Source organism: Sphingobium sp. CFD-2, from assembly GCF_024611135.1.
Lineage (GTDB): Bacteria > Pseudomonadota > Alphaproteobacteria > Sphingomonadales > Sphingomonadaceae > Sphingobium > Sphingobium fuliginis.
In genome coordinates this window covers 2,040,532-2,150,264 of sequence record NZ_CP084405.1, presented here as the reverse complement: position 1 = coordinate 2,150,264, position 109,733 = coordinate 2,040,532, and the positions used below count along the sequence as shown (strand labels likewise).

Sequence of the window (109,733 nt, the reverse complement as noted above, 5' to 3'; positions counted from 1 at the left end):
CCGATATTCGGCCCAACAGCCGCGAGGAAGCCGACGACAGGCGGCCTACCGACGCGCAGGACCATGCGGTGACGACGGAGGAGAAGCTGGACGAGGGATTGATGGACAGCATGGATGCGTCCGATCCGCCATCGGCGACCGCGCCGGGCGATCATGGCGATCCGGTCCCGTCTTCCGGTTTTCCGGAAGGCAGGGATCGGCCGGACGGCGAGGATCGGAAGGACGGGCGATAGACGATAGGGGAAATCGTGATATGATCGGTTGGGAGGGCAGCCGCGCGTTGCCCTCCGCAGGTGAGAGGAGCCACTTCATATGCCGACTTCCGCCACTCCCGCGATCGAACGCATTGCCCGCGTGCTGGCCGGGCGCCAGCTCAGCCTGAACGGCGAGGGCAACGATCCGCATGCGGCGAGCGCAGTCGATGCCAGTTGGCAGGACCATGTCGACGATGCCTATGCGATCCTGCACACGCTGCGGGAGCCCGATGCCCAAATGGCGCAGGCGGGCGACGTGGCCGTTTGGCGCAGCATGATCGGCGCGGTGCTGGAGCGCAGGGCCGGGTAGGGCATCGCGCAGAAGCGCCTGTCCTGAGCCGGTCGTGGATGGGTGTTTTGCGCTGAAAAGGATGCGGCTGAAAACGATGCGACAGCGGAAAATTCGAGCGCGGCCTGCATCCGGTTTAACATGGCGCGCTCCATGGCGGCGGCCGGGTTTGGGTTGCCCTTGCCGATCGGCCTGTCCTGCTTGAAGGGATCGGGAGCCGAGCCTCCACCCTGGCGGATTATCGGACCGCTTTGTTGTGCGCGCATGAGCCATTCGCCGCATTCGAGCGCCTCGCAGGAATGAAGCCCGTTTCGAGGAAAGCGTCTGCCGCCGGACAATGCCGGCGGGGGATGGGCGGCGAACCGGCTCATGCTACTCGATTGGGCGCATTCATAAAAATTACATGTTGCGCTGCACAAGGAAAAATGATTCCCTGTGTCTGTCGGCAGAACCGGCGCTTAAGCTTGCAGTAACCATCGGGGGCGCATGTTCTGCTTACGACTTGAAGTCGGAGGGCAAAAGCATGGGCACGAGTGCAAGACCTGCGGACGGGGCGATTACCCTGGCGGAGTTGCGTGAATTCGCCAGTTTCCCGGCCGCCACGCAGCGTTACATCCGAAGATCGCTGGACATCGGACTTCATCGGCGCGACGCCATGAAGCTGTGGTCGCGCGACATGGTGGAGGAAGCCAGCATTCGCGCGCAGGCGCGGATCTACGGGCGGCTGGAGGAGATCAAGGCGCGGGTGCCCGATGACAGCGGCCTGGACCAGATGGAGCCTTTCATGGCGCCGCTGGTGACGGTTTCCGCCTTCGACCTGGGGCAGGACCGGTTGTGCAGCTTTTCCGCCTATCGCTTCCTGTATGAGCGGCTGTTGGGTGCGGGATCGCGGCCATGGCTGCCGGGAGCCTTCTGCGCGGCGGCCAGCCTGCCGCACCTCCACCCCGAAAAGCGCCGGGCGCTGCTCCAGTCGATCAGCGAAGCGGCGGCGACGGCGGTCGGATGGTCGAACCGGGAGCCGACCTTCTATCCCGAATGGGTCGAGAAGGTGGATCTGAGCAAGGCGAACTGAGCGAGCGGTCCGGGCCCGTCCGGGGGGAGGGGCGCGAGGGACGCGGCGATGACGGCGCGGCGGGCCGGACCCGGCGCGCCGTTGCCTTTTTCCGCCGTCATGGCCCTCCATGCGCTTGATCCAGGTCTAGATTATCGCAATCGACTTCCCGGCTGAACTATGTCCTATTGCCGTCCGCAGGCATCGTCCTGTGTGCGACCCAACTGAAGCCCCGCCTTCCTTCGCAAGGGGCGGGGCTCCTTTGCCTTTGGCGGAGGGGGATCGGGTCAGCGGCGGGTTTCGAAGGCGGAACTGGCCCGTGGTTGCCGGAGCCGGACGGGGGTTCCCAGTTCGCGCCCCAGCATCGCCAGCATCCAGTTCCGGTGGCGGTCGATGAATTCGGGGAAAGCGTCGGGGCTGGCGGGATCGAACCTGGGCACGTCCCAGTCCGACGCGATTTCCTGATAGGGCTGGATGGTCTGGCCGGCGCCATCGTCCGGCAGGTCGATATGGCTGCCGAAATAGCTGTTCCGCCGGAAGCGGATCGATTCGGCCGGGGCGAAGCCGGCCCGGATCAGATAGTCGGGGCCGCTGCGCCCGCTCTCGCTGCCGTAGCGGGCGGTGCCCGCCACCTTGAAGACATTGCGCGCGAAGCGGACTCCGCGCGCCCAGCCCTGCCATTCGGTGGCGACGATCATCTGCACATCCATCGCCGGGCCGACATGGATGACGTTCCTTTCGATCCGGGCGTCCGACACATTGCCGGAAAGCTGGAAGATGCGGGCGCCGTCGTTGCGGCTGACGTTGAAGCGCGCCAGCGTGCCGCGATTGCCCAGATTGTCCTTGTCGTTGCGGCGGGGCGAGCAGATCAGCAGGAAGCCGCCGGCATTGTCGTGGCTGTAATTGTAGAGGAAGGTCGTCCGGCGCGAGTTGAAGTCGGAATCGAAGCCCTGGCCGTCATAGCGGGTGCGGGTATGGGCCGCCTCGTTGAGCTGGATCAGGCTGTTGTCGGTGCTCCACTGCCAGATGCCGGCATTGTAGCCGGGCGCGCGGCTGCCGGCGTGGAGGACGATATTATGTTCGATCAGGGCGCCGTCCGTGCCGCGGGGGACGATGCCGTCGCCGCCGATGTCCTCCAGATAATTGTCGCGGATCACCACCTTCCTGCTGGGGAACCAGTCGAGGAGGGATACCCGGTCGCTGATCCCGGCGATGCCGGACCGATCGACGCGCCACAGGATGTTCCGCTCGATCGCGAGGTCCTGGAAGCGGGTGGCGAGCTGCCGGCCGGTGGCGCGGAACAGGATGCCGCCATTGTCCTTGCGGTCGTTGGTGCCGCGGACATCGTGGACATAATTGTCGCTGATGCGGATGCCCCGCGTCACCCCGCGGTTTTCGGCGCGCACCAATATGCCGATGCGCGGGGCCGGCGAGGGGGCGGCGTTGGTGACTTCCAGCCCACTGATCGTGACGTGATCGGCGTCGATCACGCCGACGGCATATTCCGAAACGCCGCCCGCATCGATGCGCGGGCGCGGGCCGGAGCCGGTCGCGCCGACCGTGATGGGCGATCCCGCCTTGCCCGAGCGGGCGATCGTCAGCGGTTCCCGCCAGACCGATCCGGCGGCCAGCAGGACGCGGTCGCCGGGCCGGAGCGGCCAGCCATTGACCCGCGTGAGCGAGCGCCAGGCCCGGTTGCCGGCGGTGCCGTCCGCATTGTCGTCGCCCTGGCGGGAATCGACATAATAGGTTTCGGCGTGGGCGGCGGTGACGAGGGAGGCGGGAAACAGGAGCGTCGGAAGAAGAAACGCCCAATATGGCTTCGGCACCTGTCGGTCTTTCACGGCGTTGCGATCTGGCCGTGAGATTGATGGAGGGGGGCTGAACGGTCAATGAAGATGTGGCGATTGCGGGGACGATGGCGTGTCGCGGGGAAAGGAGGGCCGGCAAGCCCTTGAATTGCCGGATGGGAGCCCTAGATTGATGTGGTCACTCTTCCCCCTTGGAGTGACACCTCCCTGAACCTTGGCCCCGCCGTGGAGCTTGCTCCGGCGGGGTTTCTTTTTGGAGAGGGCCGGGACGGCGATCAGCGGCGGCGGTAACGGAAGTACCATACTTCATGGCCCAGGCTGCGCGCTTTCGCTTCGTAGCGGGTTTCGGGCCAGCCGCCGGGGCGGCGCTGGAAATCCGTGGGAGAGCCCGCCAGCCATTCGAAATCGGGATGGCCGTTCATCACCATCAGCGCCCAGCGCAGATAGACGGGATGGTCCGTGCCGAAGCGGAATTCGCCGCCCGGCTTCAGCTTGCGCGCGATCATCGCGACCGGGCCGGGGTTCATCATGCGGCGCTTGGCGTGGCGGGCCTTGGGCCAGGGGTCGGGGTGGAGCAGATAGACGAAGCTGAGCGAGCCGTCCGGAATCCGGCCGAGCACGGAGAGCGCGTCGCCCATGTGGAGGCGGACATTGCCCAGCGCCCTGTCGCGGATATGGCCGAGCGCGGTGACGACGCCGTTCAGGAACGGTTCGCAGCCGATGAAGCCGTGATCGGGCAGCAGGTCGGCGCGATAGGCGAGATGTTCGCCGCCGCCGAAGCCGATTTCGAAATGCAGGGGACGGTCGTAGCCGAACAGGCCCGCGGCGGTGACATCCCCTTCCTCAGGCACGGAGAGGGCGGGCAGCAGGGAATCGACCAGTTCCTGTTGCCCCTTGCGGAGCTTGTGCCCGGACTGGCGGCCGTAGAGGCGGTTGAGCGTGGTGGGATCGCCGGATTTATGCGCTGTCATGCGCGGGCGGATAGAGCATTTTCGGTGCGAGTGAAATCACCTGCCGGATCGAAAAATGCGGGAGGGGGATGGGGTAAGGAGGGGAGCGTCATGGGGCGCCTCCTGTCCCCGTTGTTGAGGAGATGATGCCGGGGACAGGAGGCTTAGGCCTGACGCCGTGGGCGGCGTCGGGCTTGTTCCTTTGGGAGGCGATGGGCCGGGACCGATGCGAACCCGTCAGGTCATTTGCACTTGGCGAAGCGGCCCTTGGCGTCCTTGCACGGTCCCTTCTTGGCGACCGGCTTGGGCGGACATTTGACGAACTTGCCCTTGGCGTCCTTGCATGGCGCGGCCAACGCTGGGGCTACGCTGCCGGTCATGAGGGCGAGGCCGAGGAGGGCGGAAGTCAGTGGCCTGGTCATCGCATTCCCCTTGGAAAGAGGTTGCCGGACCCGACAGGGGTGCGGGTCCGACGCCCTGCTTATGGGCGTTTTGCGGGCGGCATGCCAATGAACTTTTCGTCATGTTGCCGCCATGCGGGGGGCCTGTCAGGCCGCCGATTGCCGGTCCGTCAGGCCGATCCGTTCCTGCTGCATCATGGCCGCGGCGCGTTCGGTGGCGATGCGGGTGTCGTCGGCCAGTTTCTTGACCTCGCCCGCGACGACGGCGAAGCCGCGGCCGGCCTCCCCGGCGCGGGCGGCCTCTATCCGGGCGTTGAGGGCGAGCATGTTGGTCTGGGCGGCGATGCCGCGGATGGTCGAGACGATGTCGGCCAATTGGGTCATCGTCTTTTCCAGCGCATTCTTCTGCCGCTCCAGATCGTGCTGGAGGCGATGGCTGTCGGCCAGGCGATGACGCGCCTCCCGTTCCTGCCGGACCTGGCGGGTGATGTCGGTGGCGATCTTCACGACCTTGCGCAATGTGCCGTCGGCTTCGAAGACGGGATTATAGGTGGCCTGCAACCAGATTTCGCGGCCGTTGCGGTCGCGGCGCTCATAGGCGCCGGCGTCGAAGGCGCCGTAACCGAGCTTCTGCCAGAAATCGGCATATTCCTGGGATGCGGCATGGTCCGGCGTGCAGAAGATCCGGTGGTGCTTGCCCGCAATCTCTTCCAGCCCATAGCCCATCAGGGCCAGGAAATTGGCGTTGGCCGTCAGGATCGTGCCGTCCAGCGCGAATTCGATCACCGCCTGGCTGCGGTTGAGGGCTGTCCACGCGGCTTCGGCGCCGTGGGCGCCGTAAGAGAGGGAAGAGGCCAAACCATGTCTCCTTGATCCATCCGGCGCTAGGCGGAGCATGGTTAAGGAAGGGTAAGGGGCCATGAAAAAGGGGCTGCCGGGCGACCGGCAACCCCTGATGCGATGTGCTTTCCCGACCCGGATCGGGTGTGTGGGATTCAGCCCATGGCGGCTGCAAATGGCGGCTTTCCGCGCTTCCGGCGCTTACCTGCCGAACTGCGCTTCGAGCTTTTTTCGCCTTGCCCTGAACGGAATCCCCGCGCGCCTTAAAGGGCGGCCTTGAGCTTTTCCACCAGGTCGGTGCGTTCCCAGGGGAAGAAGTCGCCCTCCGCCTTGCGTCCGAAATGGCCATAGGCGGCGGACGGCTGGTAGATCGGCTTGTTGAGGCCGAGATGGGTGCGGATGCCGCGCGGGGTGAGGCCGCCCAGTTCCTTGATGTTCTTGATCGCCTGTTCGATCCTGTCGTCCCCGACCGTCCCGGTGCCGTGGGTGTCGACATAGAGCGACAGCGGTTCGGAAACGCCGATGGCGTAGGCGAGCTGGATAGTGCAGCGCTTCGCGAGACCGGCGGCGACGATGTTCTTTGCGAGATAGCGGGTGATATAGGCGGCCGAGCGATCCACCTTGGTCGGGTCCTTGCCGCTGAACGCGCCGCCGCCATGGGGCGAGGCGCCGCCATAGGTGTCGACGATGATCTTGCGGCCGGTGAGGCCTGCGTCGCCGTCCGGGCCGCCGATTTCGAAGCTGCCGGTCGGGTTGATGTGATAGACGGTCTCATCCGAGAGCAGTTCGCCGGGCAGGATTTCCGCGACGACGCCCTTCACGTAATTTTTGAGTTCGGCTTCCTTTTCGCCCGCGTCATAGCCCGGCGCGTGCTGGGTCGAGACGACGATGGCGGTGGCGGCGGCGGGCTTGCCGTTTTCGAAGCGCAGCGTCACCTGGCTCTTGGCGTCGGGTTCCAGGAAGGGGGCGCGGCCGCTGTGGCGGTCGGCGGCCATCTTCGCCAGGATCTTGTGGCTGTAGTCCAGCGTGGCGGGCATGAGGTCGGGCGTTTCGTCGCAGGCGAAGCCGAACATGATGCCCTGGTCGCCCGCGCCTTCATCCTTGTTGCCGGCGGCGTCGACGCCCTGCGCGATGTGCGCCGACTGGGCGTGGAGATTGTTTTCGAAGCGGAAAGTTTCCCAGTGGAAGCCGTCCTGTTCGTAGCCGATGCGCTTTACCGTGTCGCGGACGGTGCGTTCGATCTCTTCCTGCGCGCCCGGCGCCCATTCGCCATTTTCATAGACGCCCTTGCAGCGGATTTCCCCGGCGAGGACGACGAGCTGCGTCGTGGTCAGCGTTTCGCAGGCGATGCGGGCTTCGGAGTCTTTCGACAGGAAGAGGTCGACGATGGCGTCGGAAATCTGGTCCGCGACCTTGTCGGGATGGCCTTCGGAAACGGATTCCGAGGTGAAGAGGTAGTTCGAACGCATGGTTGCTCCAGTCTGATGCTGTGTCTGCGTATAAAGAAATCTTTATGTGCAGTGGATGCCTTAGCGGCTGCCGCGCAACCGGGCAAGTGGGATGCAGGCGAGGACGAGCAGCGCTGCAAAGGCGAAGGGGAGAAGATTGCCGAATCGCGCGAAGATCGTCGGCGGCAGCGCGGGGGGGAGCGCGGTGTCGAGAAAACCGGCGCGGTGGTGGCCGATGCTGCCGAGGATATGGCCGCGGGCGTCGACCACCGCGGAGATTCCGGTGGGGGTGGAGCGGATGATGGGGATGCCCTCCTCCAGCGCGCGGAGGCGGGCCTGCGCCAGATGCTGGACCGGGCCCCAACTGCCGAACCAGGCGTCGTTGGAGGGGTTGAACAGGAAGTCGGGACGGTTGGCTTCGTCCACCACCTGGCCGGAGAAGATGATCTCGTAGCAGATCTGCACGCCCATCCTGAGCGGCGGGCGGCCCAGCGTGGCGGGCAGGGCCAGGCTTTGCGGGCCGGGGCCGGGCCAGAAGTCGACGGCGCCGGGGACGAGGCGGGACAGGCCGAGCGGCTGGAGAATCTGGCGCATCGGCAGATATTCGCCATAGGGGACGAGATGGGACTTGTCGTAGCGGCCGAGCAGGCGGGCCTGGGCGTTCACGACGAACAGGCTGTTGTTCGCGCCGGCCAGCGCGTTTTCCGGGACGCCATCTTTCTCGACCTGTTTGAAATAGACCTTGGTCGCGCCGGTCATGAGCAGGTCGCCGGGGCCCAGCAATGCAGCGAGGCGGGCGCGCCAGTCGGGTTCCATGTCGAGATAGGCGGGGATGGCGGCTTCGGGCCAGAAGATCAGGCGCGGGGCCGGGCGCGGCGTGCCGGAGAGGGTGGCGAGGGTCTGGAAATGGGCCTGTTCGAGTTCGGGCGAATATTTTTCGTCCTGGCCGATATTGGGCTGGACCACGCGGATTTTGGGGGCGCCTGCGGGAGTGGGCGGGGCGGGGGAGAGATTGCCCCACAGGGTCAGGGCGATGAGGGGTGTAATGAGGGCGGCGGCGGGGCGGAACTGGCGGCGGAGGGCGAGGAGGAGCGCGCCCGACGCCAGTATGGCGAGCGCGCCGAGGCCGTAGGTGCCGATCAGGGTGGAGGCGATCGCCATGCCGGTGGGGAGGAGGGTGACGCCCAGCGGGTTCCAGGCGAAGCCGGTGAAGACGGTGGCGCGGAGATATTCCGAGGCCAGCCAGCAGGCGGCGAAGAGGAGGGTGAAAGGAAGTGTGGCGTGCTCCTGCGGAGGCAGGAGTCCAGTTCTGACGGCGGGACTGGGCTGTCGCGAGTCGCTTGTCTCGTTCCAGTGCCTTCGCAGGAACACGTTGTTCTGTAGATGGTACAGCCACCGGGCCGCCAGCGTGGCCAGGCCGGGATAGAAGGCGAGGTAGAGGGACAGGAGGACCACCGCGCCATAGCCGAACCAGTGGGGCATCGCGTCCTGGAAGGTGAAGGCGTGGGCGATCCAGTTGAGGCCGAGGGTGAAATGGCCGACGCCGAACAGCCAGCCGCGCAGGAAAGCGCTGCGGCGGTCGGGAGCCTGTTCGATCAGGAGGATGAGCAGCGCGAAGCAGGCGAGGGTGATTGGCCAGAGCTTCAGCGGTTCGAAGCCGGTGGCCGCCGCGAATCCGGCGAGCAGGGCGGTGAGCTTCGGAAAGCGGGCCGGAATGTCCTTCATGCCGGTGCGGATCAGTGCAGGGTGGCCATGGTGGCGTGGCTGCACTTGTCGCTCTTGTCCCCGCCGCCGGACAGGGCGGAGGCCGCGATGAAGCCGCCGACCAGCAGGACCAGGAAGCCGGCGGAGAGCAGGCCGAGATATTTTTCGATAAACGCCTTGATCGGGCGGCCGAACTTCCAGAACAGGAAACCCACCAGCATGAACTGGAAGGCGCGGCTGAGGACGCTCGCCCAGAGGAAGGTGAAGAGGGAGAGGCCGATGAAGCCCGCCGTGATGGTGATGAGCTTGAACGGGATCGGCGTCGCGCCCTTGATCAGGATGATCTCCGCCCCATAATCGCGCAGATAGCAGGCGGCGACGGGGAATTTCGCGGCGAGGCCGAGGGCGTGCAATATCTGCTGCCCGACCGTTTCATAGAGGAAATGGCCGATGGCATAGCCGAACAGCCCGCCCAGCACCGAGGCGATGGTGCAGATCAGCCCGAAGCGGATCGCGCGTTCCGGGCGGGCGAGGCACATCAGGCCCAGCAGCGGGTGCGGCGGGATCGGGAAGAAGCTGCTTTCCATGAAGCTGATGGCGAAGAGCCAGCGTTCGGCGTGGGCGTGGGCGGCTTTCGCCAGCGTCCATTGGTAGAGCTTGGTGAGCATCGGGTTGAGGCCCTAGCCCAACTGCTTTCGGGCCGCCAGTGCTTTTGCCAGGACGACCATCTGCTGCGGCGGATCGAGCGGTACGGGATAGGGGCGCGTCTCTCCCGTCGGTCGGTAGCCGCGTCTTCGATAATATCGGATGAGATTGTCGTGGGTGGAGATGACGGTCATTTCCATCCGCCGGGTACCGAAGGCGGTCGCGGCGAGCTGTTCGGCGGCGGCGATGAGGCGGTGGCCGAGGCCCCCCGACTGGAGCGCGGGATCGACGCAGAGCAGGCCGAGACAGGCGCGGCCGTCGCCCCGGTCGGAGATCTGGACGCAGCCGACGGGAGCGTCGTCCGGGGCGGGCGCGACCAGCAGGCGTTCGGCGGGGTCGGCGAGGATCGCCTCCAGCGCGGCGATGCTGGTGCGGGGGGTGGCGGGCGGGGCGGTCTCTATGGCCCAGCTTTGCCGGGCGGTGTCGCCGCGATAGGCGCGCTCTATGATCGGGTGGAGCCGGGGGAGGTCCGACGGGCGGGCGAGGCGTATGTCCATGGCCGGCCTGTAACGCCCTTGTGATGGAAGCGACAGGGGCCTTGATCGGTGCGGCGTCGCCACGGTAGCTTTGCCGTGTAGGAGACGCATATGCTTGGCATGGGAGAGGGCGCCTGTCCCTTTGAGTTCAATACCGATCCCGCGACGTTCAAGGTCGGGGATTCGGTCAGCTACCGGGTCACGGGCAGTCTGGAGGGCATGCCCTTTGCCGGCGTGCTGCTGGAGGTGCATGAGGATCATGTCGTGCTGACGTCGGACCCGGACGACAAGGCCAGCCGGATGCGGGCGACCCGGGAAAGCCGTCCTGTCGTCCGGGAGGAGGATATCTGTTGACGCCACGGCGTTGACGGCGCGGCGGCGTCTGGGCATGACCCCTTATGAGTCCGGCCCGGCGCATCCGAGTGAATTTGACCTTATCCCTTCCCTCCCAATGGCGCGAGCGCGGCGGCGGATTGCTGCTCGCGCTGCTGTTCAACGGGTTGCTGCTGCTGGCGTTGCTGACGCTGGCGCCCGATCCGGTGATCCGGCTGCCCGACCTGCGCAATCCGGTGACGTTCGAGATGGCGCCCGCGCCCAAGGCGGAGAAGGCGCAGAGCAAGGCCGAGAAGAGCGAGAAGAAGAAGCAGGAGAAATCGGCGCGGCGGCAGGTGCAGCAGCCGGTGGTCAAGCGCGACCGTCCCGTGGTGAAGCCGACCGAGCAGCAGCCCTCGCCGCTGCCGTTCCTGGTGCTGGACAGCCAGCAGATGGCGTCCGCCGACATCGGCAGGATGGCGAAGAAGGGCGCGGCCGACGGCGCGACGGGGCAGGGCAACAGCGCGGCGGCGGCGGGGCCGGGCGAGGGGCCGGGGGGCGTGCAGTTGTTCGATGCGGAATGGTACCGGCGGCCGAGCCATGCGGAACTGGCAGGCTATCTGCCCGCCGATGCGCCGACAAGCGGCTGGGGTCTGGTCGCGTGCAAGACGGTGGATCATTACCATGTCGAGAACTGCCAGGCGCTGGGGGAATCGCCCATGGGGTCCGGCTTTGCCAAGGCGGTTCGGCTGGCTGCGTGGCAATTTCTGGTGCTGCCGCCGCGGGTGAATGGCAAGGTGATGGTCGGGAGCTGGGTTCGGATCAGGATCGATTATACGCGCAGCGTGGCTGGCGGGGACGATGCAGGGCGGTGAACCGCGAGGAGGTTTTAACCCATATGGAACATTTTTGTTGACATCGTCACGCTGTTCTGGCACATAGGTCGACATTGGGAAAATGTGAGTCGCCGATGAGGCGGTGAAGGGCTGGTCCTCGTCAGGGCCGGCCCCTTTGCTTTGCATGCGGGGGATTGGCTGTGGCGGACGGAGAAGGGAAGAGGAGCCGGTTCGGCGGGCGGGCCGATGCGCCCGAGCGGGTGCTGGCGCTGGAGAATGGGCCGCAGGGGGCGCTGGGCGTCGCGCCGCAGATGCGCGCGGTGCGCCGGAATGGCTGGACGCCGGCGCTGCGGCAGAAGTTCCTGGAGACGCTGGCGCTGACTTGCAACGTCAGCGAGGCGGCGCGGGTCGTCGGGCGGAACTTGTCGACCGTCTATTATCTGAAGCGGCGCGATCCGGCATTTGCGCGGGCTTGGAAGCAGGCGCTGAGCATCGGGCATGAGGAATTGCGGGCGCTGATGCTGCGGCAGGCGCTGTTCGGCACGGAGGATGAGGAGATCGTGCTGGACGGGGAAGGGGCGGTCAAGAGCCGGAAGATCAGGCGGGGGCATCCGCACATGATCCAGGCGCTGCTGTTCAGGGCGCATGAGAAGGAGGTGGAGGAGATGCAGCGGCTGGAGAGCGTGGAGCGGCCCGATGGCGAGGATGCGGTGGAGCGGTTGCGGGTGGCGCTGGATGAGGTGCGGAAGCGGAGTGGGGGGTAGGGGATTTGGGGGGTAGGGGGATGGCGGCTTTGGCGGAATTTCTCCCGATTGCGGAAGATCCATTTGAAATTCTGGGCTGTCGGCATAGGAAACTATCTGTAGCTCAGCTTCGGTAGAATAGGTGTAGGCGATGGACATTCGCAGTTTTCGGACGGAGTTGTCACGAGCCTTTCAATCTGAAGGCTTTTTCGAAAAACGCCTTTTCAAAGGTGCGAATAAAGTTTGGATGCAACAATCGTCTGGCGAGATCGCGTCCTATTTCGATCCCGATGCGCAACGCAGGCCTTGGGGGTTTCGACTTCTCGGTGTTGTGGGCATCGACATTCCCGCTCTTCGGCAGTGGTTGAACCAACATAAGCCGGGAACGGAGAGCGGTATTTTTCAGGGAGGCTTCGTCGGCTATTACATAGCGAACGACGATGTATTGGGCCGTTTTCAAGTCGAACACGGCTTGCCGGTTCCGGCTGACCTGTGGGTCGGACTCATCAAGGACCGGCTTGATCGCATACCGCAATCCTTAACTGGGCTACTCGAAACCTATCGAAAAAATCGGGAGGAACTGGGATGGCTGGCGCACCCACATGAAAAGGCAGCTTGGGATTTTCTCGTAAAGTGGCACGAAAGTCCCGATCCTGCTCTGCATGTGCCGTATCGATTACCAAACGGCCAAGTCGTTTAGTGGCGGCAATCGGGAACCTCACGAATCCCCTCATTCAAATGATCCCGAAAGTGCGTTTGAGGAGCTGGTGCTCGCGGATAAGCTTTTCGAACTGCAGGATGAGAGGCCGTAGTCTATCTTCGGTCATGTTGGGGATCAGTTGATAGTACATTACCCCTTGGCGGAACAGCGAATGCACGCGTCTTTTGGTCGTGCTGGTGCGCAGATGCCGGTCGTAGCCGATGGCCTCCCCGGCGGCGCCGAGCACGGTCAGAAGCACAATGGCGAGAGCGGCGATCAGCCACAACCTGTCGCGCCGGGCGGGCGTGGAGACGCGGGTTGCCGACATGCCCATCCCGAACCGCCAGTCCTTGGCATCGCGGAACGAGCATTCGATGCCCCAGCGCCGCGAGTAGAGGTCAATCAGGGTCTTGGCCGTCACTGTGGTCAGGCTGGTCGCGAGACACCACGGCTCTTTCATGTCCCTGGCGTGGACGCACATGACCGCGCCGACCGGGCAACCCTGCGCCGTGACTGTCGCCTCGCGCAGCAGCCTGGCCCGTCCCGATGGGCCGATCCACTCCTTCGCCGGGCGGCTCTCCCCGGCGGCCGTCACCTTGATGTTGCCGCGAAAGCGGATGACATAGTCGAAGTGCAGCTCGTCCTTGAGGACGCCGTAGAGCTTGGTGTCGCCAAAGCCGCGATCGGCGACGAGCAGCACCTTCACTTCTGTCGGCAATAGCTCGGCAAGCCGGGTAATGATCCAATATTCATAATGATTGCGCCGCTCTTTCAGCTCCGTCTTGCGTACCGTCAACCACAGTAGCGGCGTCGCCCGGCCATGCTCGGTAAGCAGCGACAGCATCAGGGTCGAGTGCCCGTCGGCATCGAAATCGGTCCAGTCCATGGCGACGACGATCTCGGTGCGGCTACCGAGGCAATAGCCGGCCCAGTCGGCCATCAGCGCGTCGACATCAATCCCGTCGTTCGACAGCAGCCGGTCGACCTGCTTGATCGCGTGACGCGAGAGGCGCCCTTCCTGAGCCAGTGCGAGACCGTGGCCAATCGCGCTCACCGCCAGCGATGACGCCCGCAACGCGCCCACCGTCGCATTCGCCAGCGATCTTACCCGCTTCGCGTGCAGGCCTTCGCCAAACAGTTCGTCGACAAACGAATGGACCGCTTCAGAAGAAAACGCCGCCTTCCCGTTCATGATATTCTGATCTCCCTTCGACACGGAAATGCAGAATCATCTTTCCCAACCCACGTCATCTCAAAAATGAGGGGATGGCTGAGATCGGGAACCCGAATTACTGATCCAAGCGGCAACAAATGGTCGCTTGCCGCTGGGCAGTTTTCTAATCCCGAGCCGGACCAGCGGGTTACAGGAAGCTGGACGCGATTCGTAGGCCGGGAAAGCCGATGGAGGGTGGTTTGCGGGCAGTCGGCTTTGGGGTAACGCAAGATGATTATCCGACATCTGGATATAGGACACCATAGATCGTCAAGGCTAAACCGGCGGCAAATATTGCGATCGAAAACGTCTCCATTGGGACAGACATAAAGCGATTTGGAGCTTTATACAGTAGCCGTTCCTTCAAATTTCTTTTAGGTGTCTTCGCCAAACGTTTTCGATTAAAATAGCTGCCCGCTTTCCAGTTGACCATAGCCGCTGCAATTAACGACAGCCCCCAATACCATCGTTGATCTGGTAGTAGGGGCTGCGCAATTTGGAGCATGAGCGCAAAAACCATCATTGTGCCAAATATGGTTAGCGCGGTGACATAGCCTCGACCCATCCACCAAAAAACAAACATTATTTTCCCTCAGACCAAGCGCTTGCTGATCATAGGCTTTCGAGCAATTCCTGCAACGGCAGGTTTTCGGGACGCAGAGCGGCTCGAAGAACGACAAAAACTGGTCGTTTCAGCTATCTCGTCAGGGGGCGTAGCGGAGGTGGATCAGGGGGTAGGGGCGGCCCTGGCCGTCCTGGTCGGAGCGGCCGGTGCGGGCGAAGCGCATGGCTTCGTAGAAGCCGATCGCCTGCGCATTCTGTTCGTTGACGTCCGTGGTGAGCGTGGGGTGGAGCGACAGGGCGTGGTCGATCAGGCGGCGCCCGACCCCCTGGCCGCGCCATGCGGGGTCGATGAACAGCGCCTCCATATGCGTGCCGTCGATCAGCATGAAGCCGATGGCGTGATCGTCCGGGTCGGTGGCGAGCCAGGCGGGCGCGTGGGGGAGGAAGGCGGCGACCTCCGCCTCTATCGCGGTGCGGTCTGCCGGAGTCAGGAAATCATGGGTCGCGTCGACGGCCTTGCGCCAGATGTCGAGCAGGCGGGCGCCGTCGGCGGCGCGGGCGGGGCGGATGGAACTCATGGCGGGCATATAGGGATGTGGGGCTGATCGGCCAAATCGGCCGCCGTGGAAAATCGATGAATGGAGGCGGGCGCATGGCCCTTTCGGATTTCGAGCGGCTGGCGCATCTGCCGGAGGCGGCGCGCGAGCGGGTGCTGGCCGGGCTGGGCGCGGCGGCGGCCGATGCGCTGGCGCATGACTGGCGCTGGCTGGCGCGGCCGGAGCAACTGGCGCCCGAAGGGGACTGGCGCATCTGGCTGATGATGGCGGGGCGCGGGTTCGGCAAGACGCGGGCCGGGGCGGAGTGGGTGCGCTCGGTCGCGGAGAGCGATCCGGCGGCGCGCATCGCGCTGGTCGGCGCGACGCTGGGCGAGGCGCGGGCGGTGATGGTGGAGGGGGCGTCGGGCCTGTTGTCCATCGCGCCCTGGTGGAACCGGCCGGTCTTCGCGCCGGCGCTGCGCAAGCTGGTCTGGCCCAATGGCGCGATCGCCACGCTTTACGGCGCGGCGGAGGCGGAGGGGCTGCGCGGGCCGCAGTTCAGCCATGGCTGGGCCGACGAGATCGCCAAATGGGCGGGCGGCGAGGCGGTGTGGGACAATCTGATGATGGGGATGCGGCTGGGCGGCGCGCCGCGCGTGCTGGCGACGACGACGCCGCGGCCCGTCGCCCTGGTGCGGGGGCTGGTGGCGCGCAACGGCGGCGACGTGGTGGTGACGCGGGGGCGGACGGCGGACAATGTCGCGCATCTGGCGGAAGGGTTCCTGGCGGCGATGGAGCGGAGCTATGGCGGGACGCGGCTGGGGCGGCAGGAGCTGGAGGGCGAGTTGATCGAGGAAGTCGAGGGCGCGCTGTGGACCCGCGATCTGCTGGAGCGGTGCCGGGTGGCGCATGTGCGCGGCGGGCTGGCGCGGGTGGTGGTGGCGGTCGATCCGCCCGCCTCCGCGCATGGCGATGCCTGCGGGATCGTGGTCGTCGGGCTGGGGGCGGATCGGCGCGCCTATGTGATTGCCGATGCGACGGTGGAGGGCGCGACGCCGGAGGGCTGGGCGCGGGCGGTGGCGGCGGCGGCGCTGGTGCATGGCGCGGACCGGGTGGTGGCCGAGGCGAATAATGGCGGGGCGATGGTCGAGAGCGTGCTGCGCGCCGCCGAGGCCGGGCTGCCCGTGCGGCTGGTGCATGCGAGCCGGGGGAAGGTGGCGCGGGCCGAGCCGGTGGCGGCCCTTTATGAGGCCGGGCGGGTGGCGCATCGGGGCGGCTTTCCCGCGCTGGAGGACCAGATGTGCGGGATGATGCTGGGCGGCGGCTATGAGGGGCCGGGGCGGTCGCCGGATCGGGCCGACGCCCTGGTGTGGGGGTTGACCGAGTTGATGCTGGGGCGGCGCGGGGATGCGCGGGTGCGGGGGATTTGGGGGGATGCCTGATCCTGCGCGGTCCTGCGGAGGCAGGAGCGCTATGGCCATGATCGACCGACATTGCCGGTTCGTAATGGGGGAACAATGACCTGGTGTTTGCGTAGTCCTTTCGTCTGATTTGCAAGGAGATTGGTCATGAAACTGGCCGGATGGACGATGGCTGCGGCGGGGCTGGCTCTGGTGGGTTCGCCGGTGCTGGCGGCTTCGCTGAACGGCAAGGAGCGGGCGCGGGTGGCGCGGGCCGCGCCGCGCGATCGGGATGATGTGCGCTATTGCCTGCTCCAGGCGAAGAAGGGGCGGGACAAGGGCACGGTGATCGGTGCGGCGGGCGGGGCCGGCGTCGGCGCGCTGGCCGGCGGCAGTCTGGGCGAATCCCTGCTGGCCGGTGCGGCGGGCGCCGTGGCGGGGCGCGTGATCGGGAAGAGCGAGGGGACCAATTCCGCCTGCGATCGGGTATTGGCCCGCAATCCCTGAGAGTTCGGGGACGGGGCAGACCCGTCCGGTTTTCGGTAGGCGGCTGAGCGCTGCAGACCTTCACGATCCTCCCTCCGTTCCGGGGGGAGGATTTTTTGTCGGTGGGTGGGTCCATGAAATTGTTCGGGGTGAAGGCGGCGCGCGGCGGGGCGCGGCCGGTGTTGGCGCGTGCCTGGGGTTCGGGCGGGGTCGCGCTGGGCGAGTGGCCGGCCAGCTATGAGCAGCAGGTGCGGGCCGGGGTGATCGGCAATCCGGTGGCGCAGAGGGCGCTGCGGCTGGTGTCGGAGGGGGCTGGCGGGACCGCGCTGGTCGTCGGCGGCGTCGCGGAGGAGGTTCGGGCGCGGGTGAAGGCGCTGGTGGCGCGTTGTTCGTCCGGCCAGTCGCTGGTGGAGACGGTGGCGGGCCATCTGCTGCTGCATGGCAATGCCTATGTGCAGATCATCCTGGGGGCGGACGGGATGCCGGGCGAGCTGTATGCGCTGCGGCCCGAGCGGGTGGGCGTGGAGGCGGATGCGCGGGGATGGCCGGCGGCCTATCTCTATCGCGTCGGGGAAAGCGTGACGCGGCTGTCGCCCGAGGATGGCGCTGGAAGGACCGGGATCGTGCACCTGAAGGCGCTGCATCCGCTGGACGATCATTATGGGCTGGGCTGCGTGGGGGCGGCCGCCGGGGCGGTGGCGATCCACAATGCGGCGACGGTGTGGAACAAGGCGTTGCTGGACAATGCGGCGCGGCCTTCGGGCGCGATGGTCTACGATCCGGGCGACGGGTCGGTGATGAGCCCCGAGCAGTTCGAGCGGGTCAAGCGGGAGATGGAGGTCGCCTTTTCCGGCGCGGCCAATGCCGGGCGGCCGATGCTGCTGGAGGGTGGGCTGGACTGGAAGGCGATGAGCCTGACGCCCGCCGAGATGGATTTCGTGGGGCTGAAGGCGGCGGCGGCGCGGGAGATCGCGCTCGCCTTCGGCGTGCCGCCGATGCTGATGGGGCTGCCGGGGGACAATAGCTACGCCAATTATCGCGAGGCCAATCGGGCGTTGTGGCGGCAGACGATCCTGCCGCTGCTGGCGAAGATCTGGGGCGGGTTGGCGCAGGGTCTGCAGGGCTGGTGGCCGGCGCTGTGCCTGGGCGCCGACCTGGATGCGGTGCCCGCGCTGTTCGAGGAGAGGAGCGCGCTGTGGGACCGGGTGGCGGCCGCGGACTTCCTGTCGGCGGAGGAGAAGAAGGCGATGCTGGGCATGGGATGAGGCGACGGGCGCGGAGGCAGGTGATGAAATATGATGGGGAGATGCTGGCGCGGCTGGTGGCGCAGGCCGAGGCGCAGCCGGCGGGGGCGGACATGCTGATGATCCGCGCGCTGGTCGAGGAGGCGAGCGAACTGGGCGCGGGGCGGGCGCTGGAACGGCTGGGGCTGGCGGATCGCGGGGCGGAGGCGGATGTGCGGGAGCTGCGCGAGCTGCTGGGCGGCTGGCGCGATGCGAAGAAGGCTGCGCGGGGCGCGGTCGTCGCCTGGGTCGTGCGGATCGTCACCGCGCTGATGCTGCTGGGGATGGCGGTGAAGCTGGGTCTGCTGGGGCTGGCGCATGAGTGACGTGCGGTTCGCCGGCTATGCGGCGGTGTTCGACCGGGTGGACCGGGGCGGCGACGTGGTGCGGGCAGGGGCCTTTGCCGGGGTGGCGGCGGGGGTGCCGCTGCTGTGGCAGCATCGGCCCGGCGAGGTGATCGGGACGGTCGAGAAGGTCGAGGAGGATGCGCGGGGCCTGCGCGTGATCGGGCGGGTTTCCGGGCGGACGGCGGCGGGGCGGGAGGCGGGTCGCGCGCTTCGGGAGAAGGCGGTGGACGGGTTGTCCTTTGGCTATCGGGTGCGGGAGGCGAGAGGGGTCTCGCCCCGGGAATTGCTGGAGCTGGAGGTGGTGGAGGTGAGCGTCGTCACGCATCCGATGCAGGATCTGGCTCGGGTGATTGCGGTGGAATAGGGGGCCTTACCCCTCATCCAACTTCGCCTGGGCGGCTTTGCCGCCAAGGCTTCGTATCCTTCTCCCACAAGGGGAGAAGGAGCTGTTCGGGCGGTCCGGTGGGCCGCCCTTTTTCGTGGGAGTGGTGGATGACGGATCAATTGGAAGCGAGCTTTGACGCGGTGGCGCAGGGTGAGCGTATTGCCGGGCTGGAAAGTGAGGTCGCGGCGTTGAGGGGGGCGCTGCTGGTTCAGCAGAGGCCCGCGCTGGATGGCGTGAAGGGCGGGGCGGTCGATCCGCATCGGGCCGCCTTCGTCGAGCGCTATGTGCGGCAGGGGCTCGAGGCCGGGGTCGAGCTCAAGAGCTTTTCCGGCGCTTCGGGCGCGGCGGGCGGCTATGCGGTGCCGCGGGAGATCGACCAGATCATCGGCGCGACGCTGAAGGCGATTTCGCCCATCCGGTCGATCGCCAATGTCGTGCGGACGGGGACGGCGGGCTATCGCAAGCTGGTGACGTCGGGCGGCATCGTGTCCGGCTGGGCCAGCGAAACGGGCGCGCGGGCGGAGACGGCGACGCCGAGCTTCAACGAGATCGTGCCGCCTTCGGGCGAGCTCTACGCCAATCCGGCGGCGAGCCAGGCGATGCTGGACGATGCGCAGTTCGATGTCGAGGGCTGGCTGGCCGGGGAGATCGCCCGCGAGTTCGCGGCGGCGGAGGGCGCGGCCTTCGTCAACGGCAATGGGACGAACAAGCCCAAGGGCTTCCTGACCTATACGACGACCAATGAGGCGGACAGCGTGCGCGCCTTCGGGTCGCTGCAATATGTGGCGTCGGGGGCTTCGGGGGCCTTTGCCGCTTCGGGGCAGGACAGGCTGATCGACCTGGTGCAGGCGTTGCGCGCGCCCTATCGCCAGGGGGCCTGCTTCGTGATGAATTCGGCCACGCTGTCGGTCATCCGCAAGATGAAGACCAGCGACGGGGCGTTCATCTGGCAGCCTTCGCTGAGCGCGGGGCAGCCGGCGACGCTGCTGGGCTATCCGGTGGTCGAGGCCGAGGACATGCCGGACATTGCGGCGGGTTCGCTGTCGATCGCGTTCGGCAATTTCCAGGCGGGCTATGTGATTTCCGAACGCAGCGAGACCAGCATCCTGCGCGATCCGTTCAGCAACAAGCCGTTCGTGCATTTCTATGCGGTGAAGCGGATCGGCGGGGCCGTGGCCAATTCGGAGGCGATCAAGCTGATGAAGTTCGCGGCTTCCTGATCACCCCTCATCCAACTTCGCCTAAGCGGCCTTGCCGCTAAGGCTGCGTATCCTTCTCCCACAAGGGGAGAAGGAAAGACTGGGGGCGTCCTGCGGGGCGTCCCCTTTTTTGGTGGGAGGGGCCATGTTGGCGGATCTCAAGGCCTGGTTGCGGATCGGGTCGGATGATGAGGATGGCGTGCTGGAGCGGCTTTTGGGAAGCGCTTCGGGGCTATGCGAGCAGTTTATCGGGCAGTGGCTGGTGGTGCGGGAGGCGTCGGAGACGGTCGTCGCGGACGGGAGCTGGCAGAGGCTGACGGCGCGGCCGGTGGTGGCGATCGAGGGGGTGGAGGCGGCCGGCGTGGCGCTGGCGCCGGAGGCCCATGCGATCGACATCGATGCTTCCGGCGATGGCTGGGTGCGGGCGCGGCCGGTCGATGGGCCGGGGGAGGTCGTGGTGCGCTATCGCGCGGGGCTGGCGGTCGATGAGGATGCGCTGCCCGACGCGATCCGGCAGGGGATCGTGCGGCTGGCGGCGGAGCATTTCGCGGCGCGGGGGACGTGGCGACGCCGCCCGCCGTGGTGAGCGCGCTGTGGCGGCCATGGCGGCGGATGCGGCTGGCATGAGCATGAGGGGGCGGTGGGCATGAGGGGATGGCTGGGCGCGCTGGTCGAGGCGCGGATGGAGGCGCGGCGGCGGGGGATTGCCGCGGCTCTGGCGGCGGCCGGCGTGGAGGCGCAGGTCGAGGGTGAGGCTGTGCGGCTGTCCGGGCGCGGGCTGAAGGCGCGGTGGATGGGCGATCTGGCGCTGCGGGAAGCGGTGCGGCATTCGGGAGGGGGGCGGCGATGAGCGCGGAGGTGGCGGTGCGTGGAGCCGTGGTTGCGGCCCTGCGTGGGGATGCCGTCTTGATGGCGGGGGTGAACGGGCTGTTCGACGGCGCGCCGGGACGGGCCAGCGCGCCCTATGGGGTGGTGGGGGACTGCATCGCGCTGGATTGGGGCGCGAAGGATGTGGAGGGGCGGGAACTGACCGTGGCGGTCAGCCTGTTCGACGTGGGGGAGGCGCCTGCGCGGCTGGGCGGCCTGCTGGAGCGCGTGGATGCGGCGATGCGGGCGCTGGGGCCGGTGGAGGGCTGGCGGGTCGTTGGCGCGCGGCTGGTGCGGTCCCGCGTGACGCGGACGGCGGCGCGGGACGGGTGGCAGGCCCTGGCGGATTATCGGGTGCGGGTGGTGCGGGCTTAGAGCCAATCGACATTCAGCCCTGACGGCCTGCAAATGACACTTTTCCGTGCTTCCGGTGCTCACCTACCTTGAGTAGGCTGCGCTCCGGGTCACGGAAAACCATCATTTTACCTTCGGTGGCCTTCGGCTCGGCTCGTCATCATCTGAATGTCGATTGGCTCTAGCCGAGGCGGCCCGTCGGCGTCGCGGGGGAGGATGGGTCCCCGCTTTCGCGGGGACGGCGGTGAAGCGGGGGAGGGGTGGGCTTAGCTGCCCGGCTTCGAATAGTCTTCATATTCTCCGACGATCTTGTCCCGATATTCGCTGATCTGGTCGTCGGCGTCCGATTGCGCGTCCTTGTCCGACATGCCGCTCGACTTGTCGTCGGCGACGATGGCGGCGCGGAAGGCGGCTTCCTTGGCGCCGCATTCGCTCTTCAGCGCGGACTGGAAATCGCCGAGCGACAGTTTCTTGTCGATGGCGGGCTGAATCTGTTTCGACAGGCACTGCGAATAGTCCTTGCGGCCAGTGCCGACATCGACGCCGCCCTGCGGAGCGGCGGCCAGCAACAGCATCAGGGGGGCGGTGACGAACATAGGGGGCCTCTCTCCAAATCCCGAATCTTGCACGGTTTATCGTAGAGGAGAATGCGCCATGGGCGTGGAAAAAGGAAGCGCGTTTCTGTTGAAAATAGGCGATGGCGGGGCGCCTGCGGCCTATGCGACCGTGGCCGGGATGCGGACCACGCAACTGTCCGTCAACGGCGAGGCGGTGAACGTCACGCACAAGGGATCGGGCGGCTGGCGCGAGCTGCTGTCGGGTGCGGGCGTGCGATCCGTCAGCGTGTCGGCGGCGGGCATATTCACCGGATCGGCGGCGGAGGTGCGGCTGCGCAACCATGCGCTGGCCGGGACCATCGAGGATTATGAGCTGAGCTTCGAAAGCGGCGAGAAGATGCGCGGGCGCTTTCTGGTGACGCGGCTGGACTATGCCGGGGATTATAATGGCGAGCGCAACTATGCGCTGAGCCTGGAAAGTTCCGGGCCGGTGGTGTCGCTGTGAGCGGGGGCAATGGCGCCCCCGCTAACGGTGCCCGGGGCGAGGCTGCGCTGGAACTGGGTGGGGAGCGCCTTGTGCTGCGGCCCAGTTTCGCGGCTTTGGTGGCGGCCGAGGAGGAATTGGGGCCGTTGTTCGCGCTGGTGGAGCGGGCGGCGGACGGGAAGCTGTCGCTGGGCGAGATGGCCGGGCTGTTCTGGCATTGCCTGGCGGAGCCGCCGGCCGGCTTGACGCGGGAGGCTTTGGGCGAGGCGATCGTGGCGGCGGGGCTGGCGAAGCTGACGCCGGTTCTGCGCGGGATACTCGGGCAGATTTTGGGGGGACGATGAGCTTTTTCAAAACGGCGGCGCGGCTGGCAGGGGTCGCGGGGTGGTTGCTGGGATGGCGGCCGGAGGAGTTCTGGCGGTCGACGCCCGCGGAACTGGAGAGCGTGTTGCGGGCGGCTCATGGGGATGAGGACGAGGCGCGCGTGGGGATGGATCGCGGGGAGTTGGAGAGGTTGCGGGCTGGGATGCCGGATTGAGGTTGGAATGTGGGGCTTTCCCCTCCCCCAAACCCCTCCCTGAAGGGAGGGGCTTTTTCTTTTCGGTTGCGAGGTGAGAGGGATGGACGAGGAGATCGACAATCTGGTCGTGCGGGTGCGGGCGGATAGGCAGGGTTTTGCGCGGGATGTCGAGGCCATGCGGGGGGAGCTGGAAGGGCCTCTTGCGACGGGAGCGGAGCGGGCCGGGCGGCGGATCGAGCAGGGGTTGTTGCGGGCGGTGCGGACCGGGCAGTTCGGTTTCGAGGAGCTGAAGGCCATTGCGCTGCGGGTGCTGGACGACATCGCGGCCAGCGCCTTGCGGGCCGGGATGAACGGCATCGGCGGCGATGGCGGGCTGATCGGGCTGGCGGCGTCCGCCTTGGGCTTGCCGGGGCGGGCTACCGGCGGGCCGGTGGCGCCGGGGCGGGCCTATGTCGTGGGGGAGCGGGGGCCGGAGGTCTTTGTGCCCACCGCGAGCGGGCAGGTTGTTCCCCATGGCGGTGGTGGCGCGCGGGATGTGCGGGTGAGCATCGCGGTGCAGGGGCAGGGGGCGGATAGCGCCCGATTGCTGGCGCGCAGCGCGCGGCAGGTGGCCCGGGCGGTCAGGGGGGCGATAAGCGGATGAGTAGACTGGCTTACTGGCTGGCCGATGCGCGGCGGGGGCAGGAGGCGCGGTTCATGAAGCGGTTCGCGCCGACGCACTGGACCGTCAATTTTCCCCGGCCGATGATGGCGGGTGTCGTCACCACCGCGCCGGACGCGCTTCGGGTGGATGCCGTCTTTTACGGGTCCGGGGATCTGGCGGGGCTGATCTGGGAGGCGGAGGACAAGTGGAGCCATGCCCTGCTGGCCTATGAGACGGATCGGGATTTTCGCGATTGCGTGCTGCGCTTCCGCTGGCGGAGCGGAGGGCTGCGGCGGCTGGACCAGACGCATGGGCCGACGCTGACCATCGAGGGGAGGGACGCGGCGGGGCATGCGCGGGCCTGGTATGTGCGCTTGTGGAACTATGCGAGCGGCGGGCCGGAAGATGCTGTCATCACACTGGATTTTGCCGCGCTCAGAAGCGGATTCCTGATGAGCGAAGGGGAAGAGGTCTGGGCAGGCGATGTGGACCGGATGTTCATCTCCCTCGCCGCGCCCGGTTACAATGCGGGGAGCGCCGCCTTTGCCGGCGGGGTCGAGGGGTGGTGCGAGCTTTCCGACATGCGCTGCGACGGGGCCGGGTCGGTGCTGCGCGTGGGCGATGCGGTGCTGCCCGAACATGGGCTGTCGATGGCGACCGGCTATGACGACTGCTTCAACCAGACGCCGGAGCGGATCGTCGCGTCGATCCATGCGCTGGGCTATCGCGGGGACATCAACCATTATGTCGGGATGAGCCATTATTTCCGGCTGGAACCGCTGGCCGGCGGATTTTACATCAGCCAGGCCGGCGGGGTGCTGAACGCGCCCTGCGCCGCCTGGCATGCCGATTTCGCGCGGCGGGCGAAGGCGCTGGGGCTGGGGGTGATCTGGTCGCTTTCCTATGAATTGTTCGACGCGCATTGCTGGAACGACTGGAAGCAGCGGGCGGAGGATGGCGCGCCCGCGCTGACGGGCTGGTCGCCGCCCTCCACCCTGCTTTCCCCTGCGCATGACGGGGCGATGAGCTATTTGCGGCTGGTGGCAGGGGCCTTTGTTTCCATCGGGTTGGCGGCTGGACTCGAGATCGGATTTCAGGTGGGCGAGCCCTGGTGGTGGGTGATGCCCGCCGACGGGCGCATCTGCCTGTATGACGATGCGGCGCGGGCGGCGTTCGGGACGGCGCTGGTGTCGATCCCGGATGTGCGGGGGACGCTGAGCGCCGGGCAGAAGGCGTTGCTGAACCGGGCGGGCGAAGTGCTGGCGGCATCGACGGCGGCGCTCTGCGCCTGGGTGAAGGGGGTGGCGCCGGGGGCGGTGACGCATCTGCTCGCCTATCTGCCCACGGTGCTCGATCCGCTGGCGCCGGAAGCCAAGCGGGCGAACATGCCGTTGGGATGGGCGTCGCCCGCCTTCGATGTGCTGCAACTGGAAGATTATGACTGGGTGACGCAGGGGCGCGAGCGGCTGACGGCGCGGGGCGTCGAACTGGCGGTGGAGCGGCTCGGCTATCCGGTCGAGGCGCAGCATTATCTTTCGGGCTTCGTGCTGCGCGGGGAGGATGCCGCGCAATGGCGGGAGATCGCGGCGGCGGCGGATGCGGCGGTGCGGCGGGGGACGGCGGCGACCTTCATCTGGGCGCTGCCGCAGGTGGCGCGGGACGGCTTCACCTGCTTCAGATTAAATGGGGAGGAAGATATGCAAGCCTTTGACGATGTGTCCTTTCCTTTGTGCGTCGGACGGGAAGCGAGTGTCGCGCCGGCCTTTTCGACGCAGGTCGTGGAGAGCGTTTCGGGGCATGAGCGGCGCAGCAGCGACTGGGCGAATGCGCGCCTGTCCTTCGATGCCGGGCCGGGCGTGCGGTCGGAGGCGGACATGGCGGCGCTGATCGCCTTCTTCCGGGCGCGGCGCGGCGCGGCGCGGGGGTTCCGGTTCAGCGATCCCTTCGATGACCGCAGTTGCGGCATGGGGGAGGCGCCGGGGCCGCTGGACCAGCGGCTGGGGCTGGGCGACGGGGTGCGGGCGGAGTTTCCCTTGCAGCGCTTCTACGGCGCGGGCGAGGAGGCGCAGGCGCGGCGGATCACGCGGCCGGTGGCGGGGACCATCCGGGTCGCCGTGGACGGCGTGGAGATGATGGGCGGCTGGAGCCATGCCGGGCTGGGCGTGATCGCCTTCGATGTCGCGCCCGCCGAGGGGGCGGTGCTGACGGCCGGTTTCCGCTTTGACGTGCCGGTGCGCTTTGCCGAGGACCGGCTGGACATCAACCGGGCGACCTTCGCGGCGGGCGAGGCGCCGTCGGTGCCATTGGTGGAGATCAGGGAATGAGCGGGCTGGAAGCGTTGGAGAAGCCGCTGGCGACGCTGGCCTTTTGCTGGCGGATCGAGCGGCGGGACGGGGTGACGATCGGGCTGACGAGCCATGATCGCGATCTGGAGATCGGCCATCTGCTCTATCGGGCGGCGCCGGGGATGACGCCTTCCGCCGTGCGCAGCGGCATCGGGGTGGAAGGCGCGGACAGCGATGTCGAAGGCGCGCTGGTGGCGGATGCGATCAGCGAGGCGGACCTGATGGCGGGGCGCTGGGACGGGGCCGGGCTGGAGTTGCGGCTGACCGAGTGGGAGGCGCCGGGCGATCTGTGGCTGCTGCTGGCGCGGGGGGAGATCGGGGCCGTGACGCGCAAGGCGGGGGCTTTTTCAGCGGAGCTGGTGGGCGCGATGGCGGCGCTGAAGGCTTCTGTCGCGCCGTCCACTTCGCCGGACTGCCGGGCTGCGCTGGGGGACAGGCAGTGCCGGGTCGACCTGGCCGGGCGGCGGCGCGTGGTGGCCGTCGGCGCGGTGGAGGATGCGGTGGCGAGCGTGGCCGGGCTGGAGCCGGGGGCCTACGCCTTCGGGACGCTGCGCTGGCTGACCGGGGCCAATGGCGGGATAGTGCAGGGGGTGATCGACAATGGCGCCGAGGATGTCGGCCTAACCGATCCGCCGCCCTTTGCGGTGGAGGCGGGCGCGCTGGCGCTGCTGACCGAGGGGTGCGACCGGCAGTTGGCGACGTGCGTCGGCCGGTTCGGCAATGCGGTGAATTTTCGGGGGGAGCCCTATCTGCCGGGGACGGATTTGCTGACGCGCTATCCGGGGGCGGCGTGAGCGGGGTCGTGGCGGCGGCCCGCGCCTTGGTGGGCGTGCGGTTCCGCCTGCACGGGCGGCTGCCCGAGCGGGGGCTGGATTGCGTCGGGCTGGCGGCGCTGGTGCTGGGGCGGGCGGCGCCGGAGGGATATGGGCTGCGGTCCGGGGATGAGGGCCGGGCGGCGGACTGGCTGCGCGCGGCGGGGCTGCGGCGGGTCGATGCGGCGCGCGAGGGCGATCTGGCGCTGGTGCGGCCGGGGCCGTTGCAACTGCACCTGATGATCGTCGTGCCGGGCGGGCATGTCCATGCCCATGCGGGCGTGGGGCGCGTCGTGGAGATGCCGGGGCCTTCGCCCTGGCCGGTGCTGGGTTACTGGCGGGCGGAATAGGAGAATCTATGGCGACGATCGTGTTGACCGCCCTTGGCACGGCCATTGGCGGGCCGCTGGGGGGCGCCATCGGCGGGCTGATCGGCAACGCCTTCGACCATGCGGTGCTGTTCAGGCCCAAGGGCGTGGAGGGGCGGCGGCTGAACGAGGTTCAGGTCCAGACGTCGACCTATGGGTCGCAGGTGCCGAGGCTGTTCGGGACGCTGCGGGTGGCGGGAACCGTGATCTGGGCGACGGACCTCAAGGAGACGAGGCACAGGAGCGGCGGAGGCAAGGGGCGGCCCAGCGTCACCAGCTACAGCTATTCGGCGAGCTTTGCCGTGGCGCTGTCGGCGCGGGCCGTGCGGTCGGTGCGGCGCATCTGGGCGGACGGCAACCTGCTGCGCGGGGCGGCGGGGGACTTCAAGACCGAGCTGGGGGCGTTCAGGCTGCATGGCGGAGGCGAGGATCAGGCGGTCGATCCGCTGATCGCGGCAGCGGAGGGCGTGGGAGCGACGCCGGCGCATCGCGGGATCGCCTATGCCGTGTTCGAGGATCTGGCGCTGGCGGATTATGGCAACCGCATTCCTTCACTGACCTTCGAGGTGGAGGCGGACGAGGGGCCGGTCGCGATTGCCGGTCTGGCGGCGGCGTTGAGCGGGGGGATGTTGACCGGCGATGGGCTGGGCGCGGTCGCCGGCATGGCGGCGGGCGGCGCGGATGTGGGCGATGCGCTGGCGCCGCTGGTGGAGGCGTTCGGCCTGGCCTTCGTGGCGGAAGAGGCGGGGTTGCGCCTGCGGGCCGCGGAGGGAGAAGGGACGGCGGCGATCGCGGCGGGGGCGCTGTGCCGGTCGGTCAATGGGCGGGCGCTGGACGGGTTCGAGCATGCGGGCGGCGCGGCGGACAGCGTGCCGGCGGCCTTGTCGATCCGTTATCATGATCCGGCGCGCGACTATCAGGCGGGTGTGCAGCGTATCGGCCGGCCGGGGCCGGGACGGCTGGAGCAGGGGGTGGACCTGCCGATGGTGCTGTCGGGCGAGGAGGCGCGGTCGCTGGCGGCGCGGAAGCTGGGGATGGCCTGGGCGGGGCGATCGACCATGACGCTGCGCTGCGGATGGGATGCGCTGCGCCATGCGCCGGGCGATGTCGTCGCGGTGGAAGGCGTGCCGGGCCGGTGGCGGATAGAGGAGCGCGAATGGGAGGCGATGGCCGTGCGCCTCGCCTTGAGGCGCTTGCCGGGGGCGGGCGCCGCGATGCCGCCGGGGGCGTCCTCCGGCGCGATGGTGCGGCAGGCCGACACGCCGCATGGCCCGACCACGCTGATGCTGGCCGATCTGCCCACGATCAGGGAAGGGGCGGCGGCCGCTCCCCTGATCGTGGCGGCGGCGAGCGGTGGCGAGGCGTGGCGCGGCGCGGCGCTTTTCGTGGTCGGTGCGACGGGGGAGGCTTCGCCTGCCGGGCGGACGGCCGGCCGCGCCGTGATGGGGCGAACGGACAATGGACTGGCCGCGGGGAGCGTGACGATGATCGACCGGATCAATGCCCTCCATGTCACTCTGCTGTCGGCGGACATGGAATTGGCGGGGGCGGACGAGGCGGCGCTGGGGCTGGGGCGCAATCTGTGCCTCGTCGGGCGGGAACTGGTCCAGTTCAGCCATGTGGTGCAGACCGGCGCGGCCAGTTTCCGGCTGGAAGGGCTGCGGCGGGGATTGTTCGGAACCGAATGGGCGATGGATTCCCACGGCGAGGGCGAGGCCTTCCTGCTGCTGGAGGAGGACCGGCTGGTCGAGCTCGCCGCTTATGGCGGGGTGGAGATTGGCGGCAGCCTCCATGTCTCCGCGATCGGGGTCGGCGACAGCGAGCCGGCCGATGCGCTGTTGACGATAAGGGGGGAAGCCCTGGCGCCGCCTTCCCCGGTGCATGTCACGGCGCGTGCGGACGGAGATGGCGGCTGGATCGTCGGCTGGACCAGGCGCAGCAGGAGCGGGTGGCGCTGGACCGGCGGGGCCGACGTGCCCCTGGGCGAGGATCGGGAGAGCTATGAACTGCGCCTGTGGGCAGGGTCGACGGAACTGCGCAGGATCGTCACCGACCGTTCGCCCTGGACCTATGACGCGGCCGCGGTGGCGGAGGATATGGGCCATTCGGGCGGGCTGGCGGTCGAGATCCGTCAGATCGGCACCTATGCGCTGGGGCGTGCGGCGCGGATCGTTCTGGTCGGCTGATGGCCATTTTCTGAAGAAAAGGACAATCGAATCATGGTGATGGACTCGACGCTCCGTTGGGCCTTGCCCCAGCTTTTCGCCGGGCAGGCGCAGAAGGAGCTGTTTCACAACGAGGCGCTGGCGCGGATCGACATGCTGCTGCATGGTGCCGTGGAAAGCGCCGACCGGGATGAGCCGCCCGCGTCGCCGACGGTTGGCGACTGCTGGATCGTGGCCGCCGGGGCAGGTGGCGCCTGGGAAGGGCAGGATGGGGCCCTGGCCTGCTGGACCGAAGGGGGATGGCGTTTCGCCGCGCCCCGCGCGGGCCTTTCCCTATGGGTCGCGGACCGGGGGCATGTCATGCGGCATGACGGCGCGCGCTGGGAGGATTCCGCCGTGCGGGCAGATGGCGTCTATGTCGGTGGGCAGCGGGTCGTGGGCGCGGCCGTGGCGGCCGTCGCCAATCCGGCGGGCGGCGCCATAGTCGACGTGGAGGCGCGTTCGGCCCTTGCCGCAATTCTGGGCGCGCTGCGGACACATGGACTGATCGCAAGCTGATCCTGCTGTGACTTTCGCTGTGTCCGCCTTTTACCAGAATTGCCCTTTCGAATTAGGAGCCAACGGAAGGCGACAGGGTTAACTGCGTTATTTTTGCAACAGTTTTGCCAATTGTGGACTTGCCATGAAACTTTCTACCCGATACAGGGTTTCAGCAGTCCTTCGTGACACTTTTGAAAGGGGAATTCAGATGCGGAAGCTTGCCCTCGCGGCTGTGCTTGCGACCAGCGCCCTGGCCACCCCGGCCCTGGCGCGTGACAATAGCTGGTATATCGGTATCGATTCCGGCGTTGTTCTCGTCGAAGATCAGGACATCACCTTCACCCCCGGCAATGGCGGCGCTGCCAGCAACACGGTTGCCGGCGTGGACTACCACAAGGGCTTCGATGGTGACGCCAATATCGGTTATGACTTCGGCGGTTTCCGTCTGGAGGCCGAGGCCGCTTACAAGCGCGCCAAGGTGGATCTGGACAAGAGCGGCTTCGGCGGTTCGGCTTCGGCTCTGTCGTTCATGCTGAACGGCTTGCTGGACTTCGGTCCCGATGACGGCCTGCAGGGCTTCGTCGGCGGCGGTGTCGGCGTTTCGCGCGGCAAGCTGGCCAACGATCTGGTGAACGATTCCGACACCGGCTTCGCCTGGCAGGCGCTGGCTGGCGTTCGCTATCCGCTGACCAACAATGTCGACGTCTCGCTGAAGTATCGCTTCTTCAACCAGGACGACATCAAGCTGATCCCGGCCTACACCACCATCGGTGGCCCCGCCGGCTCGTCGGTCGACACCAAGCTGCGCACCCACAGCCTGCTGCTGGGCCTGACCTACAACTTCGGTGGTGAACCGGCTGCTCCGCCGCCGCCCCCGCCGCCTCCGCCGCCCCCGCCGCCTCCGCCCCCGCCGCCTCCGCCGCCGGTCGCTGAGTGCAGCCCTGGGCCGTACATCGTCTTCTTCGAATGGGACAAGTCGGACATCACGCCTGACGCCGCCACCATTCTGGACAATGCGGTTTCGGCCTACAGCAACTGCGGCAGCGCGCAGGTCATGCTGGCGGGTTATGCGGACCGTTCGGGTTCGGCCTCGTACAACGTCGGCCTGTCCCAGCGTCGCGCCGATGCCGTCAAGGCATATATCTCGTCGAAGGGCATTCCTGACGGCGTGATCACGACCCAGGCGTTCGGTGAATCGAACCCCCGCGTCGAAACCGCCGACGGCGTCCGCGAACTGCAGAACCGTCGCGTGGAAATCACCTACGGTCCGGGTTCGGGTCAGTAAGATTTTCCATCCTTCGGGATGGGAAGGGATCGAGGGGCTGGTCGAAAGACCGGCCCCTTTTTCCATGCGGTTTGTACAGGGAGGGCCGGGAACTCGCCTGTAGCGGGCTTCGGATCAAATCGGGGAAGATGCTGTTCACGCCCGGCCAGCCTCTGGTGCTGCCAATGCCATTGGCAATGCGGAAGTTGCGTGCAACGGATTGGTCCCTGGCGAGCCGCTGTCTTGCTCGAGCGCCCTTGGAGGAGCGGCTTGTGCCCTCCGGCCAAAGGCATGATCAGGATGAAAAGCGGTGACATTTCGGATCGCTTAGGCAACAAAGACCGTCATGTTGCGTTCGCCTTGCAGCGTTCTTCTCGGAGTTGGTTCATCATGAAAATTGCCGCAATTCTTCTGGCATTGACGATGGCTGCCCTGGCATCGGCCTGTGCGACCGGGTCGTCGGGGACGGCCCCTGCAAGCGACGCCGCCGCGCCTGTGGCCCATGCGAAGCTGCTGGCCGCGGACGGATCGCCGCGCGGAGAGGCGACGGTGACGCAGGCGACCGATGGCCTGCATGTGCTGGTGCGCGCGCAAGGGCTGACGCCGGGCATGCATGCCGTGCATATCCACGGCACCGGAACCTGCACGCCGCCCGATTTCACGAGCGCTGGCGGGCACTGGAATCCCACGGGTCACAAGCATGGCAAGGATAATCCTGCGGGCATGCACATGGGCGATATGCCGAACATGATCGCCGGCGCCGACGGTTCGGGCGAAATGGAATATGTCATCCCCGGCGGGACCATCAGCGGAGGCGCGACGCCGCTGCTGGACGGCGACGGCGCGGCATTGGTGATCCATGCGCAGGCGGACGACAACAAGACCGATCCTGCCGGCAATGCGGGTGGACGGGTGGCCTGCGGCGCGCTGTCGACCTGAATTCGCCGGGAACGCTTGCGACAATCGCGTCTTATTCGGGATCGTTCCTGTCCGCCCGATAGCGTTCGATCAAATGATAGGTCGAGCCGTTCTGGCTGAGATGGCTTTCATAGAGGGCGAACTCATCGACGGTGAATGGGGCGCTTGCCAGGCCGGCATGAAGGGCGATGAAGGCGTCCATCGGGCCGGCCGTGCGTCCGAAGCGGGCGAGGGTGATATGCGGCAGATAGCTGCGATCGTCCGGCGGCAGGCCCGCGGCGATGCAGGCGCGGTCCACTTTCCGATGAAGCCGGGCGAGGGGTGCGCGTGGCTCCATGCCTGCCCAGAGCGCGTTGACATGGCCCTTGCGGTCGAAGCAGCCCACGCCGGACAGTGCGGTCCGGAAGGGCGAAAAGCGGATATTCGCCAGTGCGTCGGCGACGTCATTGGCCTGGTGGCGGTCGACCTCTCCAATGAAGCGCAGGGTGATGTGCAACTGGTCGTCGTCCTGCCAGCGCGCTCCGTTGATCCCGTTCATCAGGGCGATGAGGCCGGCGCGGATGTCGGCGGGCGGGCGTATGGCGACGAACAGGCGGTGCATCGCCTTCCTATAGCTGTTTCGCGGCGATAAGTCAGATTGCGCTCGCGGCTTGAATTGGAAGCGCGATAAGCCGATAATGAGGGAACCGGCCGCATGGATGCCGGTGAAGGAGAATATCTCATGGCCAATTGGTCCGATCCGCGTTCCGACGTTGCGGGTTTTGGCGGCACGACCGTTGCGCGCGGGGAGGCGTATGACGCTGGCCTGCGCAGCTATATGCTGTCGGTTTACAATTATATGGCGAGCGGCGTGCTGCTGACGGGCGTCGTCGCCATGCTGTTCGCCTCCAGCGGGTTTGCCTACCAGATACTGGCCGGACCCGGCATATTGAAATATGTCATCATGTTCGCGCCGCTGCTGTTCGTGATGACGATGAGCTTTGGCATCAACCGTCTGTCGACCTTCGCGATGCAGGCGATGTTCTGGGCCTATGCCGCGGTGATGGGCCTGTCGCTCTCGTCCATCCTGCTGGTCTATACCGGCACGTCCGTTGCCCAGACCTTCTTCGCGACGGCGGCTGCCTTTGCGGGGCTGAGCCTCTGGGGCTATACGACGAAGCGCGACCTTTCGGGTTTCGGCACCTTCCTCATCATGGGTGTTGTCGGTCTGCTGGTCGCCAGCCTCATCAACCTGTTCCTGCGGTCGAGCGCCATGAATCTGGTGATCAGCTTCGTCGGCGTGCTGCTGTTTGCGGGTCTGACCGCTTATGACACGCAGAAGATCAAGAGCATCTATGCCTATGTCGCCGGAACGGACATGATGGGCAAGTCGGTGGTGATGGGGGCGCTGAACCTCTATCTCGACTTCATCAACATGTTCCTGTTCCTGCTGCGCTTCATGGGCAATCAGCGCAACTGAAGACGGCTTTAGCTGAAATAAGGGAAGGCCCGGCGAAGTGGTTCGCCGGGCCTTTTGCTTTGGGGGTGCTTCAGGCGGGCTTCTGCATCTTTGCGATCAGGGTGTTGTCCAGTTCCTTTTGCCGTTTATAGGCCGGGCGCTCGCGCAGGCGCGCCGCATAGGCTTCGAAGACGGGGCGGCTGGGGATCGAACCGAAGCTGAGGCCCCAATCGACCTGCGCTCCCACATAGACGTCGGCGGCGGTGAACCGGTCGCCGCAAATCCAGGCTGGTCCGGAGACGGCGCGTTCCAGGGCATCGATCGCATGGTCGAACGTGCCATAGCCGGCCAGACGCTCGCGGCCTTCGGGAACGGCAAAACCGAGCGCCTTGTTGGTGATGGCGGCCTCCACCGGGCCGGCGGCGAAGAAGAGCCAGCGATAATAGTCGGCGCGACCATCGGTGGCGGGCGCCAGGCCGGCGGCGGGAAAGGCATCGGCCAGATAGGCGCAGATGGCGGCGCATTCGGTCACCACCTTGCCTGCGTGGACGATGGCGGGAACCTTGCCCATCGGGTTGATCGCGAGGTAATCGGCCGACTTCATGCCGACGTCATAATCCAGCACGACGATGTCGTAGGGCTCTCCCACTTCCTCCAGCATCCAGCGGGCGATCTGCCCGCGCGACATCGGATTGGTGTAGAGGGTGATTTCGTTCGACATCGCGACTCTCCCGCATCTGGCGTGAGCCATCCTTGTGCCCGATGGAGAGCAATCCGCAAGTTGTCGCTTCGGCAGGCGGTCCAGCGGTTCGGGAGGCTTGATGCCGCGGGGAGGATCGGCCGTGCTGATCCGTGGCCGGTTTCTTCGGCAGGCACGAATGATCAAGGGCGACCCCGAGGGGCCGCCCTTGTCATGATTGCCGTTGATGCGCTATTTTACTTCGCCCGTTCCGCAGGCTTCGACTTGCCACCCTTCTTCCCCTTCTTGGGGGCGGCGGGGGTGATTTCGAAGGCGAGGGCGTCGTCCTTCAGCCGGACATGGACTTCGCCGCCATGCACCAGCTTGCCGAACAGCAGTTCCTCGGCCAGCGGCTGCTTGATCTTCTCCTGCATCAGGCGGCCCATCGGGCGCGCGCCATAGAGCTTGTCATAGCCCCGCTTGGTGAGCCAGGCCTTCGCCTCGTCGTCCAGGGTGATGTGGACGTCGCGGTCGGCCAGTTGCAGTTCCAGTTGCAGCACGAACTTGTCGATGACCCGCGCCACGATCTCCGGCGGCAGATAGCCGAAGGGTACGATGGCATCGAGGCGGTTGCGGAATTCGGGGGTGAAGAGCTTCTTTACCGCGTCTTCCTGCGCATCCTCGCGGGTCAGTTCGCCAAAGCCGATGCTTTCCTTCGCCATGTCCGACGCACCGGCATTGGTGGTCATGATGAGGATGGTGTTGCGGAAATCCACCGTCTTGCCGTGATGATCGGTGAGGCGGCCATTGTCCATCACCTGGAGCAGGATGTTGAACAGGTCCGGATGGGCCTTCTCGATCTCGTCCAGCAGCAGCACGCTATGCGGATTCTGGTCCACTGCATCGGTCAGCAGGCCGCCCTGGTCATAGCCGACATAGCCCGGAGGGGCGCCGATCAGGCGGCTGACCGAATGGCGTTCCATATATTCCGACATGTCGAACCGTTGGAGCGGAATGCCGAGCAGATGGGCGAGTTGCCGCGCAACCTCCGTCTTGCCGACGCCGGTGGGGCCGGAGAAGAGATAGTTGCCGATCGGCTTGTCGGGATCGCGCAGGCCCGCCCGCGACAGCTTGATCGCGGAGGACAGCACCTCGATCGCCCGGTTCTGGCCGAAGACGACGCGCTTGAGGTCGGTGTCGAGCGTTTCGAGAACCGACTTGTCGTCCGCCGAGACCGTCTTGGGAGGGATGCGGGCCATGGTCGCGATGACCTGCTCGATCTCCCTGGGGGTGATCGTCTTCTTGCGCTTGGACGGCACGACCAGCATCTGCATCGCGCCGACCTCGTCGATCACGTCGATCGCCTTGTCCGGCAGTTTGCGGTCGTTGATGTAGCGCGCCGACAGCTCCACCGCCGCCTTGATCGCGTCGGGGGTGTATTTGACGTTGTGATGCTCCTCAAAGGCGCTGCGCAGCCCGGCGAGAATCTTGATCGTGTCCTCGACCGTGGGTTCGTTGACGTCGATCTTCTGGAACCGGCGCAGCAGGGCGCGGTCCTTCTCGAAATGGTTGCGGAACTCCTTGTAGGTGGTGGAGCCGATGCAGCGGATCGTGCCGCCCGACAGGGCAGGCTTCAGCAGGTTGGACGCATCCATCGCGCCGCCGCTGGTCGCGCCCGCGCCGATCACCGTGTGGATCTCATCGATGAAGAGGACTGCGTGCGGCATCTTCTCCAGCTCGGTGACGACCGCCTTCAGCCGCTCCTCGAAATCGCCGCGATAGCGGGTTCCGGCAAGCAGCGCGCCCATGTCGAGCGAGTAGATCACCGCTTCCTTGAGGACGTCGGGAACCTCGCCCTCCACGATCTTGCGCGCCAAGCCTTCCGCGATGGCGGTCTTGCCCACGCCCGGGTCGCCCACATAGAGCGGGTTGTTCTTCGATCGCCGGCACAGGATCTGGATGGTCCGGTCGACTTCGGAAGCGCGGCCGATCAGCGGGTCAACCTTGCCCCGCGCCGCCTTCTCATTGAGGTTGACGGTGAACTGCTCCAAGGCACTGTCCTTCTTGCCCTTGCTGTCCTGCGCCTTCTTCTCCTCCTCCTGAGCGCCCTTGGTTTCGCGCGGTTCAGGGGCGGCCGTGCCCTTGCCGACGCCGTGGCTGATATAGCTGACGGCATCCAGGCGGCTCATATCCTGTTGCTGGAGGAAGTAGACGGCATAACTTTCCCGCTCGGAGAAAAGCGCGACGAGCACATTGGCTCCCGTCACTTCATCCTTTCCGGAGGATTGGACATGCAGGATCGCGCGCTGGACCACCCGCTGGAAGCCGCTGGTGGGGGAGGGGTCGCTTGCCCCCTCCACCTTCAGGCTGTCGAGTTCGGTATCCAGATATTGCGTCACCGCGTCGGACAGTTCGCCAAGCTCCACGCCGCAGGCCTGCATCACCTTCGACGCATGTTCGTCGTCGATCAGCGCGAGCAGCAGATGCTCCAGCGTCGCATATTCGTGACGACGCTCCGATGCGTGGGTCAGCGCATTATGCAGGGTGGTTTCAAGGGCGGGTGCGAAAGATGGCATGTCTCTTATACTCCTGACCCCCAATGAGGGGCTGTCTTGAACCATATGTCGGCATTGCTCGACGGCGGATCAAGATGGGCATCCTGACCGCCGGAATTGCCAGACTGCCCATGCCCGGTAAGACCCTTGTCGGAGTCGCGTGGGGCGGGGCGCGGGTTCATCGCTTGAATAACGCCTCGGCGCTTGCTTTGTGGTTAACGGCGTTTTCAATCTTGGATCGGGTGCGGGCGATTTCGCCCTGCAGCGCCGCGATGCGCGCTTCGAGATCGGCAACGGACAGCGGACCCAGATCCTGCCGGATCAGCTGGGCCAGAGGATCATCGGCCTTTCGGGGCAGATCGTCTTCCATGTCCATGAATCGCAATGTTGACCCTGCGGGCCAGTCTGTCAATAAGGCCTGCATTCCGCCCGTCGATTTAGGTGCGGTGCAACATCTGCCGCGAGGGGCCGCAATGGCGATAGAGGGCGTGAAGCCGAACGACCTGCCGACGGAAATGACGGTGATCGGCATAGCGGTTCCCGGTGGGCCCGAGGCCCTGGTGCCGCAGCGGCGGCCGGTTCCCGTGCCCGGGCCCGAAGAGGTGCTGATCAAGGTGGCGGCGGCCGGCGTCAACCGGCCCGACGTGATGCAGCGGCAGGGGAAATATCCGCCGCCGCCCGGCGCTCCCGACATTCCGGGGCTGGAGGTTTCCGGCATCATCGTCGCCGCGGGCGGGAGCGCGGAACTGTTGATCGGCCGGCGCGTCTGCGCGCTTCTGCCCGGCGGGGGCTATGCCGAATATGCGGTGGCGCCCGCCGGCCAGTGCCTGCCGGTGCCGGACGATTATGATCTGGTCGAGGCGGCGGCCCTGCCGGAAACCCTGTTCACCGTGTGGAGCAACCTGTTCGAGCGCGCCTATGTGGTGGAGGGCGATGTGGTGCTGGTCCATGGCGGCACGAGCGGCATCGGCACCATGGCGATCTCGCTCTGCAAGCTGTTCGACATCGGCGTCATCGTGACCTGTGGCAGCGATGAGAAATGCGAGCAGGCGAAGGCCTGGGGCGCCGATCATGCGATCAATTATCGCAGCCAGGATTTCGTCGAGGAAGTGAAGCGGATCACCGGCGGGCAGGGCGTGCAGGCGGTGCTGGACATGGTCGGCGGGGATTATCTGCCGCGCAACATCCAGTGTCTGGCGGAAGACGGGCGCCATGTGTCCATCGCGGTCATGAGCGGGCCCAAGGCGGAGGTCTTCATTCCCGCGATCATGGGCAAGCGGCTGACGCTGACCGGATCGACGCTGCGCCCGCGCTCGGTGGCCTTCAAGAGCCTGGTGGCGGACGAGTTGATGCGGGTGGTGTGGGCTTTCATCGAGCAGGGCAGGCTGCGGCCGGCGATGGACATGCGCTTTCCGCTGGCGGAGGCGGCCGCCGCGCATGCGCGCATGGATGCGGGGGAGCATTTCGGGAAGATCGTGCTGACGGTTTGACGAGGGGGTGGGTCTGATTGGGGGTGGTAATCGAACACCCGCTTTATCCCTCTCCCCTGAGGGAGAGGGCTGCGCAGACTTGGCAGCTTGCTGCCTAGTCGCAGCGGGGTGAGGGCGTTGCGATCCATGGGATCACGCGGGCCGCAGGCCCGCTTCCCCCTCATCCAAATCAGCCTAGGCTCCTTCGTCGCCAAGGCTTCCTATCCTTCTCCCTCAAGGGAGAAGGAATGTCCTGCACTGGCCAAGACCGTAGCATTTCCGTCATATTCGCTGCGGAGTTGTAACATAGGGCGGCTATGGATTCGCTCCTGAGGGAAACAGCTCAGGGGTCGCATCATGAACGCCATCACTCGCCTGCCTTTCCTGGCGGAGTTGGACGATGGCGCCGACGACAAGTTCGCCATTCCCGAACGGGAAGGGAAGCGTCGCCGCTATCGCACGATCTGGATTTCGGACATTCACCTCGGCACGCGCGGCTGCAATGCGAGCATGCTGATCGACTTCCTCGACAGCGTCGACAGCGACACCATGTATCTGGTGGGCGACATCATCGACGGCTGGCGGCTGAAGAAGCGCTTCTATTGGCCCGCCGCGCATAATGATGTGGTCTGGCGGGTGATGAAGCGGGCCAAGCGCGGCACCCGCGTCGTCTACATCCCCGGCAATCATGACGAGATGTTCCGCCAGTTCACCGGCCTCAGCTTCGGCGGCGTCGAGATTCGGCGCAAGGCGATCCATGAGACCGCCGACGGCCGCAAGCTGCTGGTGCTGCACGGCGACGAGTTCGACACGATCATGCTTGCGCACCGCTGGCTGGCCTTTGTGGGCGACGCCGCCTATACCATGCTGATGCGCGTCAATGTCGTGGTGAACGCGGTGCGGCAACGCATGGGGCTGCCCTATTGGTCGCTCAGCAAGATGGCGAAGCACAAGGTCAAGAACGCCGTCGAGTTCATCTCCCGCTTCGAGGAGGTGGTGGCGCATGAGGCCGGTTCCCGCGGCGTCGACGGTGTCGTTTGCGGGCATATCCACAATGCGGAAATCCGCGAGATCGCGGGCGTCGAATATTATAATGACGGCGATTGGGTGGAGGGATGCACGGCGCTGGTCGAGCATTTCGACGGGCGCATGGAGGTGCTGCACTGGGCCGACGAGATCGCCGGGCGCGCCGCCGAAGAACCTTCCCGGATCGCGGCCTGACGGGAGGGCGAACGATGCGTGTCGCCATAGTCACCGACGCCTGGAGCCCGCAGGTGAACGGCGTCGTCCGCACGCTCCAGACCATGCAGGCGGAACTGGAGAAGATGGGGCATGAGGTGAAGCTGGTCTCGCCCGATCTCTTCGGCTCCATCCCCTGTCCGACCTATCCGGAAATCCGGCTGGCCTTCGCCCGTTCGAGCGTCGTGGGGCAGATGATCGCGGCTTTCCGTCCCGACGCGATCCATCTGGCGACGGAAGGGCCGCTTTGCCTGGCCGCACGGCGCTGGTGCCTGCGCAGCGGCATCCGCTTCACCACTGCCTATCATACGCATTTTCCGGATTATGTGGCGCAGCGCACCGGGCTGCCCGCGGCGTGGTTCTGGCGCTATATCCGCTGGTTCCATGGACCGGCCGAGGCGGTGCTGGTGTCGACCCGGTCCGTGCGGCGGCAATTGCGCGCCCATGGGCTGGCGCAGGTGCGTGCCTGGGGCAGGGGGGTGGACCTGGCCGCCTTCACGCCCATGGCGACGCCGCCCATCCTCTTTGCCGATCTGCCGCGTCCGATCCAGCTCTATGTCGGCCGTGTCGCGGTCGAGAAGAATCTGGAAGCCTTCCTGGCCAGCGGCCATCCGGGAACGAAGGTCGTCGTCGGGGACGGTCCCGCCCGTGCCATGCTGGAAAGAACCTATCCGCAGGCGCATTTCCTGGGCCCCATGTTCGGGGCGGAACTGGCCGGCGCCTATGCCGGCGCCGACGTCTTCGTCTTTCCCAGCCGCACCGACACCTTCGGCCTGGTCATGATAGAGGCGCTGGCCTGCGGCACGCCGGTGGCGGCCTATCCCGTCACCGGCCCGGTCGACATCGTCACCCCGGAAAGCGGCGCCTTGTCGGACCGGCTGGAGGACGCCATCGCCGCAGCGCTCCTCTGCGACCGTCAGGCATGCGCCGCCTATGGCAAGAGCTTCAGTTGGGAACGCAGCGCGCGGGAATTCCTCACCGGCCTGCACAATATCGATCCCCAGGCGCTCGACAGCGCGGCCTGACGCTTTTCCTTGCCCGGCGCGGCGGGATGCACTATCTCGGGTCGGGCGTGGCCGCCCTGCTTGGGCGGCCCTTGTCGTTTTTAAGCGCCGTTTCTATGCCGGAGAATTCCCGTGTCCCAGCCTCTCATGCCCCATGCGACAGCCAGTTGGCTGGTCGACAATACCGCGCTGAGCTTCGACCAGATTGCGGAGTTTTGCGGGCTGCATATCCTGGAAGTGCAGGCGATTGCCGACGATACCGCCGGCACCAAATATACCGGCCGCGATCCGGTGCGCGCCCATGAAATCACGATGGAGGAAATCCACAAGGGCGAGGCCAATCCGGACTATCGCCTGAAGATGCTGAAGGGCCCCGAGCCGGTCCGCCGCACCAAGGGACCGCGTTATACGCCGGTCAGCAAGCGTCAGGACAAGCCCGACGGCATCGCCTGGATACTGCGCAACCATCCGGAAATTTCGGACGGCGCCATCGGCAAGCTGATCGGCACCACGCGCACCACCATCGCCGCGATCCGCGACCGCACGCACTGGAACATCTCCAACATCGTGCCGAAGGACCCGGTGACGCTGGGCCTCTGCTCGCAGCGGGAACTGGACGCGCTGGTGACGAAGGCGGCGAAGAAGGCGGGCATCGAGGCCCCCACCGATTCGCGCCTGGACGGCGATCGCGAGGCGCTGATCAACGAGCTGCGCCGGGAGCGCGAGGACGCCACCCGCCGCGCGGAAGAAGCGCTGAAGAGCGAGTCCGACCTGATTTCGGGCGCCGCGAAAATCCTCGATCCGTTCAGCGACAACAAGGGTCACGTCTGATGCCGTAACGTCAATCCGCCCCGTGCGGAGCGACGACGGCAGAGACCGGGAAAAGGGCCGCGCCTTGCCACGGGCCGCGGCCCTTTTGCCGTGCTTTACGCTTGCGTAAAGGGAAGGCGTAACTTACACCTGTACAAATGGAGAGCAGCGAAAAAATCTGGAAAACCCGCTATAATCATCCCTCTGCCTGGGAGCAGACATTCCCGCCCCTGTCGATGGTGGAGATGGTGGCGAACAGCGCCGCGGCCAATCCGCAAGCGGTGATGATCGATTTCATGGGCCGCAAGACGAGCTATGGCGAAATGCTCCACAGCATCCGGCGGGTCGCCAGGGGATTGCAGGACATGGGCATAGGGAAGGGGGACCGGGTCGGCCTTTTCCTGCCCAATGTCCCTCATTATGTCGCGGCCTATTATGGCGCGATGATGGCCGGGGCGACGGTCGTCAACTATTCCCCCCTCTACACGGCCGCCGAACTGGAACATCAGGTCGAGGATAGCGGGACGAAGATCCTCTTCACCCTGTCGGCCAAGGCATTGCTGCCCACCGCGCTGGAAGTGCTGGACAACAGCAGCCTGGAACGGCTGGTCGTCGGCTGCGTCGCGGAAGTCCTGCCGCCTGCCAAGTCGGTGCTGTTCCGGCTGTTCAAGCGCAAGGAGACGGTCGCGGTACCGCACGATCCGCGCCTTACCCATTATGCGGACCTGCTGCGCCATGGCGAAGACCCCGTGCCGGTCGCCATCGATCCGGAGCAGGACATCGCCCTGCTGCAATATACCGGCGGCACCACCGGCCGGCCCAAGGGCGCGATGCTGACCCATCAGAACCTGACCGCCAATGCGCGGCAGGTCCGCCTGATCGATCCGCATCCCGAAGCGCCCGACCGCATATTGGCGGTGCTGCCCTTCTTCCATGTCTTCGCCAATACATGCGTGCTCAACCGGACGGTGCTGAACGGCGGGGAGATGGTGATGCTGCCCCGCTTCGACGGCACGCAGGTTCTGGCCGCGCTGCAGCGGACCAGGGCGACCTCGCTGCCCGGCGTGCCCACCATGTACCAGGCGCTGCTGGATCATCCCGCGACGCCCAATATCGACTTCTCCTCCCTGCGCCTCTGCATTTCCGGCGGCGCGCCGCTGCCGCTGGAGGTCAAGCAGCGGTTCGAGGCGATGACGGGCTCCCAGCTGGTCGAGGGCTATGGCCTCACCGAAAGCAGCCCGGTCGTCTGCTCCAACCCCTATGAGGGCCTCAACAAGTCCGGCACGGTGGGGCAGCCGGTGCCCGGCACCCGCGTCAAGCTGGTCGACCGCGAGGACCCGACCCGTCCGCCGCCCGAGGGCGAACCGGGCGAACTGGTCTTTTCCGGGCCGCAGATCATGAAGGGCTATTGGCAGCGGCCGGACGCCGACGAGGAGGTTTTCGTCGACGGCTGGCTGCGCACAGGCGATGTCGGGCTGATCGACGAGGACGGCTATGTGAAGATCGTCGACCGGCTGAAGGACATGATCGCCGTCGGCGGGTTCAAGGTCTTCCCCAGCGAGGTCGAGAAGGTTCTCTACCACCATCCGGCGGTCAAGGAAGCGCTGGTGATCGGCATTCCCGACCATTATCGCGGCGAATGTCCGAAGGCCTTCGTCACCCTTCAGGAGGGCTCCGGGATCGACGGGGCCGCGCTCAAGGACTGGCTGAACCCGCAACTGGGCAAGCATGAGAAGGTGTGCGAGGTGGAGGTGCGCCTCAACCTGCCCAAGACGCTGGTCGGCAAGCTGTCCCGCAAGGAACTGGTGGCCGAGGAACGCGCCAAGGCGGAGGCGGCGATGCGGCAGACTGGAACCGCGGGCTGATCCTTCCTATCTCGGCGGCCAATTCAGGATAAGGACTCCCTATATGGCCGAAGAGATCGCAACCCTGGCTGGCGGCTGCTTCTGGTGCACGGAAGCGGTGTATCAGAATCTGAAGGGCGTGAAGGCCGTGGAAAGCGGCTATATCGGCGGCACGCTGCCGAACCCCAGCTATGAGCAGGTCTGCTCCGGCGCGACCGGCCATGCCGAGGCTATCCGCATCACCTATGATCCGGCGGCGATCGGCTATGGCGACCTGCTGGACATTTTCTTCGCCACCCATGATCCGACGACGCTCAACCGGCAGGGCAACGACATCGGCACCCAGTATCGGTCGGCCATCTTCCCCCATTCGCCCGAACAGGCGGCGGAGGCGAAGGCCGGGATCGAGCGCGCTCAGGCGGATCAGGCGAACCCGATCGTCACCGCCATAGAGCCCGACGCGCCCTGGTATCCGGCGGAGGATTATCACCAGAAATATTGGGAGCGGGTGGGGGACCGGAACCCCTATTGCATGGCGGTGATCCCGCCCAAGCTCGCCAAGCTGCGCAAGGGCTTTGCCGAGCGGATCGAAGCGCCCTAACGGTTCGTCGCCCACGGCTTGCCCTGGCCGCCAGCGTCTTTAAGCTGGCGGACATGACAAGCCGGGGAAGAGATATGAACAAGATCGCATGGGTGGCCGCGCCGGCTTTGTTGCTGTTCCTGCCGGGCTGCATCGCGCGGACGGCGGCGAATATCGTGACGGCGCCGGTGCGCGCTGGCAGCCAGGTGGTCGACTGGAGCACCACCAGCCAGGAAGAGGCCGACCGCAATTACGGCCGCAAGATGCGCAAGCAGGAGGCGCGCGAAGCCCGCGAGCGGAAGAAGGAGGAAGAACGCCGTCGCCGCGAATGCCGCGATGCGGGTTATGATAATTGCGGGTGAGTGATTTCTCGCCCTTTTATCCGGCCCATCCCCACGCGTCATGCTGAAACAAGTTCAGCATGACCATATTCATAGGCGGTCCGCATGAATGCGAATGTTAAGCCGCCGCCCGCCGCAACCGGTCATTGATGGCTACACCGATCCCTTCATTGGGTATCGGCGCCACCGCGATCCGCTCCGCCGCGCTGGCATCCGCGATGTGCAGGGCCGCGAACAGATGAGCCGCCGCTTCCCGCATATCGGCGTCGGGGCTGAGATTCACATGACACGGCATCAGGCCGAAGCCGATCAGATATTCGTCCTTCTCCGCCTTCAGCGCGTTCAGCCGCACCGGCTTGGACGGCGCATAATGGCTTTCCAACTGCCCCGGCGCCTCGATCTTCGCATTGTCAGCGCCCGTCACCACCGGCAGCCTGCTTGCCTCCTCCAGCATGGCCGCCGTGATCGGGCCCGGTCGCAGCAGGCGGATGCAGTCGCTTTCCGGCGCGACGATGGTCGATTCCAGCCCTTCGCTGGTCGGCCCCTCATCCAGGATCATGCGGATCTTGCCGTTGAGGCTCGCCAGCACATGTTCGGCGCGCGTCGGGCTGATCGCGCCGCTGCGATTGGCCGAAGGCGCGGCGAGCGGACGCCCGCTTTCCCGGATCAGCGCCCGCATCGCCGGATGGGCGGGCAGGCGCAGCGCCACGGTCGGCAGTCCCGCCATGACCAGCGGGGACAGCCCACTATCCGGGCGCACCGGCAGGACCATGGTCAGCGCGCCGGGCCAGAACCGCTCCGCCAGCTTGTCGGCCACGGGCGAAAAATCGGCCAGACGCCCGGCCATCTCCCGATCGGCGACATGGACGATCAGCGGATTGAAGCTTGGCCGTCCCTTGGCGGTGTAGATCGCCGCCACTGCGTTGGAGTCGGTGGCGTCCGCCGCCAGGCCATAGACCGTCTCCGTCGGCACGGCGACCGGTTCGCCCGCACGGATCAGCAGCGCCGCCTCGCGCAGCGCTTCGCTGCCATAACGGCTTATTCGGGTGGAAAAGACTGGATTTGGGATGGTCACGACCCCAGCGATATAAGCCCCGATTTCCGGGAGTAAAAGGCCATTGCTACAGAAGAATGACATGGGCGCCGCGCTTGCCCGTCATGCGGATGCGGGCTAAGCGAGGGCTCCATGAACGATGCCCTGCTGACCCGCATTGCCGAAGCGCTGGAACGGATCGCTCCGCCGCCCGCTTCTTCCGCCGATCTGGCCGCCGCGCCCGCCTATGTGTGGAACGGCGCCACGATCCGGGCGGTGGAGGCCTTCGCGCCGGTGGATTACGCCCTGTTGACCGGCATCGACGCGCAGAAGCAGGCGCTGCTTGAAAACAGCCGTCGCCATGCTGCCGGACATGCGGCGCATGACGTGCTGCTGTGGGGCGCACGCGGAACCGGAAAGTCCGCCGTCGTTGCCGCCGTCATCGGCAAGCTTCAGGCGGAGGGGCAGGACATCGCCCTGCTGCAATGCGCGATCGATGAACTGGCCAGCCTGCCGCAACTCTTCACCCTGTTGCGCGACACGCGCCGGCCCTTCATCCTGTTCCTCGACGATCTTGGCTTCGATGAAAATGGGGTGGGCGACGCCCGTGCGCTTCGATCGCTGCTCCAGGGCGGAACCGCCGCCCGCCCGGCCAATGTTCGCCTCTATGTAACGTCCAACCGCCGTCACATCGTGCCCCGCCACCTGTCGGAGCAGGACGACCCCGTCAATCCCCGCGACGTGGTGGACGACAAGATGGCGCTTTCGGACCGCTTCGGGCTGTCCCTGGGTTTCCACGCGATCGACCAGGATGCCTATGTCGCTATTGTCAGCGGCTATGCGGCCAGCCTCGGCCTCAGCTTCCAGCCGCTGGACGCGATCCAGTGGGCGACGCAGCGGGGTAGCCGTTCAGGCCGCGTGGCCTGGCAATATGTGGTGGAACTGGCCGGGCGGCATGGCCTCAATATCTAGGCCGTAAACCCATCTGGGCGTCCTGCGGTTCGACCAGAAAGGCCCATCACGGCGTCGGCAGGGCTTGAAACATATTCCCGCGCCCTCTCTCCTTGTGCCGAGCCTTTTGCCTCAAATCTTGAGCGCGCCATTCATGGGTTTGCGGCCGGGGTATTTTGGCGGAGTGTCCCTCTCTGCCGGCCCTCGACGGGAGAGGATCAAGGGCACGCCCCGGCAAGAACCCATCACCTCACTTCGCCGCCGTCACCCGCCAGACGACACCGCCGACATCGTCGCTCACCAGCAACGCGCCCCTGGCGTCCGCCGTCACATCGACCGGGCGCCCATGCGCCTCGCCCTTGCTTCCCAGGAAGCCCGTCAGCACATCGACCGGCTTGGCCTTGCCCGCCTCCCCATTGTCGCCAAAGGGCACGAACACGACCTTGTAGCCCGCGGCAGGCTTGCGATTCCAACTGCCGTGCAGCCCGACAAAGGCGCCGTTGGCATAGGGCGCGCGCAGCGTCACCTTGTCGGCGAAGCTGAGGCCCAGCGGCGCCACATGATTGCCCAGCGCATAGTCCGGCCGCTTGGTATATTCGCGAACCTCCGGCCGCTGCGGCTGGACACGGCGATCCTCATAACCGCCCCAATAATTCCACGGCCAGCCATAGAAGGCGCCGAATTCCACCCGCGTCAGATAATCGGGCACCAGATCGCTGCCCAGCATGTCGCGCTCGTTCACCACGCCCCACAATGCGCCGCTCCTGGGCTCGAAAGCCAGCCCCACGGGGTTGCGCAGGCCCGAAGCGTAGATGCGATAAGCGCCCGTATCGGGATTGACCTCCAGCACGGCGGCGCGATTGGCCTCCGTCTCCAGGTCATTTTCCCCGATATTGCTGTTGGAGCCGACGCCCACATAAAGCAGCCCCTGCGGGCTTGCGGCCAGGCTGCGCGTCCAGTGCATGTTGGGCGCCTGCGCGGGAAGGTTCAGGATCTTGCGCCCCCTGGCCGTGATCCTGCTGTCCCCTTCCCTGTAGGGAAAGGCCATCAAGGCATCCGTATTGGCGACGTAGAGCGTGTTCCCCACCAGCGCCATGCCATAGGGGGAGTTGAGCCCGGTGAGGAAAGCGGTCTTGGTTTCCGCCCGCCCGTCGCCATCGGCGTCGCGCAGCAGGGTGATGCGGTTGGCGGACGGCACGCCGGCGCCTGCCTTGTTCATCAGATAGTTCATCACCCGGTTGACGATGCCGCCCGTCGGGCGTGACGGGCTGTTGGTTTCGGCCACCAGCACATCGCCATTGGGCAGGCGCAGCAGCGAGCGGGGATGGTCCAGCCCATCCGCGAAGCGATCGACATTCAGCCCCTTTGCGGGAACCGGCTTTTCCCCACCCTTCCACGGCACGGCATCCGCGACGTTCATCGTCGGGATCATTTCGCTGCGGGGGCTGGTGAAAACCGGCTCCTTGCCCACATCCGCGCCGGCCGGAAGCCGCGCCGTATCTCCCCGCGCGAAATAGAAGAAAAGGCCGATGAGAACGGCCAGCGTGAGGAGGGTGAGCGCGATCAGATGCTTCTTCATGGCTATCCGTTTATGCTGGCCCACAGATGGTGGCAAGGCGCGCAAGTGCCGGGTGCGGAGCTATTTTCCCCGATCCCGCACCCATAGCAGCACCGCGATCACGATGCCCAGCGCGGTGCCGCCCAGCAGGCCTGCACTTGGCTGGCCCATCAGGCCGCCGACGATTGTTCCGCCCAAAATGGTGAGCGCCAAAATGGCGCCTGCGCCGATCGGTTCTTTTCTGGCATTGGTCATTTCCCGGTCCTTGCCACGCGCGGGGATGCATGGCCAGCGCTTTCCCGCCTGCGCCTTTTCAGGACAGGTCTGTGCCGCAACGGGATGTTTGTGCCATGGCGGGACTTGGCTAACCGGCCGTTCACCCTTCCAGGCCGCGCTGCTCCGTCGATGGCCATGGTTGGCATGGGGATTGAACCATGATCCTTACCGTCAGGGTGGGGACTTTGGGGGGCTTCGTCATGAACATGCCATATCTTTCCAATCGAAAGAGCTATGAGGACGCAGCTGAGCTGATGTCGCTGTTTGGCGACAATGCAGGCTATGAAGCCGCGGCGCGCGCCGACCGAAGCCGCGATCTGGGCAACCATATCCGCTTCTGCCATTGGCGGCAGATCGAGCGGCTGATCGTGCTGCTGACCCATGAAGGGCCGCTGGGCACGATCCATTGATCCGGAGCATCTCCGAAGCTTCGCTTGCCCCGACTTCCCATCCGTCATGCTGAAACGAGTCCGGCATGACGGATGGAGCAGATCGAATGTCGGCCTATAGCCGCAGGCCAGCCGTTTCCGGCAGTCCCGCCAATATGTTGAGGTTCTGCACGGCGGCTCCGGCCGCGCCCTTGCCGAGATTGTCGAGCGCCGCCACCAGCCGCGCCTGACCGGCCGCCTCATTGCCGAAGACGAACAGCGCCAGCCGGTCGGTCGCGCCGACATGCTCCAGCCGGACCTGCGTCATCGCCGCGCTGTCCTCCAGCGCTTCCACGCTGACGATGGGCGATCCCGCATAGGCGGCGGCCAACACGCCATGCACATCCGCCACCGAAGGCGCGCCGGGCAGGGCGCGCAACTGCAACGGCACCTCCACGATCATGCCGCGATAGGCATTGGCGACGGCCGGGGCGAACAGGGGCGGGTGCTGCAAGCCGGAATAGCGCAGCATTTCCGGCACATGCTTGTGGGCCAGCCCCAGTCCATAGGGCCGGAACGCGCTCGGCGCGCCCTCCGCGCCTTCATATTCCGCGATCATCGACTTGCCGCCGCCCGAATAGCCGGATGCGCCGGATACCGTCACCGGCCAGTCGCCCGGCAGCAGACCGGCGAGCACCAGCGGTCTCACCAGCGCCAGGAAGCCTGTCGGCCAGCAGCCCGGATTGGCGACGAACCGCGAATTTGCAAGCCTGTCCCGATGCCCCGGTTCCAGTTCGGCAAAGCCATAGGTCCAGCCGTCCGCCACCCGATGGGCCGTCGACGCGTCGATCACCCGCGTCCGGCCATTGTCGATCAGGGCCACCGCCTCCCGCGCTGCATCGTCGGGCAGGCAGAGGATGACGATGTCCGCCGCGTTCAGCGCCTCCCTGCGCGCCGACGCGTCCTTGCGCCTGTCCTCGTCGAGCGTGATGATCGACAGTTCGGGACGACCCGCCAGCCGCTCGTTGATTTCCAGACCTGTGGTGCCGACGCCGCCGTCGATGAATATCCGATGTGTCATGTGCCGATTCTCCGCCTCGCCGTCACGGGTTCCGCATGGTCCGCCGCCAACCGTCCGACGACGTCGGCCAGTGGCTCGATCACCACGCTCATCCAATGGGCGTTGGCATGTATCATGTTGCGCTCGTCGGTCATGATGCCGACATGGCCGGGGAAGAAGACAAAGTCCCCTCGTCGGAGCGGCGCATCCGGCGCGATGGGGGAACCGATCCCCTCCCGCTGCAGATCGGTGTCGCGGGGCGCCTTGATCCCGCACTGGCCGAGCGATACCTGCACCAGGCCGGAACAGTCGACGCCGCGATGCCCGCGCCCGCCCCAGACATAGGGCTGGCCCAGATAACGCTCCGCCACCGAAACCCAGTCGCTTTCCAGCGCGTCGATCTCCGCAACATGGCGCCGATGCACGAAACCTTCCGCACAGGCGAAGAAATCGCCCTGCGCCTCTGCCGCGAACTGCGCGCCGCGCGGCCAGTAATCGGCAATGGGCGACTTGATGTCGGCGGCGCTGAAGAGCGGCGCCGTGCCGGTGATCACGCGGCTGTTCACCACCTCTCGCACGTCCAGCGCTTCCCGCCGGACATAGCCGACATAGCCGTCATGCCCGCAAAAGCCCCAGGCCCAGTCCGCCGTCACGTCCAGCGCGTGGAAGCTCTCGCCCCGCAGCAATTCGCTGACCGCCTGCGCCTTGGGCGTGTCGGACGCCAGTACCGGTGCGCCGGCGGCGACGCAGGTCAGTTCGACGGCGCGGGCATAATGGGCGGAAAACAGCACGCCGGCCAGCGCCAGGTCGGCCAGGTCGCCGCGCGCCGCGTGGACGCGCGTGTCGAGCCTGACCGATCGGCCGTCCAGCTTGAATCGGATGCGTTCAGGCGGTGCGTTCCGCAGGGGAGAAGTTGAGGCGTTCATCGCGGCCGGTTCCTGCGATGAAATGGTGAAAGGCGTCAAGAAATTCCGCCCCTTTTGGGGTTCGGGTGATGAAAATATTGCGTCGGTCGGTGGAGTCCCGTTCCCGCCGCAGATAGCCAAGCGACGATAATTTGTTGAGTGCGCGGGTGATGACCGGCTTGGAGACGTTCAGCGCCTCCGCGAGTCCCCGCACCGTATGCGGCCCCGCGCCGATGTAGACGGTCAGCATCAGCGCCATCTGCCGGTTGGTGAGGTCGGGTTTGCCGGACCGCACATAATCGACCAATGTGCGCATCCATTGGCTGAGCGGCTTCAGGCCGGGACGGTTCAGCTCTGCGGCTTCAGTCTGTGCGGAATGGGCATCCATGACCCCGTAACGCACGATAGCCAATCCGGTTGCGTAACGGCCTCGGACAATCGCTTTCTTTTTACTTTTTACGGCCGTAGCGCGCTTGCAGCATATGGAAGGCGGCGCGCAGTCCCAGCGCCTCGCCCCCCTTAGGCCGCCCCGGCCGGGAGGCGGGACGCCAGGCAAAGGTGTCGAGATGCAGCCAGGGCACGGCGTCGGGCACGAACCGCCTGAGGAACAGCGCGGCGGTGATCGCCCCGGCAAAGCCGCCTTCGCCCGCATTGTTGATGTCGGCCACATCGGACTTCAGCATTTCCGCATAGCCGTCCCACAGGGGCAGGCGCCAGGTCGGATCGTCGACGGCGGTCCCGGCCGCATCCATGTCTGCGGCGAGCGCCTCGTCATTGGCGAACAGGGCGGGGAGGTCCGGCCCCACGGCCACCCGCGCCGCGCCGGTGAGCGTCGCATAGTCGATGATCAGGTCCGGCTTGTCCTCTCCCGCCAGCGTCAGCGCGTCGCCCAGCACCAGCCGCCCCTCGGCATCGGTATTGCCGATCTCGACCGTCAGCCCCTTGCGCGACCGCAATATGTCGCCGGGCCGGAAGGCATTGCCGGACACCGCATTCTCCGCCGCCGGGATCAGCAGGTGAAGCCTTACCGGCAGGCGCGCGTCCATGACAAGCTGCGCCAGCGCCAGGGCATGGGCCGCGCCGCCCATGTCCTTCTTCATCAGGCGCATGGCGGAAGACGGCTTGATGTCCAGGCCGCCGCTGTCGAAGCAAATGCCCTTGCCGACGACCGCGACCTTCGGGTGCCCGGGATCGCCCCAGCGCAATTCGATGAGGCGCGGCGCGAAGCCCTTGTCCGCGGCCTTGCCCACGGCATGGATCATCGGGAAACCATGTTCCAGCGCATCCCCCTTCGTCACCTTGCAGTCGGCGCCGAAGCGTTCCGCCACCTTGCGGGTTGCGGCTTCCAGTTCGGCCGGCCCCATGTCGGCGGCGGGCGTGTTGACCAGATCGCGCACCAGCGCCACCGCTTCCGCCAGGCGCGTGGCCGCATCGATCTGCGCCACTTCCGCGGTCAGCAGGACGCGCGCTCCCGATCCATTTTCTTCGCTGCGATAGCGGTCGAAGCGATATTGCGCGGTCAGCCATCCCAGCATCGCCGCGCCGGCCGCGCCTTCGACCAACCGATAAGTCCCCTCGGGCAAGGCCTCGGCCAGCCTGGCAAGGCACCATGGTCCCAGCTTCGTGGCGGAAGCGACGCCCGCCACTACCGACCAGTCCGCCGGATCTTCGCCAGGCAGAATGGCGAATTCGTGCGCCTTGCCCTTGAATTTCTGCGCGGCGGCCAGCGCGCGCACACGCTCCGGCTGGCTTCCCAGCCAGCTTTCCAGCCCTGGCGCATCCACGATCAGGATCGAACGGGCAGGTTGATTGTTGTCGGCTTTCAGCAGGTCGGAAAAATCGCTCATGCCCTATGTTCTGGAGAAAGGCGGCGGGTAAGAAAAGCCCAATCTTTCGTCGTCCGCGCGCCTCCTTCGACCGCGCTATCATTTGCGTCGGGCGGAGCGCAGGCATAGATTGAACGAAGTTAAAAGAAGGAGAGACATGATGATGCACAGCGACGATGGCCGCCTTCAGGCCCTGCGCGCCCGTGCCTATGCGCTGGCGGAAAGCGGGCGTTTCGACGGAGCGCATGCGGTGGAGCAGGCATTGATCGCGGAAGGCTGGCCCAATGCCGGCGCGGCGCTCCAGAGCAGCTATGCGCGCAAGGCGATCAGCGAACGGTGCATGGCGGCAGCCAAGGCCCATTGATGCGCCGGATAAAGGGGAGGGGACTGGCGGGACTGCCCCTGGGGGCGGTCCTGCTGCTTTGCGCCTGTTCGCCGTCGAAAGATGCCCGGAATGCGGGCGAAGCGGCTTTGCCGGGCAACGATGTCGCGGCCAGCAATTTCGCGAACCGCATGTCCGGCCAGCCGGAGCCGCCGCCGCCCGCCCAACCCTTCGAGCAGAAGGAGAAGACCGATCTGCTCGAATTCGCCTATGGCTACCCTGCCCAGGCCGCGCAGATACCCGCCCTGGCGGAGAAGTTCGGCAACGCGCTGAAGGTCGGCAAGGCGGATGCGTTGAAAATGGCGCGCGAAGACCAGAAGGCCGCCAGGGCGTCCGGCTATCCCTTCCGCGCCCATGCGCTTGACGTCCATTGGACGGTCGCCGCCGATACGCCGCGTTTCCTTGCGCTCCAATCGGAAAGCTATGTCTATACCGGCGGGGCGCATGGCATGACCGGATATGACGCATTGCTGTGGGACAAGGCGCGCAAGCGGGAGACGGCGGTCACGGCGTTGATGACTTCGCCTGCCGCCTTCGCGGCCGCCATCCATGACCGCTTCTGCGACGCACTGGACAAGGCTCGCGCCGAAAAGCGCGGCGAGCCGGTGAAGCGGAGCGATGACGACGACTTCACCAAATGCATCGATCCGATGCAGCAGGTGCTGGTGCCGACGTCGAAGGACGGCAAGCTGATCGACGGCGTCACCGTGGTCGTCGGTCCCTACAGCGCCGGGCCCTATGCCGAGGGAAGCTATGAGATCGCGCTGCCTGTGGACGGGGCCATGCGCAAGGCGATCAAGACGGAATATCAGGACGCCTTTGCGGCGGCAGAATGACGCTGCCCCCACAATGCGCCGTGCCCCTGCGAAGGCGGGCGGTCCGTTCTGACATCGGAACTGGGTTCCTGCCCTCGCAGGAACATGGTGCCCTAAACCGACGGCACTCCGTAAAGGTCATGCTCGTCCGCATCCTCGATCAGCACGTTCAGGATGCTGCCCGGCGCCAGCCCTTCTCCTACATCGCGCAGGAAGACACTGCCGTCGATCTCCGGCGCGTCGGCCTGGCTGCGCGCCGTGGCGCCGATGGAGCCGTCCTCGTCCGCTTCGCCCACCTCGTCGATGATGACGGGCAGCACGCGGCCGACCTTCGCCCGTAACCGTGCGGCGGAAATGGCGGCGGTCTTCTCCATGATCCGCTGATAGCGTTCTTCCTTGACCTCCTCCGGCACGGCGCCGGGCAGGTCGTTGGCCGCCGCGCCCTCCACGGGTTCGAAGCGGAAGGCTCCCACGCGGTCGAGCTGCGCCTCGTCCAGCCACTGGAGAAGATAGTCGAAATCCGCCTCCGTCTCGCCGGGAAAGCCGACGACGAAGGAGGAACGGATCGCGATGTCCGGGCAGATGTCCCGCCATTTGCGGATGCGGTCCAGCACCTTCGCTTCGTTCGCCGGGCGCTTCATGGCCTTGAGGACAGAAGGCGCGGCATGCTGGAAGGGAATGTCGAGATAGGGGGTCAGCAGCCCATCGGCCATCAGCGGGATCACCTGATCCACATGGGGATAGGGATAGACATAGTGCAGACGGACCCAGGGCGGCGTGCCATCGGCGGTGCGAAGCTGCCCCAGTTCGCGCGCCAGATCGGTCATGTGCGCGCGAACCTCGCGCCCCTTCCACTGGCGCGCCTCATGCCGGGTGTCGACCCCGTAAGCGGAGGTGTCCTGGCTGATGATCAGCAGTTCCCGGGTTCCGGCATGCACCAGCTTTTCCGCCTCGCGCAGCACGGCGTCTATGCGCCGGCTGACCAGATCGCCGCGCAGCGAGGGGATGATGCAGAAGGAGCAGCGATGGTTGCAGCCCTCCGAAATCTTCAGATAGCTGTAGTGGCGCGGGGTCAGCTTGAGCCCACCCTCCGGCACCAGATCGATGAAGGCGTTGGGGATGGGCGGCGACGCCTCATGCACCGCGTTCACCACCGCCTCATATTGATGCGCGCCGGTGACGGCCAGCACCTGCGGGAATTTCTGACGGATCAGTTCCGCTTCATTGCCCATGCAGCCGGTGACGATGACCCGGCCATTCTCCGCAATCGCCTCTCCAATGGCTTCCAGCGATTCTTCCTTGGCCGAATCGAGGAATCCGCAGGTGTTGACCAGCACGACGTCAGCGCCGGCATAGTCGGCGGACATCTGATAGCCGTCGGAACGCAGCTTGGTCAGGATGCGCTCGCTGTCGACCAGCGCCTTGGGACAGCCCAGCGACACCATGCCGACCTTCGGCGCTTCGGGAATTTTGGTTGCCATGATCGGCGCGCACATAGGGATTTTTGCGCGCAATGTCACGGGGGCAGGAAATCAGGGCAGGGACCGGGCTTCCCCGGCGGCCGCGCCCTGCACGATCTCTATGATCAGGTCGCCGGTCTGGAGCCGCCCCGCGCCCTCTTCCCAGAAGCCGATGGCCCGCCCGTCGCGGTAGATGCGTACCCCCAGACCAGTGGCGATGGCGGAAAGCGATTGCCCGATCTCCTCCGGCAGAACGAAGCGTTCGTTCAGCTTCACCTGACCGCCCGAAGCGGCAAGGTCCGACATATAGTCGGCAATATGCTGGCCGCTGGTGCTGCCCGCCAGCAGCAGCCCGGCAAAGCTGACCGGGTTGATCACGGTGGTCGCGCCCGCCTGCCGCGCGGGCAGTTCGTTATCCTCGTTGCGCACGACGATGCTGATGGGCAGGCGAGGGGCCAGATGCCGCGCCGTCAGGGTGATGAGGATCGAGGTGTCGTCCCGCCCCGCCGACACGATCAGCGTCCGCGCCCGGTGGATCGCGACATCGTTCAACGTCCGGTCCCGCGTCGAATCGCCGCACAATATGTTGCAGCCCAACGCTTCGGCCTCGGCCAGCGCCTTCTCTACCGGGTCGACCACCACGATCTCGCGCGGGTCGACGCCCCGCGCCAGTAGCTCGCGCACCGCCTCGGCCCCGCTGGTGCCGAAGCCGGTCACGACGATATGATTGTGCAGATCGGCCTGAATGCGAGCCATGCGCCACCTGTAGAGGATGTTGCGGAAAAAGAGATTATAGGCCGTGCCGAGGAAGATCAGCCAGACGAACAGGCGGATCGGCGTCACCAGCAATGCCTCGAACAGCCGGGCTTCCGGGCTGACCGGCACGATGTCGCCATAGCCGACCGTCGTCACGGTGACGGTGGTGAAATAGAGCACGTCGACGAAGCTGATCCTGTCGTCGAGATTGTCCTTCAATCCATCCCGGCCGACCCAGTGGATCAGCAACACCAGCCCGATCAGGCCGAACACCAGTCCCACCCGCCAGGTGAGATCGGCCCAGATCGGCAGCGAAGACCGCCGCCGCAGAAAGCCCGCCGCGCTGGACGGCGGCCTTACCGGAACGATCCTCATCGGACCTTTTCTTCGATGATGTGGATGGGAGGCATCGTGGGAATGGTGAAGGCAGGAAGAAGGAATGCGCGCGACATCGCCATATCTTTAACGCGCTGGCCCCGCCATGGCCAGATTCCGTTCCGGTCGGCTGCAAAACCATATCCCCGCCTGGGCAGGAACATGCCGTCAGCCGATCTGTCCTCCGAAGGCCTGCGCCGTCGCCGCGATCGCGCTGTCCTGCGTCAGGTCGTAATGCAGCGGCGTCACCGTCACATAGCCTTCGGCAATGCCAGCCAGATCGCTGCCTTCCGGCACGGAGTCGCTCTTGCCCAGGCCGAACCAGTAATAATCATAGCCGCGCGGATCGGTGCCATGGATGATCTTCGTCCGGTCCACATCGTGAAAGCCCTGCCGCACCACGCGGATGCCCTTGACGGCTTCGGGTTCGACGGCCGGGAAGTTCACGTTGAACAGCAGCCGGGGGCTGGCCGGCATGGCGATCAGCGGGCGCAGCACCCGCTCGCCCCAGGCCCGCGCCGCCGCGAAGGGCACGGCGTCGCCCATCCCCTCCCGCACATAGACCTGGCTGAGCGCGATCGATCTGATGCCGGAGATCGCGCCCTCCATCGCGGCCGATACCGTGCCCGAATAGGTCACGTCCTCCGCCAGGTTGGCGCCGCGATTGACGCCTGACAGCACCAGATCGGGCTTCGCATCCTTCATCAGATGGCCGACCGCCATCATCACCGCGTCGGTCGGCGTTCCCGACACGCTGAAATGCTTCTCGCCATGCTGCCGGACGCGCAACGGCCGCGTCAGCGTCAGGCTGTGGCCGGCGCCGGACTGCTCCTCGCTCGGCGCGACGATCCAGATGTCGTCCGACAGCGTCCGGGCGATCTCCTCCAGCACGGTCAGGCCCGGCGCATGGACCCCGTCGTCATTGGTGAGCAGGATGCGCATATGTCTGGAATCCCTTCGCTTGGGGGCCGGCAGCCTACTGGGGCCGCAACCGCGTCACCCCGCCCATATAGGGGGCCAGCACTTCCGGCACGATCACGCTGCCGTCCTCCTGCTGGTAATTTTCCAGAACCGCCACCAGCGTCCGTCCCACGGCCAGTCCCGACCCGTTCAGCGTATGGAGGAAGCGCGTCTGCTTCTCCCCCTCCGGCTTGTAGCGCGCGTTCATCCGCCGCGCCTGGAAATCGCCGCAATTGGAGACGGAACTGATCTCGCGATAGGTCTGCTGGCTAGGCAGCCAGACTTCCAGATCCCATGTCTTGCGCGCGCCAAAGCCCATGTCGCCGGTGCACAGCAGCACCTTCCGATAGGGCAGGCCAAGCGCCTGCAAAACCCCCTCAGCCGCGGCGCACATGCGCTCATGCTCGGCCTCGGATTCCTCGGGCCTGCAGATCGCCACCAGTTCGACCTTCTCGAACTGGTGCTGGCGGATGAAGCCGCGCGTGTCCCGCCCGGCCGATCCGGCTTCCGACCGGAAACAAGGTGTCAGCGCCGTCAGCCGCAGCGGCAGGCTTTCCACCGCCACGATCTGTTCGCGCACCAGATTGGTAAGGGAAACCTCCGCCGTGGGAATCAGCCAGCGGCCATCGGTGGTCCTGAACAGGTCCTCCGCGAATTTCGGCAACTGTCCCGTGCCGAACAGGGCCTCATCCTTCACCAGCAGCGGCGGGTTGACCTCCTCATAGCCGTTTTCGCCCGACTGGCGGTCCAGCATGAACTGCGCCAGCGCGCGGTGCAGCCGCGCCATCTGCCCCCGCAGCGCGGTAAAGCGCGCCCCGGAAAGCACCGCGCCGCCTTCGAAATCCAGCCCCAGCGCCGGGCCGAAATCAGCATGATCCTGCGGCGTGAAGGGGAAGCTCCGCGGTTCGCCCCACCGTGCCACCTCGACATTCTGGACCTCGTCCTCCCCCATCGGCACGTCGTCCGCCGGCAGGTTGGGGATCGCCGCCAGCCGCGCCGCCAACGCTTCGCCAATCTCGCGATCCTCCGCCTCCAGGGCGGGCAGACTTTCCTTGAGCGCCGCGACTTCGGTCTTCAGCGCGTCGGCCGTCGCCATGTCCTTCTGCGCCATCGCCTGGCCGACGGCCTTGCTCGCCTCATTGCGGCGCGCCTGACCCTGTTGCAGCGCGGTCTTGATCGCGCGGCTCCGTTCGTCCAGCGCCAGCAACTCCGCGCTCAGCGGTTCAAGCCCGCGCCGGGCCAGCCCCGCGTCGAAAGCGGCGGGATTTTCGCGAATGAAACGAATGTCGTGCATGGGTCAGCCCTATGCCGTTCTGCGACCAGCCGCGCAACCCTGCACACCGCCGTCCGTTGGTGGTAAAATCAGGCGTTGAGAAAAGAGGAACGGGACGATGCAGATAGACCATGACGCGATGGTGCTGGTGGCCGATGGGCGCAAGATGCTGTTCTTTCGCAACAAGGGCAGCCCGGCCTTTCCCAATCTGGAAACGGAAGAGGTGAAGGAACAGGATAATCCCCCCGATCGCGAGCAGGCCTCCGACGGCACGGGACGGGGGCCCAATTCGGTCGCGAGCCATCGCGGCTCCGTCGAGCAGACCAATTTCCACGATCTGGAGGAAGCGCGCTTCGCCGCGGAAGCTGCAGAATTGCTGAAGCGCCGCGCGCTCGCCAATGATTTCGAAAAGCTGATCGTCGTCGCGCCGCCCGCCGCCCTGGGCGAAATGCGCAAACATTATCACAAGGAAGTGCAGAGCCGGCTAGTGGGTGAGATCGCGAAGGACCTGTCGAACCACCCGGTGCCGGAAATCGAGCGGATCATCGCGACGAGCTGAAACCCGACCCGGCCGGCGCTCCCCCCGGACGCGCCGGCCGGATCGCCCCGCGGTTAACCCTCGGCTAACCCTCGGCGCCCGCCTTGGCGCGCGCGAAACGCTTGCGCGCCAGCAGGGCCGCCGCGCCCGCCCCGAACAGCAGCACCATCGGCGGCGCCGGCACGTCGGTCGGCGGCGGCGGATGATGATGGTCGCCGCCCGAGGAACTGGACGAAGAGGAAGTCGAGGACGAAGACGACGTCGAACTGCTGGTCGAGGAACTGGTCGAAGAGGAGCTGGACGTGGAGCTCGACGTCGAGGAGCTGCTGGTCACACTGCCGCTGGAGGTCGAGACGTTGCCCGAAGAGGTCGACACATTACCGGAGGATGTCGACACATTGCCGGATGAGGTGGAAACCCCGCCTGTGGACGTCGAAACGCCGCCGGTCGAGGTGGACACGCCGCCCGTGGTCGAACTGGTGGAACTGGTGATGCCGCCGGTCGAGCTGCTGGTGGAGGAGATCACCACCGATCCGCCCGAACCGCCGCTGCTGCCGCCGAAGAAGCCGCCGAAAAACCCGCCGCCGCCAAAGCCGGGGCCACCCGCCAGCACCACCGGCGCGCCGCCGCCACCGCCGGACATGACCGGCATTTCCGCGGCCGCGACCGGGGCCGGCAGGGGGATAGGCGCCGCCTGGGTGGTCACCGTCACCGTCTGCGGGGCGCAGGAAACCGTCTTCACCACGCGCTGCACCTTGCGCACCGCATAATGCTTGCGGGGCGCCGCCTTGACGCTCTTCGTGCTCTGGACCCCTGTCGGACGCGCGCTTTCCGCGACATGGACGGCGCCGCCGCCGATGATCGCGCCGCCGGCGGCGCAAGCGCATAATTTAGCCAATGCCATCCGTACCGACATAGGTTCCACTCTTGTTTGTCTTCGGCCTGACGATCTCGTCACCGCGTTGCGCAGTAACGGATGCGGGGCCGTTCCCTATTGCTAACAACGCAAAACAAAGCGTTAACTTCAATGGCGTTAACTCTGAATATCGGGGTCAAGTCGAGGAAAAAACTAACAAATTATGAACTCATATGGTTAACGTCCCATTGTGATACGGCGGCCGGCCGCTTGGGCGATACGGCTGGTCTATTTTCTTTTATGATCTGCCGATGGCCGGGAATCGCGAATTTTCTGGGGATAAGCGCGCCGCAATGCGCGGCCGGCGCGCCGGACGACCGATTGCCCGCTTGTCTCAGGCCTTGGCGCTGGCTATTAGGCGCCGTCAACCACAAGTCACGGATACCCCGGCACTTTCAGCATCGGGGGTCCCGCGAGTCGGAGAGCCAGATGGCATCGGTCCTGAATTCCGATAAAGACGGCCAAAATCCGCCGAAATCGGCTGTAACACTCCCACCCGACTATCGTCCTTCCGCAGACGAAGAGTTCATGAACCCGCTTCAGTTGGAATATTTCCGGCAGCGCCTGTGGGACTGGAAGAAGCAGATCCTGGCTGAAGCGGAAGGGACATTGGCCGTCCTGCAGAACGAACCGCTCCGCGAACCCGACCTCAACGACCGCGCATCGAGCGAGACCGACTGGTCGATCGAGCTGCGCACCCGCGACCGCCAGCGCAAGCTCATCTCCAAGATCGACGCCGCGCTCCGCCGCATCGACGAGGGCGAATATGGCTATTGCGAAGTGACCGGCGAACCGATTTCGCTGGGCCGCCTGGAAGCCCGCCCGATCGCGACCATGACGGTCGAAGCGCAGGAACGGCACGAGCGGCAGGAAAAAGTCTCTCGCGACGATTAACCTTTTATCCATGCCGCCATGGCAGGGTCGCCGGGAAATTCCAGTGATCTTGCAGGGCGTTGTCGATGGATAGCAATCAGGATGATGGTGATCGTGGTCCGGCGCGTTCCGGCCCGCGCGACAGCCTTTTCCTGCTCACCAATCTAAGCTCGGCCGACGGGGTTCCGCTCGGCCGCGCCCGCGTCCGCAATCTTTCCGCCACCGGCCTCATGGCCGATTGTGAGCGCGCCGTGCCCAATGGCATCCGCATTCGCTTCGACCTGCGCGGCATCGGCCAGGTCCATGGTTCGGTCGTCTGGTCACGGGAGGATCGCATCGGCATCGCGTTCGACGTGCCGATCGATCCCCAACTCGCGCGCCGCCGGGTTTCCGCGCCGGAAGGACAGCTTGCGGTGCCCGATTATCTGCGCCAGCGCCGCTTCATGCGCTGAGCGTCCAAAGCGGATTACAGGGTGGCTCGGATTGCCGCCGCCCACAAAAAAGCCCCGCAAGGCATGGCCCCGGAGCTTCTCCCGGAAGGGCAGGATCAGCGGCAAGGGACCGCCGATCCATGCCTTTCACACAGGCGTCACCGCTGTCAGTGTTGCGCCTCCATTTCCTCCTTCAGCCGAAGCTTCTGCTTCTTGAGCGAGGCCACCAGGATCGCGTCAGGCATGGGACGACTCGTCTCCGCCTTGATTCGAGCCTCAAGCCCGGCATGCTTGGCCGAAAGAGCTGAAATGTGGCTGTTTTCCATGACATTCTCCTTACGAGGGCAATGGATGAACGAGTAGATCACGATTCGCTGGTCGTGTCTTCGGGCGATTCGCGCTTTGCGACGGGCCGCTTTGAAATTTGCGATGGTTCGTGCCGGCCCGCCGGGCTATCAAGGGGCGATGGGACGGCAATGGGTGCGAAAGTAGGTGTATGGTGAGCCGCGAAGACATCATGCGTCGGCTGGAATTGTTGCGAATCGAGCATCGCGACCTGGACAGCGCCATCAGCGCGCTGGTGGACTCCGGTTCGGGCGACCAGATGCAGGTCGCGCGCCTCAAGAAGCGGAAATTGCGCCTGCGCGACGAAATGGCCCTGCTGGAGGATCAGCTCGTCCCCGACATCATCGCCTGAACGGTGGAACGGATTATGGCCAATGCGGTCCCGACTGATCCCGAATGACACAATTCGGGGTTAACGGGCCCGCATCGGGACTGACAAAGCGCCCGCTCTATGGCACATATCGGCCATGAAACTCGCCGCTTCTCTTGAACAGGGCCTGCATCGCCGCCTTGTCGACGGTCTCTATGTCGAAGCCATGGTGATGGCGGATGAAGCGCGCGCCTATTTCGATGTGCGGGAGGGAGGCGATCCGGAGACGGACGATCCGCTTCGCCGCGTCGCCTTCGCCTGCGAATCGCTCAAGGTCACGACGCGCCTCATGCACATCATCGCCTGGTTGCTGAGCCAGCGCGCCTGGCAACGGGGGGAACTCAGCGATGCGGAGATGCTGGACGAGAAATACCGCCTCGGCCATGCCGCGACCACCGATCCTTCGGTGGCCGGCAACTTCCCCTTCGCCGCCCGCGCATTGATAGAGGCAAGCCAGGACCTTTACGAAAGGGTCGCGCGCCTTCAGGATCGCATGGCGCGTCCGCGGGCGCAGGCGGAACCCAATCCGGCCCGGGCATTGATGGATCGGCTCAACGCCGCCTTCTGACAGGCGGGTTCGCTGGGGCATGTCGGCAGGAGCGGGGTTACACATCTCCACGCCATCCAGCCTTTCAGCCCAAATCCCCGCACAGCCTGTCCCGCCATGATCTTGGGGGCTGGCCATCCGCCCGATTTCTGGTCTAGATCAGCGCTATGAATACCGGTTTGCGGACCTGCCGCCGCATTTCAGGCCTGCCGCAAGCTGCTCTTCTCGTGCCGCTGCTTCTGCTCGCGCCTGTCGCTCATGCGCAGGCGGCGGCGCAGGCCGGCGCCCAGCCGGTTCCCGATCAGCCCGATCTGGATCCCAATCTGGCCCCCATGCCCGACATCGGCGTCGACTGGCCGGACATGGGACAGCCCGACATCGTCACGCCCATGGTCGAACTGCCGCCCCAGTCTTCCGACGTGCCGCAGCAGGCGGTCGCGCCCGAAGCGGCGGAGGAACAGGCTGAGGAGGCCGTCACCTTTGCGGATACGGGCGCGGATGCGGGTGAGGAGCGCCGCTACACCGTCGCGATGACCGGCGTGGAGGAGATTGCCGACGCCCAGTTCACCACCCGCTTCAACGAACTGTCGGTGCTGCATCAGGGCGAGGGGAAGCCCGCAAATCTCGCCCAGATCAACCGCCGGATCAAGGAGGACAGCGACCTGCTCGACCGGTTGCTGCGCGCCAAGGGCTATTATGCCGCGCGCATTCGCGGCGCCGTGACGCCGCCGGCGGCGGGCGGCGACAGGCTGGCGGTCACCTTCCGGATCGTGCCGGGCGCGCGCTATCTGCTGTCGTCCGTCGACCTGAAGGGCCTGGAGAACACCGGCGAGCGCGAACCGGAATTACGGTCCGCCTTTCCGCCCAAGGCGGGCGATCCGGTCGATGCCGACGCCATCCTCGCCGGCCAGCAATCCCTGGCCGTCGCGCTGCTCGAGAACGGATTTCCCTTCGGCAAGGTCGAGGAACCGGAAGTCCGCATCGACCATGAGGAGCGCAAGGGCGATCTGGACATCGTCGTCAATCCCGGCGCCTACCGCACCTTCGGCAGGATCGTCATGGCCAATGATGCGCTGTTCAGCGCCCGCCATGTCCAGCGCATCGCCCGCTTCCGTCCCGGCGACACCTATATGGCATCTGATGTCGAAGATCTGCGGCAGGCGCTGATCGCCACCGGGCTCGTTTCATCCCTGACCATGACCCCCAGGGATGCGGGAGACGGCGAGCATGTCGACCTGGCCATCGACGCCCGCCCGGCGCCGCTGCGCACCATAGCGGGCGAACTGGGCTATGGCACCGGGGAGGGTTATCGCGCAGAGGTGAGCTGGGCGCACCGCAATTTCTTCCCGCCGGAAGGGGCGGTGACTGTGCGCGGGGTGATCGGCACGCAGGAGCAGACGGCGTCCTTCACCTATCGCCGCAACAATTTCCGCCGTCGCGACAATGTGCTGACGGGCCTGCTCTCCGTCAGCAACATCAAGCGGGACGCCTATGACGCGCGCACCATAACCCTGTCGGGCGCGCTGGAGCGGCAGACCAACATATTGTTCCAGAAGAAATGGGTCTGGCGCATCGGCGGCGAACTGATCGCGTCGGACGAAGCGGATGCGTTCAGCAACGGCAGCCGGCGCACCTTCCTGATCGGCGCCATTCCATTGAGCCTCACCTATGACGGCAGCGACGACCTGCTGAACCCCAGCCGGGGGTTCCGCCTGGGCGGCCGGCTCAGCCCCGAACTGTCCTTCCAGAACAGCACCTTCGGCTATGCCCGCGTGCAGCTTGACGGCAGCGTCTATCAGCCGATGAACGACCGGATCGTGCTCGCGGCCCGTGCGCGTTTCGGCACCATATTGGGGTCCACGGTCGACCGGATCGCGCCCTCGCGGCGCTTCTATGCCGGCGGCGGCGCTTCGGTGCGCGGCTATGGCTATCAGGCGATCGGCCCGCGCTACGGCCCGAACGACGATCCGGTCGGCGGCAAGAGCCTGGCGGAATTCTCGCTGGAATCGCGCATCCGCTTCGGCAATTTCGGCGTCGTGCCCTTTGTCGACGCCGGCAACATCTCGACCAGTTTCCTGCCGCGCTTCCGCGACCTGCGCATCGGCGCGGGGCTGGGCGTGCGCTATTACAGCAGCTTCGGCCCGATCCGCATCGATGTCGGCACGCCGCTCAATCCGCAGTCGGGCGATCCGAAGATCGCCGTCTATGTCTCGCTGGGGCAGGCCTTCTGATGGCGGGGGAGACGCCCGCCGCGCCGCCGCCGCCGCGCCGCCGCCGCGCCTGGGACGGCCGCTGGCAGCGTTGGGTCGCCGGCATTCTCGCCACGCTGCTGCTGATCGCCGCCGGCGCGCTGGCCTGGCTCGACACCGTGCCGGGCCATCGCTTCCTCGTCTCCCGCATTGCGAAGATCAGTCCGCCTTCGGGCCTGCGCATCCATGTCGACCGGATCGACGGCAGCATCTACCGCAAGGCCGTTCTCCATGGCCTGACCCTGTCCGATCCCAAGGGCGCGTTCCTTGACGCCCCGCGCGTGGAGCTGGACTGGTGGCCCTTCGCCTGGCTCTCCAACCGGCTTGATATAGACCGCCTGGTCATTCCGCAGGCGACGCTGCACAAGCTGCCCAAGCTCAACCCCAGCGAGCGGGAGGGGCCGATCCTTCCCGGCTTCGACATCCGGCTGATGCAATTTTCGGTCGGGCGCCTCATCATCGAGCGGGGCATCACGGGCAAGGTGCAGCAGGCGACGCTTTCCGGCGATGCGGACATTCGCGGCGGCCGCGCCATTATCGATCTTTCCGCCCGGGTGTTGAACGGAGAGGATGCGCTCAACATCGCGCTCGACAGCCGGCCCGACGATGACAAGTTCGACCTCGACGTCACGGTGAACGCACCCAGGGGCGGCGTCCTGGGAATCATGGCCGGGTTGAAGCAGGACGCCAATCTCCGCATCCAGGGGCAGGGAAGCTGGACCCGCTGGAACGGCCGCCTGGCGGGCACGCTGGACAGCGAACCCGCCATAGACCTGAAGCTGGCGGCCCGCAGCGGCACCTATACGGCCGCCGGCACCGTCGAGGGAGCCGCCATGGCGGGACAGGGCCTCGTCCAGCGCCTTTCCGCGCCGCGCCTCGCCATCCAGGCGAGCGGATTGATGGCCGACCGGGTGATCGACGGCAAGCTGTCGCTCCGCTCCGCCGCGATCGACCTCAGCGCGGACGGCGCCATCGACCTGCGCAACAATGCGCTCGACAATCTGCTGGTCGATGTGAAGCTCGCCCGCCCGCAGGCTTTGCTCAAGTCGATGGGCGGCCGGGATATTGCGGCGCGCATCCGGCTGGATGGCTCGCTCTCGGCCTTCGGCTATGAATATCTGCTCACTGCCAGGCAACTCGCCTTTGGCAAGACCGTGATTCACGATGTCCGCGCCGACGGCAAGGGACGCAGGGCGAAGGGCGGCCCGGCGCTGATCCCCGTCCATCTGCGCGCCCGGCGCCTCGACGGCCAGGGCCCGCTGGTAGAGGGGATCATCCGCAATTTCGACCTGAACGGCGTGTTGCAGCTCAGGAACCAGCAGGTCGTCAGCAATCCGATGACGGTGCGGTCCGACAAGCTGCGCGGCAGGCTGCTTTTCCTCGCCGACCTGAAATCGGGGCGTTACGACATCGGCCTGGACGGCCAGATCAGCGGCTTGGCCATTCGCGGCCTTGGCATCGTCGACCTGACGTCGAAGCTGCGCGCCGTGCCCGGCCCCCGTGGCGCCTTCACCTTGAGCGGCAATGCGATGGCGCGGATGCGGCGGCTGGACAACAGCTTCCTGCGGTCGCTGGGCGGCGGCCTTCCGGTGTTGCGCAGCGGCCTGTCGCTCGGACCGGACGGGCAGCTTCAGTTCACTGGCCTCCGCCTGGAGGCGCCGCTGCTGACGCTCTCGGCCAAGGGCTATCGCCGCCGCGACGGCACGTTCCATTTCGAAGGCAACGGCCAGCATGGAAGCTATGGTCCGCTGCGCCTGATCCTGGACGGCAGGATCGACCGTCCGACCGTCGATGTCGTGCTGCAGAGCCCGCTGAAGGCGCTTGGCGTCACTGACATGCACGCCCATCTGGTTCCCGATGCGGCGGGTTACGCCTTCACGGCGGAGGGGGGATCGACGCTCGGTCCCTTCACCGGCAACGGCGCGATCCTGCTGCCGCCCGGCGGCCAGGCGATCGTCCGCATTGCCCGCGTGGCCGCATCGGGCGTCAGCGCCAGCGGCGACCTGCGCCCGGTGACCGGCGGGCTGGACGGCGTGCTGAACGTCAGCGGCCCTGTGACCGGCACCGTCGCCTTTGCCCCTGTAAACGGCGTTCAGCAGCTGAAGCTCGCCCTCACCGCCACCGACGCCAGTTTCGACGGTCCGACCAGCATCGCCGTGCGCCGGGGCAGGCTGGATGCCACGATCCTGCTCGACCCTTCCGGCACGACGATCGGCGCCACGGCGCAGGCGCGAGGCCTGCGCATCGGTGCGATCCAGATCGGCCGCCTTGCGGCCAATGCCGATCTGGTCGACGGCAGCGGCAAGGTGACGGCCAGCCTATCCGGCCAGCGCGGCCGCCTCTTCGACCTCAGCGGGGAGGCGCAGGTCACGCCCGACCGCATCCAGCTTCAGGCTGGCGGCACCATCGACAAGCGGCCGATCAAGCTCAATCGCCCCGCCATATTCACCCGCACCCAGGACGGCTGGCGCCTGGACCCCGCATCGATAGGCTTTGCGGGCGGATCGCTCCAGCTTGGCGGCGAACTCAGCGGCCAGACCACCAGCATAGAGGCGCGGCTGCAGAAACTGCCGCTTTCGCTGCTGGACATCGCCTATGACGATCTGGGCCTTGGCGGCACGGCGACCGGCTCGCTCAGCTATGTGCATACGCGCGGCGGCATGCCGACGGGGAAGGCCGAACTGCGCGTGCGCGGCCTTTCCCGCTCCGGCCTGTCGCTGAGTTCCCGTCCCGTGGATGCGGGCGTCAACGCGGTCCTCAGCCATGACCGTCTGGCCACCCGCATGATCTTCGTCGCGAACGGCCAGACCATCGGCCGGGCGCAGGCGCTGCTCATGCCGCTCGGCACCGAAGGCACTCTGGTGGAGCGGCTCAACCGCGCGTCCCTGTTCGCGCAGCTTCGCTACAATGGCACCGCCGACACGCTCTGGCGCCTGACGGGGGTGGAGATCGTGGACATATCCGGCCCGGTCAGCGTCACCGCCGACGCGCGCGGCACGCTGGGCGACCCCGTCATCGCGGGGTCTCTCGCGACGGACAATGCCGCGATCAACAGCCCCGTCACGGGCATGCGGCTGCACGGCGTCAAGGCGCGGGGCCGCTTCTCCGGCGCGCAGCTCGTCATGACCGGCTTCAGCGCCGCCGCGCAAAATGGCGGCACGGTCACCGGGACGGGCAGCTTCACCTTCAACGGCATAGCGGGGGTCGGCATGGACCTGCGCCTCCAGGCGGAGAATGCCGCGCTCCTCGAACGGGACGACATCGCCGCCACCGTCACCGGCCCGATCACCATCGCCTCCACCGGCAAGGGCGGCACCATCGGCGGCGACCTGATCCTCAACCGCAGCCGCTTCACCATGGGGCGCGCCGCCGCCGTGGCGCAGATTCCCGAACTGCGCGTGATCGAGATCAACCGTCGCGGCGACGAGATAGAGCGGCCCCGCACCAGCATTCCCTGGGACCTTGCGATCAAGGCGCGCGCCCGCAACCGCCTGACCGTCACGGGCCTTGGCCTTGAGAGCGAGTGGCGCGCCAATCTGGACATCGGCGGCACGGTCACGAGCCCGGCCATTGCGGGCACCGCCGATCTCGTTCGCGGAACCTATGACTTTGCCGGCCGCCGCTTCGACCTCAAGGAAGGCAAGATCCAGTTCGACGGCCGCACCCCCGTCAACCCGACGCTCGACATCGATGCGGAAGCGGATGTCAGCGACCTCACCGCCACCATTCATGTCGGCGGCACGGGCCTCAAGCCCGTGATCAGCTTCACCAGCGTGCCCGCGCTGCCGCAGGACGAACTGCTGTCCCGCATCCTCTTCGGCACGTCGATCACCAACCTGTCCGCGCCCGAAGCGCTGCAACTCGCCTCGGCCGTGGGTTCGCTTCAGGGGCAGGGCGGCCTCGACCCGATCAACGCCGTGCGCAAGGCGGCAGGGCTCGACCGGCTGCGCATCATCGCCGCCGATCCGACGCAGGGGCAGGGCACCTCCATCGCGGCGGGCAAATATCTGACCCGCAAGACCTATGTGGAACTGATCACCGACGGGCAGGGCTATTCCGCGACCCGCATCGAATATCAGGTCACGCGCTGGCTCTCGCTGCTCGGCGCCATCTCCACCCTTGGCCGCGAAAGCGCCAACGTCCGTGTCTCAAAGGATTATTGAACGTGACCAAATCCCGCATCGATGCGGCCGCCGCGATCAGCGTGATGGACCTGTTCACCATCGGCATCGGGCCGTCCAGTTCGCACACGGTCGGGCCGATGCGCGCCGCGCTGATGTTCATGGACTCGCTGCCCGCCATCCCGGCCCGCGTGCAATGCGAACTCTATGGATCGCTCGCCCTCACGGGCAGGGGCCACGCTACCGACATGGCGATCCTGCTCGGCCTCTCCGGCCAGCGTCCCGACAGCGTCGATCCCGACGCCATTGCCGGCATCCTCGCCACCATCCGCAGCGAGCGCCGCATCCGTGCGGGCAGCGTGGAGGACCGCTTCCTTCCCTTCGACGAAACGACCGACCTCCTCTTCCGCATGGGAGAGTTTCTGGAGGCGCACAGCAACGGCATGCGCTTTTCAGCCTGGTTCGACGGGCAGGAGGAGCCGCTGGTCCGCGATTATTATTCGGTCGGCGGCGGCGCGGTCCTGCCGGGCGCGGAGGCGATCGCCGCCGACGCGCCGCTCGGCCATAATGTCGTCCAGCCCTATCCCTTCTCCTCCGGCGCGGAAATGCTGGCGCTGGGGGAGAGCACCGGCCTCAGCATCGCCACGCTGGTCCTGCGCAACGAGGGGGCCTGGCGCGCGCCGCGGGAAACCGAAGCCTTCCTCGACAGCGTGATCGACGCGATGAGCGCATCCATCGATCGCGGCCTGAAGGAAGAGGGATTGCTGCCCGGCGGGCTGAAGGTCCGGCGCCGCGCCCGCGCCATCCATAACCGGCTGGTCCTCCAGCAAAATGCCCTCGGCCCGGCGCAGATCTTCGAATGGGTCAGCCTCTTCGCGCTGGCGGTGAATGAGGAAAATGCCGCCGGCGGGCGCGTCGTCACCGCTCCGACCAACGGGGCGGCGGGCGTCATCCCCGCCGTATTGCATTATTATCGCCGCTTCGTCCCCGGCGCCGACCGGGAGGGGGAGCGCCGCTTCCTGTTGACCGCGGCGGCCATGGGCTTCCTCTACAAGAAGCGCGCCTCCATCTCAGCCGCCGAAATGGGCTGCCAGGGGGAGGTGGGCGTCGCCTGCTCCATGGCTGCCGCAGGTCTTGCCGCCGTGTTGGGCGGCACCAACCAGCAGGTCGAAAATGCCGCGGAGATCGGCATGGAGCATAATCTCGGCCTCACCTGCGATCCCATCGGCGGGCTGGTGCAGATCCCTTGTATCGAGCGCAACACCATGGGCGCCGTGAAGGCGATCAACGCGGCCTATCTCGCGCTCCAGAGCGATGGCCGCCACATCGTCAGCCTGGACGCGGTCATAGAAACCATGCGCCAGACCGGCGAGGACATGGCGAGCCGCTACAAGGAAACGAGCCTTGGCGGACTGGCCGTCAATGTCGTGGAATGTTGATCAACTCACCGCCTGCACGCCTCAGCTACGCGGCGAACCGAGCTGGTTCTGTGGCATAAAGGACACAAATTCAGTTGTTTATCTCAGGTTCATGCAACCTCCAGGGACTTCCATGACTTCACCGTCTCCCCGGCTGACAGGGGATTGAGAAGATAAAGTGGAGTACCCGAATATGCGTAAGATCCTGGCCGCAACCCTCCTGACCGGTGCAGCGGTCGCAAGCCCCGCTCTGGCGCAGGACGTCAATCCTACCTTCACCGGCCCGCGCGTTGAGGCGATACTGGGCTACGACCATACCGGTGCCGGCAGCAGCGTGGACAATGACAATGGCCGCGACGACCAGTCGATCGATGGCCTGCTCTACGGCGTGGGCGCCGGCTATGACGTGAACCTTGGCAGCGCGGTCGTCGGTGTCGAGGGCGAATATACCGACTCCACCTCGAAGAGCGGCCGATCGGACCCCACCGACCAGTTCGGCTTCGGCCGCGTCAAGCAGGGCCGCGACCTCTATATCGGTGCGCGGGCGGGCATATTGGCCAGCCCGAACACGCTGGTCTATGTGAAGGGCGGCTACACCAACACGAAGCTGGACGTGCTGGCCGGCAACACCAATGTCGAAACCGACACCAATTTCAAGCTGGACGGCTGGCGCATCGGTGCGGGCGTGGAGCGCGCCATCAACGCCAATACCTTCGCCAAGCTCGAATATCGCTATTCCAAATATGAGGATGCGCATATCGACTTCGCCAACGGCACGACGACCGACGAATTCGGCATCGACACCGACCGGCACCAGATCGTCGCGAGCCTGGGCTGGCGCTTCTGACGGGAGGGAGGGGCCGGTCGTTCCGGCCCCTTCGCCCCACGGCATGGCGCGCCGTCCTGTCGCCCTGCCTTCGAACCTGCTATGACGCTGCCCGTGCACAACGCCATTCCCCATCTTTATCCCGTCGGCATAGAGCCGGACGACATCGACTTCATGGGTCATGTCAACAATGCGAGCTATCTGAAATGGGTTCAGGCGGCCGTACTCGACCATTGGCGGGCGCTCGCTCCCACCGAGGCGGTCGCCCAGCATCTATGGGTCGCGCTCAAGCATGAGATCACCTATCGCAAGCCGACCTTCCTCAACGACGACGTCATCGCGACCGTCCTGCTGGAAAAGGTGCAGGGCGCGCGCGCCTTCTACGAAACGGTGATCCGCCGTGGCGAGGAAGTGCTGGCGGAGGTGAAGTCGAGCTGGTGCTGCCTCGACGCCTCCACGCTGCGTCCGGCGCGCCTGGCGCGGGAGGTGATCCAGCATTTCTTCGCGCCGGACGGAACGTGACGTTTCGACCCTGAACGGGCCGCCTAAAGCGTCGCCTCTATCTCCCGCGCTGCAATATCCGGCTTTTCCGCCAGGCTGATCGGCCGTCCGACCACCAGGATCGAGGCGCCCCGGTCCAGCGCCTCGCGCGGCGTCACCGCGCGCTTCTGGTCGCCCATCGCGCCGCCTGCCGGCCGCACGCCCGGAACCACGAAGAACCCGTCAGGCCACGCCTTCTTCGCCAGCGCGACCTCCTCGCCGGAGCAGACGATCCCGTCCAGCCCCGCGCTGCGCGCCAGATCGGCCAGTCGCGCCACCTGATCCTCGGCCTTGCCGCCCACGCCGATGTCGAGCAGGTCGCCATCGTCCAGGCTGGTCAGCACGGTCACGGCGACCACCCGGGTCTTGGCCCCTGCCGCCGCCTTCGCGTCCTCCAGCATGGCGCGCCCGCCGGCGGCATGGACGGTCAGGATCGCAGGCTCCAGCACATGCAGCGCCTGCACCGCCTTGGCGACCGTGTTGGGAATGTCGTGCAGCTTCAGATCGAGGAAGATCGGCAGGCCGAACTTCATCATCTCATGCACGCCATGATGGCCGTGGGCGCAGAAGAATTCGAGGCCCAGCTTCAGCCCGCCCACATGATGACGCACCTGCTGCGCAAGGTCCTGGGCCTTGCGCAGGTCGGGCGTATCGATGGCGACATAGATGGGGCTGGTCATGCTGGTCCTGTGGTGGAGAGGGTAGGGGTCGCGGCCTTGTTGTCCGCGACGGCGAGGGATGGAGGGGCGGAAGGCGAGGGGGCGGCGGTCGCCGCGACGAGCGCGCGCTCGGTGCTCTCCAGCTTGCGCTTCATGCGCCAGCGGGTTGCCCGCGCCATGATCCAGAAGGGCAGCGCACCCAGCAAATAGGCGCCGATCAGCAGGACCGGCAGTTTCGTTTCCATGACCAGGTCGCCCCAGAGATTCACTTCTACGCGCGTGTAATTGGCGACGCAGAATAGCGCGAGGGCGACGGCGATGACGACCCAGAAGGCAGTCCGCAGAAATTGCATCAACGCTCCTATAGCTGCTGAGCGGGCAGCTTAGGCGATTTTGTCGCGCTGCGGAAGCGCTTCGTCGGACGGAGGGAAGGCGATGCGCAGGGAAAGCGTCTTTTCCGCGCCCGGTTCGATGCTGTCCATGCCCGCCGGACGATTGACGGCATCGGGCATGTGGGTGACAGGTTCCAGGCAGAAATCCGGGGAAAGGGGCGGGCGATAGACATGGAACCATGACGCGCCCACGGCGCTGAGCACGACCCGCGTCCCATCCCCTCGCCGGACGGTGGCGCTGCCGTCCCAGCCGCCATAGGCATTGTCGATCAGGCTGTTTCCCCGCACCCGCGCGCCCGCCGACCAGTCGCCGAGCGCATCCGCCGCCACCTGCCGCACGGGCAGCATGTCGGCTGTCGCAAGCCACAGCCGGTCCGCCCGGAACTGGAGCGACGTGTCTTCGTCCGCCTGGAAATAGGGGTGGAAGCCAAGGCCCGCTGGCATGGCCTCATCGCTGATGTTGCGCAGCGTCAGGCTCATTTCGATGGCATGGTCGGACAGGGTGAAATGCTGCTGCGCTTCATAGGCCCATGGCCAGCCGCCATCGCCGTCATATCGGTGCGTGAGGTGCGCGCTGTCCTGCGCCGCCGCCGCGACGCTCCATGCCGAGGTCCAGCCGATGCCGTGGAGGCTGTGCGGATGGTCGCCGAAGTTGAGCGGCATCCGCACGTCGCGCCCTGCGAAACGAAAGCGGCCATGGGCGATCCGGTTGGTATACGGCACCAATGGGAAGCTCGCCATCTGCAACGGATCGCTGCTGTCGACCGGAGCGGTCCGCAATATGTCCGTCCCCGCGAAGCGAAGCGCCGCCAGCGATCCGCCGACGGTGGGGGCGAGTACGGCTTCCACCGCGCCCGCCTTCAAGGCGATCAGGCCGCTCAGCCGACCATGTCCTCAAGCTCGCGGCCTTTCGTCTCATGCACCAGGGCGCGAACGAAGAAGAAGGAGACGGCGGCGAAGAAGGCATAGCCGGTATAGGTGATCGCCAGGCCGGGCGAGACCGCCAGCGCCGGGAAGCTGACGGAGATCAGCGCATTGGCGATCCACTGCGCGAAGCCGGACACGGCAAGCCCCGATCCCCGGATCTGGTTCGGGAACATCTCGCCCAGCATCACCCACATGATCGGACCCCAGCTCATGTTGAAGAAGATCACGTAGAGATTGGCGGCCACCAGCGCGATCACGCCGTTATTGCCGGGCAGCGATACGGCGCCGTCGGCCGCCGTGACCGCCGTGGAGAAGGCATAGGCGACGGTCGCCAGCGTCACCGCCATGCCCGCCGATCCGATCAGCAGCAGCGGCTTGCGCCCGATCCGGTCGACCAGCGCGATGGTGGCAAGGCAGGCGCCGATCGACAGCACGCCCGACAGGATGTTGGTCTGGAGCGCATAATCCTCCGAAAAGCCGACCGCTTCCCACAGGGTAGCGCCATAATAGAAGACGACGTTGATGCCGACGAGCTGCTGGAACACGGCCAGGCCGATGCCGGTCCAGACGATGGGCCGGATCTTGCCGCTGGCCTTGTCGATCAGGTCGCTGAGCTTGGGCCGGTGATGATCGGCGGCCAGACTGTTGCGGATTTCGACCACCTTGCGCGATGCGGCTTCGGCGCCGAACAGGCGGGTGAGCACGGCCTGGGCGCGCTCCTCCTGCCCGCGCGCCACCAGATAGCGGGGGCTTTCCGGGATCACCAGCAGCGCCAGGAAGTAGATCGCGGCCGGAATGGCCTGGAGCCAGAACATCCAGCGCCAGGCGGGAAAGCCCAGCCACAGCTGCGCCGTCGATCCGCCGGCATAGCGCGCCAGCACGAAATTGGCGACGAACGCGCCGGTCAGGCCGGAGATGATCATCACCTGCTGCACGCTGGAGAGACGGCCGCGCACCGCCGCCGGAGTGACTTCGGAAATATAGACCGGGGAGATCACGCTCGCCGCGCCGACCCCAAGGCCGCCGACGATGCGCGCGACGATGAAGATGACGGACGATCCCGCCGCCCCCGCCAATATCGCGCTGACGAGGAACAGCGCGGCCGACAGCATCATCACCCCGCGCCGTCCGATCAGGTCGGCCATGCGCCCGGCCAGGAACGCGCCGATGGAGGAGCCCACCAGGATGGCGCCGACATTGACGCCGATGCCCAGCTTGCCGAGGTCGAAGGCGCTTTCCAGCCCCTTTTGCGTGCCGTTGATGACGCCGCTGTCATAACCGAACATGAACCCGCCGATGGTCGCCACGGCGACGATGGCGGCGATGAAGGCCATATTGACCTTATCGGCACTCCCTTCGGACATTCCTGCTCCTCCGATTTATATTCTAGATGGCTGCAATATAGGATGTTTGCCCGCGCGCGCCGGGATCGAAAGCGAAAAGATCACCGGCACAGGGCTGCGCGAGAAGCTGGTCCCTCGTCAAGCCCTTGCGTGCGGTGGTGGCATAGGCGGTCGACAGGTCCGGTCCGCCAAAGGCGATCTTGGTGACATTGGCGACGGGAAAGCGGACCTCCGTCATCAGCCCGCCCGCCGGATCGTACCGCCGCGCGGCCCAGCCGGCGAACAGCCCGGTCCACAGGCAGCCTTCCGCATCGACGGTCGGTCCATCGGGATAGCCGGCGCCATCCTCGATCTCCGCGAACAGCGCCGTATCATGCAGCGTGCCGTCCGCCGCGATCCGCGTGCGCCAGATCCGCCTGCCCAGCGTGTCGGTGTGATAGAGCAGCGTGCCGTCCGGCGAGACGGCAGGGCCATTGGTGATCGAGACCGGAGGCAGACCGCTTTCAGTCAGCCGGCCCTGGTGCAGCCTGTAGAAGCGCCCGCTATCGGCCTCCTCCCCATCGTCCATCGACCCGAACCAGAGGCCGCCCGCCGGATCGACAGTGGCGTCGTTCAACCGGTTGCCGGGCCGGTCGGCCTCCGGCGCGTGCAGCAGCGTGAAGCCGGCGGCATCGGGATCGAACCGGTGCACGCCGGACTGGAGCCCGACGGCGAACGATCCGTCCTGCGCCGGAACGATCCAGCCGACCTGGCCCGGCGCGTCCCAACTGCGCGCGACGCCCAGATCAGGGTCGAAGCGGTGGATGCGCTTCTCCTTGATGTCGACGAACCAGAGCGCTGCATCCCGCGCCACCCAGACGGGCCCTTCGCCCAGGGTCGCGCCGACGCTGAGGACGCTTTCCGGAACCGGGGCCATGGCCTCAGCGCCAGCCCGCATCGATGAAATAATCATGCCCCGTGCACATGCGCGCGTCGTCGGACGCCAGGAACATGGCCAGCGCGGCCACGTCCGCCGGCATGATCCGCCCGTCCAGGCATTGCGCGGCGACGATCTCCGCCTCGCCTTCGGGCGTGTACCATTTCATCTGGCGCGGCGTCTTCACATTGCCGGGAATGATGGTGTTGACGCGGATATTGTCGCGCCCCAGATCGCGGGCCAGGCTGCGCGTCAGCCCCTCGATCGCCGCCTTGGCGGTCTGGTACAGCACCAGATCGGGCAGGGCGAGGTGCCAGCTTATCGACCCGAAGTTCAGGATCACTCCGCCGCCCGCGCGCTTCATCGCCGGGGCCACCGCCTGCGCCGCGAAGAAGAGGTGGCGCAGGTTCACCGCCATGCGCTCGTCCCAATAGGCGGGCGTGACATCCTCGATGCCGTGGCGGTCGTCATTGGCCGCATTGTTGATCAATATGTCGACGCCGCCAAGCTGCGCTTCCACCGTGGCGATCATGGCCTGCACGGCTTCGATGTCCCTGAGGTCGCAGGGGTGGAAGACGGGCGCGAAATCCGCGTCCTTCAGCCGTTCCGCGACCGCCCGGCCTTCTTCCTGCGCAATGTCGCAAAAGGCGACCTTGGCTCCCTGCGCGGCAAAGGCTTCGACCAGCCCTTCACCGATTCCGCTGCCGCCGCCGCTGATGAAGACGCGCTTGCCCTTCAGGCTGGGATAGATGGCGCCGCTCATGCGAGCAGGCCCCGCTTGGCGAGATTGGCCATCAACGCGGCAAGTCCGAATTTCCACGGCGCCGCCTGCTTCGACGTCACGACCCGGTTCACCAGCCGTCCCAGGCGCGGGGTGGAGATGGCGACGATGTCGCCCACCTTGTGGGTGAAGCCGCGTCCCGGTTCGTCGCGATCCTGGACGGGTGCGAACAGCGTGCCCAGGAACAGGGCCAGGCCGTCGGGATATTGATGCTCGGAAAGCGTCTGACGCACCAGTTCCAGCGGATCGCGGCTGATCTGGTTCATGCTGCTGGTGCCTTCCAGCCTGTAGCCTTCCGGGCCGTCGATGGTGAGTTCGACCACGGCGTTGCGCACGTCATCGATGGTGAAATCATTGTCGAACAGCCGGACGAGCGGCCCCAGCGAACAGGATGCATTATTGTCCTTGGCCTTGCCCAGCAGCAGGGCGGAACGACCCTCCAGATCGCGCAGATTGACGTCGTTGCCCAACGTCGCGCCGACGGTCCGGCCGCCGGCATCGACGATCAGCACGATCTCCGGCTCCGGATTATTCCAGTTGGAATCGGAACGGATGCCGATCTCCGCGCCCGCGCCCACCGTCGAGAGCACCGGCGCCTTGGTGAACACCTCCGCATCCGGGCCGATGGCGACCTCCAGATATTGCGACCAGAGCCCGTCTTCGATCAGCGCCTGCTTGAGCGCCGCCGCCTCGGCCGAACCCGGCACGACGGCGCGGATCGACCCGCCGACCCGCTCCTCAAGCCGCGCCCGGATTTCCGCCGCCGCGCCTGCTTCGCCGCGCGCCTGTTCCTCGATCACCCGTTCGATGGCGGAAAAGGCGAAGGTCACGCCGCAGGCCTTGACGCATTGCAGGTCGACCGGGCTCAGCAGCGGCAGGTCCAGCCTATCCAGCGCGCCCAGCGCCACGCCATTGGCGGTCCTTGCGGCAGGCAGCATTTCGACCAGTTGCGCGACAGTGGGGGCAACGCGGCTCATGTCATAGGCGATGCCGCCTTCGACCAATATGGGGGTTGGGCCATCCGCCGTTTCCACGCGGCCAAGGAACAGGCCAGACCGCCAGTCGGCGGGAAGGCAATCGAGCAAAGTGGAGACCCCCGGCATCATCGACTCCTAAGAACGTCCGTTATTGATAGCGCTACCACCACGACTGGCGGTCGAAGTCAAGGGTGCTGGGAGTCGTAGCCGCGGAACCGCCCCATCGCCCGCGCATTTCCTCCTGAAAAAGGAGGCAGCACGCTCATGGCCGCTCGCGCATATTGGCAGGGGCAGATTCGTCTGGCGCTGGTATCCATTCCGGTGGAGATCTATGCCGCCACCAAGTCCGGCGCGCAGATCGCCTTCCACCAGATACACCAGCCCAGCGGCAAGCGCGTCCGTTATGAAAAGACCGTTCCGGGCTTGGGTCCGGTCGATCCGGAGGACATCGTCAAGGGCTATGAGCTGTCCAAGGGCGACTATGTGCTGCTTCAGCCCGATGAGATCGACGCGGTGAAGCTGGAGAGCAAGAAGACGCTCGAACTCACCCAGTTCGTCGACGCCAGCGAGATCGATGTCCTCTATTATGAGCGGCCCTATTATGTCGTGCCCGCCGACGACCTGGCGGAGGAAGCCTTCATCGTCCTGCGGGAGGCGCTGCGGCGGACGAAGAAGGTCGGGCTGGGCCAGCTTGCCATGCGGGGCCGGGAATATATCGTCTCGCTGAAGCCTTGCGGCCGGGGCATGGTTCTGGAAACGCTGCGCTATGCCGATGAGGTGAACCGCGCCCAGAGCTATTTCCGCGACATAGAGGATGCAAAGCCCGATGCGGAGCTGCTCGACCTTGCCGAGACGCTGATCGAGAAGAAGACCGCGCCGTTCAAGCCCGACAGCTTCCACGACCGCTATGTGGACGCGCTGGAAAGGCTGATCGAAAAGAAGAAGAAGTCGAAGGGCCGCCGCGTCATAGAGGAGGAAGAGGAGGGCGCGGCTCCGCGCGGCAGCAATGTGATCGACCTGATGGCGGCGCTCAAGAAGTCGGTCGGTTCCGGCGCGGCTTCTTCCGCCGCGAAACCGGCGGCGAAGAAGGCGCCTGCCGCCAAGGCGCCCGCCAAGGCCACGACGCGAAAGACCCCCGCCAAGCCGGCCAGCCGAAAACGGGCCTGACCCATGGCCGATGCCGATCCGCTCAGCACCTATAACCGCAAGCGCGATTTCACCCGCACCCGCGAGCCGGCGGGCAAGCGCGGACGCAGCCACGGCAATGGCAACGGCTTCATCGTGCAGAAGCACGATGCGACCCGCCTGCATTATGACTTCCGCCTGGAAATGGATGGCGTGCTCAAGAGCTGGGCAGTGACGCGCGGCCCCAGCATCGATCCCGCGGACAAGCGGCTGGCCGTCCGCACGGAGGATCATCCGCTGTCCTATGCGACGTTCGAGGGGACCATTCCCAAGGGGGAATATGGCGGCGGCACCGTGATGCTCTGGGACGAGGGCACATGGGAACCCGTTCCGGGCAAGAGCGCGAGCGACATCGAAAAAGGGCATCTCCATTTCATCCTGCACGGGCAGCGGATGCGGGGCGAATGGCTGCTGATCCGACTGAAGCCGCGGGGCAGGGAAAAGGGAGAAAACTGGCTGCTGCGCAAGATCGAGGATGCCCATGCCGGCAGCGCGGACGAACTGACCGCGCGCGAGCTGACGAGCATCAGGAGCGGTCGCACCATGGCGGAAATCGCCGCCGGCACGCCGCCCATGTCGCTGAAGGGGAAGAGGGGAAAAGCCTTCGACGCGGCGATGGCGCAGGCCGACCGCGCCGTCCCGGCGAAAAGGCGCGCCAAGGCAGGGACGGGCCGCATGCCGGCCTTCCGGCCGCCGCAACTGGCGACGCTGGTCGATGCCGTGCCCACGGGCAATGGCTGGATGCACGAGATCAAATATGACGGCTATCGCTGTCTGGTTTCCGTATCGGGCGGGAAGGTCAAGATCTTTACGCGGTCGGGCCTCGACTGGACGGATCGGTTTGCGCCGTTGCCGGCGGAAATCGGGGCGATGAACCTGCCCGCAGCCCTGATCGATGGCGAAATCGTCGCCCCCGGCAGCGATGGGAATCCGGATTTCTCCACGCTTCAGCAGGTGTTGAAGGGAGAGGGAAAGGCGGCGCTGCACCTGTTCGCCTTCGACCTGCTGCATCTGGACGGGCAGGATCTGACCGCCATGCCCAATATCGGCCGCAAGGAAAAGCTGGCGGGCCTGTTGGGGGAGGGTTCCGCCCATGTCCATGTCGGCGATCACGTCGTCGGCGCCGGGGAAAAGCTGTTCCACGCCATGTGCGGCGCAGGGCAGGAGGGGATTATTTCCAAGCGCGCCGACGCTGCCTATCGCGGTGCGCGCACGAAGAACTGGCTGAAGGTCAAATGCACCCGCCGTCAGGAATTCGTCATCGTCGGCTGGACTCCCAGCAGCGCCAGCGGCCGATCCATCCGCAACCTGCTGCTTGGCCAGCGGGAAGGGGATGGCCTGGTCTATGCGGGAAAGGTCGGCACGGGCTTCAACGCCGCCAACAGCGCCGGACTGATCGCCGCCCTGGGCAAGCGCGGGCGCAAGGCCGCCGCGCTCAACGTGCCGCGCAGCGAAAGCAAAGGCGCCCAATGGGTCCGCCCCGATCTGGTCGCTGAAATCGCCTTTGCCGAATTCACGGCGGAGAATATCGTCCGCCATGCCAGCTTCCTTGGCCTGCGCGAGGACAAGGCAGCCGGCGACGTTCGACGCGAGGAAGCCATGCCGACGCCCGAAGCCCATAGCTCGATCCGGATCAGCAATCCCGACCGGCTGATCTTTCCGGAGGCGAAGATCACCAAGGGCGAGCTGGCCGATTATTACGCCCGCATGGGCGCGGCGATGCTGCCCTGGATCGCCCGCCGGCCGATCAGTCTGGTCCGCTGTCCGCAGGGCCGGGCGAAGAAATGCTTCTTCCAGAAGCATGACAGCGGCAGCTTCGGCGATCATGTCAAACATGTCCCGATCCGCGAGAAGGAAGGGAATGAGGAGGATTATCTCTATATCGAGGATAGCGAGGGATTATTGGCCTGCGTCCAGATGGGCGCGATCGAATTTCATGGCTGGGGGTCCAGTGTCGCGGATGTGGAGCGGCCGGATCGCATGATCTTCGACCTCGATCCCGACGAAGGGCTGGACTTCGAGGATGTGAAGAAGGCCGCGCGGGACATCCGGCGGGCGCTGGAGGATCTGGGCCTCACCAGCTTCGCCATGCTGTCCGGCGGCAAGGGCATCCACGTCGTCGTGCCGCTGACGCCGCAGGCGCAATGGCCGGAGGTCAAGGATTTCGCGGACCGCTTCGCCCGCGCCCTCGCCACCCAGGAACCGGACCGCTTCACCGCGACGATGAGCAAGGCGAAGCGCAAGGGCCGCATCTTCATCGACTGGCTGCGCAACCAGCGCGGCGCGACGGCTGTGCTGCCCTATGTGGTGCGCGCCCGCGAGCCGGCTTCCGTCGCCGCCCCCGTCACCTGGGAAGAGCTGGACGGGATCGACAGCGCCGCGCACTTCACGGTGAAGGATGCTGCCGTCCTGCTGGACCGCGCCTCTTCGCGGGACCTGCGCGGCTGGGGCGAGGCGCATCAGCCGCTGCCGGCGCATTAGGACGGCCTGCGTCAAATCCGACGGGGACCTTACGCTCCGGATTTTTGCTGTAGCATCGGTGCGAAGGGAGAGCGGGTTCGCGCTTCCCACACGGCGCTTGGGCGGATTTTTGCCGCATTCGCCTTTTCTGCGCCTGTGCTTTGTTGCATATCGGGAATCACCATGACGAAGCCGACCGAAGAAGCGCCCGATAGCGGCGCCGCCGCCCCCGCCTCCACCGCCGAGACGTCCGACATGGCCTCCGCAGCGCGCAAATCGGCGGGCAAGGCGGTCTGGATGGGAACGGCCGTCGGCATAGGATCGGCCGCCATCGTCGCGGCGCTGCTCTACGCGAACAAGAAACGGGGCTGAAGCTCCCTCCGGGAAAGCGGAAAAAAAGGAGGCGGCATGGCCTTCGCTCCACGCCGCCTCATGATGCGACCCTTCCAGGGCTCTGTCCCCGCTCGGACGGGGAATTATCCTATGCCGCGCTGCCGCTCAGATAGGCGATCAGTTCCGGCTTGCTGACCGACATGCTCTTGTCCGCGTCGGCGGTGACGAAGGCGCCGTCGGCCCAGGCGGTCACTTCGGCGGGCGGAAGGGACTGGCCCGTCGCCTTCAGCTCCTGATCCTTGAGCGCCACCATCCAGCGCGAAAATTCCGCCTTGTCGAGCTGCCCGTCATGATTCTGGTCATAGGCCGGAAATTCCGTATCGACGATGGATGCGACCGCATCGCCCGACGCGGCGGGCTGGGCCTCATTCCCCTGCGGAGAGGCCGGAGCGGCTTCCTGCGGCGCGGCTGCCCCCGCCTGCGCAAGGGCGGGCGTTGCGGCCAGGAGGGCGCCCGTCAGAAGAAATGCGCGGATCATCATCTGCTCCAGAACCGATCGTCCGTATTTCACATGGGGTAATAGCCAGATAAAACATGTGGTTCCTGACTTTTTGTTCATGCCGCTCCACTCATCTTCCGATTCGCGTCGTTTCGCCGCCCGATCCTGCCATTAATGGGATGAAGTACGGGAAAGCGGCGCTTCCTGCCCTGTCCTTGCGGTCGATTTGCCCCGGAAAGGCGGTGCTGCTAGGCGGCGCGGCGACATTCAACTCATGCACGCAGGATTCGCCCGATGGTCCCCCGTTACGCCCGCCCGCAAATGACCGCCCTCTGGGAGCCGGAAGCCCGCTTCAAAATCTGGTTCGAGATTGAGGCGCATGCGACCGAAAAGCTGGGCGAACTGGGCGTCGTGCCGACATCCGCGGCCAAGGCGCTCTGGGACTGGTGGGCGACCGAGCCCGCGATCGACGTGCCGGCCATCGATGCGATCGAGGCCGTGACCAAGCATGACGTCATCGCCTTCCTGACCTGGGTCGCGGAGCAGGTGGGCGACGAAGCCCGCTTCATGCATCAGGGCATGACGTCCAGCGATGTGCTCGATACCTGCCTTGCCGTGCAGTTGAGCCGCGCCGCCGACCTGTTGATCGAGGATCTCGACAAGCTGCTGGAGGTCATCAAGCGCCGCGCCTATGAGCATAAGCTGACCCCGACCATCGGCCGCAGCCATGGCATCCATGCGGAGCCGGTGACCTTCGGCCTTAAAATGGCAGAGGCTTATGCGGAGTTCAGCCGCTGCAAGGCGCGCCTGATCGCCGCCCGTGCCGAAGTCGCGACCTGCGCCATTTCCGGCGCGGTGGGCACCTTCGCCAATATCGACCCCCGCGTCGAGGAGCATGTCGCGGAAAAGCTGGGCCTTGCCATCGAGCCGGTGTCGACGCAGGTCATCCCGCGCGACCGCCATGCGATGTTCTTCGCCACGCTGGGCGTGATCGCCTCCTCCATCGAGCGGCTCGCCGTCGAGGTCCGCCACCTTCAGCGCACCGAGGTGCTGGAGGCGGAGGAATATTTCTCGCCCGGCCAGAAGGGCAGTTCCGCCATGCCGCACAAGCGCAATCCGGTGCTGACCGAGAATCTGACCGGCCTTGCCCGCATGGTGCGCAGCTATGCCCTGCCGGCGATGGAGAATGTGGCGCTGTGGCATGAGCGCGACATTTCGCACTCGTCGGTCGAGCGCTATATCGGTCCCGACGCGACCATCACGCTCGACTTCGCGCTGGGCCGGCTGACGGGCGTCATCGACAAGCTGCTCGTCTACCCTGAGCGGATGATGAAGAATCTCGACAAGATGGGCGGCCTGGTCCACTCGCAGCGGGTGCTGCTGGCGCTGACGCAGGCGGGCGTCTCGCGGGAGGACAGCTACCGCTATGTCCAGCGCAATGCGATGAAGGTCTGGGAATCGGACGGCCAGCTATCGCTGATGGAATTGCTGAAGGCCGACCCCGACGTCGCGGCCGCCCTCACGGCGGAGCAGATCGAAGAGAAGTTCAACCTCGACTATCACTTCCGCCAGGTCGACACGATCTTCCGCCGGGTGTTCGGGGAATAGGATCGAACAGGCCCGGCAAGCCGTGCCGGGCCTGCCGGTTCCGTGCTGCTGTGAAAGCAGGAGCACGGTGCAGCCCTGGTGGATCGCTGCCGCGCTAGAACCCGGTCCCTCATGACGGAAAAGCCGTCAATGCGGAACGGCGTCCGACTGCCGCCGGATCAGCTCATAATCGAGCAGCAGATGCGAAGGCTTTTCCCCCGACTTGCCCTTGCGCGCCTTGATCTGCCGCACCAGCAATTCGACGGCGGCACGTGACATCGCGCTGATCGGCTGGCGGATCGTCGTCAATTCAGGCCAGATCGTGGTCGCCAGCGACGTATCGTCGAAGCCGCAGACGGTCAGGTCGCCCGGCACGTCCAGTCCGCTGCGATGGGCGATGGCGACGGCCGCCGCCGCCATGTCGTCATTGCTGGCGAAGATCGCGGTCGGCGGCTCGGGCAGCGCCAGAATGCGTTCCGCCGCATCCAGTCCGGAGCGATAGGTGAAATAACCCTGCTCGACCAGCGTCTCGTCCGGCTCGATACCCGCCTCCGCCAGCGCATCGCCATAGCCTTCGAACCGGCGCTGGCTGGCGCTCTGGTTCGGGTGGCCCTTGATGAAGCCGATGCGGCGGTGGCCCAGCGCGATCAGATGGCGCGTCATCGCCAGCGCGGCGGCATGGTCGTCGATGCTGACGGCTGACATGTCTGCGGGCGCTTCCCCGGTGGCGACCGCGACCGCGACGATGTCCGCCGCCTTCAGCGCATCCTTCATGGCCTGATGATCGCACAATGGGGGCGGAAGGATGACTCCGTTGATCCGGCCGCGCAACAGATGGTCGACCACCGTGTCGATGGCGGTTTCCTCATCCCATTTCTCCACCACCAGATCGACCCCGCTGCGGCTGGCCTGGTCCAGGCTGCCGACCAGGAATTCGCTCAGATAGGAGGCCGACGGGTTGCTGTAGAGCAGGCCGATACGGGTTTCGTCCCCGCCCGCCAGACTGCGCGCGGCGGCGCTGGGCGAATAGTTGAGCGCGGCGATGGCCGCTTCCACCTTTTCCTTGGTGGCGCTTCTCACGATCTGTTCGCCGTTGATGACGCGGGACACCGTCATGGGCGACACACCCGCATGTTTCGCAACATCGTTGATGGTAGGGGCGTTGCGCTGCCGCCTAGAGCTTCTCGGTTCCATGAGCGTAATGGTAACGGGAAGCTCGCCCGATACTAAGCAAAATCCTCCAACCCGCTTCCGGACCGGTCAGGCGCGGCCCCTGTTCCGGGGATGGCCGCCCGCATCCAGCACGGTTTCCATCGCGACATAGGTGGAGGTGCTGGCGACATGGGGCAGGCTGGAGATCTTCTCGCCCAGCACGGCGCGGTAACGGCGGATGTCGGCGGTCCTCACCTTCAGCAGATAATCGAAGCTGCTGGCGATCATATGGCATTCCTCGACCTCGGGAATGCGGCGGACGGCGGCATTGAACTCATCCAGCGCCTTTTCGCGCGTGTCGGACAGCTTCACCTCCGCAAAGGCGACATGGTCCATGCCCAGCTTCGCGGGATCGACGATGGCGCGAAACCCGCGGATCACCCCGGTGTCGATGAGGCGACGCAGGCGAACCTGACAGGGCGTCTTGGACAGGCCCACCGTCTGGGCAAGATCGGTGACTGTCATGCGGCCATCCTCGACCAGGGCGGCTACGATCTTCCGATCGAACTCGTCCATTTCGATCGTCGTCGGCTGATTTTTCATGGATTGCGCCGTGGGAGCAAGTTGTCGCGAAAAGCCATGCATTTTCCGACAAGGATGATGGTCGGGGAGAGAGGATTCGAACCTCCGGCCCCTGCCTCCCGAAGACAGTGCTCTACCAGGCTGAGCTACTCCCCGACCGATAGCGGGTCCGGTTCGAGGCGGTCCCGCTGGGCAGGCCGCAGCCTATAGAGGCGGCTTTTCCGGCTGGCAAGCGGCCGATGCGGTTTTTTTTGGGCAGCCTATAAAAGCCCCGCCTGGCGGAAGCTGAAATGGCCTTTTCCGGTGTGGATCACATGGTCCGCCAGTGCGATCTCGATCGGCCGCAGGCGTTTCGACAGGGTCCGGGTCAGCCGGATGTCGGCCCAGCGGGGAAGGGGGCTGCCCGGCCGTTGCTGTTCGATCGCGAGCCAATGGCTTTCCCATTGCAGCAGCGCGCCCACGGTGCAGTGCCAGTCCTGATCGGCGCGCAGCCGGTGGAGCGGGCGCCATTCCTCGTCCAGGACGAGGAGGTTTAGGGAAACGCATTCACGCATGCGCGGCAGAATGGGCTTGCGCCGCGTGAGCGGTAGGGGAAGGCTGATCCCTTTCCGACCGGATGGCGGACAATTTGATCCGTTTCGCAGCATTTGGCGTCGGCGGGCCGCTTCGCTACAGGAGGGGACATTCGCCAGAATCATGAAAGTGTCCGCATGGCATCCTTCCCGCCCCATTATGAGCAGCAATATCTGGACCTGATGCGGCATATCTGGCGGCATGGGGATGAGCGGATCGACCGGACGGGCGTGGGCACGCGGTCGATATTGGGCGCGACGATGCGCTTCTCCCTGGCCGACGATGCGGTGCCGCTGCTCACCACCAAGCGGGTCTACTGGAAAGTCGCGGCGCGGGAGATGCTCTGGTTCCTGACCGGCGACACCAACATTCGCGAACTGGTGCGGCAGGGCGTGCATATCTGGACCGACTGGCCGCTCGACAGCTATCGCCGGGCCACGGGCGAGGATATCGACCGCGATGCGTTCGAGGCGCGGATCGTCGAGGATGAGGCTTTCGCGGCGCGTTGGGGCGATCTGGGGCCGGTCTATGGCGCGCAATGGGTGAATTGGCCGCGCTATGAGGAGGTCGGGGATGGGCTCTACCGCCGGGCCGCGCAGGGACATAACCAGATTGCCGATCTGGTCGAAGCGATCCGGACCAGTCCCGGATCGCGGCGTTTGCTGTTCACTGGCTGGAACGTGGCGGAAGTATCGCGCATGGCGCTGCCGCCCTGCCACATGACCTATCAGTTCCAGGTGGCGAACGGGCGCCTGAACGGGCTGCTGTTCCAGCGGAGCTGCGATCTGGGGCTGGGATTCGCCTTCAATATCTTCGGCCTGTCGATGATCACCCGGATGCTGGCGCAGCAATGCGATCTGGAGGCAGGCGAGATCGTCTGGCAGGGCGGGGACGTGCATCTCTACCTCAACCATGCCGCGCTGGTGGAGGAGCAGATCGAGCGAATTCCATCGGGCAGCCCCAAATTGCGGATCAACCGTCGGCCTTCGAGCATTTTCGACTATCGGATCGAGGATTTCGAAGTGGTCGATTATGCGCCGCAAAGGCATATCGCCGCCCCGGTCGCCGTCTAGCGGAGGACGAGGCGCGGCCAAATGGGTCAGTAAGGCTTGCCTTTGCGGGTGTTGTAATATAATAATTGCACTGAGCAATATTATTGCAATGCACAAAAGGAGGCAGGATGAGCGACCGGATCGATTCGGACGCCGGAATGGAAGGGGCGGGGCGTAATCTGCCGCCGCTTCGGCTGCATGTGCCGGAGCCGAAATTCAGGCCGGGCGACACCGCCGATTTCAGCGATTTCGACATTCCGCCCGCGGGTGCGCAGCCAAGGCCGGACGAGACCGCGCAGCCGGGCGACATGCGCGACCTTGCCTATGGGCTGGTCCGGGTGCTGGACGAGGAAGGGGCGGCGGTCGGCCCCTGGGATCCGAAGCTGCCGCCCGAAACGCTGCTGAAGATGCTGCGGGCCATGGCGCTGACCCGGGCGTTCGACGCGCGCATGTTCCGCGCGCAGCGGCAGGGCAAGACCAGCTTCTACATGAAGTCGACGGGTGAGGAAGCCGTGTCGATCGGCGCCGCGGCTGCGCTGGCCAGCGACGACATGTGCTTCCCCAGCTATCGCCAGCAGGGCATATTGATCGCGCGTGGCTGGCCCATCGTCGACATGATGAACCAGATCTATTCGAACAAGGGCGACAGGCTGAAGGGGCGCCAGCTTCCCATCATGTATTCGGCGCGGGAGGCGGGGTTCTTCTCCATTTCCGGCAACCTCACGACCCAATATCCGCAGGCGGTGGGCTGGGCCATGGCCAGCGCGGCGCGGGGCGACACGCGGATCGCGGCGACCTGGTGCGGGGAAGGGTCCACGGCGGAGGGCGACTTCCATTCCGCCTGCACCTTTGCCAGCGTCTATCGCGCGCCTGTGATCATGAATGTCGTGAACAACCAGTGGGCGATCAGCAGCTTTTCGGGCTTTGCGGGCGCCGAAGCGACGACCTTCGCGGCGCGGGCCATCGGCTATGGCATTGCCGGCCTCAGGGTCGACGGCAACGATGCGCTGGCGGTCTATGCTGCGACGCGCTGGGCCGCCGACAGGGCACGGGCCAATGCGGGCCCGACCCTGATCGAACATTTCACCTATCGGGTCGAGGGGCACAGCACGTCGGACGATCCCAGCGCCTATCGTTCCGCCGATGAGGCGAGCCACTGGCCGCTGGGCGACCCCATCGCACGGCTGCGGAAACATTGCATCGCGCTCGGCATCTGGGACGAGGAGCGGCATGCGGCGATGGACAGGGAACTGGCCGAAACGGTCCGCGACGCGGCGCGGGAAGCGGAGAAGAACGGCATCCTCGGCCACGGCCTGCACCACCCGATGGAATCGATGTTCGAGGATGTGTTCGAGGAAATGCCCTGGCACCTGCGCGAGCAGCAGCAGCAGATGCTCGACGAATGGAAGGCGGCCGGCCTGTGAGCGACATGATGAGCGAAGCGGTTACGGAAACCCACGGCGATACGGTCCAGATGAACATGATCCAGGCGATCAACAGCGCTCTGGACGTGATGATGGAGCGCGACCCCGACGTGGTCGTGATGGGCGAGGATGTCGGCTATTTCGGCGGCGTCTTCCGCGCAACGGCGGGCTTGCAGCAGAAATATGGCAAGAACCGCGTGTTCGATACGCCGATCACCGAATGCGGCATTATCGGCGTCGCGGTGGGCATGGGCGCCTATGGCCTGAGGCCAGTGCCGGAGATCCAGTTTGCCGACTATATCTATCCCGCGCTGGACCAGCTTGTGTCGGAAGCGGCGCGGCTCCGCTACCGATCGGCGGGGGAGTTCATCTCGCCCATGACGGTGCGCTCGCCCTTTGGCGGCGGCATATTCGGCGGGCAGACGCACAGCCAGTCGCCCGAAGGCATCTTCACCCATGTGTCGGGGGTGAAGACGGTGATCCCATCGACGCCCTATGACGCCAAGGGCCTGTTGATCGCGGCCATAGAGGATAATGATCCCACGATCTTCTTCGAACCCAAACGCATCTACAACGGGCCGTTCAACGGGCATTACGACGCGCCGGCCAAGAGCTGGGCGGGACATGCGCAGGCGCAGGTGCCGACGGGCTATTATCGCATAAGCCTGGGCGAGGCGCGGGTGGCGCGGGCGGGCGAGGCGCTGACCATAATCTGCTATGGCACGATGGTTCATGTGGTCGAGAATATGGTTGCCGAAATGGGCGTGGATGCGGAAATCCTCGACCTGCGCACGCTGGTGCCGCTGGACATCCAGGCGATCGAGCGGTCGGTGCGGAAAACCGGGCGCTGTCTGATCGTGCATGAAGCCACGCGGACAAGCGGCTTTGGCGCGGAATTGATGGCGCAGGTGCAGGAGCGGTGCTTCTACCACCTCGAAGCGCCGATCGAGCGCGTCACCGGCTTCGACACGCCTTATCCGCACAGTCTGGAATGGGCCTATTTCCCTGGCCCGGTGCGAATTCGCGAGGCCATCAACAAGATTTTGAAGGATTGAGGGGCTGTCATGGCGCTTTTTACGTTCAGGTTGCCGGACATTGGTGAAGGCATTGCGGAAGCGGAGATCGTCGGCTGGCATGTGAAGGTCGGCGACCGGGTCGAGGAAGACCAGCCGATCGCCGACATGATGACCGACAAGGCGACGGTGGAAATGGAATCGCCGGTTGCCGGCACGGTGGTCCGGCTGGCCGGGGAGCCGGGACAGCAGATCGCCATCGGTTCCATGCTGGTGGAGATCGAGACGGAAGGAGAGAGCGAAGCGTCTGCTCCGAACGTCGAGGCAGCTCCGCCGCCCGCGATCACGGAGCCCCTGCCTGAAGCGGCGGGGGAGGGCGGCGAGCGGGGCGATCCTGCCCCAGCCGTTGCTGAGGAAAGGCCGGCCGCGCCCATGCCCTCCGCTAACCTCTCCCAGCAGGGGAGGACGGCTGCGAAGGCCGATGTGCTGGCTTCGCCCGCCGTTCGGGCCCGCGCCAGGGAACTGGGCATCGACCTTTCCCAGGTGAAGCCGAGCGGCGATCATATCCGCCATTCCGATCTCGACGCCTTTCTCCTTTACGGATCGGGGCAGGGCTATCGGCCGGCCGGGCGCTCAGGAAGGCGCGCCGACGAGGAGGTCAAGGTCATCGGCCTGCGCCGCCGCATCGCGGAGAACATGGCCGCCTCCAAACGCGCCATCCCGCATTTCTCCTATGTCGAGGAGATCGACGTCACCGCGCTGGAGGAAACCCGCGAGCAACTGAATGCCCATCGCGGCGACAAGCCGAAGCTCACCCTGCTGCCGCTGCTGATCGTGGCGATCTGCCGCGCCCTGCCCGAATTTCCCATGCTGAACGCGCGCTATGACGATGAGGCGGGCGTGGTGACGCGCTATGGCGCCGTGCATATGGGGATTGCGACCCAGACCGACGCTGGACTGATGGTGCCGGTGATCCGCGATGCGCAGGACCGCAATGTCTGGCAGCTCGCGGCGGAGATAAAAAGGCTGGCCGACGCGGCCCGCACGGGCAAGGCGAAGTCGGAGGAACTGTCCGGCTCGACGCTGACCCTCACCTCGCTGGGGCCGCTGGGCGGGGTGGCGACGACGCCGGTCATCAATCGGCCGGAAGTGGCGATCATCGGGCCGAATCGCATTATCGAGCGGCCGGTGTTCCGGGGCCGTGAAGTGGTGCCTGCCAAGCTCATGAACCTGTCGATCAGTTGCGACCATCGGGTGGTCGACGGTTGGGACGCGGCGAGCTTCGTCCAGGCGGTGCGGAAGTTGCTGGAAACGCCTGTCCTGCTGTTCGCGGATTAGGCTATTGGTGGTGGTGAGAGATGGCGGAACGCGGCCTTCTCCGTGCTGCCGGCCCCCTTATCGGCCGTTGTCCGCCAGCACGTCCACGCTCGTCTTGCCGTCGGCCGCTTGCGTGAACAGGAGCAGGAAGGCGCTGCCGTCATCCTTGCGCGAGCCGCCCAGTACATGGTCGCCGCCCATAACCTTGTGTTCGGCATCGAAACCCGCGCGGCGCGCCTGGGTATAGTAGAAGTCCATCACGCTCTGCCATGGGACAGGGGTCACGAATGTCGCCGCGCGCAGCGTGCATCCGTCCTTTTCCGCACCCGCCGCTTCCGTCAGCTGCGCGCCCGGATAGACGGTGAACGGTTCCGGCAGACGGCTGGCCCATTGCGCACCATGGATGAGTCGCTCGCGGCAGAAGGCGTTGCCGCCCGGCTTCTTCTGCTCGCTGGCGACGTCGGCGAGCGACGATTCGGATTCCTTCGCCTCCCCTTCGGCCGGCGCAGGCGTGGCGAGCAGCGTGCCGCCGGCGAGCTTGACGGATGCCGCCAGCGCAGCCGCGGCTTCGCCCTTCAGCGCAGGGAATTTGGCGGTACGCTGCGGCTGGCCGGCGAGCCGCGGATCGACCACGATCTGGTTGGCGAGCGCGTCCACCGCATTATTGGTGAGCTGGGCGTCGAGCGCGTTCAGATCATCCTCCTTCTTGCCGCAACCCGCCAGCGGCAGGGCGACAAGCATCGCCAGAACATAGAAAGACCGCACAGGCGCCATGGCTTCACTCCTTCGTAAACAGGGGATGAAGAGCAAAGGTTAATTTTCCGTTAGGGATATTGGTGAATCCGGAAATTCGATCCTGGGGCGGGCCAGTCTCTGCCAACTGGCCCGGCCTGCCGCCTTGCCCTGGGCCTGCCGACACGCCATTTGTGCAACCATGCTCAATATCCTGTCAGCTCTGATCGGCCTCGTCACCCTGATCCTGATGATCCCGGCGGTCTTTCCGCTGCTGGGGGCGCTCAACTGGCTGCTGGTGCCGGTCGCGCTGCTGGGCGCTTTTGTCGGCATGTTCTCGACCAGGAATGGCGGGCGCAATTTCTGTCTGGTCGTAGCGGCCTTCGGTGCACTGCGGCTGTTCCTGGGCGGAGGCATCCTCTGAATTCCTCCCCGCCATCGGAACAGGCGGCCCGCCGCGGCCTCATCGCGGCGGTGGCCGCCTACTGCGCCTGGGGGCTGCTGCCGATCTATTTCAAGCTGCTGCATCATGTGAATGCAGTGGAGATCGTCAGCCAGCGCGTGCTCTGGTCGCTGCTGTTGATCCTGGCGCTATTGCTGATGCGGCGCAACCTTGTCGAGTTGGTTACGATATTGCGCGACCGGCGGCTTCTTTCGGCCCTCGCCGCATCGGCCGTCCTGATCGGCATGAACTGGCTGACCTATGTCTGGGCGGTGAACGCCGGGCATGTGCTTGCCGCCAGCCTGGGCTATTTCCTCAATCCGCTGGTCACCGTCGGGCTGGGCGTGCTGCTGCTCCACGAAAGACTGCGGCGAGGGCAGTTGGCGGCGGTGGGAATAGCCGCGGTCGGCGTCGCCATCATGGCGGCGACCGCCCTCACGACGCTTTGGATCAGCGTGGCGCTGGCGCTGACCTTCGCCTTTTACGCGCTGATCCGGAAATTGACGCCGGTGGCGCCGATGGTGGGGCTGGGTGTCGAGACATTGCTGCTGATGCCGCCGGCCATGGCCTATCTGTTCTGGCTGTCGGGGCATGGCGGCGTCGGCTTCGGGCAGGACATGCCGACCACCATCCTGCTGATCGCCGCCGGCGCGGTAACGACGGCGCCGCTGCTGCTGTTCGCGACCGCCGCCCACCGGCTGCCCATGGCGACGCTCGGCCTGCTGCAATATCTGGCGCCTTCCCTGCAGTTCCTGTGCGGCATATTGCTGTTCGGGGAAAAGCTGACGGCGGGCCAGATGGCGAGCTTTGCGCTGATCTGGCTCAGCCTCATCCTGTTCGCGGCGGACGGCCTGACCGCTGCCCGCCGTAATCGCCTGGCTACGGTTTAGGCGAACTCGGTCGCTTCGAACCGGACAGGCTCGCCCACCGCCTGGTTGGCCAGTGCGTCCTCCCACATCACGCGATGCCCGCGGATGATGGTGCCGATGGCCTTGCCGGTCAGTTCCATGCCCTCGAAGGGCGACCAGCCGCAGCGCGAAGCCAGCCAGTCGCTGCCGATGGTCCAGCGCTTCTTCAGGTCCACCACGGTGAAGTCGGCATCATAGCCTAGGGCGATGCGGCCCTTGCCCACCAGGCCGAAGACGCGCTGGGGTCCGGAGGAGGTCAGTTCGATGAAGCGGCGCAGCGACAGCCGTCCCTCCGCCACATGGTTGAGCAGCAGCGGGACCAGCGTCTGGACGCCGGGCATGCCGCTGGGCGAGCCGGGATAGGGTTTCGCCTTCTCCTCGATCGTGTGGGGGGCATGGTCGCTGCCCAGCACATCGGGCACGCCCTGGTTCAGCCAGTGCCACAGACCGTCGCGATGCGCGCCGGACCGGATCGGCGGGTTCATCTGCGCATAGGTGCCAAGGCGGGGATAGGCGTCCTCCGCCGCCAGGGTCAGATGCTGGGGCGTCACCTCGCAGGTCGCTATGTCCTTGTGACAAGCGATATATTCCAGTTCGGCGGGCGTCGTTACATGCAGGATATGGATGCGGCGGCGGGCCTTGCGGGCAAGGTCGATGATCCGCTTCGTCGCGATCATCGCGCTTTCATCGTCGCGCCAGACGGGGTGGGAGGACGGGTCGCCCTCCACGCGATGATCCTTGCGGGCGTTCATCCGCGCCTCATCCTCGGCATGGATGGCGACGCGGCGGGTGCCGCTGGCCAGAACGCGCGACAGGGCGTCGTCATCGTCCACCAGCAGGCTGCCGGTCGAGGCGCCCATGAAGATCTTGACCCCCGACGTGCCGGGAATCCGCTCCAGCTCCTTCAACCGCTCGGCATTGTCGGCGGTGGCGCCGACATAGAAGGCATGGTCGCACCACATGCGGTGATGGGCGCGCTTCAGCTTGTCGTGCACGCGGTCGGCGGTATCGGTATTGGGGTTGGTGTTCGGCATCTCGAACACGGCGGTGACGCCGCCCAGCACGGCCGCGCGGCTGCCCGATTCCAGGTCTTCCTTATGCTCCAGCCCCGGTTCGCGGAAATGGACCTGGCTGTCGATGCAGCCGGGCAGCACGTCCAGGCCGGTGCAGTCGATCGCCTCTCCCGCGTCGCCCAGTGCCGTGCCGATGGCGACGATCCTGCCGCCGCGCACGCCCACATCCACGCTTTCCGCCCCGCCGGGGGTGTGCACGGTGCCGTTCTTGAGGAGAAGGTCGAAAGTCATGTCGGTCTCGCCAGCTTGGGGGTGGGCTTGGATATGATGGGCGATTGTCCTACCTAAAGCCGATGACCGGCACCACCCTTACCGACCGCGCTCTCCTCAGAATTTCCGGCGAGGAGGCGAAAAGCTTCCTTCAGGGCCTGCTCACCCGCGATGTGCTGGGGCTGAAGGAAGGCGAACCGCGCTGGACCGCGCTGCTGACGCCACAGGGCAAGGCGCTGTTCGACTTCATCCTGTGGGCGGATGGCGAGGATGTGCTGATCGATTGCGAGGCGAGTCAGGCGGAAGCCTTGGCGAAGCGTCTGACGATTTACCGGCTGCGGCGCAAGGTCGCCATTGCTCGGGCCGATGAACTGGCGGTGCATTGGGCGCTGGAGGCGTCCGGCAAGCCTTTCGACCCACGTCTGTCGCAACTCGGCCATCGCTGGATCGCGCCGCCGGATGAGGGCGATGCTTCGGCGGCATTTCGGGCGCACCGGCTGTCGCTCGGCATATTCGAGGGGGTGGGCGAACTGGGACAGGACCAGATCCTATGGCTGGAAACCAATGCCGGCGAACTGGGCGGGGTCGATTATGACAAGGGATGCTATGTCGGGCAGGAAAATACCGCCCGCATGCATTATCGCAACAAGGTGAACCGGCGCCTGGTCGCGGTGCCGCTGGCGCAGGCTGACGAGAAACGGCAGAAGGCCGCGCTGGCCGATCTTGGCCTCTCCATCGAATTGCGGCGGGTGGAGGATGTCGATCCCGCGTTCCTGCCCGGCTGGCTAGCCGGCGCCGTGGCGGACCAGGCCGCCGGATGAAGCGCGCGCTTTTCGCGCTGCTGGGCGCGTGGCTGCTGATCGTTCCCGCTCAGGCGGAAACGCGCTGGACGCTCGTCCGAAGCTATCCGCACGATCCCGGCGCCTTTACCGAGGGGCTCTTCTACCATGACGGCGCCCTGTACGAGAGCACGGGTCTGGAAGGCGAGTCGGAGATTCGGAAGGTCGATCCCAAAAGCGGCAAGGTGCTGAACCGCCGGATCGTTCCCCGCCCTTATTTCGGGGAAGGCATCGTCAACTGGAAGGATCGGCTGATCAGCCTGACCTGGCGGCATCGGCAGGGTTTCGTCTGGAAGCTCGATGATTTTTCGCCGGTTTCCCAGTTCCGTTATGAAGGGGAAGGCTGGGGGCTGACGCAGGATGGGCGCAGCCTCATCATGAGTGACGGCACCGCGCAATTGCGGTTCCTGGACCCCGACGGGCTGACCGAAGAGCGCCGGATCACGGTGACATGGAACGGCCGCCCGGTGGAGCGGCTCAATGAACTGGAATATGTGAAGGGCGAGATCTGGGCCAATATCTGGTACGACACCCATATCGTCCGGATCGATCCGCGCACGGGCGCGGTGATCGACTGGCTCGACATCGCGCCGCTCCTGAAGGCGAGCGGCGCGAAGGACAGCGAGGCGGTGGCGAACGGCATCGCCTATGACGCGAAGACCGACCGGCTGTTCGTGACGGGCAAGAACTGGGCCAGGCTGTTCGAGATCAGGATAGGGAAATGAATTGGGTGGCGGGCGTATTGGGAGCGGGGCGGTAAGGGCGCCTATTGGCCAATTACACCCGGATCGCCGTACCGTTAACGAACAGTAGCCCGATAGCTTAGCCGGCCGCTCTCCCCCGGTGAAATCTCGTCCAGCACGGTCCAGCGGACATGGGTGATGTCGGCAGGCACGGCCCGACGGGTTCCGCCCAGCGGCGTTGGCAGCCAGAGGTCGGCAAGCCGCCCCCAATGAGCACCCCCATCCACCGAAACCTGCATGGCCGGATCGCTGATGTCGAGTTGCGTACCGCGCGGCACGGCATTGGTGACGGCCAGGCCGCGCACCGGACGGTTGCCCTCATTGCGCCAGTTGACGACGAAGATAAGCTGGTCGCCCGATCCTGCACGGTCGGCGCTTTCCAGCACGCGGCGGGCGCGGCCGTTGACGTCGGTGCTGACCCGCTCCACGAACATCTGCCGCTCCAAACGGATCTCCTGCCGTGCCGACGCAAGCTGCGGCGCCGCCGTGCAGGCGAGAGCGACGAGCCAAGCCCCCAATTTCATCCCAGTCCCCCAAGCTGTTTCCCGGCCGAATGTGGCAGCAGGTGCCGAAGATTTGGTTAAGGTCTTGTTTCCCTTGCTATCCGCCTGTTCCGCTGATGTAAATCGTCGGGCCTAAATTGACGGACCGGTGCCGCCGGTGCAGAAAAAGGGCGGCGGGCAAGGACATTTCAGGCGTGACACCCCAGGAACAGCAGGAGATCAACCGGCGGCGGGACCGCCTGCTGGCGTCGATCGCCCTGACGACCGGGATCGGGCTCGTCCTGGCATTGCCCTTTGCGTTGAGGGAGGGGGCGGAGTTCTTCCTGCCGCTGACCGCCGCGCTGGTGATCGCCATTGCGCTGGTTCCGTTCCTGGAATGGATGGAGCGGCGGCGCGTCCCTTCCGCACTGGCGGCGCTGATGGCGGTGATCGCCTTCCTGCTGGTGGCGAATACCGCCCTCGTGCTGATCGTCGTCCCGGCGGCCGACTGGTTCCGGCTGTTGCCCGAGCGCCTTCCCCAGATACAGAATAATCTCGCCCCGTTGATCGATTTCTATTCGCAGCTTCAGCGCTTCGTCGACGAAACGGTGCAGATGCTGGCGACCGGGCCGGTGGCGGCGGCGCAGACGGCGGCGGTGGATGCGCCCCGATCGCTCCTGCAGTTCGCGGCTACCTCCGCCCCCGCGGCGATCATCCAGATGGTGTTCGCGTTGCTCATCATCTATTTCTTCCTTGCCGGCTGGACGCGACTGCGGCGGCGGACGATCAACAGCCGGGGCAGTTTCGATGGCGCAATGGCGGTGGCGCGGGTGATCCAGAATGTGGTCGACGCGACATCCGCCTATGTCCTCACCATCGCGACGATCAACCTGTGCCTTGGCCTGGCGGTGGCGTTGGCGTTGTGGCTGATCGGCATGCCTTCGCCGCTGATGTGGGGCGGAATTGTCGCGCTGCTGAATTTCGTTCCCTATTTCGGGCCGATGCTGGCGGCCGCCTTGCTGGCGCTCGGCGGGCTCATGGTGTTCGACGATGTGTGGAAGGCGCTGCTGCCTGCGGCCTTACAGGTCGGATTCCATCTGGTTGAGGCCAATGTCATCACGCCGACGATATTGGGACGGCGGCTCACCATGAACCCCCTGCTGATTCTGGTGTCGCTGACCTTCTGGGCGTGGGTGTGGGGAACGCCGGGCGCCTTGCTGGGCGTGCCGTTGCTGATCATCATCCAGACAGTCGTGTCGGCGGCCGGAACACCGGACATCGCCGGTTTCCTGTTCGAGCGCGGCACGCTGACGGTCGACCCGCGCAAAGAAAATGACGAAAGCCGTGAAACTGATGTTGCAGGCAGTTGACAGGGGGAACGGGGCCGCATAGATGCCCGCCCACACCGAACGCGGGTGTAGCTCAGTTGGTTAGAGCGCCGGCCTGTCACGCCGGAGGTCGCGGGTTCGAGCCCCGTCACTCGCGCCATTTTCCTCAAGGGGGAAGTGGAAGGTTTTCCAGATCAGCATCGTCTGGTGGCCATTGAGGTCATGCCAAGATGCCGCCCTGCGCGGGTGTAGCTCAGTTGGTTAGAGCGCCGGCCTGTCACGCCGGAGGTCGCGGGTTCGAGCCCCGTCACTCGCGCCACTTTCCTTTATAATGGATATGGCTGGTTTTGGCCAATTCAGGACCTTCCCCTCCCGTAAACGGTAGGGGTTAAGGGTGGGCGCGAGCGTAGCGAGCTTTCAGCTTAGCCGTTGCAAAACAGCGCAGATGCCGCGCCAGCCCACCCCCTAACCCCCTCCCGCCTGCGGGAGGGGAATGTCCGCTTTCCACCCGTCCCCGCCTTCAAAATCCCCGCCAGCGTCCCGTCTCCATCCAGGCGAGCAGGCGCTTCAACGGGAGCACCCAGATCCATATCAGGCCCAGGAAGACATAGACCGGCACCTGCACCATCATCGGCAGCCGTCCGATCAGCGCCGACAGGCTGCCCACAAGCACGGCCCAGAGCGCGATCAGGCCCAGGATCACGAACATGCCCACCGGCTTGCGCCAGCTCGGCTTGTAGGCGGGCCGGGGGTCCGTGCTCATGCTTCATATCCTTCGATCAGTTCGACTTCGGTCAGGATCAGGTGCAGCGGCAGATCCCATGGGTCCGCGGGCAGATCGTCATGCTCCTGCACCGACCAGCCGAGGCCGATCCTCAAGGCATCCGGATAGCGTGCGAACACCCGGTCATAATAGCCGCCCCCTTGCCCCAGCCGGTTCATCGCCCGGTCGAAGCCGATCAGCGGCGCGATGATGACGTCGGGGGTAGCCGGATCGCCCACCGGTTCGGGATGGCTGGTGCCAAACAGGCCGGGGAAAAGCTGTTCCTCCGGGTTCCAGCGCACGAAATCCATGCTGCCAAGCCGATCCAGCACGCGGGGCAGGGCCAGTGTCTTGCCCATGGCCTGCAAGGGCGCGGCCAGCCTTTGCGCGGGGGCTTCATCGTCCAGGCCCATATAGAGAGCCACCACCTCAGCGTCCGCCAGCCGATGCGCAAGGGGGGAGGGGACCACCTTGAACGCCAGCCGGTGCGCCAGCGGATCGAGCGAAGCCACGAAGGCGCGACGCCTCTGCCGGGCGATGGCACGCAGGGTCGCCTTGTCGGTGTCGTCGCTCATCGGGGGCCTTGAATTGCGGGAGGGGGTGACGGGACCGCCTCGGCCGTGTGCTGGAAAATCCTCTGACGCCTCAACGTCAGGTGGGAACCATGTAGATCGGGCCAGAGCCCGCCCAGGGACAGTCCCCGTGGATGTGATTATCGCCTCAGGGATGTTCGCTAAAGCTCGATACCGCGCAGTGCCCGTCGCCTCTCTATTTAGGCCTGAGGAGCGGCGACGACAAGTCTCTCGCGCAGCTTTTCTATGCGGGTGGCAAGGGATTCGAGCGCGCGGATGGCAGGCTCGTCCTCCGGCTCCAGCGCCAGGGTCTGTTGCCGCCCTATCGCCTCGCGCTTCAGGTCGTTGAGTTCGTCGGCCAGGAACAGCGCGGCGAACAGCAGCGTGCGCACCTCGGTCAGGCCCGGGGTGTTCTGCTGTGCCAGTCGCGCCTTGCGCTCGATCAGGTTGGCGAGATGCGCCAGATGCGCCTCCTCCCCGTCGCGGCAGCGCAGGTCATAGACGCGCCCGGCAATGTGCAATGTGGTTTCAGCCACCGACCTGGTCCTTCACATCCTGCCCCTTCAATTCGGTGATGAGACTGTCCAGCGACCGCAGCGCCGTGCGGGCGGCGGCGGCGTCGATGCCTGGGGAGGGGCCGGAGGCGGCCGACACAAGGCCTTCCACATCCTGTTCGAGCCGGTCGATCGCGCGTTCCAGAGCGCGGATCGCCTGCATCATTCGGTCACTTGCCATGCTCCACGCATAGACAAAGTTTTCACCGCGCAAAAGCCGTCATTCGGCGGCTTGGCGCACCCTGGGGGCCACCCGTAGTTGACGCCTTGTCCCTGAGGCGACAAAGGGGGCGCAATTTCGATTCGCTGGCCTTAACAGGGGGCCATAGACAAGCCAGGAAAGACGCCGCTTCGATGACCGTTTCCGAAAAGTCCCTCGCCAACGCCATCCGGGCGCTTTCCATGGACGCGGTGCAGGCCGCGAACAGCGGCCATCCCGGCATGCCGATGGGCATGGCCGACGTCGCCACCGTGCTGTTCAAGGATTATCTGAAGTTCGATCCCAAGGCGCCGAAATGGGCGGACCGCGACCGCTTCGTGCTGTCGGCGGGCCATGGATCGATGCTGATCTACTCGCTACTGCACCTGACCGGCTATGCGCGTCCGACCATCCAGGACATCGCGAATTTCCGCCAGCTGGGCAGCCCCTGCGCCGGCCATCCGGAGAATTTCGAGCTGGCGGGGGTGGAGGCGACCACCGGGCCCCTGGGTTCCGGCCTTGCCACCGCGGTGGGCATGGCGATTGCCGAGCGGCATCTGAATGCGCAGTTCGGCGACGATCTGGTCGATCACCGCACCTGGGTGCTGGCCGGCGACGGCTGCCTGATGGAGGGCATCAACCACGAGGCCATCGGCCTTGCCGGGCATCTGAACCTGGGCCGCCTGATCGTGCTGTGGGACGATAACAAGATCACCATCGATGGCGCGGTCGACCTTTCGAGCAGCGAGGATGTGCGCGCCCGCTATGCCGCGACGGGCTGGCATGTCGTGTCCTGCGACGGTCATGACATGGCCGATGTGCGCCGCGCCATCGACGAGGCGCTGGCCGATCCGCGCCCCTCGCTGATCGCCTGCGCCACCAAGATCGGTTATGGCGCACCCAACAAGGCGGGCACTTCGGGCGTCCACGGCTCCGCCCTTGGTGAAGCCGAAGTCGCTGCCGCCCGTGAATTCCTTGGCTGGTCGGCCGAACCTTTCGTGATCCCGGAAGACATTGCCGCCGCCTGGCACGCCATCGGCGCAAAGGGCGGCGACGCCCATGTGGCCTGGGCGGATCGTCTTGGTTCCAACGCGCAAAGGGCCGAATTCGAGCGCCGCATGGCCGGCGACCTGCCCGCCGGTTTCTCGCTTGACGCCTATATCGACACGCTGATCGCCAATCCGCAGAAGGTCGCCACCCGCAAGGCGAGCGAACTGACGCTGGGCGCGATCAACGACCTGCTGCCGGAGACGCTGGGCGGCTCGGCGGACCTCACCGGCTCCAACAACACCAAGACCAAGTCGACCGGGCCGCTCACCAAAGACGATTATTCGGGCCGTTACGTCTATTACGGCATTCGCGAGTTCGGCATGGCCTGCGCCATGAACGGCATGGCGCTTCATGGCGGCGTCATTCCCTATGGCGGCACCTTCCTGGTCTTTTCCGACTATATGCGCGCGGGCATCCGTCTGGCGGCGCTCCAGCAGATCCGCGCCATCCATGTGCTGACCCATGACTCCATCGGTCTGGGCGAGGACGGCCCGACCCACCAGCCGATCGAACATGTCATGTCGCTGCGCATGATTCCGAACCTGGACGTCTATCGCCCGGCCGACATTGTCGAGACGGCTGAGTGCTGGGAACTGGCGCTGAAGGATGCCGACGGCCCGTCGGTGCTGGCGCTGACCCGCCAGAACCTGCCGCAGCTTCGCACCGAGAAGGCGGGTGAAAACCTGTCGGCCAGGGGCGCCTATCGCCTGAAGGCGGCCACGGCCGAGCGCAAGGTGGTACTGGTCGCCACCGGGTCCGAGGTCGAGATCGCCGTCGCCACCGCCGCGCTGCTGGAAGAGCAGGGCATCGGCGCGGACGTCGTCTCCATGCCGAGCTGGGCGCATTTCGATGCGCAGCCGCAGGCGTATAAGGATGATCTCCTTCCGCACCATGTCCTGCGCGCCTCGATTGAGGCAGGCACCACTTTCGGGTGGGAGCGTTATGTCGGCATCGCCGGCCTGCGTTTCGGCATCGACACGTTCGGCGCCTCGGCTCCGGCGGAAGTGCTTTACGATCATTTCGGCCTGACCGCCGCCAAGATCGCGCCGCAGATCGTGGCCGCGCTCGACTGAAATTCAAACCAACCGGGAGACAAGTGCAGTGGCAACGAAGGTAGCAATCAACGGTTTCGGCCGCATCGGTCGTCTGGTCGCCCGTGCGATCCTCTCGCGCACCGACCATGATCTGGAACTGGTGAGCATCAACGACCTGGGCGACGCCAAGTCGAATGCCCTGCTGTTCAAGCGTGATTCCGTGCACGGCAACTGGGCCGGCGAAGTGAGCGTCGACGGCAATTTCCTGGTCATCGACGGCAAGCGTATCGCCGTGACCGCCGAACGCGACCCCGCCAAGCTGCCCCATGCCGCCCAGGGCGTGGACGTCGCGCTGGAGTGCACCGGCATTTTCGCGGACAAGGAAAAGGCCAGCGCGCACCTGACCGCGGGCGCCAAGCGCGTCGTCATCTCCGCTCCCGCCACCGGCGTCGACAAGACCGTGGTTTTCGGCGTCAATCATGAAACGCTGAGCGCCGGCGACGTCGTCATCTCGAATGCGAGCTGCACCACCAACTGCCTCGCGCCGCTGGCGAAGGTCCTGCATGACGCCATCGGCATCGAAAAGGGCTTCATGACCACGATCCACAGCTACACCAACGACCAGAACACGCTGGATCAGCTTCACAAGGACATGCGCCGCGCCCGCGCCGCTGCCCTGTCGATGATCCCGACCACCACCGGCGCGGCGCGCGCTGTCGGGGAGGTGATGCCGGAACTGAAGGGCAAGCTGGACGGTTCGTCGGTGCGCGTGCCGACCCCGAATGTTTCGGTCGTTGACCTGAAGTTCATCGCCAAGCGCGCCACCACCGTCCAGGAAGTCAACGAACTGCTGAAGGCCGCTTCGGAATCCGGCCCGCTGAAGGGCATTCTTGGCTATTCGGAGGAGCCGCTGGTGTCCATCGACTATAATGGCGATCCGCGCAGCTCGACCGTCGACAGCCTGGAAACGGCGGTGATCGACGGCACGCTGGTCCGCGTGCTGAGCTGGTACGACAATGAATGGGGCTTCTCGAACCGCATGATCGACACCACCGGGGTCGTGGCGAAGTTCCTCTAAAAAGACCATCAGCCCCGCCGGACCGTCCGGCGGGGTTTTTCATCACCATCCTTATTTTCGCAGCAGGGAGCGATCATGGCAAAGCCGTTCAAGACACTCGACGACATGGGAGACATCACGGGCAAGGTGGTGCTGGTGCGCGAGGATCTGAACGTGCCGATGCAGGATGGTTCCGTCTCCGACGACACCCGCCTGCGCGCGGCGATGCCCACCGTGCTGGAACTGGCCGATCGGGGCGCCAAGGTTCTGATCCTTGCCCATTTCGGCCGTCCCAAGGGCCAGAAGAACCCCGAATTCTCCCTCTCCAAGATCACTCGCCCGCTGACCGCCGTGCTGGGCCGCGACGTGCAGTTCATCCCCGACTGTCAGGGCGAGGCGGCTGTCGACGGCATCAAGGTGATGCGCAACGGCGACATCGCGATCCTGGAGAACACCCGCTTCCATGCCGGCGAGGAAAAGAACGATCCCGCGCTGGTGGAGGCGATGGCGGCGATTGGCGACCTGTATGTCAACGACGCCTTTTCCGCCGCGCATCGCGCCCATGCGTCGACCGAGGGGCTGGCGCACAAGCTGCCCGCCTTTGCCGGCCGATCGATGGAGAAGGAACTGGATGCGCTGCAGGCCGCGCTGGGCGAACCGGTGAAGCCGGTCGCGGCGGTCGTCGGCGGGGCGAAGGTGTCGACCAAGCTCGACGTGCTCAACAACCTCGTCGCCAAGGTCGATCATCTGATCATCGGCGGCGGCATGGCCAATACCTTCCTGTTCGCGCGCGGCGTGGATGTCGGCAAGTCGCTGTGCGAGAAGGATCTGGCGGAGACCGCGGAGGCGATCTTCGACAAGGCGGAAGCGGCGGGCTGCACCATCCATCTGCCCTATGACGTCGTCGTGGCGAAGGAATTTGCCGCCAACCCGCCCTCCTTGCGCACATGCAACGTGCATGAGGTGGCAGAGGATGAGATGATCCTCGACGTCGGCCCAGCGGCGGTTGAGGCGTTGGGCGATGCGCTTAAGAACTGCCGGACCTTGGTATGGAACGGCCCGCTCGGCGCATTCGAGATCGCGCCGTTCGACAAGGCGACCGTGGCGCTGGCCAAGACCGCGGCGGCGCTCACCAAGGAAGGCGGGCTGACGTCGGTCGCGGGTGGCGGCGACACCGTCGCGGCGCTCAACCATGCGGGCGTGGCGGGCGATTTCAGCTTCGTCTCCACCGCTGGCGGTGCGTTCCTGGAGTGGATGGAAGGCAAGGAGCTGCCCGGCGTCAAGGCGCTGATGGCCTGATTCAGATTGCGGCGCGCGCCTTGGAGAGTGGCGCGCTCCGCTCGACCATGGACGCCGTGCAAGGGCGTCCGCCCCCTAGACGCGCTGCCGGGAGGGCGGCGCATCCAACCAAGAGGTATGTGCAGATGCAGTTCGAGGACATGAAGGCGAAGATCGAGGGCGGCAACGGCTTCATCGCGGCGCTCGACCAGAGCGGCGGTTCGACGCCCAAGGCGCTGAAGGGCTATGGCATCGAGGAAGACGCCTGGTCCACCGAAGAGGAAATGTTCGGGCTGATCCACGATATGCGCAGCCGCATCATCACCTCGCCGGTCTTTTCGGGCGAGAAGGTGCTGGGCGCGATCCTGTTCGAGCGCACCATGGACGGCGAAGCGGGCGGCAAGTCGGTTCCGCAGGCGCTGATCGAGCGCGGCGTCGTGCCCTTCATCAAGATCGACAAGGGGCTGGAGGATGAAGCGAACGGCGTTCAGTTGATGAAGCCGAACCCCGGCCTCGACACCTTGCTGCACCGCGCCAAGGCGCTGGGCGTGTTCGGCACCAAGGAGCGTTCGGTCATCAACCTCGCCAACCGCGAGGGCATCGCCGCCGTCGTCAGGCAGCAGTTCGAGGTCGGTCGGCAGGTGCTGGCCGCAGGGCTCGTTCCGATCATCGAGCCGGAAGTCAACATCAAGAGCCCGGAACGCGCAGAGGCCGACCAGATCCTGCTGGAGGAAATCCTCAAGAATCTCGACGCGCTGCCGGGCGACGACAAGGTGATGCTGAAGCTGTCGCTGCCGACAAAGGCCGGTCTGTTCGATCCGCTGGTCGACCATCCCCGCGTGCTGCGCGTCGTCGCCTTGTCCGGCGGTTTCTCGCGGTCCGAAGCCTGCATCGAGCTGGCCAGGAATCGCGGCATCATCGCCAGCTTCAGCCGCGCGCTGCTGAACGACCTGCGCCACCAGATGAGCGACGAGGAGTTCAACGCCTCGCTGGGCGAAGCAATCGACGAGATTCACGGCGCTTCCACCAGCAAGGCGGCCTGATCTGCGGTGACGGTCGTGAGCGCCCGGAAGGCGCTCGCGGCCGGTCCGCCGTGCTCCCGCCTTCGCAGGAGCACGGTTCGGTTCTGACGGGGTGAAACTAGCCTTTCTGCGTCAACGCCTTCAATATCCGGGCGTCGGCAATTGCCTGCGCGTCATAGTCATTGTTGAAATAGGCCCAGACGGTCCGGCCGTCGCTGCTCTGCGCCTTCATCCATTCGGCCCAGTCCGCCAGCCTTTCACGCGAATAGCCGCCGCGATATTTCCCCGTCGTGCCGTGGAAGCGGACATAGGCGGTCGAGCCGACACCCAGCCGGGGACTGGCCGAGCCGGGCATGTCATGCACGCAGAGAGCCGCTCCGTACCGCTCCAGCAGCGCAAAGAGTTCATCCACATACCAGCTTGAATGGCGGAATTCGAAGACCGGCACGGGATCGCGCGGCGCGATGCGGAGGAATGCCTCCAGCCTTGGCAGATCGAGCGAGAAATGCGGCGGGAGTTGATAGAGGACCGGCCCCAGCGTCGGGCCGAAATGCGCGAAGGACTCCATCATCCTTGCCAGCGGTTCCTCGCAATCCTTGAGCTTCTTCATCTGCGTCAGATAGCGGTTCGCCTTGGCCGCATAGCAAAAGCCCCCGGGCGCCTGTTCGCGCCATTTGTCGACGGTTTCCGGCCGGGGCAGGCGATAGAAGCTGTTGTTGATCTCTACCGTGTCGAACTGCTGGGCATAGTAAGCGAACCAGTTTTTCGCCGCCAGCTTCTCCGGATAGAAGCGCCCGCGCCAATCCCGGTAATTCCATCCCGAACATCCGATCCTGATCATGCAGGAGGAACGCGGGTGAGGGCCGATCGGCTCCGCCCTTTTCCAACGCCATCAAAAGCGGCTAAGGCGAGACCCATGACTGAATTTACCGATGAAGAATTGGCTCTCGACCCGAATTTCGCAGCCCGGTTCGACAGCGATGACCGGCGGCCGCCCTGTCAGCTCTACCTGATCTCCCCGCCGGCGATCGATGCGGGCTTTGTCGACAGTCTCGCCGCCGCCTTCGATGGGGGCGACGTCGCGGCGTTCCAATTGCGGTTGAAGGGCGTGGGTGACGACGCCATCGCCCAAGCCGCCGCGCCGCTGCAAAAGCTCTGCGCGGAACGGGATGTCGCGTTCATCATCAACGACAGCATGAGCCTGGCGAAGCGCCTGGGGGCCGACGGCGTTCATCTGGGGCAGGGCGACGGCGATCCTCGCGAGGCGCGCAAGCTGCTCGGTCCTTCGGTGCAGATCGGCGTCACCTGCCATGACAGCCGCCATCTGGCGATGGAAGCAGGGGAAGCAGGGGCGGACTATGTTGCGTTCGGGGCCTTCTATTCTACGACCACCAAGGAAACGATCCATCGCCCCGACCCATCGATCCTGGGCTGGTGGACGGCATTGTTCGAACTGCCCTGCGTGGCGATTGGCGGGATAACGCCCGGCAATGCCGCGCCGCTGGTGAAGGCCGGGGCGGATTTCCTGGCGGTGAGCGGGGCGGTATGGGGCCATTCGGATGGGCCGCAAGCCGGCGTGGCGGCATTCCGGGCGGTGTTGGCGCAGGAATAACGGTATAAGGCGGCAGGCAGCTTTCCTGCACTTCAGGCGTTTTCCCTTCCACAAATGGGAGAGTATCGCCTTGAAAACCAATCCGCTGATCCTGACGCTGCTCTGTGCGGCCTGCAACATGACGGTGACGGAAGCCAATGAGAGCGCACCGTCGAACCAGGCGACCGGGCAGGCTGCGCGGCCTGCCGGCGATCCCTACGCCTTCACCGTGGTGCCCGAGCCGACAGGCGCGCCTGCGCGGGTGGAATCGGTGCTGCAGGCGCAGGTGGCGCTGGACCGGGCCGGCTTCTCGCCCGGCGTATTGGATGGGAAGGAAGGCATGTCCTTCACCACCGCGCTCAGGGGTTTCCAGGAGGCGAAGGGCCTGCCGACCACCGGGAAATATGATGAGGCGACGGCCAAGGCGCTGCTGGGCGACCGGCCGCAGCCCGCGACCTGGCTGGTGAAGATACCGGCGGATTTCGCCAAGGGACCGTTCTTTGCGGTGCCCAGGGAACTCAACGATCAGGCGAAGCTGCCCGCCCTTGGCTATCGCAACCTGCTGGAGAAGCTGGCCGAACGTTTCCACACCCGGCCGGAGGCGCTGCTCGCGCTCAATCCTCCGAACACGAAGCTCGGCGCGGGAGCCACGATCCGCGTACCTGCCATCGCCAACCAGCCGGTTGCCCGGATCGAAGGCGACGAGCGCGGCTGGGGCGAGACGCTCGCCGGCCTGGGCGTGGCCAAGGAGCAGCCGCAGGCCGACCACATCGTCGTGGACAAGTCGGACGGGGTGCTCCGGGCCTATGACGCGCAGAACCGGCTGATCGCGCAATTTCCAGCCACCATGGGGTCGCAGCATGATCCCCTGCCGATCGGAACGTGGGAAATCAAGGGGTTGAGCCGCAATCCCGATTTCCACTATAATCCGGACCTGTTCTGGGATGCGTCCTCCACCGACCGGAAGGCGGTGCTGAAGCCCGGTCCCAACGGCCCGGTCGGCGTGGTGTGGATCGACCTGTCGAAGCCGCATTACGGCATTCACGGCACGCCGGAGCCGCAGACCATCGGCCGAACGGAAAGCCATGGTTGCATCCGGCTCACCAATTGGGACGCGGCGCGGCTCGCCCAGATGGTGAAGTCCGGCGTGAAGGCGGTGTTCCAGCCATGAGGGCGCGCGGTTGGGCCGGCATCGGCCTGGCCGTCCTGATCGGCGCGGCCCTCCTGCGCACCTTCGTGCGGATCGTGCCGGCGGACGCGCCTGAGCCTTCCCGGCCTGCGGCGGCGGAAGCCGGTGCCCTGCTGATCCCGGTCGAGGGCGTGCCGCCCTCCGCGCTGAGCGATACATTCGCCCAGGCGCGGGCGAGCGGCGCGCGCGCCCATGACGCCATCGACATCATGGCGGCGCGGGGCAGGGCGGTGCTGGCGGCGGCGGACGGACGGATCGAAAAGCTGTTCTGGAGCGAGGAAGGCGGGCGCACGATCTATGAACGCTCGCCCGATGGACGGCGCATCTATTATTATGCGCATCTGGACGGCTATGCGCCGGGCCTTGCGGAAGGGCAGGCGGTTCGGCGCGGACAGCGCATCGCGACCGTCGGCAGCACCGGCAATGCCGATTCGGCAGCGCCGCACCTGCACTTCGCGGTGCATGAACTGCGTCCGGGAGAGCCCTGGCATGGCGGGCGGGCGATCAATCCCTATCCCTTGCTGGCGAAACCGCGATAGGCGCCGCCTCTTGCCCTTTCGCCCTCATCCATGTAAGGGCGCGGCCAGCCTCCAGAGGCCGGCTCTTTTCACCTTCAGACATATAGGCAGGCTCTTCCCATGAAGATCAGCGGCGTCGAGATTCGTCCCGGCAACAACATCGAATATGACGGCAGCCTGTGGCGCGCCGTGAAGATCCAGCATACCCAGCCCGGCAAGGGCGGCGCCTATATGCAGGTGGAACTGAAGAACCTGATCGACGGGCGCAAGAACAACGTCCGCTTCCGGTCGGCCGAGACGGTGGAGCGCATCCGCCTCGACACCAAGGATTTCCAATATCTCTATGCAGAGGGCGACATGCTCGTCTTCATGGATACGGAAACCTATGAGCAGATCAATCTGCCGCAGGATCTGGTGGGCGATGCGTCGGCCTTCCTGCAGGACGGCATGATGGTCATGCTGGAAATGTATGAGGAACGTCCGATCTCCGTGCAGCTTCCCGAAACGGTCGAAGCGACCGTGGTGGAAGCCGACGCCGTGGTGAAGGGCCAGACCGCTTCGGCGAGCTACAAGCCCGCCATCCTCGACAATGGCGTGCGCGTCATGGTGCCGCCGCACATCGTCACCGGCACGCGCATCGTCGTCGACGTGTATGAGCGCGAATATGTGAAGCGCGCGGATTGATATTCGATCCCCCTTCCCGCAGGCGGAAGGGGTTTAGGGGGTGGGTGGCGAGCATGAGCGAGCTTCCTGCCCTTTCCCTTTTCAGAGTGCCGCTATTGCGGCATGCCCACCCCCGGCCCCTCCCGTTTGCGGGAGGGGGGAGACAAGAAAAATGGTATCGCACTCGGGCCTTTTGACCGTCATGGAACGCGCCGCGCGCAAGGCTGGCTCCAAGCTGCGCCGCGACTTTGGCGAGGTCGAACATCTGCAGGTGTCCCGAAAGGGGCCGGCGGACTTCGTGTCCAAGGCCGACCAGCAGGCGGAAAAGACGCTGGTCGAGGAATTGCAGAAGGCGCGGCCCGATTGGGGTTTCCTGCTTGAGGAAGGCGGCGAGATCGCGGGCGATCCGGGCAAGCCGCGCTGGATCATCGATCCGCTCGACGGCACCAGCAATTTCCTGCACGGCATCCCGCACTTCGCGATCTCCATCGCGGTCGAGGAGCCGCTCTACGGCGGCAAGCGGGAGGTGACGACCGGCCTCATCTACCAGCCGGTGACCGACGAAAGCTATTGGGCGGAAAAGAGCCGGGGCGCCTGGCGGCATGACCAGCGGCTGCGCGTTTCGGCGCGGCGCGATCTGGGCGACTGCCTGATCGCCACGGGCATCCCCTTCCTGGGGCATGGCGATTTCGCGCAATGGACGCGCATCTTCGGGGCCGTAGGGCCCTCGGTGGCCGGAATCCGGCGCTTCGGCGCGGCCTCGCTGGACCTCGCCCATGTCGCCTCCGGCCGCTATGACGGCTTCTGGGAAAGCGGCCTGCAACCCTGGGACGTGGCGGCGGGCCTGCTGATGGTGCGGGAAGCGGGCGGCTTCGTGTCGGATTTCCGCGGCGGCGACCAGCCGATCGAGCGCAAGGAAGTCATCGCGGGCAATGATGCGATCCACAGCAAATTACATAAGTTGGTGGCTGGAGCGCTGCGCTGACGGCTTGCTTTTGGTAGCGTGATCAGGTCGCCGCCATTGTTGCGAATCATTCTCATGCCTCCGGGCCTTGCTTCGCATATGCAGCGGGCCTAAAGCGCGCCCGTAAATCATTTTCGCCCAGGGGATTCCGTTGGTCGATCTAGCCCAATATCTGCCGATCCTGATCTTTCTCGGGATCGCCTTGCTGCTTTCGAGCGCATTCGTGTTCCTGCCGATGCTGGTGGGGCGCCTGACCGGCGCGCATCAGCCCGATCCGGCCAAGCTCAGCGAATATGAATGCGGCTTTCCTGCGTTCGAAGAACCGCGCAGCCAGTTCGACGTGCGATTCTACCTCGTCGCGATCCTGTTCATCATCTTCGACCTGGAAGCGGCGTTCCTCTACCCCTGGGCGGTCAGCCTCGACCAGATCGGCTGGGCCGGCTGGGCGA

The 109,733-nt window shown here is 65.9% G+C and carries 119 protein-coding genes, 3 tRNA genes and 1 pseudogene (2 of these 123 only partly in view); 74 read left to right on the top strand and 49 right to left on the bottom strand.

Annotation, left to right across the window (positions count from 1 at the left end):
- The 3 genes from LDB29_RS10470 to LDB29_RS10460 all read left to right on the top strand — a co-directional run.
- Window positions 1–233: the 3' portion of a hypothetical protein gene (locus LDB29_RS10470; protein ID WP_229742423.1), read on the top strand. Its footprint begins 13 nt before the window's first position; the window shows 233 of its 246 coding nt (coding positions 14–246); the start codon falls outside the window, past its left edge; it ends in the stop codon at window positions 231–233.
- A gap of 79 nt (window positions 234–312) precedes the next feature.
- Window positions 313–564 (top strand): hypothetical protein, encoded by a 252-nt coding sequence (locus tag LDB29_RS10465; RefSeq protein WP_025551521.1) that lies wholly within the window; start codon window positions 313–315, stop codon window positions 562–564.
- 502 nt (window positions 565–1,066) lie between these two features.
- Window positions 1,067–1,615: a hypothetical protein gene (locus tag LDB29_RS10460; protein ID WP_025551523.1), complete on the top strand. Its 549-nt coding sequence runs from the start codon at window positions 1,067–1,069 to the stop codon at window positions 1,613–1,615.
- 266 nt (window positions 1,616–1,881) lie between these two features.
- Here the strand turns inward: LDB29_RS10460 and LDB29_RS10455 are convergent, their stop codons facing one another.
- The 8 genes from LDB29_RS10455 to LDB29_RS10415 all read right to left on the bottom strand — a co-directional run bounded on the left by LDB29_RS10455 (window position 1,882) and on the right by LDB29_RS10415 (window position 9,950).
- On the bottom strand, window positions 1,882–3,423 hold the full coding sequence (locus tag LDB29_RS10455) for a right-handed parallel beta-helix repeat-containing protein (protein ID WP_025551525.1): 1,542 nt from the start codon (window positions 3,421–3,423) through the stop codon (window positions 1,882–1,884).
- Between the two features lie 257 nt (window positions 3,424–3,680).
- Window positions 3,681–4,376, bottom strand: coding sequence for a tRNA (guanosine(46)-N(7))-methyltransferase TrmB (locus LDB29_RS10450; protein WP_025551526.1), 696 nt, complete (start codon window positions 4,374–4,376; stop codon window positions 3,681–3,683).
- A gap of 221 nt (window positions 4,377–4,597) precedes the next feature.
- On the bottom strand, window positions 4,598–4,777 hold the full coding sequence (locus LDB29_RS10445; protein ID WP_025551528.1) for a hypothetical protein: 180 nt from the start codon (window positions 4,775–4,777) through the stop codon (window positions 4,598–4,600).
- Between the two features lie 126 nt (window positions 4,778–4,903).
- Window positions 4,904–5,614 carry a methyl-accepting chemotaxis protein gene (locus tag LDB29_RS29285; protein ID WP_025551529.1) on the bottom strand — a complete coding sequence of 237 codons (711 nt, stop codon included), beginning with the start codon at window positions 5,612–5,614 and terminating at the stop codon, window positions 4,904–4,906.
- 245 nt (window positions 5,615–5,859) lie between these two features.
- Complete coding sequence (metK, locus tag LDB29_RS10430; RefSeq protein ID WP_025551531.1) at window positions 5,860–7,065, bottom strand: methionine adenosyltransferase; 1,206 nt, start codon at window positions 7,063–7,065, stop codon at window positions 5,860–5,862.
- Window positions 7,066–7,125: 60 nt separating this feature from the next.
- The gene (gene lnt, locus LDB29_RS10425) at window positions 7,126–8,769 is read right to left on the bottom strand and encodes an apolipoprotein N-acyltransferase (RefSeq protein WP_257557024.1); all 1,644 of its coding nucleotides are present in this window, start codon (window positions 8,767–8,769) and stop codon (window positions 7,126–7,128) included.
- An 11-nt stretch (window positions 8,770–8,780) separates the two neighbouring features.
- Complete coding sequence (locus LDB29_RS10420) at window positions 8,781–9,416, bottom strand: YqaA family protein (protein WP_025551535.1); 636 nt, start codon at window positions 9,414–9,416, stop codon at window positions 8,781–8,783.
- A 12-nt stretch (window positions 9,417–9,428) separates the two neighbouring features.
- Window positions 9,429–9,950, bottom strand: coding sequence for a GNAT family N-acetyltransferase (locus tag LDB29_RS10415; RefSeq protein ID WP_025551536.1), 522 nt, complete (start codon window positions 9,948–9,950; stop codon window positions 9,429–9,431).
- A gap of 90 nt (window positions 9,951–10,040) precedes the next feature.
- Here LDB29_RS10415 and LDB29_RS10410 point away from each other — a divergent pair, with 90 nt between their 5' ends.
- The 4 genes from LDB29_RS10410 (at window position 10,041) to LDB29_RS10395 (ending at window position 12,520) form a co-directional block, all read left to right on the top strand.
- Complete coding sequence (locus tag LDB29_RS10410; RefSeq protein WP_025551538.1) at window positions 10,041–10,283, top strand: hypothetical protein; 243 nt, start codon at window positions 10,041–10,043, stop codon at window positions 10,281–10,283.
- Between the two features lie 44 nt (window positions 10,284–10,327).
- A complete protein-coding gene (locus LDB29_RS10405) occupies window positions 10,328–11,116 on the top strand; it encodes a hypothetical protein (protein WP_173676438.1) in 789 nt (262 codons plus the stop codon).
- Between the two features lie 161 nt (window positions 11,117–11,277).
- Window positions 11,278–11,841, top strand: coding sequence for a hypothetical protein (locus tag LDB29_RS10400; RefSeq protein WP_044663186.1), 564 nt, complete (start codon window positions 11,278–11,280; stop codon window positions 11,839–11,841).
- Window positions 11,842–11,971: 130 nt separating this feature from the next.
- Complete coding sequence (locus LDB29_RS10395) at window positions 11,972–12,520, top strand: hypothetical protein (RefSeq protein ID WP_128830893.1); 549 nt, start codon at window positions 11,972–11,974, stop codon at window positions 12,518–12,520.
- A 34-nt stretch (window positions 12,521–12,554) separates the two neighbouring features.
- Here the strand turns inward: LDB29_RS10395 and LDB29_RS10390 are convergent, their stop codons facing one another.
- The 3 genes from LDB29_RS10390 to LDB29_RS10380 all read right to left on the bottom strand — a co-directional run bounded on the left by LDB29_RS10390 (window position 12,555) and on the right by LDB29_RS10380 (window position 14,884).
- On the bottom strand, window positions 12,555–13,712 hold the full coding sequence (locus LDB29_RS10390; protein WP_087575690.1) for an IS4 family transposase: 1,158 nt from the start codon (window positions 13,710–13,712) through the stop codon (window positions 12,555–12,557).
- A 256-nt stretch (window positions 13,713–13,968) separates the two neighbouring features.
- On the bottom strand, window positions 13,969–14,316 hold the full coding sequence (locus tag LDB29_RS10385) for a hypothetical protein (protein WP_128830892.1): 348 nt from the start codon (window positions 14,314–14,316) through the stop codon (window positions 13,969–13,971).
- A gap of 121 nt (window positions 14,317–14,437) precedes the next feature.
- Entirely contained in the window at window positions 14,438–14,884 is a 447-nt protein-coding gene (locus LDB29_RS10380) for an acetyltransferase (RefSeq protein WP_037484348.1), read from the bottom strand.
- 65 nt (window positions 14,885–14,949) lie between these two features.
- Here LDB29_RS10380 and LDB29_RS10375 point away from each other — a divergent pair, with 65 nt between their 5' ends.
- The 9 genes and pseudogenes from LDB29_RS10375 to LDB29_RS10335 all read left to right on the top strand — a co-directional run bounded on the left by LDB29_RS10375 (window position 14,950) and on the right by LDB29_RS10335 (window position 21,175).
- Window positions 14,950–16,275, top strand: coding sequence for a DNA-packaging protein (locus LDB29_RS10375; RefSeq protein ID WP_025552161.1), 1,326 nt, complete (start codon window positions 14,950–14,952; stop codon window positions 16,273–16,275).
- Between the two features lie 126 nt (window positions 16,276–16,401).
- Window positions 16,402–16,740 (top strand): hypothetical protein, encoded by a 339-nt coding sequence (locus tag LDB29_RS10370; RefSeq protein WP_044662602.1) that lies wholly within the window; start codon window positions 16,402–16,404, stop codon window positions 16,738–16,740.
- A gap of 113 nt (window positions 16,741–16,853) precedes the next feature.
- Complete coding sequence (locus LDB29_RS10365) at window positions 16,854–17,984, top strand: phage portal protein (RefSeq protein WP_099185673.1); 1,131 nt, start codon at window positions 16,854–16,856, stop codon at window positions 17,982–17,984.
- Between the two features lie 23 nt (window positions 17,985–18,007).
- On the top strand, window positions 18,008–18,328 hold the full coding sequence (locus LDB29_RS10360; protein ID WP_025552246.1) for a DUF6127 family protein: 321 nt from the start codon (window positions 18,008–18,010) through the stop codon (window positions 18,326–18,328).
- The gene (locus LDB29_RS10355) at window positions 18,321–18,713 is read left to right on the top strand and encodes an HK97 family phage prohead protease (protein WP_044662600.1); all 393 of its coding nucleotides are present in this window, start codon (window positions 18,321–18,323) and stop codon (window positions 18,711–18,713) included. The genes LDB29_RS10360 and LDB29_RS10355 overlap by 8 nt, the downstream gene beginning before the upstream one ends.
- A 128-nt stretch (window positions 18,714–18,841) precedes the next feature.
- The gene (locus LDB29_RS10350; protein ID WP_099185674.1) at window positions 18,842–19,954 is read left to right on the top strand and encodes a phage major capsid protein; all 1,113 of its coding nucleotides are present in this window, start codon (window positions 18,842–18,844) and stop codon (window positions 19,952–19,954) included.
- Window positions 19,955–20,078: 124 nt separating this feature from the next.
- A pseudogene (locus LDB29_RS10345) lies at window positions 20,079–20,560 on the top strand (phage head-tail connector protein).
- Window positions 20,561–20,579: 19 nt separating this feature from the next.
- A complete protein-coding gene (locus LDB29_RS10340) occupies window positions 20,580–20,783 on the top strand; it encodes a hypothetical protein (protein ID WP_025552243.1) in 204 nt (67 codons plus the stop codon).
- Entirely contained in the window at window positions 20,780–21,175 is a 396-nt protein-coding gene (locus LDB29_RS10335) for a DUF3168 domain-containing protein (protein WP_025552241.1), read from the top strand. Before LDB29_RS10340 ends, LDB29_RS10335 begins: the two co-directional genes overlap by 4 nt.
- Window positions 21,176–21,420: 245 nt before the next feature.
- On the opposite strand, the gene LDB29_RS10330 is transcribed toward LDB29_RS10335, so the two are convergent.
- On the bottom strand, window positions 21,421–21,750 hold the full coding sequence (locus LDB29_RS10330) for a hypothetical protein (protein ID WP_025552306.1): 330 nt from the start codon (window positions 21,748–21,750) through the stop codon (window positions 21,421–21,423).
- Between the two features lie 58 nt (window positions 21,751–21,808).
- Here LDB29_RS10330 and LDB29_RS10325 point away from each other — a divergent pair, with 58 nt between their 5' ends.
- The 11 genes from LDB29_RS10325 (at window position 21,809) to LDB29_RS10275 (ending at window position 31,791) form a co-directional block, all read left to right on the top strand.
- Window positions 21,809–22,216 carry a phage tail tube protein gene (locus tag LDB29_RS10325; protein ID WP_025552304.1) on the top strand — a complete coding sequence of 136 codons (408 nt, stop codon included), beginning with the start codon at window positions 21,809–21,811 and terminating at the stop codon, window positions 22,214–22,216.
- A complete protein-coding gene (locus LDB29_RS10320) occupies window positions 22,213–22,539 on the top strand; it encodes a gene transfer agent family protein (protein WP_229742428.1) in 327 nt (108 codons plus the stop codon). The genes LDB29_RS10325 and LDB29_RS10320 overlap by 4 nt, the downstream gene beginning before the upstream one ends.
- Window positions 22,536–22,733, top strand: coding sequence for a phage tail assembly chaperone (locus LDB29_RS10315; protein ID WP_099185675.1), 198 nt, complete (start codon window positions 22,536–22,538; stop codon window positions 22,731–22,733). Before LDB29_RS10320 ends, LDB29_RS10315 begins: the two co-directional genes overlap by 4 nt.
- A gap of 82 nt (window positions 22,734–22,815) precedes the next feature.
- Window positions 22,816–23,358, top strand: a complete 543-nt coding sequence (locus LDB29_RS10310; protein ID WP_099185676.1) for a tail tape measure protein — start codon at window positions 22,816–22,818, stop codon at window positions 23,356–23,358.
- Window positions 23,355–25,682: a DUF2460 domain-containing protein gene (locus LDB29_RS10305; protein WP_257554076.1), complete on the top strand. Its 2,328-nt coding sequence runs from the start codon at window positions 23,355–23,357 to the stop codon at window positions 25,680–25,682. The genes LDB29_RS10310 and LDB29_RS10305 overlap by 4 nt, the downstream gene beginning before the upstream one ends.
- Window positions 25,679–26,497, top strand: a complete 819-nt coding sequence (locus LDB29_RS10300) for a DUF2163 domain-containing protein (RefSeq protein WP_025551975.1) — start codon at window positions 25,679–25,681, stop codon at window positions 26,495–26,497. Before LDB29_RS10305 ends, LDB29_RS10300 begins: the two co-directional genes overlap by 4 nt.
- 8 nt (window positions 26,498–26,505) lie before the next feature.
- Window positions 26,506–26,865 carry a hypothetical protein gene (locus LDB29_RS10295; protein ID WP_013039658.1) on the top strand — a complete coding sequence of 120 codons (360 nt, stop codon included), beginning with the start codon at window positions 26,506–26,508 and terminating at the stop codon, window positions 26,863–26,865.
- Window positions 26,866–26,873: 8 nt separating this feature from the next.
- Window positions 26,874–29,069, top strand: coding sequence for a phage tail protein (locus LDB29_RS10290; RefSeq protein WP_025551973.1), 2,196 nt, complete (start codon window positions 26,874–26,876; stop codon window positions 29,067–29,069).
- A gap of 33 nt (window positions 29,070–29,102) precedes the next feature.
- Window positions 29,103–29,606 carry a DUF2793 domain-containing protein gene (locus LDB29_RS10285; RefSeq protein WP_025551972.1) on the top strand — a complete coding sequence of 168 codons (504 nt, stop codon included), beginning with the start codon at window positions 29,103–29,105 and terminating at the stop codon, window positions 29,604–29,606.
- A gap of 190 nt (window positions 29,607–29,796) precedes the next feature.
- Window positions 29,797–30,873 (top strand): OmpA family protein, encoded by a 1,077-nt coding sequence (locus LDB29_RS10280; protein ID WP_044662589.1) that lies wholly within the window; start codon window positions 29,797–29,799, stop codon window positions 30,871–30,873.
- A gap of 369 nt (window positions 30,874–31,242) precedes the next feature.
- The gene (locus tag LDB29_RS10275) at window positions 31,243–31,791 is read left to right on the top strand and encodes a superoxide dismutase family protein (protein ID WP_099185678.1); all 549 of its coding nucleotides are present in this window, start codon (window positions 31,243–31,245) and stop codon (window positions 31,789–31,791) included.
- A 31-nt stretch (window positions 31,792–31,822) separates the two neighbouring features.
- On the opposite strand, the gene thpR is transcribed toward LDB29_RS10275, so the two are convergent.
- Complete coding sequence (gene thpR, locus LDB29_RS10270) at window positions 31,823–32,371, bottom strand: RNA 2',3'-cyclic phosphodiesterase (protein WP_099185679.1); 549 nt, start codon at window positions 32,369–32,371, stop codon at window positions 31,823–31,825.
- Window positions 32,372–32,491: 120 nt separating this feature from the next.
- Between thpR and LDB29_RS10265 the strand changes: the two genes are divergently transcribed.
- The gene (locus LDB29_RS10265) at window positions 32,492–33,229 is read left to right on the top strand and encodes a Bax inhibitor-1/YccA family protein (RefSeq protein ID WP_025548846.1); all 738 of its coding nucleotides are present in this window, start codon (window positions 32,492–32,494) and stop codon (window positions 33,227–33,229) included.
- 70 nt (window positions 33,230–33,299) lie between these two features.
- On the opposite strand, the gene LDB29_RS10260 is transcribed toward LDB29_RS10265, so the two are convergent.
- The 3 genes from LDB29_RS10260 to LDB29_RS10250 all read right to left on the bottom strand — a co-directional run bounded on the left by LDB29_RS10260 (window position 33,300) and on the right by LDB29_RS10250 (window position 36,818).
- Window positions 33,300–33,929, bottom strand: coding sequence for a glutathione S-transferase family protein (locus LDB29_RS10260; protein ID WP_099185680.1), 630 nt, complete (start codon window positions 33,927–33,929; stop codon window positions 33,300–33,302).
- Window positions 33,930–34,144: 215 nt separating this feature from the next.
- Window positions 34,145–36,463, bottom strand: coding sequence for an ATP-dependent Clp protease ATP-binding subunit ClpA (clpA, locus tag LDB29_RS10255; protein WP_044662585.1), 2,319 nt, complete (start codon window positions 36,461–36,463; stop codon window positions 34,145–34,147).
- 157 nt (window positions 36,464–36,620) lie between these two features.
- Window positions 36,621–36,818 carry a DUF1192 domain-containing protein gene (locus LDB29_RS10250; RefSeq protein WP_025548849.1) on the bottom strand — a complete coding sequence of 66 codons (198 nt, stop codon included), beginning with the start codon at window positions 36,816–36,818 and terminating at the stop codon, window positions 36,621–36,623.
- Between the two features lie 97 nt (window positions 36,819–36,915).
- Between LDB29_RS10250 and LDB29_RS10245 the strand changes: the two genes are divergently transcribed.
- From LDB29_RS10245 to LDB29_RS10215, 7 genes are all read left to right on the top strand, one after another.
- Window positions 36,916–37,932, top strand: coding sequence for an NAD(P)H-quinone oxidoreductase (locus LDB29_RS10245; protein ID WP_025548851.1), 1,017 nt, complete (start codon window positions 36,916–36,918; stop codon window positions 37,930–37,932).
- 336 nt (window positions 37,933–38,268) lie between these two features.
- Window positions 38,269–39,132, top strand: coding sequence for a UDP-2,3-diacylglucosamine diphosphatase (locus tag LDB29_RS10240; RefSeq protein ID WP_025548852.1), 864 nt, complete (start codon window positions 38,269–38,271; stop codon window positions 39,130–39,132).
- Between the two features lie 14 nt (window positions 39,133–39,146).
- Window positions 39,147–40,175, top strand: a complete 1,029-nt coding sequence (locus tag LDB29_RS10235) for a glycosyltransferase family 1 protein (protein ID WP_025548853.1) — start codon at window positions 39,147–39,149, stop codon at window positions 40,173–40,175.
- 126 nt (window positions 40,176–40,301) lie between these two features.
- The gene (locus LDB29_RS10230) at window positions 40,302–40,985 is read left to right on the top strand and encodes a DUF1013 domain-containing protein (protein ID WP_025548854.1); all 684 of its coding nucleotides are present in this window, start codon (window positions 40,302–40,304) and stop codon (window positions 40,983–40,985) included.
- A gap of 137 nt (window positions 40,986–41,122) precedes the next feature.
- Window positions 41,123–42,829, top strand: a complete 1,707-nt coding sequence (locus LDB29_RS10225) for a long-chain fatty acid--CoA ligase (protein WP_025548855.1) — start codon at window positions 41,123–41,125, stop codon at window positions 42,827–42,829.
- A gap of 43 nt (window positions 42,830–42,872) precedes the next feature.
- Entirely contained in the window at window positions 42,873–43,409 is a 537-nt protein-coding gene (gene msrA / locus LDB29_RS10220) for a peptide-methionine (S)-S-oxide reductase MsrA (protein WP_025548856.1), read from the top strand.
- Between the two features lie 74 nt (window positions 43,410–43,483).
- Window positions 43,484–43,750 (top strand): hypothetical protein, encoded by a 267-nt coding sequence (locus tag LDB29_RS10215; protein ID WP_025548857.1) that lies wholly within the window; start codon window positions 43,484–43,486, stop codon window positions 43,748–43,750.
- A gap of 97 nt (window positions 43,751–43,847) precedes the next feature.
- Here the strand turns inward: LDB29_RS10215 and LDB29_RS10210 are convergent, their stop codons facing one another.
- Window positions 43,848–44,804: an L-threonylcarbamoyladenylate synthase gene (locus tag LDB29_RS10210; protein WP_065846747.1), complete on the bottom strand. Its 957-nt coding sequence runs from the start codon at window positions 44,802–44,804 to the stop codon at window positions 43,848–43,850.
- Window positions 44,805–44,915: 111 nt separating this feature from the next.
- On the opposite strand from LDB29_RS10210, the gene LDB29_RS10205 reads away from it, so the two are divergent.
- Window positions 44,916–45,734 carry an ATP-binding protein gene (locus LDB29_RS10205; protein ID WP_025548859.1) on the top strand — a complete coding sequence of 273 codons (819 nt, stop codon included), beginning with the start codon at window positions 44,916–44,918 and terminating at the stop codon, window positions 45,732–45,734.
- A gap of 229 nt (window positions 45,735–45,963) precedes the next feature.
- Here LDB29_RS10205 and LDB29_RS10200 read toward each other — a convergent pair whose 3' ends face one another.
- Both LDB29_RS10200 and LDB29_RS10195 read right to left on the bottom strand, forming a co-directional pair.
- Window positions 45,964–47,292, bottom strand: coding sequence for a sorbosone dehydrogenase family protein (locus LDB29_RS10200; RefSeq protein ID WP_025548860.1), 1,329 nt, complete (start codon window positions 47,290–47,292; stop codon window positions 45,964–45,966).
- A 60-nt stretch (window positions 47,293–47,352) separates the two neighbouring features.
- A complete protein-coding gene (locus tag LDB29_RS10195) occupies window positions 47,353–47,526 on the bottom strand; it encodes a hypothetical protein (RefSeq protein ID WP_165363299.1) in 174 nt (57 codons plus the stop codon).
- 227 nt (window positions 47,527–47,753) lie between these two features.
- Here LDB29_RS10195 and LDB29_RS10190 point away from each other — a divergent pair, with 227 nt between their 5' ends.
- Window positions 47,754–47,957 (top strand): hypothetical protein, encoded by a 204-nt coding sequence (locus LDB29_RS10190; protein ID WP_037482318.1) that lies wholly within the window; start codon window positions 47,754–47,756, stop codon window positions 47,955–47,957.
- A gap of 94 nt (window positions 47,958–48,051) precedes the next feature.
- Here LDB29_RS10190 and argC read toward each other — a convergent pair whose 3' ends face one another.
- The 4 genes from argC to LDB29_RS10170 all read right to left on the bottom strand — a co-directional run bounded on the left by argC (window position 48,052) and on the right by LDB29_RS10170 (window position 51,727).
- The gene (gene argC / locus LDB29_RS10185) at window positions 48,052–48,996 is read right to left on the bottom strand and encodes an N-acetyl-gamma-glutamyl-phosphate reductase (protein ID WP_025548862.1); all 945 of its coding nucleotides are present in this window, start codon (window positions 48,994–48,996) and stop codon (window positions 48,052–48,054) included.
- Entirely contained in the window at window positions 48,993–49,901 is a 909-nt protein-coding gene (locus LDB29_RS10180; protein ID WP_025548864.1) for a C40 family peptidase, read from the bottom strand. Before LDB29_RS10180 ends, argC begins: the two co-directional genes overlap by 4 nt.
- Window positions 49,861–50,268, bottom strand: a complete 408-nt coding sequence (locus tag LDB29_RS10175) for a MarR family winged helix-turn-helix transcriptional regulator (RefSeq protein WP_257557021.1) — start codon at window positions 50,266–50,268, stop codon at window positions 49,861–49,863. The genes LDB29_RS10180 and LDB29_RS10175 overlap by 41 nt, the downstream gene beginning before the upstream one ends.
- A gap of 61 nt (window positions 50,269–50,329) precedes the next feature.
- Complete coding sequence (locus LDB29_RS10170; protein WP_025548867.1) at window positions 50,330–51,727, bottom strand: M17 family metallopeptidase; 1,398 nt, start codon at window positions 51,725–51,727, stop codon at window positions 50,330–50,332.
- A gap of 139 nt (window positions 51,728–51,866) precedes the next feature.
- On the opposite strand from LDB29_RS10170, the gene LDB29_RS10165 reads away from it, so the two are divergent.
- Window positions 51,867–52,070: a hypothetical protein gene (locus LDB29_RS10165; protein ID WP_007684028.1), complete on the top strand. Its 204-nt coding sequence runs from the start codon at window positions 51,867–51,869 to the stop codon at window positions 52,068–52,070.
- Window positions 52,070–52,924 carry a DUF4163 domain-containing protein gene (locus tag LDB29_RS10160; protein ID WP_025548869.1) on the top strand — a complete coding sequence of 285 codons (855 nt, stop codon included), beginning with the start codon at window positions 52,070–52,072 and terminating at the stop codon, window positions 52,922–52,924. Before LDB29_RS10165 ends, LDB29_RS10160 begins: the two co-directional genes overlap by 1 nt.
- A 92-nt stretch (window positions 52,925–53,016) precedes the next feature.
- Here the strand turns inward: LDB29_RS10160 and rimO are convergent, their stop codons facing one another.
- The 4 genes from rimO to serS all read right to left on the bottom strand — a co-directional run bounded on the left by rimO (window position 53,017) and on the right by serS (window position 57,748).
- Window positions 53,017–54,399, bottom strand: coding sequence for a 30S ribosomal protein S12 methylthiotransferase RimO (rimO, locus tag LDB29_RS10155; RefSeq protein WP_025548871.1), 1,383 nt, complete (start codon window positions 54,397–54,399; stop codon window positions 53,017–53,019).
- A gap of 36 nt (window positions 54,400–54,435) precedes the next feature.
- Entirely contained in the window at window positions 54,436–55,494 is a 1,059-nt protein-coding gene (locus LDB29_RS10150; protein WP_025548872.1) for a TrkA family potassium uptake protein, read from the bottom strand.
- A gap of 168 nt (window positions 55,495–55,662) precedes the next feature.
- Window positions 55,663–56,436, bottom strand: coding sequence for a 5'/3'-nucleotidase SurE (gene surE, locus LDB29_RS10145; RefSeq protein ID WP_025548874.1), 774 nt, complete (start codon window positions 56,434–56,436; stop codon window positions 55,663–55,665).
- Window positions 56,437–56,470: 34 nt separating this feature from the next.
- Entirely contained in the window at window positions 56,471–57,748 is a 1,278-nt protein-coding gene (serS, locus tag LDB29_RS10140; protein ID WP_025548875.1) for a serine--tRNA ligase, read from the bottom strand.
- Window positions 57,749–57,845: 97 nt separating this feature from the next.
- On the opposite strand from serS, the gene LDB29_RS10135 reads away from it, so the two are divergent.
- Window positions 57,846–58,286, top strand: coding sequence for a host attachment family protein (locus LDB29_RS10135; protein WP_025548877.1), 441 nt, complete (start codon window positions 57,846–57,848; stop codon window positions 58,284–58,286).
- A gap of 64 nt (window positions 58,287–58,350) precedes the next feature.
- On the opposite strand, the gene LDB29_RS10130 is transcribed toward LDB29_RS10135, so the two are convergent.
- Window positions 58,351–59,169: a PEP-CTERM sorting domain-containing protein gene (locus tag LDB29_RS10130; protein ID WP_257557019.1), complete on the bottom strand. Its 819-nt coding sequence runs from the start codon at window positions 59,167–59,169 to the stop codon at window positions 58,351–58,353.
- A 441-nt stretch (window positions 59,170–59,610) separates the two neighbouring features.
- On the opposite strand from LDB29_RS10130, the gene dksA reads away from it, so the two are divergent.
- Window positions 59,611–60,075 (top strand): RNA polymerase-binding protein DksA, encoded by a 465-nt coding sequence (gene dksA / locus LDB29_RS10125; RefSeq protein WP_025160963.1) that lies wholly within the window; start codon window positions 59,611–59,613, stop codon window positions 60,073–60,075.
- Between the two features lie 65 nt (window positions 60,076–60,140).
- Window positions 60,141–60,506 (top strand): PilZ domain-containing protein, encoded by a 366-nt coding sequence (locus LDB29_RS10120; protein WP_025548880.1) that lies wholly within the window; start codon window positions 60,141–60,143, stop codon window positions 60,504–60,506.
- 146 nt (window positions 60,507–60,652) lie between these two features.
- Here LDB29_RS10120 and LDB29_RS10115 read toward each other — a convergent pair whose 3' ends face one another.
- On the bottom strand, window positions 60,653–60,811 hold the full coding sequence (locus LDB29_RS10115) for a YdcH family protein (RefSeq protein WP_007684009.1): 159 nt from the start codon (window positions 60,809–60,811) through the stop codon (window positions 60,653–60,655).
- A gap of 191 nt (window positions 60,812–61,002) precedes the next feature.
- Here LDB29_RS10115 and LDB29_RS10110 point away from each other — a divergent pair, with 191 nt between their 5' ends.
- The 7 genes from LDB29_RS10110 (at window position 61,003) to LDB29_RS10080 (ending at window position 70,883) form a co-directional block, all read left to right on the top strand.
- Window positions 61,003–61,182: a YdcH family protein gene (locus tag LDB29_RS10110; protein WP_037482328.1), complete on the top strand. Its 180-nt coding sequence runs from the start codon at window positions 61,003–61,005 to the stop codon at window positions 61,180–61,182.
- Window positions 61,183–61,297: 115 nt separating this feature from the next.
- Window positions 61,298–61,768, top strand: coding sequence for a DUF1465 family protein (locus LDB29_RS10105; RefSeq protein ID WP_025548883.1), 471 nt, complete (start codon window positions 61,298–61,300; stop codon window positions 61,766–61,768).
- Window positions 61,769–61,914: 146 nt separating this feature from the next.
- Window positions 61,915–63,978 (top strand): autotransporter assembly complex family protein, encoded by a 2,064-nt coding sequence (locus LDB29_RS10100; RefSeq protein ID WP_025548885.1) that lies wholly within the window; start codon window positions 61,915–61,917, stop codon window positions 63,976–63,978.
- On the top strand, window positions 63,978–68,159 hold the full coding sequence (locus LDB29_RS10095) for a translocation/assembly module TamB domain-containing protein (RefSeq protein ID WP_025548886.1): 4,182 nt from the start codon (window positions 63,978–63,980) through the stop codon (window positions 68,157–68,159). Before LDB29_RS10100 ends, LDB29_RS10095 begins: the two co-directional genes overlap by 1 nt.
- A 2-nt stretch (window positions 68,160–68,161) precedes the next feature.
- On the top strand, window positions 68,162–69,556 hold the full coding sequence (locus LDB29_RS10090; protein WP_025548888.1) for an L-serine ammonia-lyase: 1,395 nt from the start codon (window positions 68,162–68,164) through the stop codon (window positions 69,554–69,556).
- 172 nt (window positions 69,557–69,728) lie between these two features.
- The gene (locus LDB29_RS10085) at window positions 69,729–70,382 is read left to right on the top strand and encodes an outer membrane protein (RefSeq protein WP_025548890.1); all 654 of its coding nucleotides are present in this window, start codon (window positions 69,729–69,731) and stop codon (window positions 70,380–70,382) included.
- A gap of 93 nt (window positions 70,383–70,475) precedes the next feature.
- Entirely contained in the window at window positions 70,476–70,883 is a 408-nt protein-coding gene (locus LDB29_RS10080) for a thioesterase family protein (protein ID WP_025548891.1), read from the top strand.
- A 23-nt stretch (window positions 70,884–70,906) separates the two neighbouring features.
- Here LDB29_RS10080 and pyrF read toward each other — a convergent pair whose 3' ends face one another.
- The 7 genes from pyrF to LDB29_RS10045 are packed head-to-tail and all read right to left on the bottom strand — an operon-like array spanning window position 70,907 to window position 77,022.
- Window positions 70,907–71,581, bottom strand: coding sequence for an orotidine-5'-phosphate decarboxylase (pyrF, locus tag LDB29_RS10075; RefSeq protein WP_025548893.1), 675 nt, complete (start codon window positions 71,579–71,581; stop codon window positions 70,907–70,909).
- Complete coding sequence (locus LDB29_RS10070) at window positions 71,578–71,913, bottom strand: lipopolysaccharide assembly protein LapA domain-containing protein (protein WP_025548894.1); 336 nt, start codon at window positions 71,911–71,913, stop codon at window positions 71,578–71,580. Before LDB29_RS10070 ends, pyrF begins: the two co-directional genes overlap by 4 nt.
- Before the next feature lie 30 nt (window positions 71,914–71,943).
- Window positions 71,944–72,816 (bottom strand): aldose 1-epimerase, encoded by an 873-nt coding sequence (locus tag LDB29_RS10065; RefSeq protein WP_025548896.1) that lies wholly within the window; start codon window positions 72,814–72,816, stop codon window positions 71,944–71,946.
- 14 nt (window positions 72,817–72,830) lie between these two features.
- The gene (locus LDB29_RS10060; protein ID WP_025548897.1) at window positions 72,831–74,243 is read right to left on the bottom strand and encodes a sugar porter family MFS transporter; all 1,413 of its coding nucleotides are present in this window, start codon (window positions 74,241–74,243) and stop codon (window positions 72,831–72,833) included.
- Window positions 74,244–74,265: 22 nt separating this feature from the next.
- Window positions 74,266–75,138 carry an SMP-30/gluconolactonase/LRE family protein gene (locus tag LDB29_RS10055; protein ID WP_025548899.1) on the bottom strand — a complete coding sequence of 291 codons (873 nt, stop codon included), beginning with the start codon at window positions 75,136–75,138 and terminating at the stop codon, window positions 74,266–74,268.
- Between the two features lie 4 nt (window positions 75,139–75,142).
- Complete coding sequence (locus tag LDB29_RS10050) at window positions 75,143–75,901, bottom strand: SDR family NAD(P)-dependent oxidoreductase (RefSeq protein WP_025548900.1); 759 nt, start codon at window positions 75,899–75,901, stop codon at window positions 75,143–75,145.
- Complete coding sequence (locus LDB29_RS10045; protein ID WP_025548902.1) at window positions 75,898–77,022, bottom strand: fumarylacetoacetate hydrolase family protein; 1,125 nt, start codon at window positions 77,020–77,022, stop codon at window positions 75,898–75,900. The genes LDB29_RS10050 and LDB29_RS10045 overlap by 4 nt, the downstream gene beginning before the upstream one ends.
- A 138-nt stretch (window positions 77,023–77,160) precedes the next feature.
- On the opposite strand from LDB29_RS10045, the gene LDB29_RS10040 reads away from it, so the two are divergent.
- The 3 genes from LDB29_RS10040 to LDB29_RS10030 all read left to right on the top strand — a co-directional run bounded on the left by LDB29_RS10040 (window position 77,161) and on the right by LDB29_RS10030 (window position 80,913).
- Window positions 77,161–78,063: a Ku protein gene (locus LDB29_RS10040; protein ID WP_025548903.1), complete on the top strand. Its 903-nt coding sequence runs from the start codon at window positions 77,161–77,163 to the stop codon at window positions 78,061–78,063.
- A 3-nt stretch (window positions 78,064–78,066) separates the two neighbouring features.
- Window positions 78,067–80,562: a DNA ligase D gene (ligD, locus tag LDB29_RS10035; RefSeq protein WP_099185683.1), complete on the top strand. Its 2,496-nt coding sequence runs from the start codon at window positions 78,067–78,069 to the stop codon at window positions 80,560–80,562.
- Window positions 80,563–80,724: 162 nt separating this feature from the next.
- Window positions 80,725–80,913 carry a hypothetical protein gene (locus tag LDB29_RS10030; RefSeq protein WP_025550946.1) on the top strand — a complete coding sequence of 63 codons (189 nt, stop codon included), beginning with the start codon at window positions 80,725–80,727 and terminating at the stop codon, window positions 80,911–80,913.
- A gap of 109 nt (window positions 80,914–81,022) precedes the next feature.
- Here the strand turns inward: LDB29_RS10030 and LDB29_RS10025 are convergent, their stop codons facing one another.
- The gene (locus LDB29_RS10025; RefSeq protein WP_025550944.1) at window positions 81,023–81,412 is read right to left on the bottom strand and encodes an EF-hand domain-containing protein; all 390 of its coding nucleotides are present in this window, start codon (window positions 81,410–81,412) and stop codon (window positions 81,023–81,025) included.
- A gap of 255 nt (window positions 81,413–81,667) precedes the next feature.
- On the opposite strand from LDB29_RS10025, the gene purB reads away from it, so the two are divergent.
- Window positions 81,668–82,981, top strand: coding sequence for an adenylosuccinate lyase (gene purB / locus LDB29_RS10020; RefSeq protein ID WP_025550942.1), 1,314 nt, complete (start codon window positions 81,668–81,670; stop codon window positions 82,979–82,981).
- Between the two features lie 126 nt (window positions 82,982–83,107).
- Here purB and LDB29_RS10015 read toward each other — a convergent pair whose 3' ends face one another.
- The 4 genes from LDB29_RS10015 to LDB29_RS10000 form a co-directional block, all read right to left on the bottom strand.
- On the bottom strand, window positions 83,108–84,154 hold the full coding sequence (locus LDB29_RS10015; RefSeq protein ID WP_025550940.1) for a LacI family DNA-binding transcriptional regulator: 1,047 nt from the start codon (window positions 84,152–84,154) through the stop codon (window positions 83,108–83,110).
- Window positions 84,155–84,220: 66 nt separating this feature from the next.
- Window positions 84,221–84,715, bottom strand: coding sequence for an Lrp/AsnC family transcriptional regulator (locus LDB29_RS10010; RefSeq protein ID WP_025550938.1), 495 nt, complete (start codon window positions 84,713–84,715; stop codon window positions 84,221–84,223).
- A 58-nt stretch (window positions 84,716–84,773) separates the two neighbouring features.
- Window positions 84,774–84,850: transfer RNA gene (locus tag LDB29_RS10005), tRNA-Pro, on the bottom strand.
- Between the two features lie 104 nt (window positions 84,851–84,954).
- Window positions 84,955–85,248: a JAB domain-containing protein gene (locus tag LDB29_RS10000; RefSeq protein WP_257554064.1), complete on the bottom strand. Its 294-nt coding sequence runs from the start codon at window positions 85,246–85,248 to the stop codon at window positions 84,955–84,957.
- A 156-nt stretch (window positions 85,249–85,404) separates the two neighbouring features.
- Between LDB29_RS10000 and thyA the strand changes: the two genes are divergently transcribed.
- From thyA to LDB29_RS09980, 4 genes are all read left to right on the top strand, one after another.
- Window positions 85,405–86,340 (top strand): thymidylate synthase, encoded by a 936-nt coding sequence (gene thyA, locus LDB29_RS09995; RefSeq protein WP_025550934.1) that lies wholly within the window; start codon window positions 85,405–85,407, stop codon window positions 86,338–86,340.
- A gap of 107 nt (window positions 86,341–86,447) precedes the next feature.
- Window positions 86,448–87,743 (top strand): 3-methyl-2-oxobutanoate dehydrogenase (2-methylpropanoyl-transferring) subunit alpha, encoded by a 1,296-nt coding sequence (locus LDB29_RS09990; RefSeq protein ID WP_025550933.1) that lies wholly within the window; start codon window positions 86,448–86,450, stop codon window positions 87,741–87,743.
- Window positions 87,744–87,793: 50 nt separating this feature from the next.
- Window positions 87,794–88,798 carry an alpha-ketoacid dehydrogenase subunit beta gene (locus tag LDB29_RS09985; RefSeq protein WP_025550931.1) on the top strand — a complete coding sequence of 335 codons (1,005 nt, stop codon included), beginning with the start codon at window positions 87,794–87,796 and terminating at the stop codon, window positions 88,796–88,798.
- A gap of 9 nt (window positions 88,799–88,807) precedes the next feature.
- Entirely contained in the window at window positions 88,808–90,094 is a 1,287-nt protein-coding gene (locus LDB29_RS09980; protein ID WP_025550929.1) for a dihydrolipoamide acetyltransferase family protein, read from the top strand.
- A gap of 57 nt (window positions 90,095–90,151) precedes the next feature.
- Here the strand turns inward: LDB29_RS09980 and LDB29_RS09975 are convergent, their stop codons facing one another.
- Window positions 90,152–90,847, bottom strand: coding sequence for a hypothetical protein (locus LDB29_RS09975; RefSeq protein ID WP_025550927.1), 696 nt, complete (start codon window positions 90,845–90,847; stop codon window positions 90,152–90,154).
- Between the two features lie 160 nt (window positions 90,848–91,007).
- Between LDB29_RS09975 and LDB29_RS09970 the strand changes: the two genes are divergently transcribed.
- Window positions 91,008–91,229, top strand: coding sequence for a hypothetical protein (locus tag LDB29_RS09970; RefSeq protein ID WP_025550926.1), 222 nt, complete (start codon window positions 91,008–91,010; stop codon window positions 91,227–91,229).
- Between the two features lie 41 nt (window positions 91,230–91,270).
- A complete protein-coding gene (gene rarD, locus LDB29_RS09965; RefSeq protein WP_076605722.1) occupies window positions 91,271–92,137 on the top strand; it encodes an EamA family transporter RarD in 867 nt (288 codons plus the stop codon).
- Here the strand turns inward: rarD and LDB29_RS09960 are convergent.
- Window positions 92,134–93,459, bottom strand: a complete 1,326-nt coding sequence (locus LDB29_RS09960) for a dihydroorotase (protein ID WP_099185713.1) — start codon at window positions 93,457–93,459, stop codon at window positions 92,134–92,136. The genes rarD and LDB29_RS09960 overlap by 4 nt on opposite strands.
- A 62-nt stretch (window positions 93,460–93,521) precedes the next feature.
- Between LDB29_RS09960 and LDB29_RS09955 the strand changes: the two genes are divergently transcribed.
- Entirely contained in the window at window positions 93,522–94,259 is a 738-nt protein-coding gene (locus LDB29_RS09955; RefSeq protein ID WP_044662556.1) for a folate-binding protein YgfZ, read from the top strand.
- A complete protein-coding gene (locus LDB29_RS09950) occupies window positions 94,256–95,002 on the top strand; it encodes a glutaminyl-peptide cyclotransferase (protein WP_025550923.1) in 747 nt (248 codons plus the stop codon). The genes LDB29_RS09955 and LDB29_RS09950 overlap by 4 nt, the downstream gene beginning before the upstream one ends.
- Window positions 95,003–95,076: 74 nt before the next feature.
- Here the strand turns inward: LDB29_RS09950 and LDB29_RS09945 are convergent, their stop codons facing one another.
- Window positions 95,077–95,544, bottom strand: coding sequence for a hypothetical protein (locus tag LDB29_RS09945; protein WP_025550920.1), 468 nt, complete (start codon window positions 95,542–95,544; stop codon window positions 95,077–95,079).
- 173 nt (window positions 95,545–95,717) lie between these two features.
- On the opposite strand from LDB29_RS09945, the gene LDB29_RS09940 reads away from it, so the two are divergent.
- From LDB29_RS09940 to LDB29_RS09930, 3 genes are all read left to right on the top strand, one after another.
- Complete coding sequence (locus LDB29_RS09940; protein WP_025550918.1) at window positions 95,718–96,872, top strand: AI-2E family transporter; 1,155 nt, start codon at window positions 95,718–95,720, stop codon at window positions 96,870–96,872.
- A gap of 41 nt (window positions 96,873–96,913) precedes the next feature.
- Window positions 96,914–96,990, top strand: a tRNA-Asp gene (locus LDB29_RS09935).
- Window positions 96,991–97,072: 82 nt separating this feature from the next.
- Window positions 97,073–97,149 (top strand) — tRNA-Asp (locus LDB29_RS09930).
- Window positions 97,150–97,350: 201 nt separating this feature from the next.
- Here LDB29_RS09930 and LDB29_RS09925 read toward each other — a convergent pair.
- The 4 genes from LDB29_RS09925 to LDB29_RS09910 form a co-directional block, all read right to left on the bottom strand.
- Entirely contained in the window at window positions 97,351–97,593 is a 243-nt protein-coding gene (locus LDB29_RS09925; RefSeq protein ID WP_025552055.1) for a DUF2842 domain-containing protein, read from the bottom strand.
- Window positions 97,590–98,168, bottom strand: coding sequence for a 5-formyltetrahydrofolate cyclo-ligase (locus LDB29_RS09920; protein ID WP_025552056.1), 579 nt, complete (start codon window positions 98,166–98,168; stop codon window positions 97,590–97,592). Before LDB29_RS09920 ends, LDB29_RS09925 begins: the two co-directional genes overlap by 4 nt.
- A gap of 197 nt (window positions 98,169–98,365) precedes the next feature.
- On the bottom strand, window positions 98,366–98,701 hold the full coding sequence (locus tag LDB29_RS09915) for a cell division protein ZapA (protein WP_025552059.1): 336 nt from the start codon (window positions 98,699–98,701) through the stop codon (window positions 98,366–98,368).
- Window positions 98,694–98,900 (bottom strand): hypothetical protein, encoded by a 207-nt coding sequence (locus LDB29_RS09910; protein ID WP_244968675.1) that lies wholly within the window; start codon window positions 98,898–98,900, stop codon window positions 98,694–98,696. Before LDB29_RS09910 ends, LDB29_RS09915 begins: the two co-directional genes overlap by 8 nt.
- Before the next feature lie 173 nt (window positions 98,901–99,073).
- Here LDB29_RS09910 and tkt point away from each other — a divergent pair, with 173 nt between their 5' ends.
- The 4 genes from tkt (at window position 99,074) to LDB29_RS09890 (ending at window position 104,380) form a co-directional block, all read left to right on the top strand.
- Window positions 99,074–101,041, top strand: coding sequence for a transketolase (tkt, locus tag LDB29_RS09905; protein WP_099185715.1), 1,968 nt, complete (start codon window positions 99,074–99,076; stop codon window positions 101,039–101,041).
- Window positions 101,042–101,069: 28 nt separating this feature from the next.
- On the top strand, window positions 101,070–102,080 hold the full coding sequence (gap, locus tag LDB29_RS09900) for a type I glyceraldehyde-3-phosphate dehydrogenase (protein ID WP_025552063.1): 1,011 nt from the start codon (window positions 101,070–101,072) through the stop codon (window positions 102,078–102,080).
- A 75-nt stretch (window positions 102,081–102,155) separates the two neighbouring features.
- Window positions 102,156–103,358: a phosphoglycerate kinase gene (pgk, locus tag LDB29_RS09895; RefSeq protein WP_025552065.1), complete on the top strand. Its 1,203-nt coding sequence runs from the start codon at window positions 102,156–102,158 to the stop codon at window positions 103,356–103,358.
- Window positions 103,359–103,483: 125 nt separating this feature from the next.
- On the top strand, window positions 103,484–104,380 hold the full coding sequence (locus tag LDB29_RS09890) for a fructose bisphosphate aldolase (RefSeq protein WP_099185716.1): 897 nt from the start codon (window positions 103,484–103,486) through the stop codon (window positions 104,378–104,380).
- A gap of 97 nt (window positions 104,381–104,477) precedes the next feature.
- On the opposite strand, the gene LDB29_RS09885 is transcribed toward LDB29_RS09890, so the two are convergent.
- A complete protein-coding gene (locus LDB29_RS09885) occupies window positions 104,478–105,200 on the bottom strand; it encodes a DUF72 domain-containing protein (RefSeq protein WP_099185717.1) in 723 nt (240 codons plus the stop codon).
- A 75-nt stretch (window positions 105,201–105,275) separates the two neighbouring features.
- Between LDB29_RS09885 and thiE the strand changes: the two genes are divergently transcribed.
- From thiE to LDB29_RS09855, 6 genes are all read left to right on the top strand, one after another.
- On the top strand, window positions 105,276–105,971 hold the full coding sequence (thiE, locus tag LDB29_RS09880; RefSeq protein WP_025549547.1) for a thiamine phosphate synthase: 696 nt from the start codon (window positions 105,276–105,278) through the stop codon (window positions 105,969–105,971).
- A gap of 70 nt (window positions 105,972–106,041) precedes the next feature.
- The gene (locus tag LDB29_RS09875) at window positions 106,042–107,121 is read left to right on the top strand and encodes a L,D-transpeptidase (protein ID WP_257556977.1); all 1,080 of its coding nucleotides are present in this window, start codon (window positions 106,042–106,044) and stop codon (window positions 107,119–107,121) included.
- The gene (locus LDB29_RS09870) at window positions 107,118–107,678 is read left to right on the top strand and encodes a M23 family metallopeptidase (protein ID WP_025549545.1); all 561 of its coding nucleotides are present in this window, start codon (window positions 107,118–107,120) and stop codon (window positions 107,676–107,678) included. Before LDB29_RS09875 ends, LDB29_RS09870 begins: the two co-directional genes overlap by 4 nt.
- A gap of 99 nt (window positions 107,679–107,777) precedes the next feature.
- Entirely contained in the window at window positions 107,778–108,341 is a 564-nt protein-coding gene (efp, locus tag LDB29_RS09865) for an elongation factor P (protein ID WP_025549544.1), read from the top strand.
- Window positions 108,342–108,492: 151 nt separating this feature from the next.
- Entirely contained in the window at window positions 108,493–109,305 is an 813-nt protein-coding gene (locus LDB29_RS09860) for an inositol monophosphatase family protein (RefSeq protein WP_025549543.1), read from the top strand.
- 130 nt (window positions 109,306–109,435) lie between these two features.
- Window positions 109,436–109,733 carry the 5' portion of an NADH-quinone oxidoreductase subunit A gene (locus LDB29_RS09855; RefSeq protein ID WP_025549542.1) on the top strand. Its footprint extends 77 nt past the window's final position, so the window shows 298 of its 375 coding nt (coding positions 1–298); the start codon lies at window positions 109,436–109,438; its stop codon lies beyond the right edge, outside the window.

Coding starts and splice junctions, on each gene's coding strand:
- lnt (WP_257557024.1), bottom strand. CDS start 8,769: ATGAAGGACATTCCGGCCCGCTTTCCGAAGCTCACCGCCCTGCTCGCC.
- LDB29_RS10365 (WP_099185673.1), top strand. CDS start 16,854: ATGAAATTGTTCGGGGTGAAGGCGGCGCGCGGCGGGGCGCGGCCGGTG.
- LDB29_RS09920 (WP_025552056.1), bottom strand. CDS start 98,168: ATGAGCGACGACACCGACAAGGCGACCCTGCGTGCCATCGCCCGGCAG.
- LDB29_RS09925 (WP_025552055.1), bottom strand. CDS start 97,593: ATGAGCACGGACCCCCGGCCCGCCTACAAGCCGAGCTGGCGCAAGCCG.
- tkt (WP_099185715.1), top strand. CDS start 99,074: ATGACCGTTTCCGAAAAGTCCCTCGCCAACGCCATCCGGGCGCTTTCC.
- LDB29_RS09890 (WP_099185716.1), top strand. CDS start 103,484: ATGCAGTTCGAGGACATGAAGGCGAAGATCGAGGGCGGCAACGGCTTC.
- LDB29_RS10055 (WP_025548899.1), bottom strand. CDS start 75,138: ATGGCCCCGGTTCCGGAAAGCGTCCTCAGCGTCGGCGCGACCCTGGGC.
- LDB29_RS10390 (WP_087575690.1), bottom strand. CDS start 13,712: ATGAACGGGAAGGCGGCGTTTTCTTCTGAAGCGGTCCATTCGTTTGTC.
- LDB29_RS10045 (WP_025548902.1), bottom strand. CDS start 77,022: ATGCCGGGGGTCTCCACTTTGCTCGATTGCCTTCCCGCCGACTGGCGG.
- LDB29_RS10385 (WP_128830892.1), bottom strand. CDS start 14,316: ATGTTTGTTTTTTGGTGGATGGGTCGAGGCTATGTCACCGCGCTAACC.
- LDB29_RS09990 (WP_025550933.1), top strand. CDS start 86,448: ATGAGCGACCGGATCGATTCGGACGCCGGAATGGAAGGGGCGGGGCGT.
- LDB29_RS10340 (WP_025552243.1), top strand. CDS start 20,580: ATGAGGGGATGGCTGGGCGCGCTGGTCGAGGCGCGGATGGAGGCGCGG.
- LDB29_RS09985 (WP_025550931.1), top strand. CDS start 87,794: ATGAACATGATCCAGGCGATCAACAGCGCTCTGGACGTGATGATGGAG.
- LDB29_RS10395 (WP_128830893.1), top strand. CDS start 11,972: ATGGACATTCGCAGTTTTCGGACGGAGTTGTCACGAGCCTTTCAATCT.
- dksA (WP_025160963.1), top strand. CDS start 59,611: ATGGCATCGGTCCTGAATTCCGATAAAGACGGCCAAAATCCGCCGAAA.
- LDB29_RS10410 (WP_025551538.1), top strand. CDS start 10,041: ATGCTTGGCATGGGAGAGGGCGCCTGTCCCTTTGAGTTCAATACCGAT.
- LDB29_RS10085 (WP_025548890.1), top strand. CDS start 69,729: ATGCGTAAGATCCTGGCCGCAACCCTCCTGACCGGTGCAGCGGTCGCA.
- LDB29_RS10100 (WP_025548885.1), top strand. CDS start 61,915: ATGAATACCGGTTTGCGGACCTGCCGCCGCATTTCAGGCCTGCCGCAA.
- LDB29_RS10170 (WP_025548867.1), bottom strand. CDS start 51,727: ATGAGCGATTTTTCCGACCTGCTGAAAGCCGACAACAATCAACCTGCC.
- LDB29_RS10135 (WP_025548877.1), top strand. CDS start 57,846: ATGCAGATAGACCATGACGCGATGGTGCTGGTGGCCGATGGGCGCAAG.
- LDB29_RS10195 (WP_165363299.1), bottom strand. CDS start 47,526: ATGACCAATGCCAGAAAAGAACCGATCGGCGCAGGCGCCATTTTGGCG.
- LDB29_RS10175 (WP_257557021.1), bottom strand. CDS start 50,268: ATGGATGCCCATTCCGCACAGACTGAAGCCGCAGAGCTGAACCGTCCC.
- thiE (WP_025549547.1), top strand. CDS start 105,276: ATGACTGAATTTACCGATGAAGAATTGGCTCTCGACCCGAATTTCGCA.
- LDB29_RS09870 (WP_025549545.1), top strand. CDS start 107,118: ATGAGGGCGCGCGGTTGGGCCGGCATCGGCCTGGCCGTCCTGATCGGC.
- LDB29_RS09860 (WP_025549543.1), top strand. CDS start 108,493: ATGGTATCGCACTCGGGCCTTTTGACCGTCATGGAACGCGCCGCGCGC.
- LDB29_RS10330 (WP_025552306.1), bottom strand. CDS start 21,750: ATGTTCGTCACCGCCCCCCTGATGCTGTTGCTGGCCGCCGCTCCGCAG.
- LDB29_RS10355 (WP_044662600.1), top strand. CDS start 18,321: ATGAGTGACGTGCGGTTCGCCGGCTATGCGGCGGTGTTCGACCGGGTG.
- LDB29_RS09945 (WP_025550920.1), bottom strand. CDS start 95,544: ATGAAATTGGGGGCTTGGCTCGTCGCTCTCGCCTGCACGGCGGCGCCG.
- rimO (WP_025548871.1), bottom strand. CDS start 54,399: ATGTGCGCGCCGATCATGGCAACCAAAATTCCCGAAGCGCCGAAGGTC.
- LDB29_RS10160 (WP_025548869.1), top strand. CDS start 52,070: ATGCGCCGGATAAAGGGGAGGGGACTGGCGGGACTGCCCCTGGGGGCG.
- LDB29_RS09975 (WP_025550927.1), bottom strand. CDS start 90,847: ATGGCGCCTGTGCGGTCTTTCTATGTTCTGGCGATGCTTGTCGCCCTG.
- LDB29_RS10040 (WP_025548903.1), top strand. CDS start 77,161: ATGGCCGCTCGCGCATATTGGCAGGGGCAGATTCGTCTGGCGCTGGTA.
- LDB29_RS10180 (WP_025548864.1), bottom strand. CDS start 49,901: ATGAACGCCTCAACTTCTCCCCTGCGGAACGCACCGCCTGAACGCATC.
- LDB29_RS10300 (WP_025551975.1), top strand. CDS start 25,679: ATGAGCGGGCTGGAAGCGTTGGAGAAGCCGCTGGCGACGCTGGCCTTT.
- thyA (WP_025550934.1), top strand. CDS start 85,405: ATGGCATCCTTCCCGCCCCATTATGAGCAGCAATATCTGGACCTGATG.
- LDB29_RS10445 (WP_025551528.1), bottom strand. CDS start 4,777: ATGACCAGGCCACTGACTTCCGCCCTCCTCGGCCTCGCCCTCATGACC.
- LDB29_RS10230 (WP_025548854.1), top strand. CDS start 40,302: ATGCCCCATGCGACAGCCAGTTGGCTGGTCGACAATACCGCGCTGAGC.
- LDB29_RS10305 (WP_257554076.1), top strand. CDS start 23,355: ATGAGTAGACTGGCTTACTGGCTGGCCGATGCGCGGCGGGGGCAGGAG.
- LDB29_RS10030 (WP_025550946.1), top strand. CDS start 80,725: ATGACGAAGCCGACCGAAGAAGCGCCCGATAGCGGCGCCGCCGCCCCC.
- LDB29_RS10000 (WP_257554064.1), bottom strand. CDS start 85,248: ATGCGTGAATGCGTTTCCCTAAACCTCCTCGTCCTGGACGAGGAATGG.
- LDB29_RS10215 (WP_025548857.1), top strand. CDS start 43,484: ATGAACAAGATCGCATGGGTGGCCGCGCCGGCTTTGTTGCTGTTCCTG.
- LDB29_RS10380 (WP_037484348.1), bottom strand. CDS start 14,884: ATGCCCGCCATGAGTTCCATCCGCCCCGCCCGCGCCGCCGACGGCGCC.
- LDB29_RS09960 (WP_099185713.1), bottom strand. CDS start 93,459: ATGACTTTCGACCTTCTCCTCAAGAACGGCACCGTGCACACCCCCGGC.
- LDB29_RS10120 (WP_025548880.1), top strand. CDS start 60,141: ATGGATAGCAATCAGGATGATGGTGATCGTGGTCCGGCGCGTTCCGGC.
- thpR (WP_099185679.1), bottom strand. CDS start 32,371: ATGCACCGCCTGTTCGTCGCCATACGCCCGCCCGCCGACATCCGCGCC.
- LDB29_RS10235 (WP_025548853.1), top strand. CDS start 39,147: ATGCGTGTCGCCATAGTCACCGACGCCTGGAGCCCGCAGGTGAACGGC.
- LDB29_RS10465 (WP_025551521.1), top strand. CDS start 313: ATGCCGACTTCCGCCACTCCCGCGATCGAACGCATTGCCCGCGTGCTG.
- LDB29_RS10015 (WP_025550940.1), bottom strand. CDS start 84,154: ATGGAACCGAGAAGCTCTAGGCGGCAGCGCAACGCCCCTACCATCAAC.
- LDB29_RS10280 (WP_044662589.1), top strand. CDS start 29,797: ATGCGGAAGCTTGCCCTCGCGGCTGTGCTTGCGACCAGCGCCCTGGCC.
- LDB29_RS10275 (WP_099185678.1), top strand. CDS start 31,243: ATGAAAATTGCCGCAATTCTTCTGGCATTGACGATGGCTGCCCTGGCA.
- LDB29_RS09980 (WP_025550929.1), top strand. CDS start 88,808: ATGGCGCTTTTTACGTTCAGGTTGCCGGACATTGGTGAAGGCATTGCG.
- LDB29_RS10200 (WP_025548860.1), bottom strand. CDS start 47,292: ATGAAGAAGCATCTGATCGCGCTCACCCTCCTCACGCTGGCCGTTCTC.
- LDB29_RS10265 (WP_025548846.1), top strand. CDS start 32,492: ATGGCCAATTGGTCCGATCCGCGTTCCGACGTTGCGGGTTTTGGCGGC.
- LDB29_RS10070 (WP_025548894.1), bottom strand. CDS start 71,913: ATGCAATTTCTGCGGACTGCCTTCTGGGTCGTCATCGCCGTCGCCCTC.
- LDB29_RS10360 (WP_025552246.1), top strand. CDS start 18,008: ATGAAATATGATGGGGAGATGCTGGCGCGGCTGGTGGCGCAGGCCGAG.
- LDB29_RS10225 (WP_025548855.1), top strand. CDS start 41,123: ATGGAGAGCAGCGAAAAAATCTGGAAAACCCGCTATAATCATCCCTCT.
- LDB29_RS10205 (WP_025548859.1), top strand. CDS start 44,916: ATGAACGATGCCCTGCTGACCCGCATTGCCGAAGCGCTGGAACGGATC.
- LDB29_RS10115 (WP_007684009.1), bottom strand. CDS start 60,811: ATGGAAAACAGCCACATTTCAGCTCTTTCGGCCAAGCATGCCGGGCTT.
- LDB29_RS10375 (WP_025552161.1), top strand. CDS start 14,950: ATGGCCCTTTCGGATTTCGAGCGGCTGGCGCATCTGCCGGAGGCGGCG.
- LDB29_RS10415 (WP_025551536.1), bottom strand. CDS start 9,950: ATGGACATACGCCTCGCCCGCCCGTCGGACCTCCCCCGGCTCCACCCG.
- LDB29_RS10260 (WP_099185680.1), bottom strand. CDS start 33,929: ATGTCGAACGAAATCACCCTCTACACCAATCCGATGTCGCGCGGGCAG.
- metK (WP_025551531.1), bottom strand. CDS start 7,065: ATGCGTTCGAACTACCTCTTCACCTCGGAATCCGTTTCCGAAGGCCAT.
- LDB29_RS10245 (WP_025548851.1), top strand. CDS start 36,916: ATGGCGATAGAGGGCGTGAAGCCGAACGACCTGCCGACGGAAATGACG.
- pyrF (WP_025548893.1), bottom strand. CDS start 71,581: ATGACCAGCCCCATCTATGTCGCCATCGATACGCCCGACCTGCGCAAG.
- LDB29_RS10150 (WP_025548872.1), bottom strand. CDS start 55,494: ATGAGGATCGTTCCGGTAAGGCCGCCGTCCAGCGCGGCGGGCTTTCTG.
- LDB29_RS10250 (WP_025548849.1), bottom strand. CDS start 36,818: ATGGACATGGAAGACGATCTGCCCCGAAAGGCCGATGATCCTCTGGCC.
- argC (WP_025548862.1), bottom strand. CDS start 48,996: ATGACACATCGGATATTCATCGACGGCGGCGTCGGCACCACAGGTCTG.
- serS (WP_025548875.1), bottom strand. CDS start 57,748: ATGCACGACATTCGTTTCATTCGCGAAAATCCCGCCGCTTTCGACGCG.
- LDB29_RS09970 (WP_025550926.1), top strand. CDS start 91,008: ATGCTCAATATCCTGTCAGCTCTGATCGGCCTCGTCACCCTGATCCTG.
- LDB29_RS10460 (WP_025551523.1), top strand. CDS start 1,067: ATGGGCACGAGTGCAAGACCTGCGGACGGGGCGATTACCCTGGCGGAG.
- msrA (WP_025548856.1), top strand. CDS start 42,873: ATGGCCGAAGAGATCGCAACCCTGGCTGGCGGCTGCTTCTGGTGCACG.
- LDB29_RS10450 (WP_025551526.1), bottom strand. CDS start 4,376: ATGACAGCGCATAAATCCGGCGATCCCACCACGCTCAACCGCCTCTAC.
- LDB29_RS10315 (WP_099185675.1), top strand. CDS start 22,536: ATGAGCTTTTTCAAAACGGCGGCGCGGCTGGCAGGGGTCGCGGGGTGG.
- LDB29_RS10285 (WP_025551972.1), top strand. CDS start 29,103: ATGGTGATGGACTCGACGCTCCGTTGGGCCTTGCCCCAGCTTTTCGCC.
- LDB29_RS10060 (WP_025548897.1), bottom strand. CDS start 74,243: ATGTCCGAAGGGAGTGCCGATAAGGTCAATATGGCCTTCATCGCCGCC.
- LDB29_RS10110 (WP_037482328.1), top strand. CDS start 61,003: ATGCGTCGGCTGGAATTGTTGCGAATCGAGCATCGCGACCTGGACAGC.
- clpA (WP_044662585.1), bottom strand. CDS start 36,463: ATGCCATCTTTCGCACCCGCCCTTGAAACCACCCTGCATAATGCGCTG.
- efp (WP_025549544.1), top strand. CDS start 107,778: ATGAAGATCAGCGGCGTCGAGATTCGTCCCGGCAACAACATCGAATAT.
- LDB29_RS09885 (WP_099185717.1), bottom strand. CDS start 105,200: ATGATCAGGATCGGATGTTCGGGATGGAATTACCGGGATTGGCGCGGG.
- LDB29_RS10105 (WP_025548883.1), top strand. CDS start 61,298: ATGAAACTCGCCGCTTCTCTTGAACAGGGCCTGCATCGCCGCCTTGTC.
- LDB29_RS10050 (WP_025548900.1), bottom strand. CDS start 75,901: ATGAGCGGCGCCATCTATCCCAGCCTGAAGGGCAAGCGCGTCTTCATC.
- LDB29_RS10335 (WP_025552241.1), top strand. CDS start 20,780: ATGAGCGCGGAGGTGGCGGTGCGTGGAGCCGTGGTTGCGGCCCTGCGT.
- LDB29_RS10025 (WP_025550944.1), bottom strand. CDS start 81,412: ATGATCCGCGCATTTCTTCTGACGGGCGCCCTCCTGGCCGCAACGCCC.
- ligD (WP_099185683.1), top strand. CDS start 78,067: ATGGCCGATGCCGATCCGCTCAGCACCTATAACCGCAAGCGCGATTTC.
- LDB29_RS09955 (WP_044662556.1), top strand. CDS start 93,522: ATGACCGGCACCACCCTTACCGACCGCGCTCTCCTCAGAATTTCCGGC.
- LDB29_RS09910 (WP_244968675.1), bottom strand. CDS start 98,900: ATGGCAAGTGACCGAATGATGCAGGCGATCCGCGCTCTGGAACGCGCG.
- surE (WP_025548874.1), bottom strand. CDS start 56,436: ATGCGCATCCTGCTCACCAATGACGACGGGGTCCATGCGCCGGGCCTG.
- LDB29_RS10420 (WP_025551535.1), bottom strand. CDS start 9,416: ATGCTCACCAAGCTCTACCAATGGACGCTGGCGAAAGCCGCCCACGCC.
- LDB29_RS10095 (WP_025548886.1), top strand. CDS start 63,978: ATGGCGGGGGAGACGCCCGCCGCGCCGCCGCCGCCGCGCCGCCGCCGC.
- LDB29_RS10190 (WP_037482318.1), top strand. CDS start 47,754: ATGCCATATCTTTCCAATCGAAAGAGCTATGAGGACGCAGCTGAGCTG.
- LDB29_RS10010 (WP_025550938.1), bottom strand. CDS start 84,715: ATGAAAAATCAGCCGACGACGATCGAAATGGACGAGTTCGATCGGAAG.
- LDB29_RS10130 (WP_257557019.1), bottom strand. CDS start 59,169: ATGGCATTGGCTAAATTATGCGCTTGCGCCGCCGGCGGCGCGATCATC.
- LDB29_RS10405 (WP_173676438.1), top strand. CDS start 10,328: ATGAGTCCGGCCCGGCGCATCCGAGTGAATTTGACCTTATCCCTTCCC.
- LDB29_RS10325 (WP_025552304.1), top strand. CDS start 21,809: ATGGGCGTGGAAAAAGGAAGCGCGTTTCTGTTGAAAATAGGCGATGGC.
- LDB29_RS10310 (WP_099185676.1), top strand. CDS start 22,816: ATGGACGAGGAGATCGACAATCTGGTCGTGCGGGTGCGGGCGGATAGG.
- pgk (WP_025552065.1), top strand. CDS start 102,156: ATGGCAAAGCCGTTCAAGACACTCGACGACATGGGAGACATCACGGGC.
- purB (WP_025550942.1), top strand. CDS start 81,668: ATGGTCCCCCGTTACGCCCGCCCGCAAATGACCGCCCTCTGGGAGCCG.
- LDB29_RS09950 (WP_025550923.1), top strand. CDS start 94,256: ATGAAGCGCGCGCTTTTCGCGCTGCTGGGCGCGTGGCTGCTGATCGTT.
- LDB29_RS10240 (WP_025548852.1), top strand. CDS start 38,269: ATGAACGCCATCACTCGCCTGCCTTTCCTGGCGGAGTTGGACGATGGC.
- LDB29_RS10350 (WP_099185674.1), top strand. CDS start 18,842: ATGACGGATCAATTGGAAGCGAGCTTTGACGCGGTGGCGCAGGGTGAG.
- LDB29_RS10290 (WP_025551973.1), top strand. CDS start 26,874: ATGGCGACGATCGTGTTGACCGCCCTTGGCACGGCCATTGGCGGGCCG.
- LDB29_RS10370 (WP_044662602.1), top strand. CDS start 16,402: ATGAAACTGGCCGGATGGACGATGGCTGCGGCGGGGCTGGCTCTGGTG.
- LDB29_RS10165 (WP_007684028.1), top strand. CDS start 51,867: ATGATGCACAGCGACGATGGCCGCCTTCAGGCCCTGCGCGCCCGTGCC.